The organism is Mucilaginibacter sp. KACC 22063, from assembly GCF_028736115.1.
GTDB lineage: Bacteria > Bacteroidota > Bacteroidia > Sphingobacteriales > Sphingobacteriaceae > Mucilaginibacter.
This window is the reverse complement of the sequence record NZ_CP117877.1, coordinates 1901504-2016846: the sequence shown is the minus strand read 5'-3', so window position 1 is coordinate 2016846 and position 115343 is coordinate 1901504. Positions and strand designations below refer to the sequence as shown.

Annotated in this window: 90 protein-coding genes and 1 tRNA gene (2 of these 91 running past the window's edge); 46 read left to right on the top strand and 45 right to left on the bottom strand. The window is 40.8% G+C overall.

Features of this window, described 5'->3' with window-relative positions; all coding sequences use genetic code 11:
* From PQ461_RS08930 to PQ461_RS08900, 7 genes are all read left to right on the top strand, one after another.
* On the top strand, window positions 1-798 hold the end of the coding sequence (locus PQ461_RS08930) for an alpha/beta fold hydrolase (RefSeq protein WP_274303434.1). It extends 888 nt beyond the left edge of the window; only the last 798 of its 1686 coding nucleotides appear in the window; the start codon falls outside the window, past its left edge; it ends in the stop codon at window positions 796-798.
* A gap of 693 nt (window positions 799-1491) precedes the next feature.
* Window positions 1492-2097, top strand: coding sequence for an RNA polymerase sigma factor (locus PQ461_RS08925; RefSeq protein ID WP_274303433.1), 606 nt, complete (start codon window positions 1492-1494; stop codon window positions 2095-2097).
* Entirely contained in the window at window positions 2094-2534 is a 441-nt protein-coding gene (locus PQ461_RS08920) for an anti-sigma factor (protein ID WP_274303431.1), read from the top strand. Before PQ461_RS08925 ends, PQ461_RS08920 begins: the two co-directional genes overlap by 4 nt.
* A 53-nt stretch (window positions 2535-2587) precedes the next feature.
* Complete coding sequence (locus PQ461_RS08915) at window positions 2588-3028, top strand: hypothetical protein (protein ID WP_274303429.1); 441 nt, start codon at window positions 2588-2590, stop codon at window positions 3026-3028.
* The gene (locus PQ461_RS08910) at window positions 3025-3444 is read left to right on the top strand and encodes a hypothetical protein (protein ID WP_274303427.1); all 420 of its coding nucleotides are present in this window, start codon (window positions 3025-3027) and stop codon (window positions 3442-3444) included. The genes PQ461_RS08915 and PQ461_RS08910 overlap by 4 nt, the downstream gene beginning before the upstream one ends.
* Before the next feature lie 5 nt (window positions 3445-3449).
* Window positions 3450-4739 carry a pepsin/retropepsin-like aspartic protease family protein gene (locus PQ461_RS08905; protein WP_274303425.1) on the top strand — a complete coding sequence of 430 codons (1290 nt, stop codon included), beginning with the start codon at window positions 3450-3452 and terminating at the stop codon, window positions 4737-4739.
* A complete protein-coding gene (locus tag PQ461_RS08900; protein ID WP_274303423.1) occupies window positions 4736-5038 on the top strand; it encodes a hypothetical protein in 303 nt (100 codons plus the stop codon). Before PQ461_RS08905 ends, PQ461_RS08900 begins: the two co-directional genes overlap by 4 nt.
* 184 nt (window positions 5039-5222) lie before the next feature.
* Here the strand turns inward: PQ461_RS08900 and PQ461_RS08895 are convergent, their stop codons facing one another.
* Window positions 5223-6764, bottom strand: coding sequence for a sensor histidine kinase (locus PQ461_RS08895; RefSeq protein ID WP_274303420.1), 1542 nt, complete (start codon window positions 6762-6764; stop codon window positions 5223-5225).
* A 13-nt stretch (window positions 6765-6777) separates the two neighbouring features.
* Between PQ461_RS08895 and PQ461_RS08890 the strand changes: the two genes are divergently transcribed.
* The gene (locus PQ461_RS08890) at window positions 6778-7857 is read left to right on the top strand and encodes a HEPN domain-containing protein (RefSeq protein WP_274303418.1); all 1080 of its coding nucleotides are present in this window, start codon (window positions 6778-6780) and stop codon (window positions 7855-7857) included.
* Window positions 7858-8313: 456 nt separating this feature from the next.
* Here the strand turns inward: PQ461_RS08890 and PQ461_RS08885 are convergent, their stop codons facing one another.
* The 6 genes from PQ461_RS08885 to PQ461_RS08860 form a co-directional block, all read right to left on the bottom strand.
* On the bottom strand, window positions 8314-10140 hold the full coding sequence (locus tag PQ461_RS08885) for an FAD-binding oxidoreductase (RefSeq protein ID WP_274303415.1): 1827 nt from the start codon (window positions 10138-10140) through the stop codon (window positions 8314-8316).
* A gap of 122 nt (window positions 10141-10262) precedes the next feature.
* A complete protein-coding gene (locus tag PQ461_RS08880; RefSeq protein ID WP_274303413.1) occupies window positions 10263-12029 on the bottom strand; it encodes an alpha-keto acid decarboxylase family protein in 1767 nt (588 codons plus the stop codon).
* 5 nt (window positions 12030-12034) lie between these two features.
* Complete coding sequence (locus PQ461_RS08875; RefSeq protein WP_274303411.1) at window positions 12035-13840, bottom strand: flavin monoamine oxidase family protein; 1806 nt, start codon at window positions 13838-13840, stop codon at window positions 12035-12037.
* A gap of 621 nt (window positions 13841-14461) precedes the next feature.
* A complete protein-coding gene (locus PQ461_RS08870) occupies window positions 14462-15712 on the bottom strand; it encodes a site-specific integrase (RefSeq protein WP_274303410.1) in 1251 nt (416 codons plus the stop codon).
* 248 nt (window positions 15713-15960) lie between these two features.
* Window positions 15961-16050 (bottom strand) — tRNA-Ser (locus tag PQ461_RS08865).
* A gap of 80 nt (window positions 16051-16130) precedes the next feature.
* Window positions 16131-18194 (bottom strand): HD family phosphohydrolase, encoded by a 2064-nt coding sequence (locus tag PQ461_RS08860; protein WP_274303408.1) that lies wholly within the window; start codon window positions 18192-18194, stop codon window positions 16131-16133.
* Window positions 18195-18324: 130 nt separating this feature from the next.
* Here PQ461_RS08860 and PQ461_RS08855 point away from each other — a divergent pair, with 130 nt between their 5' ends.
* The 7 genes from PQ461_RS08855 (at window position 18325) to PQ461_RS08825 (ending at window position 27463) form a co-directional block, all read left to right on the top strand.
* Window positions 18325-19503, top strand: a complete 1179-nt coding sequence (locus tag PQ461_RS08855) for an acetyl-CoA C-acyltransferase (protein ID WP_274303405.1) — start codon at window positions 18325-18327, stop codon at window positions 19501-19503.
* A 6-nt stretch (window positions 19504-19509) separates the two neighbouring features.
* Window positions 19510-20412 (top strand): hypothetical protein, encoded by a 903-nt coding sequence (locus PQ461_RS08850; RefSeq protein ID WP_274303403.1) that lies wholly within the window; start codon window positions 19510-19512, stop codon window positions 20410-20412.
* 101 nt (window positions 20413-20513) lie between these two features.
* On the top strand, window positions 20514-22232 hold the full coding sequence (locus PQ461_RS08845; protein ID WP_274303402.1) for a peptide MFS transporter: 1719 nt from the start codon (window positions 20514-20516) through the stop codon (window positions 22230-22232).
* Between the two features lie 97 nt (window positions 22233-22329).
* A complete protein-coding gene (locus tag PQ461_RS08840) occupies window positions 22330-23061 on the top strand; it encodes a polyprenol monophosphomannose synthase (protein WP_274303401.1) in 732 nt (243 codons plus the stop codon).
* Between the two features lie 111 nt (window positions 23062-23172).
* A complete protein-coding gene (gene ruvB / locus PQ461_RS08835; RefSeq protein ID WP_274303399.1) occupies window positions 23173-24195 on the top strand; it encodes a Holliday junction branch migration DNA helicase RuvB in 1023 nt (340 codons plus the stop codon).
* A gap of 38 nt (window positions 24196-24233) precedes the next feature.
* Complete coding sequence (locus PQ461_RS08830; protein ID WP_274303398.1) at window positions 24234-26522, top strand: GH92 family glycosyl hydrolase; 2289 nt, start codon at window positions 24234-24236, stop codon at window positions 26520-26522.
* Window positions 26523-26608: 86 nt separating this feature from the next.
* A complete protein-coding gene (locus tag PQ461_RS08825) occupies window positions 26609-27463 on the top strand; it encodes a polysaccharide deacetylase family protein (protein ID WP_274303396.1) in 855 nt (284 codons plus the stop codon).
* A 73-nt stretch (window positions 27464-27536) separates the two neighbouring features.
* Here PQ461_RS08825 and PQ461_RS08820 read toward each other — a convergent pair whose 3' ends face one another.
* From PQ461_RS08820 to PQ461_RS08805, 4 genes are read right to left on the bottom strand one after another with little or no spacing between them, the layout of a single operon-like run.
* The gene (locus tag PQ461_RS08820; RefSeq protein WP_274303394.1) at window positions 27537-30953 is read right to left on the bottom strand and encodes an efflux RND transporter permease subunit; all 3417 of its coding nucleotides are present in this window, start codon (window positions 30951-30953) and stop codon (window positions 27537-27539) included.
* A gap of 25 nt (window positions 30954-30978) precedes the next feature.
* On the bottom strand, window positions 30979-32085 hold the full coding sequence (locus PQ461_RS08815) for an efflux RND transporter periplasmic adaptor subunit (protein WP_274303391.1): 1107 nt from the start codon (window positions 32083-32085) through the stop codon (window positions 30979-30981).
* Window positions 32086-32115: 30 nt separating this feature from the next.
* The gene (locus PQ461_RS08810) at window positions 32116-33465 is read right to left on the bottom strand and encodes a TolC family protein (RefSeq protein WP_274303389.1); all 1350 of its coding nucleotides are present in this window, start codon (window positions 33463-33465) and stop codon (window positions 32116-32118) included.
* A gap of 4 nt (window positions 33466-33469) precedes the next feature.
* Window positions 33470-34090, bottom strand: coding sequence for a TetR/AcrR family transcriptional regulator (locus tag PQ461_RS08805; protein ID WP_274303386.1), 621 nt, complete (start codon window positions 34088-34090; stop codon window positions 33470-33472).
* Between the two features lie 105 nt (window positions 34091-34195).
* On the opposite strand from PQ461_RS08805, the gene purB reads away from it, so the two are divergent.
* The 4 genes from purB to PQ461_RS08785 all read left to right on the top strand — a co-directional run bounded on the left by purB (window position 34196) and on the right by PQ461_RS08785 (window position 38363).
* Window positions 34196-35539: an adenylosuccinate lyase gene (gene purB, locus PQ461_RS08800; RefSeq protein WP_274303385.1), complete on the top strand. Its 1344-nt coding sequence runs from the start codon at window positions 34196-34198 to the stop codon at window positions 35537-35539.
* Between the two features lie 102 nt (window positions 35540-35641).
* Complete coding sequence (locus PQ461_RS08795) at window positions 35642-36193, top strand: NifU family protein (protein WP_274303383.1); 552 nt, start codon at window positions 35642-35644, stop codon at window positions 36191-36193.
* Between the two features lie 178 nt (window positions 36194-36371).
* Window positions 36372-37859: a serine hydrolase domain-containing protein gene (locus PQ461_RS08790; RefSeq protein WP_274303381.1), complete on the top strand. Its 1488-nt coding sequence runs from the start codon at window positions 36372-36374 to the stop codon at window positions 37857-37859.
* Window positions 37860-37937: 78 nt separating this feature from the next.
* Window positions 37938-38363: an acyl-CoA thioesterase gene (locus tag PQ461_RS08785; RefSeq protein ID WP_274303380.1), complete on the top strand. Its 426-nt coding sequence runs from the start codon at window positions 37938-37940 to the stop codon at window positions 38361-38363.
* Here the strand turns inward: PQ461_RS08785 and PQ461_RS08780 are convergent.
* Window positions 38360-39352, bottom strand: a complete 993-nt coding sequence (locus PQ461_RS08780) for a D-alanine--D-alanine ligase (protein ID WP_274303379.1) — start codon at window positions 39350-39352, stop codon at window positions 38360-38362. The two genes, PQ461_RS08785 and PQ461_RS08780, sit on opposite strands and share 4 nt — an antisense overlap.
* 161 nt (window positions 39353-39513) lie before the next feature.
* On the opposite strand from PQ461_RS08780, the gene PQ461_RS08775 reads away from it, so the two are divergent.
* From PQ461_RS08775 to PQ461_RS08750, 6 genes are all read left to right on the top strand, one after another.
* On the top strand, window positions 39514-40308 hold the full coding sequence (locus tag PQ461_RS08775) for a PASTA domain-containing protein (protein ID WP_274303378.1): 795 nt from the start codon (window positions 39514-39516) through the stop codon (window positions 40306-40308).
* A complete protein-coding gene (locus tag PQ461_RS08770) occupies window positions 40286-40621 on the top strand; it encodes a rhodanese-like domain-containing protein (protein WP_274303377.1) in 336 nt (111 codons plus the stop codon). The genes PQ461_RS08775 and PQ461_RS08770 overlap by 23 nt, the downstream gene beginning before the upstream one ends.
* Window positions 40614-41666, top strand: a complete 1053-nt coding sequence (mltG, locus tag PQ461_RS08765; RefSeq protein WP_274303376.1) for an endolytic transglycosylase MltG — start codon at window positions 40614-40616, stop codon at window positions 41664-41666. The genes PQ461_RS08770 and mltG overlap by 8 nt, the downstream gene beginning before the upstream one ends.
* Window positions 41666-42073: an acyl-CoA thioesterase gene (locus tag PQ461_RS08760; protein ID WP_274303374.1), complete on the top strand. Its 408-nt coding sequence runs from the start codon at window positions 41666-41668 to the stop codon at window positions 42071-42073. Before mltG ends, PQ461_RS08760 begins: the two co-directional genes overlap by 1 nt.
* 11 nt (window positions 42074-42084) lie before the next feature.
* Window positions 42085-43065: a YihY/virulence factor BrkB family protein gene (locus PQ461_RS08755; protein ID WP_274303372.1), complete on the top strand. Its 981-nt coding sequence runs from the start codon at window positions 42085-42087 to the stop codon at window positions 43063-43065.
* 231 nt (window positions 43066-43296) lie between these two features.
* Window positions 43297-44997, top strand: coding sequence for an ATP-binding response regulator (locus PQ461_RS08750; protein WP_274303371.1), 1701 nt, complete (start codon window positions 43297-43299; stop codon window positions 44995-44997).
* 16 nt (window positions 44998-45013) lie between these two features.
* Here the strand turns inward: PQ461_RS08750 and PQ461_RS08745 are convergent, their stop codons facing one another.
* From PQ461_RS08745 to PQ461_RS08675, 15 genes are all read right to left on the bottom strand, one after another.
* The gene (locus tag PQ461_RS08745; protein WP_274303369.1) at window positions 45014-46255 is read right to left on the bottom strand and encodes a glycosyltransferase family 4 protein; all 1242 of its coding nucleotides are present in this window, start codon (window positions 46253-46255) and stop codon (window positions 45014-45016) included.
* A 137-nt stretch (window positions 46256-46392) separates the two neighbouring features.
* Complete coding sequence (locus PQ461_RS08740; RefSeq protein WP_274303367.1) at window positions 46393-47457, bottom strand: glycosyltransferase; 1065 nt, start codon at window positions 47455-47457, stop codon at window positions 46393-46395.
* Window positions 47444-48469: a glycosyltransferase family 4 protein gene (locus tag PQ461_RS08735; protein WP_274303365.1), complete on the bottom strand. Its 1026-nt coding sequence runs from the start codon at window positions 48467-48469 to the stop codon at window positions 47444-47446. Before PQ461_RS08735 ends, PQ461_RS08740 begins: the two co-directional genes overlap by 14 nt.
* 48 nt (window positions 48470-48517) lie before the next feature.
* Window positions 48518-49513: a glycosyltransferase family 4 protein gene (locus PQ461_RS08730; protein WP_274303363.1), complete on the bottom strand. Its 996-nt coding sequence runs from the start codon at window positions 49511-49513 to the stop codon at window positions 48518-48520.
* 110 nt (window positions 49514-49623) lie between these two features.
* Entirely contained in the window at window positions 49624-50796 is a 1173-nt protein-coding gene (locus tag PQ461_RS08725; protein ID WP_274303360.1) for a glycosyltransferase family 4 protein, read from the bottom strand.
* A gap of 1 nt (window position 50797) precedes the next feature.
* Window positions 50798-51775 carry an SGNH/GDSL hydrolase family protein gene (locus PQ461_RS08720; protein WP_274303358.1) on the bottom strand — a complete coding sequence of 326 codons (978 nt, stop codon included), beginning with the start codon at window positions 51773-51775 and terminating at the stop codon, window positions 50798-50800.
* 2 nt (window positions 51776-51777) lie between these two features.
* Window positions 51778-53091, bottom strand: coding sequence for an MBOAT family O-acyltransferase (locus PQ461_RS08715; protein ID WP_274303357.1), 1314 nt, complete (start codon window positions 53089-53091; stop codon window positions 51778-51780).
* Window positions 53092-53265: 174 nt separating this feature from the next.
* Window positions 53266-54384: a right-handed parallel beta-helix repeat-containing protein gene (locus PQ461_RS08710; protein ID WP_274303356.1), complete on the bottom strand. Its 1119-nt coding sequence runs from the start codon at window positions 54382-54384 to the stop codon at window positions 53266-53268.
* Window positions 54385-54398: 14 nt separating this feature from the next.
* Window positions 54399-54950 (bottom strand): acyltransferase, encoded by a 552-nt coding sequence (locus tag PQ461_RS08705; RefSeq protein WP_274303354.1) that lies wholly within the window; start codon window positions 54948-54950, stop codon window positions 54399-54401.
* Between the two features lies 1 nt (window position 54951).
* Complete coding sequence (locus PQ461_RS08700; protein WP_274303353.1) at window positions 54952-56136, bottom strand: polysaccharide biosynthesis protein; 1185 nt, start codon at window positions 56134-56136, stop codon at window positions 54952-54954.
* Window positions 56117-57322 (bottom strand): O-antigen ligase family protein, encoded by a 1206-nt coding sequence (locus tag PQ461_RS08695; RefSeq protein WP_274303352.1) that lies wholly within the window; start codon window positions 57320-57322, stop codon window positions 56117-56119. Before PQ461_RS08695 ends, PQ461_RS08700 begins: the two co-directional genes overlap by 20 nt.
* A gap of 8 nt (window positions 57323-57330) precedes the next feature.
* On the bottom strand, window positions 57331-58326 hold the full coding sequence (locus tag PQ461_RS08690) for an SDR family oxidoreductase (protein ID WP_274303350.1): 996 nt from the start codon (window positions 58324-58326) through the stop codon (window positions 57331-57333).
* A gap of 9 nt (window positions 58327-58335) precedes the next feature.
* Entirely contained in the window at window positions 58336-59646 is a 1311-nt protein-coding gene (locus PQ461_RS08685; protein WP_274303348.1) for a nucleotide sugar dehydrogenase, read from the bottom strand.
* Between the two features lie 9 nt (window positions 59647-59655).
* Entirely contained in the window at window positions 59656-62022 is a 2367-nt protein-coding gene (locus PQ461_RS08680) for a GumC family protein (protein ID WP_274303345.1), read from the bottom strand.
* A 5-nt stretch (window positions 62023-62027) separates the two neighbouring features.
* Window positions 62028-62816, bottom strand: a complete 789-nt coding sequence (locus PQ461_RS08675; protein WP_274303344.1) for a polysaccharide biosynthesis/export family protein — start codon at window positions 62814-62816, stop codon at window positions 62028-62030.
* Between the two features lie 247 nt (window positions 62817-63063).
* Here PQ461_RS08675 and fucP point away from each other — a divergent pair, with 247 nt between their 5' ends.
* Entirely contained in the window at window positions 63064-64335 is a 1272-nt protein-coding gene (gene fucP / locus PQ461_RS08670; RefSeq protein WP_274303342.1) for an L-fucose:H+ symporter permease, read from the top strand.
* Complete coding sequence (locus PQ461_RS08665; protein ID WP_274303341.1) at window positions 64332-64664, top strand: L-rhamnose mutarotase; 333 nt, start codon at window positions 64332-64334, stop codon at window positions 64662-64664. The genes fucP and PQ461_RS08665 overlap by 4 nt, the downstream gene beginning before the upstream one ends.
* 13 nt (window positions 64665-64677) lie before the next feature.
* On the opposite strand, the gene PQ461_RS08660 is transcribed toward PQ461_RS08665, so the two are convergent.
* The 7 genes from PQ461_RS08660 to PQ461_RS08630 form a co-directional block, all read right to left on the bottom strand.
* Entirely contained in the window at window positions 64678-66018 is a 1341-nt protein-coding gene (locus PQ461_RS08660) for a sigma-54-dependent transcriptional regulator (RefSeq protein WP_274303339.1), read from the bottom strand.
* Entirely contained in the window at window positions 66018-66575 is a 558-nt protein-coding gene (locus PQ461_RS08655) for a GNAT family N-acetyltransferase (RefSeq protein ID WP_274303336.1), read from the bottom strand. Before PQ461_RS08655 ends, PQ461_RS08660 begins: the two co-directional genes overlap by 1 nt.
* A gap of 537 nt (window positions 66576-67112) precedes the next feature.
* Window positions 67113-68504: an outer membrane beta-barrel protein gene (locus PQ461_RS08650; protein ID WP_274303334.1), complete on the bottom strand. Its 1392-nt coding sequence runs from the start codon at window positions 68502-68504 to the stop codon at window positions 67113-67115.
* 54 nt (window positions 68505-68558) lie between these two features.
* Window positions 68559-69725: a M20 family metallo-hydrolase gene (locus tag PQ461_RS08645; RefSeq protein ID WP_274303332.1), complete on the bottom strand. Its 1167-nt coding sequence runs from the start codon at window positions 69723-69725 to the stop codon at window positions 68559-68561.
* Between the two features lie 195 nt (window positions 69726-69920).
* Entirely contained in the window at window positions 69921-70964 is a 1044-nt protein-coding gene (locus PQ461_RS08640) for an adenylate/guanylate cyclase domain-containing protein (protein WP_274303331.1), read from the bottom strand.
* Window positions 70957-71340 (bottom strand): response regulator, encoded by a 384-nt coding sequence (locus PQ461_RS08635; protein ID WP_274303330.1) that lies wholly within the window; start codon window positions 71338-71340, stop codon window positions 70957-70959. Before PQ461_RS08635 ends, PQ461_RS08640 begins: the two co-directional genes overlap by 8 nt.
* A 21-nt stretch (window positions 71341-71361) precedes the next feature.
* Window positions 71362-72672 carry a sensor histidine kinase gene (locus PQ461_RS08630; RefSeq protein WP_274303328.1) on the bottom strand — a complete coding sequence of 437 codons (1311 nt, stop codon included), beginning with the start codon at window positions 72670-72672 and terminating at the stop codon, window positions 71362-71364.
* Between the two features lie 168 nt (window positions 72673-72840).
* Here PQ461_RS08630 and PQ461_RS08625 point away from each other — a divergent pair, with 168 nt between their 5' ends.
* Together PQ461_RS08625 and PQ461_RS08620 are read left to right on the top strand one after the other, a co-directional pair.
* Window positions 72841-73710 (top strand): YitT family protein, encoded by an 870-nt coding sequence (locus PQ461_RS08625; protein ID WP_274303327.1) that lies wholly within the window; start codon window positions 72841-72843, stop codon window positions 73708-73710.
* Between the two features lie 100 nt (window positions 73711-73810).
* Complete coding sequence (locus PQ461_RS08620; RefSeq protein ID WP_274303326.1) at window positions 73811-74317, top strand: hypothetical protein; 507 nt, start codon at window positions 73811-73813, stop codon at window positions 74315-74317.
* Between the two features lie 213 nt (window positions 74318-74530).
* On the opposite strand, the gene PQ461_RS08615 is transcribed toward PQ461_RS08620, so the two are convergent.
* Window positions 74531-76087 (bottom strand): M20/M25/M40 family metallo-hydrolase, encoded by a 1557-nt coding sequence (locus PQ461_RS08615; RefSeq protein WP_274303324.1) that lies wholly within the window; start codon window positions 76085-76087, stop codon window positions 74531-74533.
* A gap of 106 nt (window positions 76088-76193) precedes the next feature.
* Between PQ461_RS08615 and PQ461_RS08610 the strand changes: the two genes are divergently transcribed.
* The 7 genes from PQ461_RS08610 to PQ461_RS08580 all read left to right on the top strand — a co-directional run bounded on the left by PQ461_RS08610 (window position 76194) and on the right by PQ461_RS08580 (window position 92264).
* A complete protein-coding gene (locus PQ461_RS08610) occupies window positions 76194-77720 on the top strand; it encodes an FAD-dependent oxidoreductase (RefSeq protein ID WP_274303322.1) in 1527 nt (508 codons plus the stop codon).
* Between the two features lie 649 nt (window positions 77721-78369).
* The gene (locus PQ461_RS08605; RefSeq protein WP_274303320.1) at window positions 78370-81579 is read left to right on the top strand and encodes a SusC/RagA family TonB-linked outer membrane protein; all 3210 of its coding nucleotides are present in this window, start codon (window positions 78370-78372) and stop codon (window positions 81577-81579) included.
* A gap of 11 nt (window positions 81580-81590) precedes the next feature.
* Window positions 81591-83270, top strand: a complete 1680-nt coding sequence (locus tag PQ461_RS08600; protein WP_274303319.1) for a RagB/SusD family nutrient uptake outer membrane protein — start codon at window positions 81591-81593, stop codon at window positions 83268-83270.
* A 93-nt stretch (window positions 83271-83363) separates the two neighbouring features.
* Window positions 83364-86699 carry a VCBS repeat-containing protein gene (locus tag PQ461_RS08595; protein ID WP_274303318.1) on the top strand — a complete coding sequence of 1112 codons (3336 nt, stop codon included), beginning with the start codon at window positions 83364-83366 and terminating at the stop codon, window positions 86697-86699.
* On the top strand, window positions 86696-88024 hold the full coding sequence (locus PQ461_RS08590; protein ID WP_274303316.1) for a vanadium-dependent haloperoxidase: 1329 nt from the start codon (window positions 86696-86698) through the stop codon (window positions 88022-88024). Before PQ461_RS08595 ends, PQ461_RS08590 begins: the two co-directional genes overlap by 4 nt.
* Before the next feature lie 132 nt (window positions 88025-88156).
* Complete coding sequence (locus tag PQ461_RS08585; protein ID WP_274303315.1) at window positions 88157-91345, top strand: glycoside hydrolase family 2 TIM barrel-domain containing protein; 3189 nt, start codon at window positions 88157-88159, stop codon at window positions 91343-91345.
* Window positions 91346-91592: 247 nt separating this feature from the next.
* Window positions 91593-92264, top strand: a complete 672-nt coding sequence (locus PQ461_RS08580) for an NAD-dependent epimerase/dehydratase family protein (RefSeq protein WP_274303313.1) — start codon at window positions 91593-91595, stop codon at window positions 92262-92264.
* 13 nt (window positions 92265-92277) lie between these two features.
* Here PQ461_RS08580 and PQ461_RS08575 read toward each other — a convergent pair whose 3' ends face one another.
* Entirely contained in the window at window positions 92278-94506 is a 2229-nt protein-coding gene (locus tag PQ461_RS08575) for an ATP-binding protein (RefSeq protein WP_274303310.1), read from the bottom strand.
* Between the two features lie 184 nt (window positions 94507-94690).
* Between PQ461_RS08575 and PQ461_RS08570 the strand changes: the two genes are divergently transcribed.
* Window positions 94691-95113, top strand: a complete 423-nt coding sequence (locus PQ461_RS08570; RefSeq protein ID WP_274303309.1) for a secondary thiamine-phosphate synthase enzyme YjbQ — start codon at window positions 94691-94693, stop codon at window positions 95111-95113.
* 1 nt (window position 95114) lies between these two features.
* Here PQ461_RS08570 and PQ461_RS08565 read toward each other — a convergent pair whose 3' ends face one another.
* Both PQ461_RS08565 and PQ461_RS08560 read right to left on the bottom strand, forming a co-directional pair.
* Window positions 95115-95369, bottom strand: a complete 255-nt coding sequence (locus tag PQ461_RS08565; RefSeq protein ID WP_274303306.1) for a hypothetical protein — start codon at window positions 95367-95369, stop codon at window positions 95115-95117.
* A 46-nt stretch (window positions 95370-95415) separates the two neighbouring features.
* Complete coding sequence (locus tag PQ461_RS08560) at window positions 95416-96270, bottom strand: ThuA domain-containing protein (RefSeq protein WP_274303303.1); 855 nt, start codon at window positions 96268-96270, stop codon at window positions 95416-95418.
* Window positions 96271-96409: 139 nt separating this feature from the next.
* On the opposite strand from PQ461_RS08560, the gene PQ461_RS08555 reads away from it, so the two are divergent.
* On the top strand, window positions 96410-96553 hold the full coding sequence (locus tag PQ461_RS08555; protein WP_274303301.1) for a hypothetical protein: 144 nt from the start codon (window positions 96410-96412) through the stop codon (window positions 96551-96553).
* Here the strand turns inward: PQ461_RS08555 and PQ461_RS08550 are convergent.
* Together PQ461_RS08550 and PQ461_RS08545 are read right to left on the bottom strand one after the other, a co-directional pair.
* Window positions 96548-97993: a phytoene desaturase family protein gene (locus tag PQ461_RS08550; protein WP_443192785.1), complete on the bottom strand. Its 1446-nt coding sequence runs from the start codon at window positions 97991-97993 to the stop codon at window positions 96548-96550. The two genes, PQ461_RS08555 and PQ461_RS08550, sit on opposite strands and share 6 nt — an antisense overlap.
* A gap of 23 nt (window positions 97994-98016) precedes the next feature.
* Window positions 98017-98541 carry a hypothetical protein gene (locus tag PQ461_RS08545; protein ID WP_274303299.1) on the bottom strand — a complete coding sequence of 175 codons (525 nt, stop codon included), beginning with the start codon at window positions 98539-98541 and terminating at the stop codon, window positions 98017-98019.
* Between the two features lie 368 nt (window positions 98542-98909).
* On the opposite strand from PQ461_RS08545, the gene PQ461_RS08540 reads away from it, so the two are divergent.
* The 8 genes from PQ461_RS08540 (at window position 98910) to rseP (ending at window position 108583) form a co-directional block, all read left to right on the top strand.
* The gene (locus PQ461_RS08540; RefSeq protein ID WP_274303297.1) at window positions 98910-100403 is read left to right on the top strand and encodes a malate:quinone oxidoreductase; all 1494 of its coding nucleotides are present in this window, start codon (window positions 98910-98912) and stop codon (window positions 100401-100403) included.
* 92 nt (window positions 100404-100495) lie between these two features.
* Window positions 100496-101548, top strand: a complete 1053-nt coding sequence (locus PQ461_RS08535; RefSeq protein WP_274303295.1) for an NAD-dependent epimerase — start codon at window positions 100496-100498, stop codon at window positions 101546-101548.
* A gap of 107 nt (window positions 101549-101655) precedes the next feature.
* Complete coding sequence (locus PQ461_RS08530; protein ID WP_274303293.1) at window positions 101656-102606, top strand: glycosyltransferase family 2 protein; 951 nt, start codon at window positions 101656-101658, stop codon at window positions 102604-102606.
* Window positions 102607-102755: 149 nt separating this feature from the next.
* Window positions 102756-103724, top strand: a complete 969-nt coding sequence (locus PQ461_RS08525) for a glycosyltransferase family 2 protein (RefSeq protein WP_274303290.1) — start codon at window positions 102756-102758, stop codon at window positions 103722-103724.
* A gap of 6 nt (window positions 103725-103730) precedes the next feature.
* The gene (locus PQ461_RS08520; protein ID WP_274303288.1) at window positions 103731-104471 is read left to right on the top strand and encodes a hypothetical protein; all 741 of its coding nucleotides are present in this window, start codon (window positions 103731-103733) and stop codon (window positions 104469-104471) included.
* A gap of 5 nt (window positions 104472-104476) precedes the next feature.
* Window positions 104477-105979 (top strand): GH3 auxin-responsive promoter family protein, encoded by a 1503-nt coding sequence (locus PQ461_RS08515; RefSeq protein WP_274303287.1) that lies wholly within the window; start codon window positions 104477-104479, stop codon window positions 105977-105979.
* 73 nt (window positions 105980-106052) lie between these two features.
* Entirely contained in the window at window positions 106053-107225 is a 1173-nt protein-coding gene (locus tag PQ461_RS08510) for a 1-deoxy-D-xylulose-5-phosphate reductoisomerase (protein ID WP_274303998.1), read from the top strand.
* 11 nt (window positions 107226-107236) lie between these two features.
* On the top strand, window positions 107237-108583 hold the full coding sequence (gene rseP / locus PQ461_RS08505) for an RIP metalloprotease RseP (protein WP_274303286.1): 1347 nt from the start codon (window positions 107237-107239) through the stop codon (window positions 108581-108583).
* Window positions 108584-108784: 201 nt separating this feature from the next.
* On the opposite strand, the gene PQ461_RS08500 is transcribed toward rseP, so the two are convergent.
* From PQ461_RS08500 to PQ461_RS08480, 5 genes are all read right to left on the bottom strand, one after another.
* Window positions 108785-109396, bottom strand: a complete 612-nt coding sequence (locus tag PQ461_RS08500) for a DUF4199 domain-containing protein (RefSeq protein WP_274303285.1) — start codon at window positions 109394-109396, stop codon at window positions 108785-108787.
* A 14-nt stretch (window positions 109397-109410) separates the two neighbouring features.
* Window positions 109411-110085: a hypothetical protein gene (locus PQ461_RS08495; protein WP_274303283.1), complete on the bottom strand. Its 675-nt coding sequence runs from the start codon at window positions 110083-110085 to the stop codon at window positions 109411-109413.
* Window positions 110082-111335, bottom strand: coding sequence for a dihydroorotase (locus tag PQ461_RS08490; protein WP_274303282.1), 1254 nt, complete (start codon window positions 111333-111335; stop codon window positions 110082-110084). The genes PQ461_RS08495 and PQ461_RS08490 overlap by 4 nt, the downstream gene beginning before the upstream one ends.
* 18 nt (window positions 111336-111353) lie before the next feature.
* Complete coding sequence (locus PQ461_RS08485) at window positions 111354-113408, bottom strand: BatA domain-containing protein (protein WP_274303280.1); 2055 nt, start codon at window positions 113406-113408, stop codon at window positions 111354-111356.
* A 76-nt stretch (window positions 113409-113484) separates the two neighbouring features.
* Window positions 113485-115343: the 3' portion of a tetratricopeptide repeat-containing sensor histidine kinase gene (locus PQ461_RS08480; RefSeq protein ID WP_274303277.1), read on the bottom strand. The gene runs 37 nt beyond the window's last position; only the last 1859 of its 1896 coding nucleotides appear in the window; its start codon lies off the right edge, out of view; the stop codon is at window positions 113485-113487.

Genomic DNA, 115343 nt, shown 5'->3' with positions numbered 1-115343 from the left:
GACCGGCAGCAGGCATTTATAAACGCTATTTCCCAATGGCTCCTGCCAATTCAGGCCCAGGTCGACCTGATGGAACCTTTCCGCGACTATAAACTGAAAGGAAGTACAACGATATATGACTATAAGAACAAAAAATGGCTTTTTTCAGACCAGGCAGATGCTGGTGTGGCCATGTTACCGGCTTCGACCTTTAAGGTCGTCAATATCCTGATCGCGCTAGAGGCCGGCACGATCAAAGATGAAAACGAGATCGTCAAATGGCCGGGCAGCACCGATACCGTCAAATACGGTTACCGCCCCGAGATCTATCATGATATTAGCGTCAAAGAAGCCTTCGAAGTTTCGGCCGGCTGGGCCTTTGTCGAACTGGCCAAAAAGATCAACCGCAATATTTACCAACATTACCTCGACGCCTGTGGCTATGGCAACCATGACCTGACCGAAAAAGGTGACGATTTCTGGAATTTCGGCACCTTCGGTATCTCCCCCCGTAACCAGGTGGAATTCCTGATCAAGGTCTACGAAGGAAAGCTGCCTTTCTCCAAACGAAGTATCGACATCCTGAAAAAGGTCATGATCACGGAAAAAACACTTAATTATACGATCCGGTCCAAGACTGGCTGGACCAAGACCGGTAACCGCGACCTGGGCTGGTGGGTCGGTTATGTCGAGTGCAAAGACAACGTCTTTTTCTTTGCAACACGATTAATCAAACCCCGTGCCGGGGTCAATTCGAATTTCGGTAATGCCCGGAAGGAGATCACTAAAAATATATTGAGGCAGTTAAGGGCCTTATAAAGTAAATAGCTATTAAGCATTTTTACATTATATTTTTACAATGCCTGTAGGCTGTGTATGAAAACTACTTAAGTCAGTGGTGTGCGTTCTCAGCTGAAGAACTCCGGCTGGTCCCGGCGGCCAGTAGCGAAAAAAATACGCAAATGACAATCCATACTCCACGAAGGTGAAGTTTGGCAAAGCAATTGTTTAATTACAAGTGGCTGTTTCAGGCTTTACAGATTTCGTCCTGATGGAACGGACCATACCCTTCGCTTCGGTGTAGAAAATTAGTGGATCACCGACCAGGAAAGTGTAACGGTCTTAAGGCATAGCCGGGCATAACAGCGGCCTTCGCTTTTTTAGCCTGGTCCATGGCGCTGCCTGCAATCGTGACAACAGCGTAATTGGATTCGGTCCAGATCCGCTTTCATGATCTCAACAGGGGAAACTTCTCGGTCTCTTATCCATTTGGCAAGGCTCGTATCCTGGAAATAAATTGGCGTAGCATTATTTTTTTGCGCTTTCATATCTTTTTATGTGTATGTTTTTATTTACGGTCCTGTTTGTCAGGTACCGGAACAAAAATAACAAGCGATGCACGCTTAAAAAGAAGTCAAATGACATTGACATTTGTCACAGAATTTAGCGAAAAGACATTGCATTGTTAAAAATAATTGCAACCGTCCGCTACCTAAGCGGTCTAATAAAATATTGAGCACGAAATATGAATTTCCATATGCAGAGGAGCAACTGGTAAAAAAGATACTGGGCGGGGACAGGTATGCGTTTCACTTATTGATCAAACATACCGAGAAACTGGTTACGCAACTGGTATTCAAAATGATCCCGGTAGCTGAAGACCGGAAAGACATTGCCCAGGAAGTTTACTTAAAAGCCTACAGCAGCTTGCCGAATTTCAGGTTTCAGTCGAAACTGAGCACCTGGATCGGGCAGATCGCTTATCATACCTGTTTGCATCAGCTGGAAAAGAAGCGCCCGGTCCTACTGGAAACCTTCTTTGATGATCAACAGGACGACCCGCTGGTGCAGTTGGCGGATGCTGGTCAGAGCGGGGAAAATGAGACGGAAGCCAGGTTATTTGCCGGCGAGCTGGCGGGCACGATAACCCGGGCACTACAGCAACTACCGTTGATCCAGCAAACGATCATCGGGTTGTATTACCAGGAAGAATTGAATCTGGACGAGATCAGTGTCATCACCTGTTTACCCGGAGGTACTTTAAAAAGCCATTTATTCCGGGCGCGCCAGCAGTTGAAACAGATCTTATTAAAGCAAAAACAACTCGGAGAACTATGAAAAGTGGACATTTGAACGACGAAGAGCTGCAGCAGGCTGCGGAAAATCCGGAACTACGAAGTGGTTTGATCCAGCGGCACCTCAACCAATGCGCGGATTGCCGGCTAAAGGTTGAAAATTACAGCGCTATCGAAACTGGCCTTGCACACACGGCATCCCCGGCTTTCGATTTTGACCTGGCAGCGCAGGTCATGGCGGCATTACCGGTCAGGAAAGCACCTTATTACTGGCTCCCAACGGTCGCCGGCATCCTTGGCGGTCTCTCGATCATTGGCGCCATCGCGGTGGCCTACAACCGGCTGAGTAGCCTATGGGACAGCCTGCCATCGCCGCTGGTTTATCTGGCGGTCATTCCGGCGCTGGTTTTACTGGTCCTGCAGCTACTGATCACTTATAAAGATCACCGGCGTAAAATGGACACTTTTTTAAATGCTTAATTTCTTGCAACCGGAATGACCCTCGCCGGTCTTATTCCCTGTCATTCATAAACATGAAAAAAATAGTTAGCCTTATACCACTGCTGCTCGCCGGTTTGATCGCCAGTGCTAACCCGTCAGCAGATACGGCAGCGGCCGGAAACGAAACGGTCCTGTTTACGCTCAATGCCTTAGCAATACTGCTGGTCATTTATATCGCCTCCAGTTTTTTACTCGCGCTGGTGCGGCTTTTCCTGGGTGACCGGCTGCGCCGGACCTTGTTGGAAAAAGATGCCAGTGAAGAAGTGATCACCCGGATGCTGCCCCCCGCCGATTCCATGCGTCAAAACGCCCTGCAATGGTGCTGCCTGCTGCTGGCAGCAGGGATCGGGTTAAGCATTTGTTATTATAACCAGCCACTGGGCCTGAATTCAGCGGTCATTATGAGCTTTAGCCTGGCAGCCGGCCTGCTGGCTTATTACCTGATCAGCAAACCCAAAAAGAGCGGACAATGAAAAGATTCCCCACTTGGCTGTTTGTTTGCCTTGTTTGCTTAGTTGTGGGCCTTACCGGTAAACTATTGCTGGATAAAGAGCATGACGGCCCCTACCGCACGACAGTTACCGTCTCGGAAAGTGATGCCGATCTTACGCTGCAGGCGAAGTACCCCCTGCGCAATGCTGTCAACATCACCCAAAAGCTGGAAACCTGGGCTGCGCAGTCAGCAAGCCGGAGCGGAGATATTCAGGATCAGCTCCAGCTCAGATTCAACGATGGTAGTTACTGCAGCGTTCACGCCAACGGAAGGGAACTGAAGATCAGCGCCTCCAAACGCGCCAACAACGCGGCGCAACTTGTCCGGCTTAAGCTGGATTACAAAGCGATCCGCGATCACATCGTTTCGCTGGCTAAAGAGAAACCCAAAAAATAACCCCAATGAAAATACGACAATTCTTCGCGTTATTGCTAACGCTTGGCATCGCCATGTTCCAACTAAACGCCGCAAATGCCCAAAACAAACTACCGGTTATCCGTTCCGGCGTTGCCGATATCAGCATCCGTGATGGCCGTCAACTGAGTAAAAACAGCTGGCACCTGAACCCGCAGACCAAACCGGATGTGTATTTCGTGCAGGTACCGCGGGGGAACCGGAAGGTCACCTTTATCAGTGACCGGGATTCGATCTCTTTTGTCCCGTCTTTTGGCAAGATCTATGATTTTGTGGTCCTGCTGAACGGCAAAGACAGTTGCCTGACCCGCATATCTGCCAATTATGACGGTGCGCTACCTCATGAGGGAAAAACAGTTATAGATACCATCCCCTTCACCATGAAGAATAGCCGTATCTATTTTAAGGGCAAACTGAACGGCCGCAAAGACTTCAATATCATGTTCGACCTTGGTGCCGGTATGACCTGTATCAACAGTCAGGCCGCAGCCAGGTCAGGCATCAGGTTCGACGATAAGATCAGGGTACAGAATACCAGCGGTACTAACAGCGAACCAAGCGGCAGCAGTAATACGCTGGAGCTCGGCCGGTTAAAATGGCAAAAAGTTCCTATCGTTCAGGTACGTAACCTGGCTGAGGGTGAAGATATGATCATCGGCAATACGCTTTTTCGCGATAAGATCGTGGAGATCGATTATGAAAAGAAGATCGTCATCCTCTCAGACAGTCTGTCTAAAAACACCGCCGGTTACAGCGCGTATGACGTCACCTATTATCAGCAGCGTCCCCTTTTTGAAATAAACGTCAAGATCGGTAGCAGGTATTATCCTTTCCATTTCCTTTTTGATACCGGCCGGGACGGCACGATGCTGATCGGCGAAGATTTTACCGCCCAATATGGCTTATGGGATCAGTACCGGTCCATCCTTACCCTCGGCAACAAGAAGATCGTCGTGATTCCAGAGGTAAGGATCGGCAACCGGGTGTTCCGGGAGATTGTCACCAATGCCAACGACCCGCAGCATCCGAACGGCAAACAGAGCCTGATCGGTAATGAGGTGCTGAACCAGTTCAACGTAATCCTGGATAACCAGCAAGGCATCATTTACCTCAAACCTAATTCCCTGCAAAACGAAAACTACGCCACCTACCGGGAATTCAAGCTGCAGGCGGCGCTAGTTATCACCGCCATCATTATTGGAATCGGCCTGGTCGTATTTGTCTGGCGCCAATGGCTTAAATATAAGAAAGCGAAAAGAAGTAAAAAGAACCTATGAAAATATTGATCACGGCTATTTTAATAGCTGCCGGGCTAAACTTTGCCCCGTCTTTTAGCTATGCCCAATCTACTTCCGGTAAAATAACCGGCCAGATGAAGGACGAAACGGGTAAAATGGCTGAGGTGGCTACAGTAACCCTTAAGCGCCAACAGGATTCGCTCATAGTCAAATCCACAGGGCTCGACCATAAAGGATGTTTTACCTTATCAGCCTTAAATTCGGAAGTTGTCGGCTATAACACAGCGTTTCTGGAATCTTACTGGTCGAAGGGTCTCCATCACCTATCGGAAGGTTAAACCCAAAATGGTTCATCCGATCGATCCAGATGGAAAGGTTGCGCAATTGTTGCAGCAGACATTTAATATCAGCTCAGAACAGATCGCTCAACTGAGCAGACGGTAACTTGCGGAAAAATGGGATAGATAATAACCGAGGCCTACAACAGCTACCAACGAAAACCAATATTGTTAAGTATATTATTTATCTTTCCAACCAGATCTCTGCTGATCGCACTGAATCAAAAAACTTAGTTACCACCGCACCCACAACCATATCTATTGTCCGTTCAGCAGCTAGCTGGCTGAAGGCGCTTTTGGAATGAACCCAGGCTAATTGCCGTATACCGGCAGTATCCATTAAAGGATAAAACTCCTTCCCTACCCAGTCGGTCGCATCTGTCCAGCTGCCCTCTACAAAAGTGTTATCCGCAAGGATCTTGGTTACTTTGAATTTCGTCGCCATAGCTAAGAGACGCAGGCAGGAACGCTTAACAGTGACGATGTTTTGGTAACCATGCCAAACGCAGATCACCCAATGCCTGACGGCGTCATAGCTGATGGTTATCGAAGCGTCTCGGAAGTGATCGTCCACATCCACTTCCACTTTGTCTGTTTGTAATATCGGAAGGCGGAAAGAAAATATAGAACCTTTACCATATTCACTTTCGATCCACATGCTTCCGTTGTGGCGTTTGATGATCTCGGAAGTAATATACAGGCCCAGTCCGAGTCCGCTGAAACGCATTGCTGTATTATCAATACGGTAATATCTGTCGAACAATTTATGCAGATGCTGTTTTTCAATGCCGATTCCTTCATCTGTTACTGAGACAACTATACCAGAATCATCCAAGGAACAGGCAACAGTGATGTCGCCACCTTGAGGCGAGTATTTGATCGCATTATTAAGCAGATTGTTCATGACCTGCTCCAACCGGTTGGGATCACCCTGAAATGTGATCTTATCGCAACTATTGAGTATGATCCGGTGCTTTTGAGTCGTTATCTGGATGCTCTCAATGCTTTCCGTCAAGATCTTTTCAATATCGACGTCTTGCATATCGTAGTTAAGTTTGCCTGATGTGATACGCGATACATCAAGCAGGTCTTTGATCAGTTTTTCCAAACGACGAATATGGTCATTTGACCGTGAAGCAAGTCCGATAAGTGTTTTTTGATCGTCCGTTCTTAGCATCATCTGATTAAAAGCCTTTACACTGGTAAGTGGTGTTTTCAATTCATGACTGGCTATCGAGATGAATTCATCTTTCTGCTTTTCCAGCTCTTTAAGCCGCTGGATATCTGTCGCTGTGCCGATCCATTGGACTATTTTCCCGGCCCCATCTTTGATAGGCTCAATATTTACTAAATGCCACCGGTAAAGGCCGTCTGCATTTTTTTCCCGAACTTCAAAGCTACCGCCTGTCTCTCCGGATAGTATCTCCGCATAGGTTTCAAGATTATATTGAAGATCATCTGGATGGATGACCTCCCGCCAACCCCACGCTTTGGTTTCTTCGAATGTCAATCCTGTATAGTCATACCACCGTTGATTATAAAAGTTCACCTCACCATTTGGTTCATTTGTCCAGGCAATAGCGGGTATCGAATTAAGTAATAGTTGCGCATGTTGTTGTTCTTCATGCAGCTTTTGCCTGGCAACGATCTGAGTGGTCACGTCAATAGCAGTGCCTGATATACGCTCAGGATCTCCTTTATCATTGTAATAAACGCGGCCAAGCAATTGGACCCAGCGAATGTTACCGTCAACTTTAGAGCAGTTACAGTGGATAGACTACCCTGCACACCTTTCAGAAGAAAAATTAATTAACCCTTACCTCGCAATTGATCATTTTTTTAAAGCATATACAGTCGGACAGTATGGTGAATTGCTTAGCGAGTGGCTGGAAACCGCATTATCTACCAGTGCCGCAGATGAGACGTTGGATGCATCGGATATCATTTACGTTTATGAAAACCTGCAAAAGCTTTATGAAGCGGCATGGGTGATTAGGCAACGGGAGGTAGAGCCACCGATCCTAAAAACGTTTGTGGCAGAAGTTCCTGATTTGGAGTCTGGTCCATTGTCGTCTGACCTGTCGTTGGTACCATTGCATTGTGCTTTCAATGGTACTCTTACTGTTACAGAAAAAATGGGAATAGATGAGTTGGTCAAGATCATACTAAGCCGTATTCCTTCTGTACAAATGATCATTCATTTGGGTACACATCCCAAACCGGAGGCGTATTATCTGTTGATAATCATCGATGAGAAGGACAAAGCATTTGAACACGATATCATACATACCATTGAAGCGTTTTGTAGACCCCTGATCGATGTTTGCGTAATAGCGCATAAATCTGACGCTTTTATTAGAGGTATCAATGAAGGCGGCCGCTTCTTCTGCAATGCGCTGATGAAATGCGAGATCGCTTATCGATCAGCCAACCTTATAATGCCGGAATTGCCATCTATTGACCGGGGCGTTGTTAAAATTCAAAACGAAGCGATCTGGAAGCGTTGGGGCAAACAGGGGAAAGACTTTTTAGATACGGCTTTGCATTGCTATGATGAAGGTAACTATGGCCTTTCACTGTTTCTCATGCATCAGGCCGTAGAGAGCGCTTTAAGTGCCATCATACGGATCAATTTAGGTTACCGGCTGTCGATTCATAATTTAGAGCGGATGTTACGGATCACTTTGATGTTCACGGATGATCTGACGGATATTTTTGAGATCGGCTCAGGCAAGGATGCCGGGCTTTTGAATTGCTGCAAAGTTCTTACACCTCTGCCAGGTACAAAGACGATTTCATTGCTGATGCGGATATGGTAAAAGGCTTGTCTGATATGGTCTGCAAGTGATTGGGTTAGCCCTGGCCTTACATTGATTATAATAAGTGAACGGTGTACAGATAGCTATCAGAAACCCTTTAATATAAGCCTCCCATAGTATTTATTGGTTCATTCCAGCCTTTTCATCTCTTTATCGACGTCTGCAAAGCAGTGTAACATGGGCCGCCTACGCGCTTTAGGCGGGTGTTCATTGACTTCCGAACAAATCTTCCAGTTCCTGATCATTCAAGCCGTTAACCTCATAAAGGTTAGCCGCTAGCGTTAATGCTGCTTTTACGAAAAACTCATTTTACACCGCATATCGGAAACGCTGGCCTTTGCCGAATACAGTTAAAATGTAATGGCGATGTCAACGAAAAAAAACAACTTATACCAAATGATTTTTACACAACCGCTTCGAGATGTTTGGCATAAGCAACGAGACGATTGCTTCCGGCTAAATAATAGTTTTCCGGGTATGAAGCCTGTTGAATGCATCCCTGGCATATTGGTTTTTAATGCGCTTTAGATCAGCATAATTATCTTGAAAGTATACATGAGTTGGTATACACGCATCTTTAAAACTGATAAATGCCCCTTTCGTCTCCGGGAAATCAAAGTTCCTGCATTCCTGTAACCAATCTAATGCCTCGTTGACATACAGTTCAACGTTCTTATTTATTTTTTCCTGGTTCCACCAAACCTGATATTGTATGGTGTAGGGGCAATTCTTATACGGGAATGCGCTACCTTCGAATTTATCCCTTTTACTGGCAACCGCTTTGCTATTGTATGCTTTATAAAAAGGCCCCGCAATTGCGCCTATCGTTATGTAGCATTTTAACCCTGCATCAAAACCTTTCTGACTAAGTAATTCGGACTGGAGACTTTTAATGAGCCTTGCCCTTCCGATCTTTCCAAGTCCACCACCTTTGTTGCCCGGCTTAACTAGTCTTGAAGTGATTTTTCTTGGCGCCGCTTCATCCTGGTCGGCCGGAATGAATTCAAAACTATTCAATCCCTGATATTTAAGTTGCAGATGACTTTCCCGGTCCCAGTCCACCACCCTGTCCCATGCAGAAAGACCTCCCCAGAAACTTTCATAAGCCGCATTGTTGTCCAAGGTGGCATCAGCAGGGTTCCCCAACAATCCATCCGAGAAGCTAATTTGATAATCGCCATAACCAAATTTAAACCAGTTTTTTATGACTTTTGTAATGGCATCTTTGGGGCTTGAATTACTACTCTGGTAATAACCATAAAAATAACATTCATGTCGTGCGTCATCTGCTTTTTCTGTTATCTCCCAGCTTGCCATTATTTTCATATTGGTACCTAATAAGTCCGGATGGTCTCCGGTAATAATCTTTTCCCATTTTTTCAATATTTTCATTACCGGCCCTCCGCGTTTCCAAGCCACCGTAAATTTGGTGGTGTATGGCGGGAGCTTAAATGTTTTATAGATTAAGCGGGTAACAATACCGTAGCTCATGCCGCCTCCGCCCCTTAATGCCCACAACAACTCCCGGTCTTCGGGCCTCATTGGTGTTGCTTTTTTTTCTTTGGTAATGTTTGGCAATAATTTTTCATCCCACAACTCTTTTACAGTTCCATCCCCCAAAACGATGGTTACACCAGCCAAGCTTTCACACCCCATACCTTTAGCGCGCGTCCATGGCCCCCAGCCGCCACCAAATGTGTAACCAGCCACTCTGACTGAGTGGCAGGTGCCATGTGGTATGCCCACGCCATTTGTATTCAGTTGTTTGATCAGGTCCATAAATTGGATGCCCGGATCAATGGCTGCATAGCGGATGTGCTCCCCCGTTTCCTCGGTTTGGAAATCGTACACTTGCACCGTGTTCATACCAGACAGGTCGATCACTAGGGCATCTGTACCCATACATTCCCCCTCATGGTCATGTTTGCCGGAACAAACGCGTATAGGCCCGTCAAAAAAAGGTATTAGTTTTACAATAGATTGTACATGTTCCGTTGTAAAACACATGGCGATATATTTCGGCATAAAATCGTAATACCTGTTATGGATTTTTCGTTGCTCATCATAGTAGTAAGATTTGCCGTTGTAGATGATCTCCTTGTGATCTATACTCAGCAGCAACGGGATTTCGACACTTAGTGTATTGACAATATCCAGACGATCGGCAAATTCAGACAGTTTACTGACTGCACTTTTTAAATAAGACACAAACTCATCTGCTCCGCGTACGCTTTTTTCATACATTAATTCGGGTTTGGAAAGGAAGTCTAAAATTGTTGACATGGTTTAGCTTGCTTAGGTTAACTAAATTCGGTTTTAAAAAAAGGATAAAGTATTCGTGGCTATACTTCAACCCTGTCGTTTCAATTACAGCTACCACGGCCAATGCCGTGCAGCCGTAAATATTATCCGCACAGGGACCAACCTTTGTTCAATATCTCATCTTCGCCAGGCCGGTCATTTTTATAGGCAATTGCTTCCGGAATACCAACTTCAGGTAAATGCACATGAACAATAAAATTTGTGTTTTTGGTATCAAGCTGTTTGATAACCGCCTCCAGTTCAGGCATTGTTGATACTTCGAACCCTTTACCGCCAAAAACATCAGCCAGTTTTGCGTACTTCCATTGGTGCATTTTATTGTATGGATACACCTCGTTCATGTTTTCCACTTCATAATGGATTTTTTTAGAGCCTCTAAACGGATTAGGGTTTGTCAGCATTTGCTCAATACCATAAATCGTATTATCGAGTACAAATACAATCGTATTGTGGCCCAACCTCGCCTGATTGCTTATTGCCTGGCAAGTTTCCTGAAAAGCGCCGTCACCTACAAAAACAACTACCTGTTTTTCGGGCACGGCACATTTTACGCCGACTGCAGCCGGCACAGAATAGCCTATAGAAAGCCAGGACGCCTGAGCTACAAAGCCATTAGGCTCTTTAATATGCAAGCCCTGTGCGCCCAATAAAGCAAAACCAGCATCAGAAACCACTAAATGGTCTTCGGTGATATACTTATTCATCCGGCCAAAAAAGCTGTCGAAAGTAAGCGGCAATTCCCGTTCTGCTTTCGAAGGTTCAACAACAAAAGTCGTGTTGGTCACTTTTTTTTCGTACATGTGATGAGGCTCGTATTCTATTCCCTTGAGTTGACGGTTGAGCTCAATCATGAAATCACCAAGTGCAACGTTAGGCTCAAATTGCGCGCCTATTCTTACGGACGAATGATTGGCTAATACCGTATGCTCACCCCAAATATTAAACCCTCCCAGATTTTTACCTGTTGTCCAGGCTCCGAGCCCTATTTTAACACCAGCCTTTTTGAACCGTTCCTGCACATCTTTGGGTGAGGCATTACCATTAAAAACCCCACGGAAATACGGATTGCTTTCTGATACGATTGATTTACCCATGATGGAGGTGGTAAACTCAATCTTTGTTTCTTTTACCAATTTTAAAAAATCGTCCTGTAGGCCTTTGCGTTGTATTTCCTCACCAGCCCAAAAAATCGGCGCCCCAAATTCTTTGATCAGCTCTACAGTTTTCTTGGCCGCTTCTACTGCGTTCTGCACACAACTTTTATAACCTTTTATAACCAGGCTATGTTTAGGTGCCTCGCAGGGCATACGCCATACATCCTCAAAAACTTCAAGATATACCGGACGACCATAGATAAGGCAAGCGGTTAGTACAGCATCAATCTTATAGGGCGCGTCTATACTGCTCATCACTAGTTCAGCGGCAACCGTTACATGGCGGTAGACATTAATATTACTATACATATCTCCCGTCATATGGGAAGCCAGCAGACCTTCGCCGATACTTTTCATCTGGTCTGCATTAGTGGGCGAACCATTAATCACCAGGACCGGGCAGTGCTCCACATAGGAGCCTGCTGTAGCGTTGAGCAAAGTAAAAGCACCTACACCATAAGTTACTGCAACGGCGGCAAAACCTTTGAGCCTCGCATACGCATCGGCGCAATGGCCCGCATTAATTTCATTGGTGTCGCCAATAATCTTAATCTTATCCTGACTTTGATCTTCATCAATCGTGTTTAGAAATGGGGCCGAATAGTTACCGGCAATGCCGAATAAATGTGTAAGGCCAAGTTCTTTTAACCGCAATAACAGGTAACCTGCAACGGTTGTTTGGGTTAAGCTTTCCATCGTTTTCAGAAGGTAACGTTAGCAGTGGTTGTGTTAGTTACACGCGCACCCGCGTTAACCGAAGGTTCAAGAAGGGCATTCAGGTAAACTGGTGTTTCGTTAACCTCAAGCGCAGTTCGTATGCCCGATTCAATGGCGCCTTCTATCCATGCATGTTTTAATGAAGCATGTTCACCTGCAAAATGCGCCTTGCCATCCCATTCTGTTTTCACAATATGCTTTTGCAGTAAATGTAACTGGCCGGGATTAAATATGGCCGCTTCGCCAAAGGCATACGGGTCCTGCATCCAGCTTTGTGTAGCACCTCCAACAATGTTGCCGGGATCCGCATTGTTGCTTTGATCCCGTTTTTCCGCCTCATTGGTGACATGTAATACGGCAAGATTTTTTATCCGTCGCTGTTCCGCCAGGTCAGCCGGTGCATGCATTACGGCAATGTTCTCCAGCGCAGTTTGGTACCTGTCGATATCACGCATAGAGTCCCAGCGACTTGCCTCGTCAGACCAGCAATAGGAAGCAAGTATCAAACCGTGTCCCTCCTTACCGATATCCTGGCTGGGATAATAGACAAACCTGTTGGCAAGATCAGTAATGGTACCACCTCCAATGATATTATAAGGGGGGTTTTCCCACCAACGCTCTTTAAATTCTAGTAATACCTTGGTTGCCGAATCATAGTGCAGTTCGCGTATGGCCCTGCGTTTTTCCTGGCTAAATTTGGGCCATACATGTACCATACGGAAAGCAGAAAAAGGGATGGCCACAATCACTTCGTCAAATTCTTCGGTGTCTATTCTCTGATTTTGTACAACATATTCATCTTTTGCCTGGTCTTTCTTTTTATGGTCTTTCTCTCTGTCGGTAGTTACTTTAACTTTACCGGTATGTTCATTGATCCATAACTTAGTTACGTGACAGTCGAAATAAACCTGATCATGCAGCTGATGCTTTTCAAAAAACCGTGTAGTGAGCATATCTGTACCGCCTACGATCTGGCAAAACTGAGTATCATCCTTAATTACATTCGATTCAATAAAGCTCTGGATAAAATCATAGGCCAGACGTGATTCGAGGTTTTGCAACACAGCGATCATCTCTATCGCATTTTGCGAATACAGTGATTCCATCAAAAAGCGCATCATCGAATAATTACCGTAACGTTCTATCAGTAACGGCCAGTTTTTGTGTGGGTTTTGCGCCAGGAATTTTTTTAACGGGTTTAGCAATGCACCTAACAGCTGATCGGCACGCTGATTTTCAAAGTTATTAGGGCTTGTTTCTAAATGATAATCCAGCAGCTTGTTTACATCAACACCTTTTTGATAATATTCGCTTTGTATAACTTTAAGGTAGTTAACAAAGAGTAGCGAGTTACGCTCCTGTTCAGGCAACTCTCTACGTGTACCATCTTTGTAAGCTATAGCCTGTTCTTTATTTACCGAAACGTAGTAAAACGGCTCTGTTTTCAATTCAAGCTGTTTAATATACTCCATCACCATCAGGTGGATACTCGGTATACGCATGGCGCCGGCCTCGCAGTAAAGGGAGTCGTCCTCAAAATATTTTTTCCCTTCAGTGTTTCTGAAGGTTTTTATACGGCCGCCAACACGGGTGTTGGCCTCGGCTATGGTAACCTCATGCCCTACCTGTTTTAACATGGCACCGGCAACCATACCAGCCATGCCGGCACCGATGACCAGCACCTTTTTTTTCTTTTTGGGTTGGGGAATTTGGGTACGAATGTAATCAAGATACTTTTGGATAACGGGATCGGCGCTTTCATCAAGAAGGCCATGGAGATAGTTTTCCATTTTGACAAGGTGGTTAATTGTGATTAATAAGGTTGTTTTGGTAAGATAAAGCTATGTACAAAAAATATTATTTAAAAAAAATATTCGCTTTAAATACAAGAAAAAATAAAGAGCCGGTAAGTTAGTTATCAACCAACAGTTAGGTTTAAGCAAAATGTCTGATTAATTTGATAACCGACTATATCATCTTTCCGCTTTTAAATTTGCTTTACGGTAAATGTTTCAGCAATTAGAAAATGTTTGCCTAACCTTTAAGCATTATTTCCATATTTAATGGATTAATTAACGCATATAAACTGGTCGCCCAATTTATTGACATCGTTAACTGACGTCGGATAACACTTCTTCCTACTTTTCACCCTAAAATATATACATACAGCGCATTTTAAAGTCAACAATCTCCCGGTTGGCTGGATGCGCCAAAATGAAATGAGCTAGGAAAGGTAATGACCACTCGAACTAACCGAATAAAATAACATTAATTATAACTTAAAATTCACAACGGAATATTAGTGAAATCAATGTACTATTGATTTAAATCCCAAGGTGGAAACTTGTTCAATGGTCGGTTACCTTAGAAGTAATATTTTGACGGTGATCCATTTGGTTTGATTTTTAAGTTTATTTTGTGATCACTGTCTTGGAATCAATAACCATATTTTGCAGTTTTGCTTTTAGAATAGCCATATCAGCACCAACTTTTTCATCTAACATCTTAGCGTAGTGCTGAGTGATGCGTAGGTTAGTATGTCCTAACATCTTAGATACCGTTTCAATCGGGACACCGTTTAACAGGGTGACAGTGGTTGCAAAGGTATGCCTAGCTGTATGGAACGTGACTTTTTTATCAATACTGCAAAGGTCAGTTATTTCCTTCAAGTAAGCGTTCATCTTTTGATTGCTTAAGACAGGAAAAACCTTGCCGCGCGTAATGCATTGGGGATGATTAGAATATTTATCTATTAACTGAAGCGGCACAGGAAGCAAAGGTATGTTGGCAGGGGTTTTAGTTTTCTGCCGGTTAACTTGTATCCAGTTAGCACCGTCTAAACCCTTTACAAGTTTATTATATTGCAGCTTTTGTACATCGATGAATGCCAAACCCGTAAAGCAGCAAAACACGAATATATCACGTACCTGTGTCAGCCTTTCTGTAACAAACGTCTTATCAATCATTCTTTTTAATTCATCAGTAGTCAGGAAAGCCCTGTCAACCCGCTTCATAGTATGTTTATAATTAAGGAAAGGGCTGGTTGTTGTCCATCCGTTGGCTTCGCACTTGCGAATGATCTTGCCAAAATTTTTCATATTCTTCACCGCCGTGTTGTTCTGGCAGTTACAGCTTGACCGTAGAAAGTAATCATACTCAGTTACAAAAGTGTGATCAACGTTCCGAACATCAAAATCATTTACCTTATATTTCCATTTTATGAAGTCCCGTGTATGGCGGAGCGCCGTCTCAAAACAGGTCAGAGTTCCTTTGCTGTAGCTTCCTTTATCAACTAGAGTGGCCATTTGTTCGTTATGCTCTTTAAAGATCTCGATCAGGAGCCTTGGCTTGTCATCTTTGCCAGTTAACTTGTTCTTAATTGTTTCTGCACTGATCGTCAAATTAGCTTCTGATAATTGCCGATGTGCTTCATAGACTTTTTGGGTCAGGTCATCCAGGTAAGCATTAAACGCCCTGATTTCCTCTTTGGAACCATTAACTCGGCCAGCAGCGGCATTCCATCGTTCAGGAAGGCACTCGCGTCCTGTGGTCACTTCTGAGCGTTTACCGTTAACGGTTATGCGCATGTAGATTGGTGCTGCACCCGACTGGTAGTTCTTTTGCTTTTTCATATAGAAAAGCAGGCTAAAATTAGTTTTCATGTTTTAAACATTAAAAGTGAAACAAAATTAGCTTTGCAGGAAGCTTCAATCAAGATGTTCAATTTCTGAACTCGCTGTTAATCAAAAAGTTGTAAGCAATTCGGTGAGTAGTTTTCGAGCTATGATTTACTCACCGAATTACTCACTTTTTTGTAGTGATTTGATGAATAAAATAGCGTTTTGGCAGCAACAAAAAAAGCCTGCAATCATTTGATTTGCAGGCTTTTAATTCATTTTGATATAAAACTTGGCGGTGAGGGAGGGATTCGAACCCTCGGTACAGTTTCCCGTACGTCAGTTTAGCAAACTGATCCTTTCGGCCTCTCAGGCACCTCACCAGTGTTTTGATTATGTAACCCCGTTTTGGGACTGCAAATATAGCAAAACGCTAAAAGCAGCAAAATAAAATTTACACTTTCTAATAATCTATCCTTACGTGGTAAATACTCATCAGCATTTTTTTGAAAATATCCTTTATGGTCTGCAGATCTTTTAACGTAATATTTGAATCGTTTAATTGCCCCTGATCTAATTTATAACTGATAATACGATCTACTAAGTTACTGATTGACTGCGCATCGGGTTCTTTCAGCGACCGCGATGCCGCCTCCACAGAGTCGGCTAACATCAACACTCCGGTCTCTTTTGAGAAAGGTATCGGCCCCGGATAACGGAAAATATTTTCATCAATAAATTTTTCAGGAAAATTCTTCAAGTACGACTGATAGAAGTAATCAACCCTTGTATTTCCGTGATGGCTGCGGATAAAATCGACCACAATCTCCGGTAAATTATGCTTGCGTGCAAGTTCGGCTCCTTTGCTTACATGCTGAATAATGATTTGCGCGCTCTGTTCATAAGAAAGCTTATCATGCGGATTATAACCCGAACTTTGATTTTCTATAAAATACAACGGGTTCTCTATTTTGCCAATATCATGGTACAAAGCCCCTGCCCTCACCAGCAGCGCATTACCACCAATACTGTAAATTGCATTTTCTGCAAGGTTAGCGACCTGTAACGAGTGCTGGAAAGTCCCAGGTGCGCTAAAAGCCAACTGACGTAGTAGTGGCGCATTGGTATTGGTTAACTCGATCAGCGTAATATCTGATGTAATACCAAACACACGCTCAAAAGCATAAATCAACGGATAAGCCAAAAGCGTAAGCAGCACGCTTACAACAAAAGGGAAGAAATCCATCCAGTCGATGCTGTTAATACTGCCTTCGCGAATGAAAGATATACCTAAAAAGGCAACCAGGTAGTTAAAAGTGATAATCAGTGCCGAAGTAAGGAACTGATCACGGCGTATCAGGTTTTTAATACTGTATATGGCCACCATACCGGCCGTAATCTCATAGAAGCCAAATTCAAAGCTGTTAGGTACAAAGAACCCGGCTACGAGTATTACCAGAAGGTGTATGTTTAGTGCCAGCCTTGTATCAAAAAGTATCCTGATGATAATTGGAACAATACAATATGGGATGTAGTACAGGTTTGGTAACTGTACCCTTATGGCCCATGATAGCGTGGCCAGCATGGCCGTTGCTACCAATAAAATAAGCCCTACAAGCCTGTTATCATGGTAAATGTCTTTTCTGAACAGGTAAAGGAAAACAATAAGTAAAATAACAATTATAGATACCAGTAAAAACTGCCCCAATAATACCAGGTTCCTATCACCGTTTACGCGGGCATTATCTTCAAAAGCTTTTTTATAGGATTCCAGTTTCTGGTAAACATCATTATTGATTACTGATCCTTTTGCTACAATCACCTCGCCTTTTTGCACCATTCCATGCGTGAGCGATAAGCCATCAAGCACTTCCTTTTCAAGCCTGGATGTTAGTTTATCATCATAGATCAGTGTATTCTGAATTCGGTTCTGTATCAGATTTAAAATAAAAGCTTTGTCTAAAGTGGTTTTACTTAATGCCTGTTCGCAATAAGCTAATGCACGGTCTTTGGTAAAGAGTTCTGTTGTATTTCTATCCGTAGCAATGTTATGGTCTAATATGGTAATAGTATAATTCTCGTTATTATGCTGATACTTTGAATTTAAACTTAGTACCCCTTTGCCATAAACATACTCTAATAAATTAAGTCCTGTCTCAAAATAACGTTTCTTTAAACGCTCATTTAAACCGGCATTGTGCCATTTTATTTCAAAATCATTGTTATAGCCATCTTCCTGCTGCTGGCGTATATTATCATCAGCCTGGTAAATTGGCTTTACACTTTTCAGGGCCGCCTGACGGTCGCTTTCTATTTCCTGATCAGTTTTTAAAATGGCGAAATTATAAGGAGAGATCAGGTCCTTCTGGTTCCAGATACGGCCCTTTTCATATTCATACCTGAATTTTGCTTGTTTGGGTAAGGCAAATACAATTACACAAATAGTTGCCACAACCATTACGTATTTCAGGTTATTAGCGTATTTGCGTAAAAGCGCTCTTTGCCGCGAAGAGGAAAGTTTTGCCATCGATTATATTAAGCGTTCAAAAATATAAAGTTTCTACCATTTATATGAATACCTTATTTTGAGTGGTTTAGTTCTTATCTTTTCGTTTACACTATAATAAAATTAACTTTGCTCATCAATTTATAAATTTATGAGGGAAGTATATATTGTTGCTGCCACACGTACGGCTATCGGTAGCTTTGGAGGCAGCCTTTCATCATTATCTGCTACGCAATTAGGTGCAGCGGTCATCAAATCAGCTGTCGAAAAAGCAGGAATAACACCAGATCAGGTTCAGGAAGTATATATGGGCAATGTGATGTCGGCCAATTTGGGGCAAGCCCCAGCCACACAGGCGGCTAAATTTGCCGGCCTTCCCGACGTACCTGCAACAACTGTTAATAAAGTTTGCGCATCAGGCATGAAAGCTATGATGCTGGCTGCACAAAGTATTGCCCTTGGCGAACAGGATATCATAGTTGCCGGCGGAATGGAAAGTATGAGCAATGTGCCTTACTATCTGGATAAAGCCCGTAACGGTTACCGTTTAGGTAACGGACAGATTATTGACGGCTTGGTAAAAGATGGCCTTTGGGATGTATATAACGATTACCACATGGGTTCGGCAGCGGAGCTTTGCGCAACAGAATGCCATATTAGCCGCGAAGACCAGGATGCCTTTGCCATAACATCTTATCAACGCGCGCAAAAGGCACAAGGCGAAGGAAAATTTAAGGAAGAAATTACCCCGGTTGAATTAAAAGATAAAAAAGGTACAGTTACGCTGTTTGACCAGGACGAAGAACCTGCTATCGTTAAATATGATAAGATACCAGGCCTTAAACCTGTTTTCGCAAAGGAAGGCACCGTAACTGCAGCCAATGCATCTACACTTAACGATGGCGCTGCCGCACTGGTATTAATATCAAAAGAACGTGCAGAGGCTTTAAATCTGAAACCACTTGCCCGCATTGTATCTTATGCAGATGCACAACAAGCGCCAGAGTGGTTTACAACTGCTCCTTCAAAAGCATTACCTTTAGCATTAAACAAAGCAGGCTTATCTACAGAACAAATTGATTATTTTGAGATCAATGAAGCTTTTTCAGTAGTGTCTATCGCTAATAACCAGATTTTGAAACTTGATCCGGCAAAGGTGAACGTAAACGGAGGCGCAGTAGCGCTGGGCCACCCGCTTGGGGCATCTGGCGCGCGCATTATTGTTACCTTATTAAACGTACTTAAACAAACCAATGCACGTTATGGTGCTGCGGGTATATGCAACGGCGGCGGGGGTGCAAGTGCAATGATAATTGAAAATATACTTTAAGTATATATGAATAAAATAGTCATCATAAGTCTTTTATGTTTATTTCCTTGCTTACTTAATGCACAAGCATCTCGCTCACGAAGCAATACGGCTATACTCGAAGATAGCCTGGAAAGCCTGGGAAAAAAGATGATTAACCACCCCGAGGAGTTGGAGCGTAAAAACGCAAACTACAGTTTTATACGCACCCTAACCACGGTTTTAAGACAGCCAAATTCATACAACTTTAAGTTTGATTCGGTTAAAAGCATCACCATCATTAATTCGCCTGATAACCGCTTCCGCATTTTCAGCTGGCATATCATGAATGAGGATGGCAGCTACCGTTACTATGGTACCGTCCAGATGAATAACAGCGGCCCGCTGGTTATGCATCCGCTGGGAGATTATTCGCCCCTGATAAAAAGCCCGGAAGATACCGTGACCGATAACACCAAGTGGTATGGCGCACAATATTATCAGATTATCCCGGTAAATGCAGGTACGCCTTACTATGTATTATTAGGCTGGAAGGGCAACACCGTAAAATCGACAAAAAAGGTGATCGATGTACTTTCCTTTAAGAACGGGCAACCCGTTTTTGGCTTACCTGTTTTCGAGGGAAACCATAAAACACGAAAACGGATTGTATTTGAATACACGCGCCAGGCATCCATGATGCTGAAATATGACCAGGCGCATAACATCATCGTTTTTGATCACCTGGCACCGCCTGATAAAAAAATGGATGGCCTTTACCAGTTTTACGGCCCCGATTTAAGTTACGATGCTTATAAATTGCAGGGGGGCAAGTGGATATTTCAGGAAAATCTCGACCTGCGTAACATTGCCAGCCCTAACGACTTTGACGTTGACCCTAAAAAACAGGCAAAACAGGATTTATTGCAGGCAAGCCCGGTACACCATTAACAACATTTAACCACCTAATATTAGTAATAACATATTTTAAGCCGAATAAAATTCTGATTTAGCGGATAAATCTTATTTTCGAAAAATTTTTAAATTAAACTATGAGTGCAGAACCAGATCTTGTATCAGTAGACGGGTCTTTAGTGCAGCCTGAAAAAGGCCACCCGAAAGGCCTATACGTATTGTTTTCAACCGAAATGTGGGAGCGTTTTAACTTTTATGGTATGCGCGCCCTGCTTACATTGTTCCTGGTAAATGCGCTTTCCTTTTCTGATAAAGATGCCGCAATTATTTACGGAGGTTATCTTGGGCTTTGTTATTTAACGCCAATGCTGGGCGGTTACATCTCCGACCGCTATCTCGGTAATCGTAACAGTATCATTTTTGGCGGCATGGTAATGGGTATTGGCCAGTTACTGATGTTTGTGAGCGGTTACGTTTATTCGGGTAATATTGACTTGGCGAAAACATTTTTATGGGGGGCTTTGGGCGTTCTGATCATTGGAAATGGTTTCTTTAAACCAAACATATCCTCTATGGTGGGGCAGCTTTACAAAAAAGGCGACAACCGCCTTGATGCCGCCTTCACTATCTTTTATATGGGTATTAATGTTGGCGCCTTGCTGGGTATGAGCATTTGCCCGATACTGGGCGATGTTAAACATGGCGAAATACGCGTAGTTGAGGCATTTAAATGGGGTTTCCTGGCGGCAGGTATTGCCATGTTTGTAGGTACCGTATCTTTCATGTTCCTCAAAAACAAATACCTTAATACCACCGACGGACAGCCTATAGGTACTAAACCTAAACATGATGGTTCAACCCTTAGCCCTACAGACGAAGCTGAAAAAGCCAACTTTTCAAACACTTCTGTTTTATCCGTAGTGGTTTTAATGATCGCTTTATTTTTTGGCATCCACTGGTTATCTGTAGATCCAAATCCAATTAAAAGCTGGGTATATCCATTTATTTATGCTTCGGGTATCAGCCTTGCCGTATTGATCTTAACTGACAAGTCAATAACCAAAGTAGAACGCGACAGGATCTTGGTTTTATATGTTGTTGCTTTTTTCGTGATCTTTTTCTGGTCGGCATTTGAGCAGGCTGGTTCATCCTTAACCTTTGTTGCCGATAAGCAAACCGATACGCATATTTTCGGCTGGCAAATGCCGCCAAGTCTTGTGCAAAATGCAAACTCATTCTTTATCATCGTTTTTGCGTTTCCGTTCAGCTGGCTTTGGCTTAGATTGCAAAAAAATGGCAGAGAACCTATTTCTGTTGTTAAACAAGCTATTGGTTTGTTGTTCCTTGCAATAGGTTATTACATCATTGCGGTACAGGTTGAAGCGATTGGCAACACAGGTAAATTAGCTGTGATCTGGCTGATCATCATGTATCTGTTCCACACTTTTGGTGAGCTTTGCCTCTCGCCTATCGGCTTATCGCTGGTGGCTAAACTTGCACCCAAGAGATTCTCATCTTTATTAATGGGTGTTTGGTTCTTAGGTAACGCTGCCGGTTACGCACTGGCTGGTACACTGGGTGCATTAATACCACCAACAGGTGATAAATACCAGCTTGCGGCTTCAAAAGGCATCGACCTTAAAGCAGTACTTGATGGTAAAATTGCCGCAACAGCGCAACAAATTGCCGAACTTGCCAAAGACAAGATCGACATCCACTACCCTACATTTGTTGGCTTTACCATCCACAACCTTTACGAGTTTTTTATGGTGTTTGTTACCCTTGCGGGTGTGGCATCGCTCCTGCTGTTCTTAATCTCAGGATTGTTGAAAAAAATGATGCATGGTGTGCGATAGAAAATTCATCAACAATTAATAATAAATTAAGATATTTGGGCCGTATGATTATTCATACGGCTTTTTAATTTTTCGACCAATACTACATCAAACCCCGGTGGCCGACAGCATAGTAATTATTCCTACTTATAACGAAAAGGAAAATATAGAACGGATGATCCGTAAGGTATTTTCTTTACCCCATGATTTCCACCTGCTCATTATTGACGATGGATCGCCTGATGGTACTGCCACAATTGTTAAAAGGTTACAACAAGAGTTTCCCGACCAGCTTTTTATTGAAGAACGTGCAGGTAAACAAGGCTTGGGTACCGCTTACATTCATGGCTTTTACTGGTCTAAGAACCGCGACTACGAATTCATTTTCGAGATGGATGCCGATTTCTCCCACAATCCGGATGACTTGATCCGGCTGCGCCAGGCATGTATTGACGGTGCAGATGTGGCCGTTGGCTCAAGGTATATCAAGGGTGTAAACGTAGTAAACTGGCCTATGAGCCGAGTACTGATGAGTTACTTTGCATCGGTTTATGTACGCTTTATTACCGGCATTGATGTGCAGGATGCTACTGCTGGATTTGTATGTTACCGCAGGCGCGTATTTAACGTACTGAAACTTAAAAAAATAAAGTTCGTGGGTTACGCCTTTCAGATAGAAATGAAATATACAGCCATAAAGCATGGCTTTAAACTGGTAGAAGTCCCCATCATATTTACCGACCGTACAGAAGGCACTTCAAAAATGTCGACCGGCATTTTTCGTGAAGCATTCTTTGGCGTGATCCAAATGAAGATCAACAGCATTTTCAGGAAATACCCGGAAGGTTAGAAATGTGCAGATATGAGCATGTGCAGATGTGCTGATTAAATAAAAAATGATCTGCATATTTTCACATTTGCATATTCGCACATCAATAAAAAATGCTAATTTCGTTGGCAAATGAACGAGAATCTTAATCCTGAACGCGAGCGTTTATCAGCGACTGAACGAGACATTGAAAAAGTGCTTCGTCCGCAGGCGTTTGAAGATTTTACCGGTCAGGAGAAAATATTGGCTAATCTGCGTGTGTTTGTTCAGGCAGCCCGCTTACGCGGCGAGGCGCTTGACCATGTGCTTTTACACGGCCCTCCGGGATTGGGAAAAACCACCCTCTCGCACATCATTGCCAATGAAATGGGCGTTGGCATTAAGATCACTTCAGGGCCTGTATTAGATAAGCCCGGCGACCTTGCCGGTTTGCTTACCAATCTTGAAGCTGGCGACATCTTATTCATCGACGAGATTCACCGTTTAAGCCCCTTGGTTGAAGAGTACCTTTACTCGGCCATGGAAGACTTCAAGATCGATATTATGCTGGAGTCGGGTCCTAATGCCCGTTCGGTACAGATTTCTTTAAATCCGTTCACTTTAGTAGGCGCTACTACGCGTTCGGGCTTGCTTACAGCCCCTCTGCGTGCGCGCTTTGGCATTAATTCAAGACTTGAATACTATGATGCAAAATTATTAACTACTATCGTATTACGATCTTCAGATATACTTAAAACTCCTATTACTGATGAGGGTGCTTACGAAATTGCCAGAAGGAGCCGGGGTACCCCGCGTATAGCCAATTCGCTATTGAGGCGCACACGCGATTTTGCACAGATTAAAGGGAATGGCAGTATAGATACAGACATTGCCCAGTATGCACTTAGCGCATTAAATGTTGATGAGCATGGCCTTGATGAAATGGACAATAAGATTTTGGTTACCATCATCGAAAAATTTAAGGGCGGGCCTGTTGGTTTAAAAACTATTGCCACTGCCGTTGGCGAAGATGAAGGCACTATAGAAGAAGTTTACGAACCTTTCCTGATACAGGAAGGTTACCTGATGCGTACATCCCGCGGACGTGAAGTTACCGACTTTGCCTACAAACATTTGGGAATTTTAAGACCGGGCGGTACTGCAACGCTTTTTTAATCAAATATTTTCTATTTTCGGGAACTTTACATCCTGAAATGAAAAAATTTATTTTTCCTCTGTTGGTGCTGTTCTGCACCAGCGCTTTTGCGCAATTAGTTAATCACGTTGATGAACCCGCCGAATGGGTCAATCCGCTAATGGGTAGTTTTTCAAAGGTTGACCTTTCAACCGGTAACACCTACCCCGCTATTGGTGTACCCTGGGGCATGAACATGTGGTCGGCACAAACCGGTAAAATGGGCGACGGCTGGATGTATACCTATGATGCCGACAAAATACGTGGCTTTAAGCAAACCCACCAACCATCACCGTGGATGAATGACTATGGGCAGTTTGCCATTATGCCTGTTACCGGTAGCATGAAATTCCAGGAAAATGACCGTGCAAGCTGGTTTAGCCACAAAGCTGAAGTGGTAAAACCTTATTATTACAGCGTTTACCTGGCAGATCATGACGTTACTACGGAATTGACCACTACTGAAAGAGCAGCGCAATTCAGGTTCACTTATCCTAAAAATGACAGCTCATTTATTGTAATAGATGCTTTGGACAGGGGCTCTTATGTAAAAATCTTCCCCGAGCAACGCAAGATCATTGGTTATACCACCAAATACGCCCGCGGCAAGCTGACTAACTTTAAAAACTACTTTGTTATTTACGTTGATAAACCAATCACCATTTCAAGAACTTGGCATGATAAAACGTTTTCAAACGATTCTTTAGAGCTTTCTGGCAAACACGTAGGTGCAGTTATCGGCTTTAAAACACGCAAAGGCGAACAGGTGCATTTAAAAGTAGCTTCATCATTCATCAGCTTTGACCAAGCAGAATTAAGCCTGAAACGCGAAGTTGGAAATGACGGCTTTGATGCTACCGAACAAAAATCACGCAGTATCTGGAACAAAACCTTAAGCCGCATCAGTGTTGAAGGTGGCTCTGTTGACCAGATGCGTACCTTTTACTCATGCCTTTACCGCATGCTTTTCTTCCCTAACAAATTATATGAAGTTGACGCACAAGGCAAGCCCGTACACTGGAGCCCCTATAATGGCAAAGTACTTCCGGGTTATATGTTCGCTGGAACAGGTTTTTGGGACACGTTTAGAGCATTATATCCTTTCCTTAACCTGATGTATCCTTCTATTAACAAGGAAATGCAGGAAGGCCTGATCAATGATTATAAAGAAGGCGGTTGGTTGCCTGAATGGTCAAGCCCGGGATATGCTGATATTATGGTTGGCAACAATTCGGCTTCGGTAGTGTCTGACGCTTACATGAAAGGCCTTCGCGGTTATGATATCAATAAACTGTACGAAGCATTATTGCATGGCGCTAATAACGAAGGCCCGATCAGTGCAGTTGGCCGTGCTGGTGTTAAATATTACAATGAGTTAGGTTACGTACCTTATGATGTAAAAATTAACGAAAACGCAGCACGTACGCTTGAATATGCTTATGACGACTTTACCATTTATCAATTAGGTAAAGCATTGCACCGCCCGCAGGCAGAACTCGACATTTATAAAAAACGCGCCATGAATTACAAAAACCTGTATGATCCTCAAACAGGTTTAATGCGTGGCAAAAATAAAGACGGCAGCTTTGAAACACCTTTCAGCCCGTTAAAATGGGGTGATGCCTTTACAGAGGGTAACAGCTGGCATTACTCATGGTCAGTGTTCCATGACATGAATGGTTTAATTAACCTGATGGGTGGCCGTCAGAAATTTGTGAACAAACTTGATTCGGTGTTTATCATCCCACCAATATTTGATGATAGCTATTATGGTGGTGTAATCCATGAGATCCGCGAAATGCAGATCATGAATATGGGCCAGTATGCACACGGCAATCAGCCTATTCAGCACATGATCTATCTGTATAACTACGGTGGCGAGCCCTGGAAAACTCAATACTGGGTACGCGAAGCGATGAACCGCTTATACAAACCAACACCTGATGGTTATTGCGGAGATGAAGACAACGGACAAACTTCTGCATGGTACGTATTCTCGTCATTAGGCTTCTACCCTGTTTGCCCGGCTACAGATCAATATGTTTTAGGTGCGCCATTATTTAAGAAAGCCGTTTTGCATTTAGAAAATGGAAAAACGGTTACTATTAATGCGCCTGCAAACAGTGCCGATAACAAATATGTATCATCACTAACATTAAATGGCAAACCTTACGGTGTAAACTGGTTAAGCCACTCGGGATTATTAAATGGTGCGGTACTTAATTTTAATATGACAGCACAGCCTAACAAAACCCGTGGTACAAAACCAACTGATGTTCCGTATTCAATGTCGCTTAACGATAAATAATTGCTGATATAAAGGGGTAAGCATAAATTAGTTCACTTATAGTTCATAGATTGTATTATTTTCGCCGTTGCTAAATCCAAATTTTTATGTCTAAAGTACTGTCATCTATCTTACCCCTTTGCATGCTTGCAACAGTTGCCTGTAAGCAAAAGTCTACGGACACTAATGTTGCTACTACTGAAACAAAAACAGTTAAAACTGAAACCACGGTAGAAACTAAAATTCCTGAAGGCAAACCAGCATCAAACGCCGAAATTATGACGCGTAAACAAGTTCCGGTGGTATGCTGGCACCAGATACGCGACTGGAAGTCTACAGATTCAAAAGGTGCAAAAGACTACATTGTACAGGTACAGGCATTTAAAGATCATATCAAAATGCTTGCCGACAGTGGTTACCATACTATTTTGCCAGATCAGCTTTATGCTTATTTAGCATTTAACAAACCACTGCCAAGCAAGCCTATTATGCTTACGTTTGATGATACTGACCTTGATCAGTTTACCATTGCCCGCCCTACGCTTGCAAAGTATGGCTTTAAAGGTGTTTATTTCATCATGACGGTATCTTTAGGCCGCCCGCATTATATGAGCAAAGAGCAGGTGAAACAATTATCTGATGAAGGCAATGTAATCGGCAGCCACACTTGGGATCACCACAACTTTAAAAAGTTTGCCGGTAAAGACTGGGAGATACAACTTGATAAGCCAACCAAAAAGCTGGAAGAAATCACTGGTAAAAAAATCAAATACTTCGCTTATCCGTTTGGTTTATGGAACGAGCAGAATTTGCCTGAATTACACAAACGCGGCTTTTTGATTGCTTTCCAGTTAGCTGATAAGCGTGATCCTAATGATCCATTAATGACGGTTCGCCGTATTCTGGATAGTGGTTACTGGAGTACAAAAACACTAAGTAACAGTATCAGAAATAGTTTCTAACTCTAATAAGATAAATAAAAGAAAAGCGCCGGCTGGAATCAGCCGGCGCTTTTGCTTTATACTGCTTTTTATATTATGCTGTATGTGCAGTTTCTGTATGCTCAATATCAGCATTCTTTTTACCAAAGAAACGTTGTTTAAGGCGTACCCTGATGATGTACATACATGGTACCAGTATCAAAGTGATCAGGGTTGCAAAGCCCAGACCGAAGATCATTGTCCATGATAGCGGTCCCCAGAAAGCTACGTTATCACCACCAAAGAAAATGTGTGGTTTAAAGTCGGTAAACAAACCAACGAAGTCAATATTAAAGCCAACTGCTAATGGTATCAAGCCCATTATAGCAGCGCTGGCAGTAAGCAATACCGGCGTCATACGTGTACGGGCAGCTTCTACCACAGCATCATGCAGGTTATGAGTTTCCTCCATCACAATGTCCGTAAATTCCACCAAAAGTATACCGTTACGTACCACTACCCCGGCAAGGGCAATGATACCTACCCCGGTCATTACGATAGAGAACGTCATGTGGAAGATACTCAGGCCCAGTAATACCCCGATGATACTAAAGAATATCTCACTCAGGATTATAAAGGTTTTACCAATCGAGTTAAACTGAGCAATCAGGATAATTAATATCAATCCGAAAGAGATCATTAGCGCAGTACCTAAGAAAGTAGCCGTTTCAATCTGATCTTCTTGTGCACCACCCATCTTATAAGACACACCTTCAGGGAATTTGAATCCTTTAAGCGAGCGGTCTATCGTTGTATTGATTTCAGTTGGATTATTTGGCTTAATAACGTTTGAACCCAAAGTAATCACCCTTCTGGATTGCTTATGCTTAATATTAGCATAGGTGTTCGTATACCTGATATCGGTAAATGCCGAGATCGGTACCTGGCGTATAGCCCCACCTGTCGCTAAATCGCGATAGGTCATCTTCAGATTTTTCAGCAGATCAATATTGTAGCGCTGTTGTTCATTGGCACGCACATCTATTTCATAGTTATCTTCCTTAGTATTCCTGAAATCAGATGCTTTATAACCATAAACAGAGGTAAATAAGGCAGCGTTGATCTGAGCAGTGCTAATACCTTCGCGGTTTGCACGTTCGCGGTCTATATCAAATACAATTTCAGGTTTGTCGTTCTGCACATCGGCAGTAAGGCCTTCAATACCTGTAATTTTTTGTGCATCAATGAACTTCTTCATCCTGTCGGCAGTACGCACAATCGTATCCAGGTTGTCGCCAGTAATCTCTATACTGATATCCTTTTGTACCGGCGGACCAGAGTTTTCCTGCGCCACTGAAATGCGTGCCCCAGGTACCCCTTGTACAGATTCACGAATGCGCTGCAATATGGCTTTAGTATCTTTACCGTGCCTTTTTGCAAATTCCACAAAGGCAACGGTTATTTTACCTTTGTTATAATAGGTACCCTGATCCTCATCGGTAGGGTCGGTTACACCTACCGAAACGTTTGAAATAATAGATGAGATCACATCCTTATCAGGCTCGGCAACTTTAGCAACGCGCTTCTCCAGCTTTTCAATAACATCGTTTGTATAATTTTGATCGGTACCAATAGGCATGGTCACATATACATAAGCAAAGTTAGGGTCGCCGGATGGGAACTGTTCAACTTTAAGGTTACTTACAATAGTAAATGCAATACTTACAAAGAACAGCACGATTACACTACCCAATACCCACCACGGATTTCTAACTGCTTTTTCAAGCCACCTTGCATACCAGCTCTGAAACTTAGGCCATGAGTTTTTCTGGAACCTGTCAATCACTTTTAATAGCACAAAATGATTTAACAGGTAAAGCCCTAACGCAAACAACACAAAGTTTCCTACGCCACGATTGATGAAGTAGCCAAGTATGGCTATTACAACCATTACAATAGTGGTACGTTTAACCTTGCTGTCAAACTTTGGATTCTCATGCTCACCATCATGGTGTGGCTTCATAAAATCAACCGCAAATACAGGGTTAATGATATATGCAACCAGTAATGAAGCTAATAAGGTAATGATCAGTGTAATTGGCAGGAAGAACATAAAGTGCCCGATCAAACTGTTCCAGAAAGCCAAAGGCACAAACGGCGCAAGTGTTGTCATGGTACCTGATAATACCGGAAGAAACACCTCTCCTGCTGCTAATTTTGCAGCTTGTTTAATAGGCACTTTACCATTGGCAAAAATACGGTGCGTATTCTCAATCACCACAATTGCATCATCCACTACTATCCCCAATGCTAACAGGAAAGAGAACAGCACGATCATGTTGAGCGTAAAGCCAATGGCAGGCATTACCAGGAAAGCAATAAAACATGACAGAGGCACCGACAACGCCACAAATATGGCGTTGGTAGTACCCATAAAGAACATCAGGATAATGGTTACCAGTATAAAACCAATGATAATGGTATTGATCAAATCGTTCAGTGTTGAACGTGTTTTATCAGATTGATCACCTGTTACAGTAATATCAAGACCTTTAGGGAAAACTGTTTTTTGTTTTAGTTTGATCAGGTCATAGATCTTGTCTGACGCTTCAATTAAGTTTTCACCCGAACGTTTACTTACGTTAAGGGTAATTACGTTTTTAAAGTTTGGATTATTAGGCGTTTTCAAACGCGCAAAACTTTCCTGATCTTGAAAACCATCCTTTACATCGGCAATATCGCGCAGATAAACAGCTTTACCGGCAGGATTACGGATTACCATTGCAGCAACCTCATCGGCGCTTTTAAAATCCTGTTTAATATCTATTGCACGCTGTACACCATCATTAACCAATGCACCGGCAGAAGAAATTACGTTTTCATTCCCGATAGCCTGGATGATATCATTGTAGCTAACCTGTGCAGCAGTCATTTTAGTAATATCAACGTTGATCTGGATGTTAGGCTTTAAGGCACCAACCTCGTCAACTTTAGATATCTCTTTCATGCTTTCGATATCATCCTTCAGGTTGTCGGCATACTCCTTCAGCTTTTTCAGGTCATAGTTCCCTGAAATATTAATGTAAAGTATAGGAAGATCCGCCACGTTAATATCAGATATAACTGATTCTTTAAGGTTGTTATCATTCTGCGGTAAATCTTGTTTAGCCTTATCAACCGCATCTTTTACATCCTGTTTAGCATCTTTTATATCGATGTTGGCATTGAACTCCGCAGTGATAATAGATACGTTTTGCTGTGTATTAGAAGTAACCTTTTTTAAGCCCTTAAGCGACTTAAATTGTTTTTCTAATTGTTTGGTTACCAATGTCTCGATGTTCTGAGGCGATTGTCCGAGATATTGTGTGGTTATAAAAACCTTTGACTGCGCAATGTCAGGGAAGTTCTCTTTCGGCAGCCTGTTATAGCTTACCAGCCCAAGCAAGGTCAACAGCACAACCATAGCATATATTGCCGTTTTGTTGTCAATTGCCCAGCTCGACGGGCCAAATTCTTTTTGTAGATCTTTCATTTTAAATCTGGTTGTGTTAAAAAGATCAATTATTATCTGAAACGGCTTTTACTCTGTCGCCGTCTTCAATTTCGGTAGCACCTTCGGTGATCAGTTTATCCCCCGCTGCAATACCCGAAAGTATTTCGGCACTGCCACCATAAGTCCTACCTATCTTGACTACCTTTTTAGCTGCTACTCCGTTGTTATCAACAAACACATAGTCGCCTTGCTCCGAACGCTGGATAGCTTTGTAAGGCACTACAATTGCATTTTTATTGGTGTAATCAGCGATTTTTAAAACTGCAGTCATGTTAGGGCGAAGCGTTTTGCGTGAAGGCAGTTTAACTTCAATAGCAAAGCTGCGCGAAGCAGGGTCAATTACCTTAGCGGCAAAGCTTAATTTAGCTGTAAGCGAATCGGCAGCATCGGGCAATACAACCAATACGTTATCGCCTTGGTTAATACGGCCTGAATAAGATTCAGGAGCATTTGCCTTCACCTTCAGGTTATCTGCATTTACAATTACAATACCTGTTTGTCCCGGTTGTGCAACCTGGCCAAGTTTAAGATCCATTTGATCAACTGTGCCATTTATCGGTGCCTTAATAGTATACATAGCAGCCTGTTGCTTTAAAGCAGCTAATTGTTTCTGACTTGCCTCGTATTGAGTCTTGGTTTGAAGGAATTGCACTTCCGTACCAATTTTTTGATCCCAAAGATTTTTTTGGCGCTGGTAAAGCGTACTGTTCAGCGATACCTGTGTAGCTGCCTGAGCAATGTTCTGGCGTAACACATTATCATCAAGCTGGGCTAAAATTTGTCCTTTGCTTACATGCTGCCCTACTTTTACATTAATTTTAGTGATAGTACCCGGCGATTGCGGATAAGCTGTTACGTTATCCTGTGCGTAAATGCTGCCCTGCAACTGCACATAATTTGTAAAGCTGCCTTGCTTAACCTCAACTACGCTTACATCAGTAACTTTTGACGAATCCTGCCCGCCTGTTTTTTGTTCAAGCGCAGCAATTTTAGCATTGATTTCAGATTGCTGCTTTTTAAGGCTGGCCAGTTCTGCTTTTGGGTCTTTCGGCTTGTTGTTGCAGGCAGAAAGTGCAATCAGAGCCGCTGTGGTGTATAATAGTTTTTTCATTGCGTTATATCTGTGTGGTCTGGTTATCTGTTATTGTAATTTTCCGTATGCCCTGTCAAGATCAACTTTGCTGATCAGCGCATCATATAATCCCTGTATGTATTTGTCGTTTGCCTGCACAAGTGCTGTTTCTGCCTGCGTAACCTCAATGCTTGATCCAACTCCCTGTTGGTATTTAATACGGGTAACGCGCAATACTTCGGCCGCTACTTCCTGGCTTTTACGCTGGTTGTTTAAGCTTTGCAAACCATTTAAGTAAGTAATGCGTGCCGCATTAGCTTGCAGATTAAGTCCGTTTTTAAGGTTCTCAATATCATTCTGCGTTTTCTGAACCACAATTTTGGCTTCTTTAACCTGGTTGCTGCGCTGGAAACCTGTGAAAATCGGCAGCGTTAAACGCAAGCCAATATAGCTCGACGGAAACTGCATCGAATACAAGGTATTGAATTTATTATCCTGGTATGAGGATGTATAGTTAGCAACACCAGCTAATGATGGTAGGTATTTAGACTGGTAACGTTTCAGGTCAAGCTTATTCAGTTCAAGCTGGGTTTGGATGAGGTTGTACTCGATACGGTTTTTATAAGCTGTACTGTCAGATGCTACTGCTGCAGTGCTTTCATCAAGATTGATATCTTCCAGGCGGTCTTTCAGCAATAATTCCGCATCTATTGGCATACCCATTTGAAACTTTAGCATCTGGTAATTAAGTGCCAGTAAACGGATGGTGTTTTCGCGTGTAGTCACCAAGTCATTGTACTGAACGGTGATGCGGTCGACATCAATCTTCTCTACAAAGCCCTGTTTGTTTTGAGCTGTAGTCTGGTCAACCTGCTCTTTCAGCTGTTTGATGTTGGCATCCAGTAATTTAATACGCTCATTACTTACCAATACCTGATAATAAGCTTTAGTTACCTGCATATTAGCCTCTATCCTGCTGCGTGTGTAATTGCGCTGCGAAAGCTCCTTATAAGTTTTAGATGCCTTTAAACCAACCAAATAGCTGCCATCGAAAATGATCTGGCTAAGGTCAAGCCCTAAAGACGACTGGTATTTTACACCGAATTTAACCGGTATAAATGTACCAGGAGCACCAAAAAATTCGCCCGGCAATAACGTGGTTGGGATTTTAACATAATCCAGCAATGATGCCGATCCGTTAATTTGCGGCAAGCCGATGCCTGTTGTCTCCTTAACTTTATACTCTGCGCTTTTTACATCAAGCTGTGCATTCTTCACACTATCCTGGTGCTCATAAGCATAGTTGATGCAGTCGGCCAGTGTAAAGTTGTAAGTCTGGCTACTTGCAGGTGCCTGCTGTGCAAAACCTTTTATCGCGGTTATGCATAACAATAAACCTGTTTTAAATAAATGCTTCATGTGATTATATATGTACTGAGTGATTTAAGTTTTGATATTCTTTAAGCAGCTTGTAACCTTCCATGGTACAAACGCCATAATTAAAATGCTCTAAAAATTGTTGCTGTACCTTCCAGGGGTTAAATTCCGATACAGGAAATAATGTATTATCAAAGCCAGTCTCTACCTGCGAAAGACGCATCCTCGCTATTATCCTCACATCAATTTCAGGCCTGATATAACCCTGCTCTATTCCTTTATTAAGCAGGCATTCCATTATGCTTACAATATTATCTTCTTTAAAATTTTGTATCAGTTTCCAGGATTCCGGATGATACTTCTGCAAATCATGTATCAGAATAGGGTTCATTTTAGATACGATATCTTCCGAACACTTCATCATATCCAGCATCTGCCTTATCACATTATCCTCAGTGCTGACTATTTCGCGCATCTGCTTTTCATCCTCTTTTATACGCTGCTCAACCAAAGCTAATACCAGTTCGTTTTTATCGCCAAAGTGCTGGTAAATGGTTTTTTTTGACATGCCCAAGTGCCTGGCAATGTCATCCATTGTAACGCTTTTTATGCCCGCCCTCAAAAAAAGTTCAGACGCACCAGCCATTATCCTTTCACTATGTTCCATATTCGGACTCAAAACTATGGAAACATTTTTTGATTTCAAAGTTTCCATCAGAAAATACGTACTGCTTCATCTCATAGTTTTTTTAACTTTACACAAATTTTTAAAATGGATTTAACTGCTTTATCTGCTATATCACCTGTAGACGGACGTTACCGTAACACAACTAATAAACTGGCTGCTTATTTCTCTGAATATGCTTTAATAAAGTATCGCGTGCTGGTAGAAATAGAATACTTTATTGCTTTAGGGCAATTTCAGTTACCGCAACTACCTGTTTTAGATGTTAGCCTAAAAGAAAAGTTACAAGCCATTTATAAAAACTTCAGCCAAGCCGATGCGCAGGTAATTAAAGACATTGAGAAAACCACCAACCATGACGTTAAAGCGGTTGAATATTTCATCAAGCAAAAATTTGACGAGCTTGGCCTTTCTGCACACAAAGAGTTTATTCACTTCGGGCTTACCTCACAGGATATTAATAATACAGCTATTCCATTAAGCTTTAAAGATGCCTTAGCTGAAGTTTATTATCCTGCCTTTGATGAGTTGCTTACAATCCTGAAGCAATACGCATCAGACTGGAAAAACATACCAATGCTGGCACATACGCATGGCCAGCCAGCTTCACCCACCCGTTTAGGCAAGGAGATCGAGGTGTTTATTGAGCGACTGGAAAAACAGGTTGAGTTATTAAAGCAGATCCCGTTCTCTGCAAAATTTGGCGGTGCAACCGGCAACTTTAATGCACACCACATTGCTTACCCTACTTACGACTGGAAAGCCTTTGGAAACCAGTTTGTAAATGAAGTATTAGGCTTAAGCCGTTCGCAGTATACTACACAGATTGAGCATTACGATAATTTTGCCGCTCAATGTGATGCATTAAAACGCATTAACAATATCATTCTTGATCTGGATCGTGATATGTGGACCTACATATCTATGAATTACTTCAAGCAAAAGATAAAAGCGGGCGAGATCGGTTCATCGGCTATGCCGCATAAGGTAAATCCTATTGATTTTGAAAACTCGGAAGGTAATGTAGGTATTGCAAACGCATTGTTTGAGCATCTTGCAGCCAAGCTACCGGTTTCAAGATTACAGCGCGATTTAACGGATTCTACGGTATTACGTAATGTTGGTGTGCCTGTAGCGCATACGCTTATTGCAATTAAGTCAACCATTAAAGGCTTAAATAAACTGCTTTTAAATGAAGCCGCTTTAAGTGCGGACCTGGAAGATAACTGGGCTGTTGTTGCTGAAGCTATACAAACCATTTTGCGCAGAGAAGCTTATCCAAATCCTTACGAAGCACTTAAAGAACTTACCCGTACCAACCAGGGTGTTAATGCGGCTACCATTGCAAGCTTTGTTGATACGCTAAATGTAAGTGACGATGTACGGGCTGAACTTAAAAAAATCACACCTTCAAATTATACAGGGATATAAGTCATTAACAGGTCAAAACCATTGGAAATTAGCCGATAAATAAAAATACTGCCTAAATTTGTTACATAGCCGCGAATAAAGGCTGCTGAAAATATAAAAGACATGAATATCAACGTATATACCGAAAGCACTCCGAACCCAGCAACGATGAAATTCATCGTTAACAAATTGCTGATCAATGGCAGCGTGGACTTCCCTACAAAGGAAAGTGCTGAACATTCGCCTTTTGCAAAAGAGCTTTACAAATTTTCTTTTGTTAATGGTGTTTTCTTTGCCAGCAACTTTGTAACTGTTACCAAAACAGAAGGCACCGAGTGGAATGATATTGAAGCGATACTTAAGGAGTTTGTAAAAGGGGCGGTTGAATCTGAGCTTAAAATACAGGAAGCAGCACAAGAAGACAGCCCTAACTTTGAAGGCACAGAAGCTGAAGTGAAAATCCAGCAAATTCTGCATGATTACGTTCGCCCTGCCGTAGAGCAAGATGGCGGCGCGATCAGTTATAAATCATTTAACGAAGGTGTGGTTACTGTTGAGCTTCGTGGTTCATGCAGTGGTTGCCCATCATCAACCATTACACTTAAAGCAGGTATCGAAAACCTGTTAAAACGTATGGTTCCTGAAGTACAAGAAGTTGTATCAGAAGCATTATAATTATTAGCATATAATAATGAGCAAAGGGCGCCTTACGGCGCCTTTTGTGTTTAATTTACTTTAACAGTAACAAATAATTAAGCCTGTACTCCAACTTCAAAAGAGTTGAGTAGATTTTTTGTTGTCTTAAAACAGCTTGAATTACTTGAACCTTAACTCACTTAATATATTTGTTACCATGAAACTTAATTACTTTACAATGCTACTATCCTTACTACTTGTTCTTTTTTTTACTTCTACTAATGCACAACAACTTTCGACATCCGATAGCATAGATGCGTTTGTACAGGCAAAAATGCAGCAACGTCATATCCCTGCTTTGCAAGTCGCAGTCGTTCGCAGCGGCAAAATTATAAAAGACACCACCTTTGGCATTGCCAATCTTGAGAATAACATAAAAGCTACTGATCAAACTATTTTCTCAATTAATTCCATCACTAAAGCATTCACTGGTATTGCCATTATGCAATTGGCGGAAGAACAAAAGCTGAAGATCACCGATCCGGTTTCACTTTATATTGATAACCTGCCAGAAGCCTGGAGAAATATCACCCTGCAACAGATATTAACGCATACCTCCGGCCTACCCGATGTATTAGATGCAGAAGAGCAGGTAATGGGACATAACGACGAGCAGGAAGCAATGGAAAAAGTAAAGCAGTTGCCCATTGAATTTAAACCAGGCGAAAAGTTTAGCTACAATCAAACAGGTTATGTGCTTTTAGGTCAAATCATTACCAAATTAAGTGGCATGCACTTCACTCGTTTTATTGAAGAGCGCCAGTTTAAAGTTGCCGGTATGAAACTGACCCGCTTTGGCGACTCGTACGATGTTATACCTAAGTATGCAGGTGCATATACCATGACCAGGCAAGTTGGCGACCGTTTTGTAAGAAACAACACACCCGGCATAGCCTATATGCAATTCCCGGTATTCTTCAGAACTGCAGCGGGCATACAATCTACAGCTACAGATATGGCCAACTGGGTGATTGCTCTGAAAAGCGGAAAGCTTTTAAAGCAAAAATCAAGTATTGATATGCTATGGACACCGGCCATACTTAACAACGGCAAAATTGGAGGATTTAATTCGTTAACTAACGGCTATGCTTTAGGCTGGCCAACTGTAACACGCGAAGAGCATCCGGCGGTTGGCCCGGTAGGTGGCGGCAGATCAGCGTTATTTGTGTATCTGAAAGATGATCTTTCCATTATTGTATTAACCAATTTAATGCAGGGCAACCCCGATCAGTTTATAGACGAAATTGCAGGCTATTACATTGCGGATATGCATCAGGCTAATGGTTTTGGGTTACCAAAAAACATCAAGATATTACGTTTCGAGCTTTTAAAGAAGGGCTTTGATAAAGCCATACCCGTAGCTACTATGCTAAAAAAGAAAAATCCGGCTTATCAGTTAAATGAGAATGAACTTAATGCATGGGGATACCAGCTTCTATCCCTGAAAAATCCAGGTGCAGCATTATCAATTTTTAAGCTAAATGTTGCTTTATATCCAAATAGCGATAATGCTTATGACAGCCTTGCTGAAACGCTGGAAACGACAGATAACCCAACAGAGGCATTGGTAAACTATAAGAAATCGTTAGCATTAAACCCGCAAAATAAGCACGCAGCAGAGCGCATTAAAGCACTTGATAAATAACGATATAGCCAATAGAACAAAAGCTCATGAAACCTTATGCCGGTAATTTTCTTATAACTTTACCGACTTTAAAAATCAATGAGCGAAAAGCAATACGCATCTTTTGAAACAGAACACCGGGTTAGGCCGGATGATATAGACATGTTTCAGCATGTACACAGCAGTAAATACATGGACTATGTAATGGCTGCACGCTATGAACAAATGGAAGTGCATTACGGCATGCCTATGGAAAAGTTTATGGAGCAGGGCTTTGGCTGGGTAGTGCGCGCCGTTCATTTAAATTATAAACGCGCCTTACTTTTGGGCGATTATTTCCTGGTACGTACAGGTATTAAAACTATTGACGAAAAGGGTTGCCGCGTACATTTTACCATTACCAATAAAACTACCAAAAAGATTTGCTGCGACGGCTGGTTCGATTATACCATGATAGATATAAAAACGGGGCGCGCTTTACGCATCCCCGCTGATATTGTTGAGCATTATGAAAATGCGATTTAAGCACTGGTAGAAGCGCTTTCAATTAGCTTACTGTAAAACTCACCTACATCCATTCCGGCAGCTCTTACCTGTTGCGGGATCAGGCTGTTAGCAGATTGCCCGGGGGTAGTATTGATTTCGATGAAATAAAAATCATCTGTGTCTCCATCAAGTATAAAATCAACACGAGCCATGCCTTTACAGTTAAGGCGCAGGTAAACTTCGCTTACTATAGCTGCAATACGCTCGTTCTGCTCGCTTGTAAGATCTGCAGGTGTTACCTCTTTAGTTACTCCGGGCGTATATTTAGCTTCGTAATCAAAAAATTCCTTTGAGCTGATGATCTCGGTAGCAGGGAGTACCTTTAACTGATGATCGAGCCTGGCAATGCCAATACTGAACTCGCGCCCTTTAATAAATTCTTCTATCAGTATCTGGCTATCTTCTTTAAAAGCTTTTTCTAAAGCAGCAGGCAACTCGGCCACGTTATGCACCTTACTCATGCCTACGCTACTGCCGCCATTATTAGGTTTAATAAATAATGGAAACTTCAACGCTGCCGCTATCGTTGCAACATCATGCCCGTCTTTTCTGTGCAGCTGCATTGATTTTGCCACATGCAGGTTATGTATACCATGAACAATAGTTTTGGTATAGGCCTTGTTCATAGTAAGCGCAGATGTTGCTGCATCACAAGTATTATAAGGGATGTTCAGCATATCAAAGTAACCCTGCAACTTACCATCCTCTCCCGGCGTGCCATGTATGGTAATAAAAGCAGCATCGAATGTGATCCTTTTACCATCAACAGTCAGACTGAAATCGTTTTTATCAACTTCTACTTTACCGTTATCTGCTTCATAAAACCAACTATCGCGGTTAACCAATATCTTATATACAGTATATTTTGCAGGGTCAAGGCTGCGGGCAATATTTGCAGCGCTGTTTAAAGAAACTTCATATTCGCCGGTATAACCACCAGCAACTAAGGCAATATTTTTTGTCGGCATAGTGTCCAAATATACTTTTTTAAGCAATCAAGTCACATAAATTAAGCAACACAATAAAGCGCATCAAATCAGGTTTATAATAATTAAATGGAAAATCGTAATTCGCATTTACGAAATAATAAGCTATGTTTGATAGCTAAAATCAATGTGATCAGATAAAAATGAGCAAATTCTGGGCTTACTTAAAGACCAACAGTTTCCGAAATAATTTTCTTGCAGCAATTGGCAGTGTTGTACTTATTCTGCTTATCGCTTATTTCTCTTTAGGCTATTATACAAGGCATGGCGAAGGCGCACCTGTGCCTAAGTTAAAAGGCTTGTCCATTGAGCGTGCAAGCGATATGCTATCGCAGCAGGGTTTCAAATACCAGGTTGATTCTGTTTACGTGCTTGATCAGGCGCCTGGAACCGTTATAGAGCAAGACCCTGATGCAGGTACCAATGTGAAATCGGGCCGTACCATTTACTTAACCGTGGTTACCCGTTTGGCACCAAATATTGCCCTGCCTGATATCAGCCAAAGTACTTACCGCGAAGCTATAGCTACTTTAACCAATTTCGGCTTGAAAATTGGCGATACAACTTACCGGTCAGACATCGCCCGCGACCGTATATTAGAGATAAGATTTGGCGGACAAGTTATTAAACCAGGAACAAAGCTGCCTAAGGGATCGAAAATTGACCTTGTACTTGGCGATGGTGCAGGTGCAAGTGAAGTTAATATTCCGGATTTGGTAAACCTTGATTTGGATGCAGCAAAATTCTCTATCAAAGGTGCGGGTTTAACCATTGGTACTATTACTTATCAAGGTGCAATAAGCGATTCTACCAATCTTGTTGTTGTGTCTCAATTCCCGGCTAAAACCGATTCGCTGTCTAAAACAAGTATTGGTACACGCATTAATTTAACTGTTTCTCAAGGAAAGAAAACAGATGAGCAGCAGCCACAACAATAACGGACAGATCAGCGCCGGTGAAATAATAACACGTTTGCAAAACAAAGAGGCTTTAAATATGCTTGATGTACGCGAACCGATAGAGTTTCACACGCATAATATCGGCGGCATTAATATACCTGTTTCGCAGTTAGCAACCAGCATACAGCAAATAGACTGGGCTGAAAATGATGAGATCATAGTTATATGCAGTAAAGGCATTCGCAGCGAAACAGCAAAATCAATTTTAGAACAAAATGGTTATCATAACGTCAGAAACCTTAAAGGCGGTTTACTGGCAATAGAAAAACAACATTCCATATCCAATGGCTGAAAATACATCTACAGGAGGAACATTTAAAAAGTTTATTATCGCCCTTGTTGTAATTGTTATTGTAGCACTTGCAGCAACCGGCTTATTTTATTACCTGCGTTATTACGGGCCTAACGTTACCGATAAACGCGAGTATTTATACATACACACCGGTGCAACCTTTCAGGATGTTTATGACAGTGTACGAAAAGACGGCATTGTTAAAGACACCACCACTTTTATGTGGGCTGCACATCACATGAATTATGTAAACCGCGTAAAGCCGGGCCGCTACAAGCTTACACCGGGCATGAGCAACCGCCGGTTACTAAATAAACTGATCTCGGGTACGCAAGACCCGGTAAGTATCTCCTTCCACAACCTGCGCTTAAAAACACAGTTTGCGGCTTTTATGGGCAAACAGATTGAACCGGATTCGGCAGCGATTATCCATTTGCTTGATTCAACCCAGTTTATTCAGCAATATGGCTTTAACACAGATAATGTTTATGTGATGTTTATGCCAAACACTTATCAGGTTTATTGGAATATATCTGCAGAGAAATTCTTCAAAAAGATGAACGCTGCCTATGAAAAATTCTGGACACCAGAGCGCAAGCAGAAAGCAGCTGCCATTAACCTCACGCCTATCCAGGTATCTATACTGGCTTCAATTGTTGATGCCGAAGCACTGCATGATGCTGAAATGCCACGCATTGCCGGCTTATATCTTAACCGCATTAACAAAGGCATGAAACTGGAAGCCGACCCTACTGTGATTTTCGCTACCGGCGATTTTACGATTAAACGAGTTTTGAATAAATACCTTACTAATCCTTCACCGTATAATACTTATGTGCATACCGGTTTGCCTCCGGGGCCAATCATGATGCCATCTGTAAATGCTGTTAATGCGGTATTAAATCACGAAACACATAATTACCTGTATATGTGTGCAAAAGAAGATTTTTCGGGCAACCACAATTTCGCTACCAACATGGCCGATCACCTGGCTAATGCACGCCGTTTTCAGCAGGCATTAAACGAACGTAACATTAAAAGGTAATGTTTACTTATACTACTAAACTGCGGGTCCGTTATGGTGAAACGGACCAGATGGGCTATATGTATTACGGCAACTATGCTGAATTTTATGAGGTAGGCCGTGTAGAAATGCTTCGTAGCCTTGGCATGACCTATAGTTCTATGGAGAAAGCGGGCATTATGATGCCTGTGCTGGAAATGAAGATAAAGTACCTTAAACCAGCCCTGTATGACGAAGAGATCAGCATCAAAGTGATTATGGATAAAATGCCGGGCGTTAAAATTCATTTCCGTTATGAGCTTTATAATGAGGCTGAAGTATTGATCAACATTGGCGAAACATTACTGGTTTTTGTTAACATGTCTACAGGGCGCCCTTGCCTGCCTGCCGAGGATTTCCAGGAAGCATTGAAACCCTATTTTCAGTAATTTAGTATTGAATGAAGTGGCTTCACCGGTTTTTATGTCGTTTTAGATTCTACCAGTACTTTATCGACTGGACGAAGATCGTTATACTACCCGGTTTCAGACCATTACCGCTGCATACGGTAGCCGTATTCTTTTTTAAGGAACTGCAACAGGAATCACTTGTCAATAAAGCAACTTCACTGGCTTATAATTTTATGCTGGCGCTATTTCCGGCTACCATTTTCTTGTTTACGCTCATACCCTATATCCCGATCAATCATTTTCAGGACAAGCTGATTGAATTATTGTCTGTTGTATTGCCCAACAATGCATTCTCAGCACTCGAATCTACTATCAGGGATATCATAAAGAATCAGAATAGCGGCTTATTGTCTGTAGGCTTTTTATCGGCCACCATTTTCGCTACCAATGGTGTTTATAAATTAATGCAAGCCTTTAACAAGTCGAATTTAACTGCAGAAACCCGTAGCTGGTTAAAAAGACGCTGGGTGGCACTGATACTAACCGTAGTAATTAGCTTTGCGCTTTTTTTAGCAATAGTAATACTAATAGCGGGGCAGGCATTTATTAACATAATACAGGCCAAAGTAGGCAGCCATGGTATATTTTGGTCTTACCTCCTATCGCTTGGCCGCTGGCTGGTTGTTATTATCATATTTTTCATGACGATGGCAATACTATATCGTTATGGCCCGGCCCACAAGCAAAGGAGATGGAAACTAATAAGTCCCGGTGCTATATTGGCTACTACCCTTGCGGTACTAACGTCTTTGGGGTTCAGTTTTTACATTAATCACTTCGGGGCTTATAATAAATTATACGGTTCAATTGGTACACTTATCGTCGTAATGATCTGGCTATACCTTAACTCTCTTATTATACTTATCGGCTTTGAACTTAACGCAAGTATAGAACTTTCTAAACGAAACGTTAAAATCAGCAAACCTCGTTTCAATACTTTTAAAAGCACTGCAAAAAACTTTGGTAAGTAATCATATCTCTGATAAACATTCAGTTTAAGGCAAAATATTTTCTTTTTTAGTAGTATATTACCTATATAATAGATAAATAAATTATTAGTTAGTAAAATATTCTTATTTTGTTTAATCAATTGGGTTTATAAAGCTATTTTTAAAAGAATTAATGCAAGATTATTTCGTAAAATGCTCCTCCTAAACAACCTTATTAACATTTATCAGTCAGTCCTTAAAAAAGAGACTGAAATGATTAACCAAACCAAAATCCAGATACTGGCTGTATCACTTTTATCACTTATCGGCTTGTGCCTGTTTTTAGCTATAATTTATCTTTTTAATATAGATCAGTTCCTCTTTATAAGGCTGTTGATCTTTCTTACTTTATATATCACTGCATTCCTGTTACTGCTTTATAAAACACCCTGGACCTACGCCGGGCATTTTTTAATGCTTACACTAACAGCGCTGATATGGACCGGCACTGTGCTGTTCAGGCAGTCTGTAAATATTTCTACCATACAGCAAAATTTGCTGGTGTTAACCATAAGTTACTATACGTTGGGCGATAAATGGGGCACCATTTATTCGAGCATCAATATTGTACCTACGCTATTGTTAATTATTGCAGACCGATATTTTCCTAATTCTATTGAAGTACAGACTGTTAATGTCAATAATTTAAGCTATGTAATAGCGGTAACATTTAATTTTTTGTTACTGATGTATATCCATTATAGGTTTCTGAAAGCTTATAAGATCAGTAATTTAAAAGAAAAACGACTTAAGGAACATCTTCAAAAAGCGGTAATAGCAGCCGAAGAGCTGGCTTCGGCTAAAACTAACTTTTTATCAACTATGTCGCATGAATTGCGAACGCCATTGAACGCAGTTATCGGCATGACCAATATTTTAATGGTGGAAGACCCCAAGCCAGAGCAGATAGAAAATCTTAATATCCTCTATTTTTCTGCAGAAAACCTGATGGCAACTATAAACGACATCCTGGATTTTAATAAGATTGATAGTAGTACCATTATACTTTCTGAAGATACTTTTTCAATTACCGACCTGATGCTTAATGTATACGGTACATTTAAAACTGTAGCACGTGAAAAAGGGATAGAATTTAATTGCAACCCAGACAATGAGTTGAAAGCACTGCATGTAAAAGGTGATCAGGCCCGCTTAACTCAGATTTTGTTTAACCTGGTAGGTAACGCACTTAAATATACATCAAAAGGCTTTGTAATTATGGATGCCTTGGTTACAAATTTAACCGACAACCATGTAACCGTAAAATTCAGTGTCGAAGATACAGGCATAGGCATTCCTGCAGACAGGCACAACAGGGTATTTGAACCTTTTATACAAACACAGCATCGCAGCAGCAGGCAGCACCATGGTACTGGTTTGGGTCTTACCATTGCTAAGCGTTTAATAGATCTGCATAATGGCGACCTGGCATTTACAAGTATAGAAGGCGTAGGTACTGTTTTTACTTTTACCATAACCTATGCTATTGCCCATGATGCTGCCCGAAAAGAAATTGTAACGATTACAAGGTCATCGCTTTTAAAAGATCTGAGGGTGTTAATTGCCGAAGATGAAAGGATAAATGTGCTGGTGATGAAAAAAATATTGAAAAATTGGGAAATAACGCCAGATGTTGCCGTTAATGGTCAGGAAGCTTTACATGCTGTCATAAATAATGACTATGATGTAGTGCTGATGGATATAAACATGCCCGTAATGGATGGCTTTGAAGCCGCAAGACGAATCAGGGATATTGATGATAAAAGAAAATCCGGGATACCAATTATTGCAGTAACCGCTTCGCTTGAAGCCGCCTTAGAACAAATAAGCACCTTCAAATATATTGACGATTGCATACTGAAACCTTTCAGGCCAGAGCACTTAAAAGAAAAGTTAGAACAAGTTAGAAGGTAATGGCAGAGAATTGATATTATTGACGCTTTAATGATACGTTGGTGTCTTGTTTAATAATTAATGGCTTTTTAATAGCTCCATCAATATCAGCAGCACTTTCTACAGGCGGTTTAACTTTTTGCAGGCCTGCCATTTCATGATAAATGTTTATGGTATCATTTACCACTTTATGAATAGAAAAATTTTCTTCGGCATACGATCGGGAGTTTTTCCCCATCATTAAACGCAAATCTTTAGATCTGATCAGCATCTCAATCTTTTCAGCTAATACTACAGAATCTTTCACTGGTACTAAGTAGCCGTTATATTTATCAATTACACATTCACGGCAACCGGGAGCATCTGTTGTTACTATTGGCCTTCCAATAGCACAGGCTTCGATTAACGATTTAGGTAATCCTTCCCGGTATGAAGGCAGAACAACTATATTACTGGCTTTAATTAAACTCTTCACATCATTAGTAAAACCAACCCAGTGTATATAATCATGATCGAGCATATCCATTAACGCCGCTTCACTTATACCCGCCGGATTGTCATGATCTATTTCTCCTGCTAAAATAAACCTTGTGTAAACAGCGTATTTATCTTTCAAAAGTTTAGCTGCTTCAATAAATTCCACTAAGCCCTTATCATACAGCATACGGGCCAGAAACAAAACAATGATTGGCGAATTAGTACTTTCAGGCGAGTAGTTGAATTGCTTAAGGTCAACACCAGAGCCTTTTATAATATGAATATGGCCTGGATCTTTTAAAATATTTTTTGATTTAAAAACATTGAGATCATCATTGTTTTGAAAAATAAAATGTAAGTTTTTATTTTTCAAACTTACTTTCAACATTAGGTCAAGTATAGGCTTTACTATTCCCTTTCTGTCATTGGTAAAGGTATACCCTAATCCACTGACTGCGTTAACAACATTTTTGATTCCGGCAATACGGGCTGCTAAACTGCCATATATTATCGGTTTTAAAGTAATGTGGTGTATAATATCCGGTTTGTGACGGCTGTATAATTTAAATAAAAAGAATAAAAGTTTAGCTTCGCCTTTTGCATTTGTTCCCGAACGGGATATCGGTGCATTAATAAATCCTAAACCATGCTTTTTAATCTCCTCGCCTTTCCCTGTATCCAAAGCAATTATAGTTACATCATGACCTTGTTCTTTAGCCCCTAAAGCAATAGGAAGCCTATGAGAGAGGAAGAACCAGTCTACATTGACCACTATAAAAACTTTTAATTTTTTTTGTAACACCTGGATTAGTATGAGCTAAAATTGCTTATCTATAACAACAATTATTAAATATTGTTATTAAAATAATTGTGCAATATAGTAAAACACCACAATTGGACTATCATATTTAACATATGTTTAACTGTGTATTAACTATGTTACAACAATGCATGACCCTGTATTAGTTGTAAATAGATATTTGTATGCCTCTTTCCAATAATTTTCAGATCATATTTTTGCTGTACTACCGATCTAAATAATTCGGCTTTTGATAGTGCTTCCTGGTAATTTTTATACATCTCATGCATTACTACAGGAAAATCAATAATCTCAGCAAGATAGCCGTATTCTTTCCCGATCACTTCAGGAATACTTCCGACCGGGGTGCTTAATACCGGGATACCCGATGCTCCCGCCTCAAGTAAGGATATAGGAAACCCCTCCCATAATGATGGCAATAAAAACACATGGGCCCGTGAACATATTTCGGCTACATTTGATTGATAGCCACAAAATTTCAAAATATCCGCTACTCCTTTATCAAGTGCTGCTTTTTGCAAATCTTCTCTTAAAATACCGTCACCAACTAATTGTATTTCAAAGTCAAATTGACCTTTAAGCATAGCGGCACATTCAATTAAAGCCGAATGGTTTTTTACCCGCTCTAAACGGCCTATGGTAACAAATGTAAAACGTTGATTTTTTGGATATGATACATCATACTTTGCTGTATCAATACCATTAGGTATTATATAAGATTGCTTTTTGTAGCAAGAACGTTTCATTTTAGCTGAAAACAGAATATCAGCTTTACGTAAGGGCTTTAAGAACCTTACAATAGCAAATCTCAGGCTTGAACCTATATTGAAACTATGTGGAGTGAAAACAATGTTTATGGAAGGCAGCAAAAGCTTTAGCAATGACGCAAAAATCAGCGCATGCGTCATATGCGCATGTATCAGCTTAATATCATGCTTTTTAATAAACTTACGGGCAGTTGAAAGACCTTCAATTAGCGATAAAGGCGACTTAGTTATGTTCAAGGTATTTATGGTAATACCTTGCTGTTCAAACGCATCTTTAAATTTATCTTTATCGGTAAGACCTATAACATGCACTTCAAAATCGTTCTGCATTAGATAGGTACTCAGATCTAAAATAACTTTTTCAGCGCCCCCTCTGTCAAGCCCTGTGCTGATGTGTAATACTTTAGGCTTTGTCATTTAATAATTCAGCTGTTTTCCTGGTAATGTTGCTGGCTACTTGTTGCCATTTGTAATTTTGTGCGAGTATCGTATTGTTCTTACTTACTTCCAATCTGAAAGTTTCGTCTGATTTAAACTTACTTATAGCATCCATGTATAGTTCTTTGTCAAAAGAATCAATTACATATCCGTTAATATTGTTGCTTATAACTCTTTTCAATCCTCCTGCATTAGATGCTACTATTGGCAAGCTACAAGCCATTGCTTCTAAAACTGATGTTGGCGTACCCTCGGCTAAAGAGGTCAGTAAAAAACAATGACTTTCACGATATATCTTTGTAAGCTCTTGCGGTGATTTAGCACCCAGTAATTTCACATTACTAAGCTTATTGTTCTCTATCAAATTCAAAATATGTTGCTGCTCCTCGCCTTCTCCTGCTATATTGAAGTCGACACCGGGAAGATTCGCTGCAATGTCTAATATTAAAGGTATATTTTTCTGCTTGCGTAGGTAAGCCACCGTAATTACTGTAAATTTTTCATTTACCGTTACATCCCGAGGATCGAAATACAGATCATTGATGCCGCTTGGCTGTACAATTACCTTTCTTTTCGTTAGATTTTCGATCCTTTCTGCCGACTCATACCCTGTTGTAAAAATCAGATCAACTTTTCTAAGAAAAAAGGGCAACAGCCTTGTATGAGCAAAACCAGTTGTCACCTGCCCGTGATAAGAAAAAACAATAGCTTTTGCGCAGGTAATTGATTTCAGCATTCTGGCAAATACTAATGAACTCCAGTCACCGTGGATATGCAGTACATCGTATTTTTGTCTTCTAAATAACAGCTTAAAAGTTGCAGCAATATAAAATATGATAATGCCCAAAAATTGTGGCCTTATTAATGAAAGATTTACAGACTGTAAGACACGGATGTCATGTGCTGAGATTTTATTACCCGAATTGTATAAAAGCGTAACATCATTTTCATGAAGCTGGTGTTTGGAGAGCTGGTAAATGTGCTTTTCCATTCCCCCGGGATTTGGTGGCAGGCGATAATATGATCTCAGAATACGCATTTATCGATTTAATTTCATAGAAAGTATCACCGACCGGTAACGGGCGAAAACATTAGACCATTCGTATTTAGACAATACATCATGATAAGCGTTGTTAGAAAGTTGTTCTACAATGCTTACATCACTTAGTTTATTTACAATAGTTTTAAGGCTTTCAACACTAAAATCAGGTAATAGCAAACCATTACGTTCGTTTTTTACAACACCACTGATGGAACCAACATTAGTACTTATTACCGGCACATTTAAAGCCATTGCCTCAATAATGGTTCGGGGCATACCTTCACTTACCGAGTATTGTATGTATATATCAGCATTAACAATAAGATCTATTAAGTCTGACTGAGGCATCCATTCAATTAATCTGACACGTGCTGATAAATCAAACTTATTGATATAATCTTCATAACTACTTTTTAAAGGGCCGCCGCCAATTAATGTAAGTTGAAAATCAAGGTTGCTTTTGTGCAGGTTCTCTATCAGCTGAAGATAATTCTTCTCTTTAACAAAACGACCTACAGAAACCAGCTTTACAGGCTTTGAAGAACTAAACTCAGATTTCCGTCGGTTAAATATAGACAGGTCAACCCTGTTTGGTATTTCTTCAATGTTATGGTAACCCGCATCATGCAAACGCTTTGTCATGTAGCCATTCAAAGATCTTACCACCACAGAATTTCTGAAGCTAAAATCAACAATCTTTGCAAGTGCTTTATTTTTAAAACTGTTGCGTTTCAGATACCTAAAATACTCTTCACCATGTATTTCAGTCATGAGCGGTAATTTATAAATTCTGCTTGCCCATGCAGCCGTATAACCACCAAGAACAGATGATTGAGCGAGTAAATGGGTAACCTTAAGCTTCCTTATTAAAAGAAACATATACAGTGACGAAAAGAAAAAGATCGCGCTCCTGTCCATAATCTTAGGGATCAGGTGCAAGGTGATATTCCCTTCAGTGTAAGTATGGAAACGGTTATCGGTTGACCGGGCCATGATATGATACTCGTCGAACCCCTTGGCCAACTCTAACCATATTTTTTTCGTGAAATGACTCTGGCTTAAAGCCGGATATTTATTTGCACTTATGTGAAGAAGAACGGCCACTACTTATTAAATATAACGTCAATATACATTTGGGCAACTACAGGGGTTGAAAACCGCTTTACTGTTTCCAGGTTTTCATTTTTTAACCGCAATCTCATTTCCTCATCTGCAGCCAATGAAGAAAGTTTTATGGCAAAATCATCCCGGTTATCTTTATTAACCATAAAGGCTTGTTGCTGCTGCCCTAAAATATCAGCTATTCCACCTGCATCGGTGGTAACAACCGGCAGCCCTGTGGCCATAGCTTCAATTAGTACCCTGGGAAATCCCTCAGCATAGGTGGGATTGATAAAAATATCTGCTACCTGATAGTATTTTTGAATAATGTTGTTAGGCTTTCCACCTAAGATAAACACCTTATCCTGTAAACCAGCCTTTACAACCATTCTTTCAAGCTCAGGCTTTTCGTTACCTTCCCCTATCAATATGGATTGATAAACGTGGTTTTCTTGCTGCTCATAAAACTTCTCGAGCACATATGGCATATAAAACAAGCTCTTACGTACCGGCGACAAACGATGAACAAACAATATGATTTTCCGATCTAAAGGTATATCAAGCTCCTTTTTAAGGTTAATCTTTTCTTCATCAGTAGCTGTGTTAAATCTGTTGATATCTATATCATTGTAAAGCACCTTTATTTTGTTGCCGTCTATATGATGAACTTTCTCATAATAGGCTTTCATACTCTCTGGCCCTGTTACAAACCAGGTTGTATATTTTTTAACCATTGAAAAAGGTAGTGTGCTCTTAAAGTAGTTTTTAATTTTTTTAAGTCCGAATGGTTGTTCGTCATTAAACTCTTTAACGGTTCCGCTATGCCAGTAATAAACTTCTAAACGTTGCTTTAGAGATACAGCAATGGCTGTTAAAGCCGCAGTTGTAGATATTCTGATAAAACACTTGTGATATCCCTGTTTACAAAGCTTTGTTAAAATGCTATAAAGTTCTGTTCTTCTTTTTAATGCGCCCTTTGCCTGTTGGGGTATTACAAGTACATTGGGATGATTGATATCAGGCTGCCCATCGCATTTCTCAATGACTAAGGCTATTTCGACTCCGTGATCAGCAATTTCATATAATAAGTTTACAACATGAAAAAAATGCTGTACGCTGTTTTTAGAGTAATGGTTTAATATGTATATAAGCCTTCTGTTTCCCAAATCGTCCATGCTATTGTTTAGTGCTTGCTAAAATTGGCTTTGCAATACTTGCAATTTTAGCTGTAAAAATCTTTGCACCGTCTGCGTTTAAATGTAAACGGTTGGCAAAGTATTCAGGGTGTTGTGTAAATGTTGTATCTGTTGAAAAATCGTAGAGTATATCGCCGTATTTCTCCCGGATATTTTTTTTAAAGCTACTTAAAATTATCTGGTCGTTGGTGCGATAAAACTTAGGTGGTACAACCAACATTACCTTGATTTTGTTCTTTGTAGCTGTAGATATAAAATCGTTGATCGCATTATAAACCTCGCTATCTGGTTTAGCAGTGTCAAAACCGTAGTCTCTGTAAGCTAACTTTTGCAACTTTGCATCCGGAGTAACTGTCAAAGGCTCAAAACCTTTGTTAATTAAAACCTGCTTATCATTTGCAGATGGCTTGTAATTGCTTTGCAACAAATACAGTAACTGGGAATTATATCTATAGATATGTGAAAGCTGTGCTTTTAAAACTGCCGACCGGAAATCTTCGGACTGGTTAAGCACTTTAAAAGCATCTTTTGCACCAGCATTGTAATAAGGCAGAAGAAGAGATACCATTGCCGGCCTTTCAAAACCCTGCCCTATCAATTCCTGGCTTCTTACATCCATGATTACCAGTTTTGGCAGATGATGCCTGACGATGAAATGCAATTGTACATCATGAAAAACAGGGCACATAGCTGGTTCGGCCACGCTTCTTACGGATGTGTTAAGTTCTTGTGATAGCAAAGGAACATCGTAATGGTTCCTGGCTGTTGACGGCCCGAAAATCACTACATTCTCAGAAACGCCATTAAACGCTTTGTTAGAAGGCGAATACTTTCCGGCTATTTGTCTTTTATTAAGATGTGCAAATAGCGCACCTGTTGCCCTATCAATAACAAACACAATTAACAATAACAGCGATGCCCTGATGAGGAACTTTTTAATATCGGAGTTGACAGCCATTGTTAAAATTGAAAATAAATAAATTGACTACCATTAAATACCCCAATGCTTAAGATCATAAATATTAGGATGATACAATATGCCCATCTGATTACGGTATGACTGCTTTGAGAAATTGAGAAACGCTTGTTAAAAAATTCCTGCTTTGCTTCAGCTGCTATCAATATTAACAGACCTGCGAATGAGTAAATTAATGATTGGATAGGGCCAAGAAATAATCCGCTTTTCCAGTGCAGAATATTTTTAAATACACCGATAGCATCATTCATGGTATTGGCCCTAAAGAAAACCCATGCAAAGCTTACTAATATGAAAACGCCTGCCATTTTCAGAAAGCTGATAAAGACATTACTATCATAATTTTCAGAGGTTTTGGCTTTTTTAAGTTTGCTTAGTATGGCATTAATCCCCATAAATACGCCGTGTAATGCCCCCCATACAATGTATGTCCAGTTGGCACCATGCCATAATCCACTCAGTAAAAACACTACGAATAAATTAAATATCCACCTGTTTAAGGATACCCTGTTACCGCCTAAAGGAAAGTAAACATAGTCGCGGAACCAGGTTGATAATGATATGTGCCAGCGTGTCCAAAACTCGCGGATACTTTTAGCAAAATAAGGCCTGCTGAAGTTTTTCATGAGTTTGAATCCCATTACCTCGGCAGCACCCAGCGCCATGTCAGAATAACCTGAAAAATCACAGTAGATCTGGATAGAAAACAAAACTGCTGCCAACACATAAGTGGGGCTGCCAAACTCCTTCGACCCAACATGGTTAAATACCGTATCTACATATACACTTAGCCGGTCTGCAATTACAACCTTTTTAAACAAGCCCCATAGCATTAATTTTAAACCGCGGGAAACATGGTAGTAGTTGAATTGCTTTTTTTCATAAAACTGGTGCAATACATTCTGTGGTCGTTCAATTGGGCCAGCTACCAATTGCGGGTAGAACATTACATACAGCGCATAAATGCCAAAATGTTTTTCAGCCTTTTGGTTACCCCGGTAGACTTCGATGGTATAACTCATGGCCTGAAAAGTATGGAATGATAACCCGATAGGCAGCAGTATGGATAAGTAAGGAATTTTAGAAGGCAGGCCTATTGATCTTAAAACAACCGAGATATTTTCAATAGCAAAATTGTAGTACTTAAAAACTACTAAAACACCAATATTGGCTATCAGGCTGATCAGTAATATCAACTTTCGCCGCTTACCCTGAAACCTTTCAATTGATATACCTGCGAAGTAATCAATTACAATAGTAAATATTAAGATAAGGATGTATACCGGCACAAATGCCATATAAAAATAACAGCTGCTGATAAGCAACATCAGCCATCTGTATTTATGTGGCAAAACATAATATAAGGTAGTTACGATTAAAAAAAATACAAGGAACTGAAAAGAGTTAAATAGCATTTATAACCAAGGTTTATATAATTGCCTTACATAAATTTAAGTAAGACAATTCAAAAATTATTGAATTTGTACACCAAGTGTTCCCGGCTGCAAACTTCTTCTCATATTATTAAAAACACCTATACCAACATCCCTTTTCAATCCATTTTGTGTTTGAAATACCTTTACGCCTTTGAATATCACTTTGGCGCCATTGCCTGGTTCGTAATTTACAATTTTTACCGGTAGATTATTGTCTGTCCAGCTGGCATTTTGTATCACTACCTGACCTGATATGTTAGCGCCCCGTGAACCAAACTGTACAGCTGTTTTTGAACCTATATCCTGATGGTTGGTAATGGTTACGTTGCTTGCCTTGGGTACACTACCATTTAATGGACTCAGGTAAAATGAAATACCGTAGAGGTTATTTTTTGTGATCAGGTCATTTACCTGAATATTGTCTAAAACGTTGCTGTTATTATTTGGCTCCAGGTCTAAACCACACATAGGTGGTGTACCCGATGTGTTTGACAGTAACCCTTTGTTTATTTTAAAGTCGCGCACGCTGATCACAGATATGGCATTGCGACGGTTATCATTACAGGTAATATCGTTAAGCACCACGTGGTCTGAAAACGGGGTTTTAGCTGTACCGGCAATATAAATCCCGTCACCCCAGCATTGCTCAATGGTGCTTGAGTTAATTTGCACACTACTTGCACCACGGATTGACACACCCATGCCCCATTCGCCTGTTTTTGTAGTATGGGTATACTTATCGCCCTTTAATACCATGCCCGTGATCGTCACATTTGATACATCATGGATACGGATCATTTGATAATTAGGCTGACCGCTTGGCTGCAGCACCAGGCTGCCGCCTTTTAAAAAGGTAACATTCTGATTGCTGTTTAGACTTAATCCTTTGTCGGTAATCAGTAATGGAAATGCTGGAAAAACTACATTGCTGTACTTATCTAAAGCTGCCTGTATATACGTTGTATAATCAACCGAAGCATCCTTTACATAGCCCTTAGGTAGTATATTCTGGATATTGAAACCAATACTCTGAACATGGTTTAAGCTACGGTTAGCAACTTTGCTTTCAATAGTGCTACCGAAAGTTTTAAATGTTGTGCTTGCACTAAGGGCAACTATCAAGAAAAAAATTGGGGTGTTTATTCTCTTTGACATTTTTTTATATTTAGTTAAACATGGTAGCGTGGAACGAAGGTCTTTTTGTGACCAAATTTTTCATAAACGAAAGGCACAGGGCTGTTCATTAATTCTTTGGCTTTATCAACATTCCGGTACTTGATTATTTTAGCCGGGTTGCCACCTACTACTGCAAACTCAGGTACATCTTTTGTAACTACTGCTCCGGCAGCTATAACAGAACATTTACCAATTTTTACCCCGGGCAGAATAATAACATGACTACCTATCCACACATAATCGTCAATAACAACATTAGCGACCAAAATTTTATCATCAAATGGTAAAGCGCCTAAATCATCCGAGTTAAAATTATGTGTACGTGTATAAACAGTTACTTTAGGGGCAAAAATCACACCGTCGCCTATTGTTATTTTATCTGTAGCATCCCAGTGTGCTTGAGGGCCGATAAAAACATTCCTTCCTAAAAAAATATTTTCAGGTTTAATAAAAACAGACTTCACAATAGCGTTGCTGAATTTCCCTTTACCAAATTTCAGTTCTGCTATGCCTAATTTTAATAATATCCTTCTGATTATGCTCATTTTATATTTCAGTCTTAATTCTTTTAGATACAGATTTATAAATCAGATGAGCATAATTTAAAAGCTCGGATATAAAATACACTAATAAAATAGTATACAATGAAGTTATCTTGAAGAAGTTGCAAATAGCAAAAGAAACTACCACGAAAGTGATATAAATAATCATTGAAATATTTAACTCCCGGTTATTGTAGTCACCAAGAAATTTCATCCTTTCCACAATAAACCTACTGTATGGATAAACCAGGAAACTTAAAATCAGAATTTCAATAAAGTAATATTGATGCACATAAATTTTCATATATACCAATCCAACGCCTATAAATACAGCTTGTAAAGCCCCTCCCAATAATAGAATATGCCGGTTAAAAGACTGGTGATATTTTTCCATATTTTCCCGGTTAGCGAAAAATGCTTCGAAAGAACGGCCAAGACTTAGTACAAAGCTTGTGATTTTTATAAATAATGTAAATAAACCGATAAGTTCAGATGTCAGGATCTTACTAAATAAGACGATGATTACATTGTCCTTTACTCGTTTGATAGCTGCATTTAAATAATAAAATTTTAAGTCATGAAACTTCTGAATGACATATACAATCGGGTCTCTGAAAAATGTTTTAGAAAACTTTATGTCTTTTAAAAAGTCCTTAGCATAAGGAATCAGGCAAATTAATTGGGCTAATGATGTAGCAACAATTAACGAACTGTTATCCTTTAATAGATGCGTAAAATAGAACCAGTATATGATGATGATCTTTAATACTGCTTGTAACAATAACTGTAAAAAGTATCTGTAAAGCCGGTTTTTCGCTTGATAAGTAATATCATAATAATAAAAAGCAATAGTTGTTAAACCGTTAAATGCAACAACGCCAAACGAAAGTTCAGGAAAAGAATTTAGCAGATGCAAAACATATAATATACCGACAAAAGGTATGCTTGCTACTACATAAAAAGATGTAAGGATATATCTGTAGTTATCATCATCCTGATACTTAAACACCGAATAATTAGGTGGCAGCAAAGTGTAAATCAACGAACAAAGCCCCGTGATAGAGTTTACAAGCGTAAACTTACCTAATATACCCAATCCTAAGTTGTGAACTATGATAAAGGTTGTCAGGAAATTAAACAGCGCACCAAGCGAGCTTAAAATGGTTACACTACTCAGCTTCTTTAACATACGCTTCTTTTAAATTTATATAATAAGCCATAGTAGGCAGCATCAGGAAAAACCAAAACACAAAAGCGTTAAGGTTATTGTGCGAAGTAGAATATAAAATATCCGTTATCAAAAGCGTAAGTAAAACATTACGCTGGTATACCGGTAGTTTCCAGATAATGATTACCTGTGAAATGATGATATAAAACATAAACAACAAAGCAGGTATCCCGAGTTCGTCAACTATTCGGAGGAAGTCATTGTGAGTTACAATTTTGTCCGTATCTGCCAAAAACTCGGCTGTTGCGGAAACATAATTTGAAAATCTGTTTTGAAACTGATTATAGCCGACCCCATTAAACGGATTTGCAGCGACTATCTTTTTTGATGTTTCAATAATTTCTACCCTAACCAACGTACTTGCATCTTCATCAATGTTTCTGAAACGCTTACTGCTAATCATTTCCGTCACATTTAAAACACCAATGGCAATCAAAACGGCAAGCGTACCTCCTAATATATTAAGTACCAGCGTGCGTTTATTGCTAAGTACGTGTATCACTACTACCACCGTCATGGCTATTAATATAATACGCGAACTGGTACACATGATACTTGCACCTATGGTAAGTAGTTCGATTAGTCGCCGGGTTTTGTTTTTAGTGGTATATGCTGTGCAAAAACCTAAACCCAAAAAATATGCGAGATAGTTAGGGTTGTTTGTAGTAAGTTCGATACGTGTTCTTTCAACTATAAATGCGATAACTGTAAATATGGCTGTCAGAAAAACAAGCTTGGTAATATAGGTAAAGACCTTCTCCAGCTTTTCTGTAGTATTTATAGCCTTAAACAGATAGCTTAATACAAGGTATATGGTTATAAAATTTATTAAGCTACTTAGATAAAGTGATAGTTGAACTCCATTACCTAAGTAGCTTAATAATATAAATAGCAAAAAAACCAATAACTGCTTACCTACCTTAGTATAATGAAAATCAAACCGGTAGTAAGCCAGATAATATAGGATCACAATCAGCTGTACTACCTGATATAATACCCTATATGGTGGCAATGAATAGTTTGAGCCAAAAGATATGTAGCTCCAGAACAGCGCAAGCGTAAACAAAATACTTTTGTTCTTTTCTATCTCAAACAAAAGCAGAAAAAAGAACAGTATGGGCAGTATTTGTTTAAGTAATAGCTCCACTATTTAAATTAGTTTTCGCTCGCAGCAAAATTACTTTTATACCATTCATTGGCAATTTGTAAACCCTGCTTTACCGAAACAAGCGGCTTGTAATTGATAAGCTTTGAAGCTTTACTAATATCAGCCAAACTGTGCTTAACATCACCTTTACGTTCAGTACGGTAGGTCGGTTTCAGCTCAATTTGTTGCAATTTGCATATCTCGTTCCAAAGCTCGTTTAAAGTTGTTCGCTCACCAAAAGCAATATTCACAACTTCATGCTGCGCTGTTGGCGTAAACAAGGCCCTTATATTTGCCTGAACCGCATTTTCAACAAATGTGAAATCGCGGCTGGTTTCGCCGTCGCCATTAATATAAGCGGGCTCATTATTCTGAGCCAGTGTAATAAACAATGGAATAACAGCCGCATAAGCCCCTTTAGGATTTTGCCTTGGGCCAAAAACGTTAAAATACCTAAGGCCTATTGCATGGAAATCATAAGTTTTTGAGAAAACAGATGCATAGAGTTCATTTACATATTTTGTAATAGCATAAGGCGACAGTGGGTTACCAATCTTATCTTCGACTTTCGGTAAATCAGGATGGTCTCCGTATGTACTTGAACTTGCTGCGTAAACAAATTTCTTTACGTTTTCGTCTCTGCTTGCTACCAACATATTCAGAAATCCGCTTATATTAACATCGTTAGATATTATTGGATCAGCAATTGATCTTGGAACTGAACCTAAAGCGGCCTGATGCGATACATAATCTATACCTTTTACAGCCTCTTTACATTTTTCAATATCCCTTATATCGCCTTCAATCAGCTCAAATGCAGGGTTATTTAAAAATGGCTTTAAATTATCGATACTTCCTGTAGCAAAATTATCAAGTACCCTTACCTTACCGGCATTGTATTTTAATAGATATTCTACAATGTTAGAGCCAATGAAACCAGCCCCGCCAGTTATCAAAAAAGATTTATCTGCTAAACTATCTGTATGAAATTGCGTGTTGTACATCCTTTTAAATTATAGTTTACCATCTACCAGATGCTTTGGTAATATACCTTTAACATCATAAATTACATGGTTAGTATTGCAATAAGCATTTAAATCAAGCGACTTAAACTCATCATGCGCCACAGCAAGTACTACAGCATCAAAATTACCATTAGGTTCTACAGAAGAAAAACATTCTAAACCATACTCATGCCTAACCTCATCAGCATCGGCCAAAGGGTCATAGATGCTTACCTCTATATCATATTCGCGTAAGGTTGTAATAATGTCAATAACCTTGGTATTTCTTACATCCGGGCAGTTTTCTTTAAACGTGATGCCCATAAGCAATACTTTGGCGCCTCTTACAGAAATGTCTTTCTTAATCAGCAGCTTAACAATTTCCTGTGCAACATACAGGCCCATGCCATCATTTAGCCTTCTTCCTGCTAATATGATTTCCGGATGATAACCTATTTCCTGCGCTTTTTGTGCCAGGTAATACGGATCAACACCGATACAGTGACCACCAACTAAACCTGGTTTAAAGTTTAAGAAATTCCATTTGGTACCTGCAGCTGCCAGCACATCAGAAGTATCAATATCAAGCTTATTAAATATTTTAGCAAGCTCATTGATAAAAGCAATATTGATATCACGCTGTGCATTTTCAATTACCTTAGCTGCCTCTGCAACACGTATCGATGGTGCTTTATGGGTACCTGCAACTATAATTGAATTATATAACTGGTCAACCAACTCTGCAGTTTCCGGTGTTGAACCCGAAGTTATTTTCAGGATTTTAGACACTGTATGTTCTTTATCACCAGGATTAATACGTTCTGGAGAATAGCCAAGAAAAAAGTCAACATTCAAAGTAAGTCCCGATTCTGCAGCAAGTATTGGTGCACATTCATCCTCTGTAACACCGGGATAAACAGTAGATTCATAAATTACAATGTTCCCTTTCTTCAAAACCTTACCTACAGCCTTACTGGCCTTTAACATTGGGGTAAGATCAGGCCTGTTATTTTTATCTACAGGCGTAGGGACAGTTACAATATAAATATCACAGTCTTCTATAAACTCACTTCTGTTTTCGCAAAGCAGACCGTTACCTGTTCCATTTTCTTTTAAAACACCTGATAGATCATTTTCAGTTATTTCATTAGTGCGATCATATCCTTTTTTTAATTCACTTACACGGTCGGCATTAATATCGTAACCTATTACATTATATTTTTTGGCAAATTCTACCGCTAAAGGCAGGCCTACATAACCTAATCCGATAATTGCTATTTTTAAATTATCGATATCGATTGCACTATTTGGAGCTATCATTATATGTTATCACTTGTTAGATTTAAATTTTCTTGTAAACCAGTTTTTATCCGGTTGATCTTCTTCCATGCCATAGCTTCCGTAACCATAGCCGTACCCATAGCCGTAGCCATAACCATAGCGGCCACCAAATGATTTCTTAGCATCATTCATAACCACCATCAGATTTGGCATCTTTTTGTTGATATAAATGTCTTTTGTAATGGCAATCTGATCTTTGAATGTGTAATTGTATCTAACAAGATATAAGGCACAATCAGCAGATTTGGCTAATGTAAAGGCATCTGCAACCTGCCCAACCGGTGATGTATCAAAAATAACGTAGTCAAAATTTGCCCTTAGCTCATTCATCAGTTGCTCTAATCTTTCGCTCATTAATAATTCTGAAGGATTAGGTGGAATTGGGCCTGATGCAATAATATGTAATCCGGCTGCACCAGGTAACTCTTTGGCAATATCATTAACCGTAAGCTTAGGGTCAATTAGATAATTTGTAATCCCCGATTTAAAGCCACTTAATCCAAGATCTTTTACAACTCTTGGCCTTCTGATATCAAATTCGAGCAAGGCTACTTTCTTACCTGAAAGGGCAAGGCTGGCGGCTAAATTGATACAAAAAAATGTTTTCCCTTCACCACTTCTGCTTGATGTTACCAAAATAATCTTATCTGTTTTATTAGGTAACGCAAACAATAAGTTAGATCTTACCAACCTGAACCTTTCGGCCATTTCAGATCTGTTATTTGACTTTATGATCAGTGTTTCACCAGTTTCATTATGCGAAATTTCCCCTAAAATTGGCAAGTCTACAATTTTAGTTACGTCGCTTACAGCTAAAACTTTAGTATTTAACAATTCTTTCAGGTGCAATATCACTATCGGTAAACCCAGGCCAATTAACAGTGCAATTGCATATATCATCTGGCGCTTAGGTTTCACCGGTGTATCATCAACATAAGCACGGTCAATTACCCTTGTATTGGCCACTGTTGATGCCATTGAGATAGCAGCTTCTTCTCTTTTCTGCAATAAGAAACCGTAAAGTGTTTCCTTTATTCCTTGCTCACGTTTTATATCAGTTAAGCCACGTTCAACTGCCGGTACATTATTGATTTTTGAATTGAATGTACCATATTTTTTGTCCAGATCATTTTTTGATATTTCAAGCCCCTGTTTAATATTTTTCAGGTTTTCCCTGATGTTATTACGAAGATTGGCAAGTTGATCATTGATTGATAAAATGATAGGATTTTGTTCCTGAACGTTCTGTAATAACCTTTTTCTTTCTAATTGCAGTTCGTTAAACTTTTCGATAAGGCCATTTAATGTAGGATCTTGTATGCCTAATGAACTTGGCACCAGATTATATTTATTAACATCCTTTTGAATATAATCAGCAAGGGAGCCGAGTATATTGATTTGAATATTCAGGTCAGTAGCTTTTTCAGAGTATTGTTTAGATTGATCTACAAAAACCTGGGCATCTGTAGTTACATCAGTAATTTGATTACTCCTTTTAAAGGTTTCGACATTTTTTTCGACACCTGTAAGTTCTGAGAGTAAATATTTTAACCTTTCGTCAATAAATCCGATCGTGTTCTTAGCAAGCAGGTTTTTATCTTCAATAGCTTCCTGATTATAATCGTCTATCAGCTTATTCAAAATATCCTGCCCCTTTTCAGGAACATTATCTGTAAGATTCATTGCCAAAACGCTGGCATCTTTATTTACAGGTGTAAGTGTAAGCTTAGCGTCGTAATAAATACCGAGCTTACGCAAATCGTTAAAATTTACAAGGTAAGAAGTATTTGTTTTAAGTCCCGGTTGGGCAACAACAGTAAACGAAGAATGCTGTAAATTGATTTGCTGACCAAATTTATATGCGGTCTTATCTTCATTTATGGTAAAGCTTTGGCCATCACTAACCGTAATTTTAAGCTGCCCGGCGTATGCTGCCGAGTCAATATGCGAGATAATTAACTTTACAGGGATAAATTTCCCGTAAAGTTCGCGCGTTTTGATTGCCCCTACCGAATAATAGCTTGTTTGCAATTCAAGGTCGCTTAGTACCTTTTGCATTAAACGCTTGCTCTTTAAAACCTCAATCTCATTATTTATACTTTGAGACGACTTAAATATATCCAGGTCAATAGCTGCCGATGCATCAGTTATACTATTGTTCTTTTTATCGTCTTTAATAAGTATAGTGGCATTGATGCTGTATTCTACTTCTGCATATCTTAAGTATAAATAAGCGCCGAAGAGTGCGATGAATACAGTTAAAATAAAGAACGGCCAAATACGGATATACTGAAAAATCAGATTTTTGAAAAAGCTGTTATTGGGCTGATCCAGTGGTAAATTCGGGTCTTTCATTAAATTTAGAGTAAACGGGAAAGTAATACAGAAATGATAGTTACGCTACCAACAATGATGGAGGTTAAAATTGCGGTTCTTGTAGCGCTAAGTTTACTTTTATCCTGCTCTACATATACAACATCTCCTTGCTGTAAATTAAAATAAGGAGACTCAAAAACAGATTTGTTATTTAAATTTAAACGGGCCATGGTACGGGTTTCGCCTGTTTGGCGTACAACCAATACATTTTCACGTTTTCCGTAAACAGTCATATCGCCGGCCATTCCAAGTGCCTCAAGGATATTTATCCCATCATTTTGGACATTAAATGTTGAAGGCCGGGTAACTTCGCCTAAAACGGTAACTCTAAAATTGAGAAACCTTACATTAACAACGGGTTGTTTGATGTATCCTTTTAATAAATCAGTAATTTTCTCAGCAGCTTGTTCTTTGGTCAGCCCGGCTATTTGTACTTTACCTAATACAGGAAAATTAACATCACCCGAATGATTAACTTCATATCCGTTCTGTGCAGGAGCAGCAGGTGTAGCCGAAGTGCTTTGCAAACCTGTACCCATAGATTGGGTTAAGGGCATCCCACCATTGAAAAGCATATTGGATTCGGGGCTTGGGCTATTTACGGTAATACTTAAAATATCGCCAGCCTGGATTTTGGTCTCTGCAAGGTTTAGAACTTTGGTTTTATAAGTTGTAGAATCAGGCAGGTCACTGAAATAAGTAAGATTTCGTTTAGTGCGGCACGAACTAAACAAAACTGCAATAAATACAATTGAATATAAATAATGTCTCATTAGGTGGTGTAGATGTATGAAGCGCTTGCCCTATGAGCAGAGCAAATTCAGACAGCAAATATATATAATAAAACCTTTTACGATGTAATATTCTTGTTAATATGATTACGATAAGTTAATATTTCCTTGAGGGTTAAATATCATAATTGCTTTTATAAAGGGTTTAATTATATTGCGCCGTAATAACAGCCTTAGCTAAGGCTACCAATTAAACCATCTTGGCTCCGTATCTGAAAACCAATTAATTATGTCTGGAAAAAAATACCTCTTTCCATTTATCCTTGTTATCTCTTTGTTTTTTTTATGGGCTTTCTTACACAACATTAATCCCATACTTATCCCCCATTTAAAAAAGGCCTGCGAACTAACCGACACACAATCTGCCTTTATTGACTCGTCTGTTTACCTGGCCTATTTTCTAATAGCCATACCGGCAGGCTTTGTGATGCACCGCTATGGTTATAAAAACGGCATTATCTGCGGATTAACTTTATATGCTATAGGTGCGTTATTGGTTATTCCTGCGGCATCTGCCAGAAACTATCCATTTTTCTTAGTCGCATTTTTTGTCATTGCAGCCGGAGCTACATTTTTAGAAACTGTGGCCAATCCATATGTTACGATACTCGGCGACAAGGAAACATCGGAACAACGATTAAACTTTGCACAATCATTCAACGGGGTTGGAGCATTTCTCGCACCCATACTTGGGGGTAAATTCATCCTTTCAGGTATCGAACATTCTAAGCAGGAAATAGCTGATCTAAAAGCAAGCGGCAAACTAAACGATTATCTACAGTTTGAGGCTAATGCGGTTAAGATCCCCTATCTAATTATTGCCGGAGGGGTTGTCTTCTTACTACTGCTGTTTTTATTCACAAAACTACCAGACGTTAAAGAAGATGACAGCCAGGAAACAGCAGGACACGCCGCTACTGAATTCTCTCCAAAGGTATTTAAGCATAAACACCTAAAATGGGCTGTAATCACACAGTTCTTTTATGTAGGCGCGCAAGTTGGTGTTGGTAGCTTCTTTATCAGATATGCCCAATTTGTAGCTAACATTAATGAAAAAGATGCGGCATACCTTTGGGGGTCTGTGGCAATGGTTGGTTTTATGCTGGGCAGGTTCACGGGAACCGCATTAATGCGCATAACCAAGCCGGTAAACCTGTTGGGCATTTATTCAATCATTAGTATCGCATTACTTGTTGTTGCTTTAACAGCGCATGGTAATGTGGCCTTGTATTCGTTAATGGCGGTACCTTTCTTTATGTCCATCATGTACCCTACCATATTTGCGCTTGGTATTAAAGGCCTTGGTGAAGAAACCAAAATTGCATCGTCATTTTTGGTGATGTCAATTATTGGTGGTGCAGTGGCCCCACTGGCTATGGGGTATATATCCGACAAAACCAACAGTATACAGGTGGCCTACATTGTACCGCTTTTATGCTTTGGATTTGTATTATATTACGCTATAAAAGGGCACAAACCTAACCTTAAAACTACTATATGAAAAGATTTTGCCTTGCACTCGACCTCGTTGATGATGAGCAGTTGATTGCCGAATACGAAAAATACCATGAGACGGTATGGCCCGAAATAAAAAAGAGCATTACCGATGCAGGTATTATCAATATGGAAATATACCGATTCGGTAACCGCATGATGATGATCATGGAAACAGAAGATACTTTTTCATCTGAGCAAAAAGCATTGGCAGATGCAAATAACCCCAAAGTGCAGGAATGGGAACAGCTGATGTGGAAATATCAGCAGGCCTTACCGGGCACTAAACCGGGTGAAAAATGGGTGCTGATGGACAAGATTTTTTCGCTGAAATAATAACTATGGTATCCTAATTAATCAGGATACCATACTCTTCAATCTTTCTATATAACGTTGCCAGGCCGATCTGAAGCAGTTTTGCAGTTTCAGACTTATTCCCCTTGGTATGCCTTAATACGCGCTTAATGTGATGCTTTTCCATAGTGGCCATATCAAGCGCTACAAGATCGTAATAACCACCGTTGTGAAACTCGTTTGGTAGCAGATCAGCTGTGAGGCTTTGTCCGTCCATTAAGATGATCACGCGTTCAATTACATTTTTAAGCTCGCGGATGTTGCCGTTCCAACTGTGTTTATAGAGCAGCCTGAAAAATCCGACGTCAATCCCGGGTGCTTTCTTTTTCACTTTTGCCGAGTATACTTTAACAAAATGCTGGGCTAACAACTCGATGTCCTTTCCTCTTTCGCGCAGAGGCGGCAGTACGATCGAAAATCCGGAAAGCCTGTAAAATAAGTCAAGCCGGAAATGATGCTCCTCGGCTTCCTTCTGCAAGTTACGGTTTGTGGCCGCTATTAATCTTACATCAATTTTAGTGGGCTTCGTATCACCTATCTTTATAAAGGTGCCATTTTCCAATACCCGCAATATTTTGGCTTGCAAGTCCAGACTCATCTCCCCTATCTCATCCAGAAATATAGACCCGCCGTTAGCTTCTTCAAATAAACCCTTCTTATCTTTAATTGCACCGGTAAAAGCTCCTGCTTTATAGCCAAATAGCTCGCTTTCTAATAGTTCACGGCTAAAAGCACTGCAATTTACAGCCACAAAAGGTTTTACATTCCTGATGCTGTCATAATGGATAGCTTCTGCGAAAACTTCTTTACCCGTACCTGTTTCTCCTAACAATAATACCGTGGCGTCTGTCTGCGCAACCTTTTTTGCCAGATTTATCGCATCTTCAATCGCCGGAGAATTTCCGATGATTTTAGAAAAACCGTATTGCGCCTCATGGATCTTTTCTAACTCGTGCACACGGTATTGCAGCGAAGCCTTTTCAAATGCTTTACTTACAACAGGGATAATCCTTTCATTATCGTCGCCTTTAGTCAAGTAATCAAACGCCCCGTTTTTTATGGCAGTAACGCCATAGGTAATGGAGCCCATAGCTGTAAGATTGATTACTTCGGCAAAGGGCCTTAGTTCTTTGATCTTAGTTACCAGCTCTACGCCATTGGCATCAGGCAGTTTAACATCAGCCAGTACCACCCTTACATTTTCCTTTTCCAATATCTTCAATCCGGCTTTGGCGGTATCTGCCTGTAAAACCTGGTAGCCTTCCAGTTCCAGTATCCTGGCCATTAACGAGCGTAACTTAACCTCGTCGTCAATTATTAATAATCCTGATTTCATTAATTAAGCTCGGGGTCAAATAACATTGCAGTACATAAACAGTTACACCTGTTCTTGCCTTGTAATACATCATAATTCACACAACTTTTGCAACCATCCCAAAAGGTGGGGTCTTTGGCAACTTCTGAGTATGTTACCGGTTCAAAACCTAATCTGCTGTTCATTTTCATAATAGCCAGCCCTGAAGTAATGCTGAATATTTTAGCGTTTGGATAACGCTGACGTGAAAGGTTGAATACCTGTTGCTTAATTTGTGAAGCAATATGCTGATGGCGATGCTTTGGGGAAACGATCATCCCGCTGTTTGATACCATCGTATCATGGTCCCAGGCTTCAAAATAAGAGAAACCTGCCCACTCGCCATTATTGGTTACTGCAACTACGGCTTTACCCTGGTCTATTTTTTCTATGATTGATGCGGCTGATCTTTTTGATATACCCGAATCCCTTGCAATGGCAGAGGCTTCCATTTCATGAATGATCTCGTCGGCAAATACAACATCTGATGGGATGGCCGGCCGCACAATTATTCGTTCTTCTTCCATTTTATTAATCATTTACGGAGTATTACTCCTGATTACATGGATGCCAAAAAAATGCCGATTAATTGATATTTAAAATTACGACTATTTTGAACTGTAAAACAATCAGTTACATACAAGCCATAAAAACAACAAATAAAAAAAGCCTTTCATTTTGAAAGGCTTTGATTTTCATATTAAATGCCTGATTAAATAGTTGGACTTGGATCTTGTGATCTTGAAACTATCTTTTCTATTTTGCCGTCGGCATTGATGGCAAAATCGCTTAAACCTGTTAAAGGTTGATTCTTATTTTTTCTGTTTATCAGTAATGGGAATAAGATAAAACCAAGTAAAATGCTCACTTTGAGCATTACGTAAAATGCGGTCATCACTATTTTAAAATGTTAATGGTTACTCATAGCTAAAAGAATGCCATAAATCATTTTTATAGTATAAATAGGATCAGAAACCGGTTAACAGGCTGTCTACTGATCATGATCTATATCAAATTGATAGTGTTATATTTCTATAATAAAAAGAAAGCCCCCTGAAATTTCAGGGGGCTTTCTTTTAAAATCTTACCAGCAATGCGCCGATAAATCGCGTTTCTGAATTTACAAGATCTGGTTTAAAATCAGAGGGTACTGTAGTTGTATTGTACCCATCTGGGGAGGTTACACCACCGTGGCCTGCAAAGTAAGGCACATCAGCATGGCGGTGAACCACCTCTAAACGGAATGTCAGGTAATCATTCGGCATAAAGTCGAAACTGGTTGAGTAATCATAGCCGTGAAATTTATCCCCCGGATTTGCAGAAAACGGATGAGTGCCCACTGCTCCTGTATTGATTGCAGGGATAGGATTAGCATCACCTGTTGGATAAAGCACAAGGTAACGGCCAGGGTTGTTGATAAAACCACCACCCACTGTCCAGCCTAAATGGTTATTGGCAAACCATAAACGATGATAGATCATACCACTGGCAAAATATTGTGCAGGCCCCTTTACCGGATCAGAATGAAAACCATTTACACCATCGCCTTTTTCAAAACCAATATCGCCTGTTACTGAAAACGCAGCACGTGATATAAAGCCACCCTTGGTGTTGTTGATATATCTTACTTCTATACTGTTATCAGAATGAAATCTTTTACGGCCAGGCTTATCTTGTGTATCAGCTCCATAATAAGTATTAGTCAATGCCTGGAACCATTCTGTAGGGCGCCATAAGATCTGGCCACCAATACCAGGCTGGCTGTTGAACATACCGTATGACTGCCAGCCGTTGATTAACCAAGGCTCAATTTTCAGCTTATCCGACACGAATATCTGCACCCGGATACCGTTGAAAAACCACGGTGTATTGTCAGACGTAAACGATGGCTGATAAGCCCAGTTCTCAGCATTGTAATAAGAGAACAAACCAACGTACGACATAAATAAACCAGCGTCAACGTTGATACCGTTTAACACATTAAAATGGTAACCGGCATTGGCTTCACTTAAATAACGGTAAGCGGTAGACAGGTCGAACTGGCCGCGGGTGACGCTTAAGTCGTTACGCGGCACAACGGTTGAACGTGTACCAAACTGTGTAAGTAAGCTTGCGCGTACATTATCGTAATGGAAATCGCCACCAAATGCAATGGTAGATATCTCGAATTCATGGTCGCGTGCCAAAGCTGTAGAACCTACAACAGTGTGGTCAATCGGGTTATGGTTTGATGCTGTATAATTAAAATCCATCAGGAAACGGCCGGTAAAATATTTGGTATCCAGCAGCGACTTGTGCCTGCGGTCGTTACCGTTAAGCCAGGTAAAATCGCCAAAAGCAAACGGCTCCGGCTTGGCTGGTTTAGCCATTACGGTATCGGTTTTAGCTTTAACAGAGTCTGCGAGGCCATGAGCAAACCCTGATCCTGCAACTGCAAGAAGGGCCATAGAAAGTAGAACTTTTTTCATTTTTATATATTGGATTGTATTTGCAAGCGGCGTTTATACCGCGTATTGCGCTTGTTAATTATGGGCAGGAGTTATTTCTTTTGTTGATCCGTTACTACCGTTTATAAGTTGAAAAGGAAGCCTCTCAAGCAAACGGATGTATAAATTGATGCCTTTCTTAATATCTTCGAGGTAGATATACTCATCGGGCATGTGTGAACGGGCAGAATCGCCGGGACCAAGTTTTACAGATGGGCAATTTAGCCAGGCCCTGTCTGAACTGGTTGGCGAATCATAAGTTTTGCAGCCTAAAGATATACCGACCTGTACTATGGGATGATCGATTGAAATTGCAGAGGCTTTAAGCGCACCAGGACGAACAGTGATCTCAGAAGAAACACTTTTGCGGATGACATCCAGTATCTGTTGATGAGTATAGGTTTCGTTATTGCGGATATCAACTGTAAAATCGCAGATGCCGGGAACAATATTGTGTTGCAGGCCTGCCTTGATTTCGGTGATGGTCATTTTAACAGGCGCAATACCGATATTTTTTGATGTAAAGCGGTAGTTACGAAACCATTCGATATCGCTAAGACATTTGTATATGGCGTTATCCCCTTCTTCCCTTGCTGCATGACCGGGTCTACCGATAGCTTTGCAATCAATCACCAGGTTTCCTTTTTCAGAAATGGCCATTTGCAGCAATGTAGGCTCGCCCACTATAGCAAAATGTATTTTACCTAAGGTTGGCAACAATGCCTGTATACCATTCTCTCCTGAGTTTTCTTCTTCGGCGGTGATGGCAAGACAAAGGTTAAAGCTTAAATGCTGCTGATGATAAAAGTGCTGAAATGCGGCCACCAGCGAAACCAGGCAACCACCGGCATCATTACTGCCCAAACCGTATAATATGCCGTTGCTGATCTCCGGGCAAAATGGGTCACGTTTGTAAGCTTCATTTGGCAGTACAGTATCCAGGTGTGAATTTAAAAGAATAGTTGGCTTTGCAGGGTCATAGTATTTGTTAAATGCCCATACATTATTACCCATTCTATTTACCTGTATGCCTTTTTGCGAAAGGTTGTTAGCTAACAAGCTGGCAGCATTATTTTCCTGCCCGCTGAATGAAGGGGTAGATATTAGTTTTTGAAGAAGCGTAACAGACTCACTGAAAAGCGTGTATTGATTATTCCAGTGCAGGTCTGCAATTTTAGTACTTTCTAATCTTAAAGTTTTCATAGTTACCCGGACAATTCCTATTAGAATTGAACTGCACGGGTATTTGCCAAAAGAATGCCTCTTATATCAGCCGATACAAACTATATTGATAATTAATCATTTACGATTTAAACTTTGACAGGTAACATTTAATACCATCCCATTTTGATAGGGTTAGTTTTCTAAATGAATAAACAGGCATCAGAAAAATAAAAATTACTCAAGCACCTCGTATATCACCACAGGCTTGGCTTTGTTTTTAAGGGATACCTCGCCTATTCTTTCGCATTTGAAAGACTCTTTTGTTTTGTGATAAACATGTTCGGTAATTACAATTTGCCCCGGCTTAGCAGCCGATTGCAAACGCTGTGCAAGATTAACTGAATCGCCTATAACGGTATAATCCAGTCTTTTAAGCGATACCGAACCAATATTACCTGATACCATCTCCCCTGAATTGATACCCACAGAAATTTCTGCGTGAAACGTTTTTTCACCCACATGTAAAGTGGGTATCGTGCTCATCTGTGTCCTTACAGCAAGGGCTGCATCAATTGCACGGTCTAGGTGATACTCGCCCCTGAATACCGCCATCACCGCATCGCCCATGAATTTATCCACGTGCCCACCCTGGTTAATGATCTCTTTAACAATGGTATCAAAAAGCCCGTTCAGCAACTCTACCACTGTATTGGCCGGTACCTGTTCTGTAATTGAAGTAAAACCACAAACATCTATGAACATCACCGTACCGTCGAGAATTTCGTTTTTAAGTAAGCTATTCTCAAACTCCTTGTGCGTCATAAACTTCAGCACGTTTTCGTCTACATACATTTTAAGTATGTTATTTTCCTTTATGGCTTTAAGCGTTTCCTGCAACTGCCTTACATGGTCTATTGTTTTTTGCATGGTAAGGTCCAGGTCATCAAAATCAACAGGCTTGCATACAAAATCAAAAGCGCCGCGGTTCATGGCTGCACGTATGTTTTGCATATCGCCATAAGCCGAAACCACCACTGCTTTAAGTACCGGGTTAGCATCGGGTAAACGACTCAAAAGGGTAAGTCCGTCCATCACTGGCATATTAATATCGCTGATCACAATATCAATATCCGCATGCTCCTGTACCTTCTCTAAGGCTTCTTCTCCGTTTTTTGCAAAAACAAACTCGTAAACATTTTCCCGTATTTTTTTACGGAATTTTTGTTTCACAAGCAATTCAAGGTCTGCCTCATCATCTACAACAAGTATCTTAGCCATTATGCAGCGCTTTATTTAGTTTTTCTTTAAGTAAATTAAAATCAAGTGGTTTTGTTAAAAAATCGTTCGCACCTTTTTCCAATGCACTACGGTGATTCTCTTCATCACCATAAGCAGTAATCATCATTACCAACGGCGGCGGATTATCATAATCATGCCTTATTGTTGTAAGCAATTCAAGCCCGCTCATACCCGGCATATTAATGTCAGATAGAATAATTACTACTTCCGAATGTTTTTCTTCCAGATATTCAAGCGCCTGCTCACCAGACAAGGCAAAATCAAAATCATATTCGTGATTGCGTATCTCTTTGCGGAAACGCTGTAAAAAAAGCGGCTGCACGTCAGCCTCATCATCCACAACCAATATTTTCATACAATGCTTTAAATATAGCCATTATTGGCCAATGGGAAGCGAAATAGTAAACAAGGTACCTTCGCCTTCAACAGATTCAACGTCAATTTTACCATTATGGCCTTTTACTATAATATCATAACTAAGCGATAATCCCAGCCCTGTACCCTCGCCGGTAGGCTTGGTGGTAAAGAAAGGCTGCATAATTTTATCCTTTACAGCATCGGGGATACCGGTACCGTTATCTTTTACTTTAATAATAATAGTATTGCCGATTTGCGAGGTATTTACTTCAAGCACAGGCTTAAACCCCTGCCCCAATGACTTCTTCTTTTGATGCACGGCGTAAAAGGCATTGGTAAACAGGTTAAGTAATACCCGGCCCACATCCTGCGGAATAAGATTGGCTTTTGGCAGGTTATGATCGAAATTGGTGATCAGTTCGGCGTTAAAGCTTTTGTCTTTTGCCCGCAAACCATGATAGGCTAGTCGCAGGTATTCGTCGGCAAGGGCATTCACATCAACCGGCTCTTTTTGCCCGGTACTGGCACGGCTATGCTGCAACATACCTTTAACAATACTATCAGCACGCCTGCCGTGGTGACTGATCTTTTCCAGGTTTTGTTTAATATCTGCTGCAATGGCTTTTACCTCTTCGATATCGCCTTTGTTCAGCTCCTCCTCCATTTCATCGATCAGTTCGGTGCTTACATCGGCAAAGTTGTTCACAAAGTTTAAAGGGTTCTGGATCTCGTGCGCTATACCCGCAGTAAGCTCACCCAACGAAGCCAGTTTTTCTGATTGTATCAGCTGTTGCTGCGTAGTTTGCAGCAATGTAATGGTATTTTGCAGCTCTTGCTTTTGGTTGGTTAACTCTGCTGTGCGCTCGGCTACCAAACGGTCTAACTCCGTATTCTTTTGCGCAAACATACGTAGCTCTTCCCTTTGCTTTTTTGTAGCCGCCCATCTGGCCATTATCCATACAAAGGCACCAACGGTAGCAAGGGCAATGTAGTTATCATACTTTTCGTAAAAGCTACTATTAACGATTGAAATTAACCATGTGATAAAACCAACCGCCATGAGTGGGTAATGTGCATCCAGGTATGATCTGAAGCCTTTAAAATCTTCCTGCTTTTGAAAATATTGCACTACCCCTATCAGGAAAACAGTACCAGCAAGTATCATTGTGGTTTGAGAAAGGATGTTTTCTAACGTTACGTATAAGATAGCTATACCGATTTGCCCTAAAGACAAAGTAGTGCGCCATTTATCACGCAACGGCGTCATTTTTATTGACTTGTTGAACCAGTTAAATAGCAGGAAAATGACGACGAAATAAAAAAAGCTCATGTAAAGTTAAATTGCGATTGCTAAATATAACATTAACTATTAATATCATATACATGGGCATATTGCCTGGCTTCTTTTTGATTGCTTATCACAAAAACTCCTTTTGTTGCCGGTCAAGTAAAAAAAGACACTATTTTAGCAGAACATTACAAGCACCGTAATTAGTAGATGAAAAAACAGCTATTGCCCAATTGGCTTACCGACACCTTATATACCATTGCAGGTATCCTGTTTTGCAGTTTTGCCTTAAAAAGCTTCCTTGTTCCGAATAAGTTTTTTGATGGCGGTGTTACCGGTATCTCGCTGCTTATACATGAAACCTACCACTTTAACATTGCTTATGTAATTGTACTGGCCAACATCCCATTTATCATTATGGGTGCTTATCAGGTGAACCGCATTTTTGCCTTCAGAACTTTATTAGCTGTTGTTGGCCTGGGTCTGGGGCTACTTTTTATACCGTTCGACCCGGTTACTTCCGACAAATTGTTGGTATCCATTTTTGGTGGTGTGTTTATGGGTATAGGTGTTGGCCTGGCTATCCGTGGCGGTTGTGCACTGGATGGTATCGAAGTTTTGGCTTTATATACCGGTAAACGCATCAGCTTTACCATCAGCGAGATCATTTTAGGCATCAACATTATCATTTTCCTTATTGCGGGTATCCAGCTTGGTCTGCCTACTGCACTCTACTCAATTCTTACCTATTACACGGCATCGCGAACCATCAGTTTTGTAATTGAAGGCCTTGAAGAATATACAGGCGTGACCATTATTTCTGCGCAAAGCGAAGAAATTAAACGCCAGTTGGTAATGAACCTTGGACGTGGCATTACCGTTTACAAAGGCGAACGAGGTTATTTAAAAGAAAGCTTTGATATCAGTCACCCGGTTGATATTATCTACACAGTAGTTACCCGGCTTGAGGTGAGCCGCCTGCGCAACATGGTACACGAGGTTGACCCCAAAGCCTTCATGTTTACGGGTACCATTAAAGAAGCGACCGGCGGTGTACTTAAACGCCGTGCAAGGCATTGATATTTAATTTGTTATTCATTATAATAGGAAATCAATAGATTGACAAAAGGTATACACGTAATAAATAGTAAGAAAATCTAAAGTTTTCAAATAGATCTAAATGGCTTATATAGAAGGGTTAGAAAAAGTTAAAGTAAATAATGCGATTGTTACTTTCTTAGTAATAACTCAAGTTCTAATAGCCCCTTTTTCAGCTTTACTTATATTTAAACCAGATATACTATTTAGTCCTTACATAATTCAATATGCAATAGCTGCACTATGCTTTGGATGCATGCAATTTTCATTAATCTATTGTACAAGCTTAATTGCATATGCCATTTCAATTATTGGCAAACAGATTTTTTTGAATGACTTTTTTAGACTCCCTTTAATTCTTTCAATAATTACTTCTACTATTATTTACTTCTTTTTAATCGATACAGTAAACTCTGTTAATGTATCTTTTAAATATTTATTTACAATTTTTTTAAATGCTTCACATAGGACTTTTTGGTATGGTGTATTGATTCCTATTCTGTTGCAAATATTATTTGCTATGTTACCAAAACGAATACGTGAAAAACTAAATCACTCGGCTTTTGAATTGCATCGAGATAAAAACTAGATTTATTTATGTGTCCTTAAAGCAATTTTAATAACTGCATCGTATTTAAGGATATTTAACTCTGCAACAATTAAACTTACCATTCAGCAGTCAGATAAATTGCTTGCCGTAAAGTTGGTATAACTTATTTTAATTTGTGGATACTATATTACAACAAAGCACCTTTACTAAGGCGAGTAAAGGTGCTTTGTTTATTTAAATATTTTCTTAAAACTATTTATCTAAACCGCCTCTTCTTGTTGCTTTTACAGGTTGCGGCCATTTAATGCCTTCGGTTTTAACTGTTGATGTTTTTTCCGGATCTTCACTTGCCATGTAAGCCATTATAGCTGCAAGCATGGCGTTGTTTCTCAGATCATCAAAAACTATTTTATCATAAGTGTCGCGGTTGGTATGCCATGTATAAGTACCGTATGACCAGCCCAACGAGCTTAATGAAAAACCCGGAGCCCCTGCCGCTACAAATGAAGCAAAGTCGGAACCGCCACCACCCGGCTGACCAGGGAAGTTAGTTTTAATACGGTTTTTAATAGTATCAGGCACGGCAGAAAGCCATTTGCTAAGGTAATTTTTCGCATCGGCAAAACCCTGGCCCGAAAGGTCAACCACCCGGCCGGTACCATTATCTTGATTAAATAATGCCTGCAGGTTTTTAACAATTTCCGGATGATCTTCTACAAATGCGCGCGAACCGTTAAGGCCTTCTTCCTCGCTGCCCCAGTGGCCAACCAAAATGGTACGCTTAGGATGCGGATAAAATTTCTTTAACAAACGCATAGCTTCCATCATGGTCAGTGTACCTGTTCCGTTATCGGTAGCGCCTGTACCGCCATCCCATGAGTCGAAGTGAGCAGAAAGCATCACATATTCCTCAGGTTTTTCGGTTCCCTTAATTTCGGCAATTGTATTAAATGTTGGCACCGCACCCAGTTCTTTAGATTCTGTATGCATGCTGATCATTGGCTTGGTACCAGACTGAATCAAACGGTAAAGCAATGTATAATCTTCAAGCGCTACATCAATGGTAGGCACCTTTTTAGTGTAGGCGCTAAATATCTTATCTACTCCAAAACCGGCAGACCATGTGTTGGTAAACACACCAGCCGCTCCTGCATTTTCTAAAGCTACAGGCAATGTGCGTGTGGTATAACCAGTTTTACTGATACGTTTTTTCCAGGCATCAGTCATGGCAGTACGCTCGGCCTTCATCTTATCAAATGACTCCTTAAGCGCAAACTCCTGCCAGTTATAATCAGGTCTGCCTGTTGGCTGCGGCATCGAGATCATGACTATTTTGCCTTTAACACTCGGCATCCACTGTGCATAGGCCGCTGAATCTGCCAGGTCAGGCAATACAACAACCTCTGCTGTTACTGTTTTTTTACCCATGCCCGGGCTCCAGGCTAATTGTGTAGCTTCAAGCGTGTGTACACGCGGCGAAATCATATCAATATGTGATATACCACGCTCCCATCCGCGCCACTCGCCCCACTGTTCGTTACGGGCATTAATATCCCAGCTTTTGTATTTGTTGACAGCCCAATCATTGGCTTGTTTCATTTGCGGCGTACCCACCAAACGCGGGCCAATTTCATCCAATAATTCGTGTGCAAGCTTCTCTAACTGTGAGTTTGAATTTTCTTCTTTTACAATGGCATCAATAACTGCCGATTTGTTGCTTTGTGCCGAAGCAGGGTTGCTGCAAAATGTAACAGCTAAAGCAAAAGGGACTGCTTTATACCAGCTTTTAGTAACTGTGTGAGGCTTCATGATTTTCATGGAACCTAAAATAGATAATCGTTTGATGATTTTTGAGTAAAACCTTTAATCAAACGACAATGTTACCTATTAAGTATTAAGAAAATTTTATCGAAATATGAAAAGCAAGCAACCAAGAGATAGCCAGACAATCAGCCTGTGGCAAAACGAATTATTTGAAGGCAGTAAAAGTAACTTTAGTGAACAGGTCATATACGATGTATTGATTGTGGGCGGCGGCATCACCGGTATTACCACTGGGTTGCTTCTGCAACAGCAGGGTAAATCAGTTGTAATAGCAGAAGGCAATACCATTGGTTTCGGCACAACAGGCGGCACCAGCGCCCACTTAAATAATTTTTTTGACTCGCCGTATCCGCAAGTAGAAAGCGATTTTGGCTTTGAAGCTGCGCAATCACTTGCAAAAGCCGGTAAACAAACAATATCTTTTATAAAAAGCATGGTTGACAAGTATCAGATCGACTGTGATTTTGAATACAAAAGGGGCTTTTTATTTGCACAGGATAGCAACGAGAGCAAGCAATTAACAGATATATTGGGCTCGTCAATTAAAGTAGGTATTGATGCCAAACCGGCTGATACTAATGGCATTAATGTTCCGTATCAGACATCCATAGTGTTTGCAGACCAGGCACAGTTTCATCCGCTGAAATACATTTATAAAATGGCTGAAGAATTTGTAGCAGCAGGGGGAATATTGTTGGAGCATACTTTTATCCGCGACACTACATTTGAAAATGATATACATATAACCAAAAGCGATGACTTGCAGATACAATCTAAAAACCTGGTGTATGCTACTCACCTTCCGCCGGGCATCAATCTTTTAGATTTTACCTGTGCGCCTTATCGTAGCTATGTACTGGGTATAACTTTAAAAAATAATGATTACCCGGATTGCTTATCTTATGACATGAAGGAGCCTTATCATTACTTACGTACACACACTGTTGATGGCCAGAAGTATTTAGTTGCAGGTGGGGAGGATCACAAAACGGGGCACAATGACCCTGAGACTGCTTTCAAAAACCTGGAAGACTGGGTAAGCAACTATTATGAAATTGCTTCGGTAGATTACAAATGGTCTGCTCAATATTATGTACCAGCTGACGGCCTGCCTTATATTGGTCAATTACCTGGCGGCGCCAACCGCATTTATATAGCAACAGGCTACAATGGCAATGGTATGATCTTCGGTACGCTTTCAGCCCAAATTATTACCGACCTGATATTGCACAAAGAAAATGAGTATGCAGCGTTGTTTAGTCCATCACGGATTAAACCTGTAGCAGGTTTTCAGGACTTTGTCAGGGAAAATGCAGATGTCGCTTACAAATTTGTTGCCGACCGGATAGCTGTTGATGAAATTGAATCAATCAAAGAGATTGAGCAGGGCAATGGAGAAATTGTAAAATACAAGGACGAAAAACTGGCTATCTATAAAGATAATGATGGTAAGATACATGCACTTAGTCCTGTTTGTACCCATGCCGGGTGCATTGTCCATTTTAACAAGGCGGAGCAAAGCTGGGACTGCCCTTGCCACGGCGGGCGTTTCGATACAGATGGGAATGTTTTAACCGGCCCGCCAAGGCTGGAATTGAAAAAAGTTAATATTCAATAACATCGATCTGGCTGCATCATAATATGATGCAGCCTTTTACTTTCTATAAATCCTTTAGCCTTAAATGAATCTTTTAAAAGAAGGATATTATTTGATAGGTATTTTATTGTATCACCTACCTGTAAGTTGTGATATACTGAATATTGATACTGGCACAGATATCATTTCTGTTGTCTTAAATTCTAAATGAACCGCTTCATTTTATATTTATTTGAAAAAAAAAATATTTTTTTCAAATAAAATGCGCGATCGTTTCGGGCATTATTTATCACTATTTTGACCCTAAGCGAAGATAAGTGTTGGAATTACAGTTAATTTAATACTACTTGGCAAATTTTTCCCCGTTTGTAGCGTAAAAAGCTTTTTACAGGATGAGCTATCCTTCATCCCAAAGTATTTTTTTATTAAAAAAAATGAATATTTTGGTAAACAAATAACAGGTAATTGACGGCAATTCCATCGTAAAATTCCTGTTTTTATAACCAATTATTATAGCCATTTAAAAATTCACTACGCACAATAGGTGTGTATGGTACGCCTTGTAATCAATTATTAACAAGTATAAATTCAATCAATTATGAAGAGAAAAAAGACGAAATCTCCCCAAGTAAATCGATCAATCACTTATCAGTTCAATTAAACCTCAATTATGAAAAAGACTTTACTAAAAAAAGATCGTTTTTTTAAAAGGCCTAAACTTTACCTTGGTGCTGTTGCCATTGCAATGGCATCTGGTATATGGCAGCCAGCCACTGCCTCACTTTTAAAAACAACTGAATTTAAGGTTAACCACCTTGCCGCTATTGTTTTAAAAGGTAACATAAAGGATGCGTCCAACGGCCAAACCCTACCGGGAGTTTCCATTAAAGTTAAAGGCACATCTACAGGCACCGTTACTGATGCCAATGGTAATTTTTCTATCAAGGTTAATGAAACTGATGTTTTACAATTTTCATATATCGGTTATGATGCTATTGAAATACCTGTAAAAGGCAAAAGCTATTTCGATGTAAAACTACAGCCTTCGGTTGCAAAAAATATTAACGAGGTGATAGTCGTTGGTTACGGTACGCAGAAAAAAACATCTACAACCGCTGCGGTATCTACTATTAATACACAGGAAATAGCTCAAAAACCGGTTGTAAACGTAACCAACAGCCTTGTTGGCCGTGCATCGGGGCTTATCATCACCCAAAGCAGCGGCGAGCCCGGTTATGATGGCTCAAGCATTCAAATCCGCGGTACAAGTTCAATTGGACGTAGCAATCCGTTAACCATAGTTGATGGTGTACCACGTGATTTCAGCCGTATTGACCCTAACTCTATTGCTACTATAAGTATCCTGAAAGATGCCGCTGCTGTGGCGCCATATGGTGTAGCCGGGGCCAATGGTGTAATACTGATCACCACCAAACAGGGTAAACAAGGCAAGGCAAGTTTAACCTATAATGGTTACTTCGGTGTACAAAACCCTACAAAGGTGCCTAAATTTGTTAACTCTTATGAATATGCCTTAATGCGTAATGAGGCTAATGCTAATGATGCACATGATCAGGGTAGTACCTATCAACCATTTGCAACAGCAGCAGACCTCCAAAAATACCAGGATCATTCAGATCCGGATGGTCACCCCGACGGGCATCCGCTGCAAGATATCATTAAAAGCAACAGGCCCATTACCAATCATAACATCACCTTATCGGGCGGAAATGACGATGTTAAGTATTTTGCCTCTGTAGCTTATACGCACCAGGCGGGTATGTGGGACCCCACCTATCTTAACAAATACAATGGTGCCTTAAGTGTTACCGCAAAAGCCACCTCTACAACCAATGTAGGCATCTCCGTTAATAGCTCGGTAGAAGATCAGCATTTCCCAGCGTTTAGCGCGGGTACTATTATAGACCAGGCTATGCGCCAGGCTCCAACCACACCAGTATATTATAGTAATGGCTTATGGAGTGGCTATATCGGCCAGTCGCTTATCGGTGAGATTTATCACAGCGGTTATCAAACCAATCACAACACGGTATTGTACAGCCAATTATACATTGATCAGAAACTACCCATTGATGGTTTAAGTATCAAAGGTGTTGTTAGCTATGATAGCGGCCCCGATCCTTTATTTGGCGGTAACATTACAACCTTTTCACGCCGGTATGCTACCCCTGTTCCGTTTTATAATGTAAACACTACTACTACGCCTTATACCTACACTGCCAATGTTCAAGGCAATTCAAAAGCATCATTTTCAGAAGGTTATGCACAAAACATTAGCTTAACTTACCAGGGCTTGCTTAATTATGCGCACAACTTCGGCAAAAGTGCAGTAACAGGTTTAGTTGTATTTGAATACCGCAATGTAAACTACCAAACTTTTGGTGCACAACGTATCAACTACAACCTAAATATTGACGAATTGAATTTTGGTGGCCCGGCACCATCAGATGCAACCAATAGCGGTTATTCAAGCGGACAAAAGCAAATAGGTTATGTTTATCGCTTAGGTTATACTTATGATAACCGCTACCTATTTGAGGCAGCCGGCCGTTACGATGGCAGCTACCTGTTCGGTCCTAATCATCGCTTTGGATTTTTCCCGGCGTTTTCTGCCGGCTGGCGTATTTCACAGGAGAAATTCATGAAGGATATTACCTGGATAGACAACCTGAAACTTCGTGCTTCATGGGGACAGTCCGGAGCCTATCCCAGCGTAAGCGGAAATATCCAAACCTACCAGTACTTGAGCCCTTACAACGCCTATGGCAACTCGGCTGTAATAGGTGGTTCTGCTACACAGGGTATTTACGAAGCATTACAGGGTAACCCGAATATTACCTGGGAAAAAGCCAATAAAACAGATGTTGGCTTTGAAGCATCGTTATGGAAAGGTGCATTAGGCATTGAGGCTGACTACTTTTATGAGAAACGCTCAAACATGCTGGTAGGCATTGGCAATTCACTTCCTGCCGAATATGGTATTGGCGTTGGGTTAATCAATGGCGGTATTATGCAAAATAAAGGCATCGACCTTACATTAACCACATTTAAACAATTCAACAACGACCTTCGCCTTGATGTAAAGGGTACCTTTACTTACGCAAAAAACAAATTGTTACAAGTGTATGAGAACAGTGCGACATTTAACAACCCTAACAGGCGCCAAACCGGCAGGCCACTGGGCGAACAGTTTGGTTTAAAAGCTTTAGGCTATTTTACACCGGCAGACTTTGTTGATCCGAATGCAGCATCTCCGGTGTTAAAACAAGGCATACCAGTACCAAGTTTCGGCACAGTCAGGCCGGGGGATATCAAATATGCCGACTTAAACAATGATGGCAAAATTGATGCAAATGACATAACTGATATTGGGCATCCAAGCACGCCAGGTATCATTTATGGTCTTGAACCTCGTGTTACTTATAAGAACTTTGATATTGATCTTTTATTCCAGGGTTCGGGGCTTAGCACCAATTACTTTAATAACTATTTTGTTTGGCCATTTCAGGCATCCGGATCTGCTACAGAACTTGTATACAAAGATCATTGGACACCTACCAATACCGATGCCTTATATCCAAGGCTTACAGGCACACCTACTTCAAACAACACACAAAAATCTACCTGGTGGATGCGTAATACCAGTTACCTGCGCTTAAGAAGTTTTGAGGTGGGTTATACCTTCTCTAATAAATTGCTTGGACGCACTATTAAATCATTGAGAGTTTTTGCGGCGGGACAAAATTTGTTTACCTGGACACCTAGCATTAAGGAAACGTATGATCCCGAGCAAGGGGGTAACAACCAGAATTACTTTCAGCAAAGGGTTATTTCATTTGGTGTAAACGCAACATTTTAACTTGATCAAACATGAAAAATAGATATTCAAACAACGTTTCAATTACTTTGCTGCTTTTGCTCGTTATGGGTATTTCGGCGTGTAAAAAGGACAATTTTCTGGAAGTTCCGCCTAAAGGATCTCTTACGAATGTTTCCACATTTAGTTCCGAATCAAATGCAGACCTATTTGTAAATGACATTTACAATCAACTGCCTGATATGAATAATGAGTACCAGGTGCTGGACCAATATACAGATAATGACTTCCCGGGAGCTGCCTGGATGACGGGGCAAACTACAGTAAGGGCAAACGGTATTAACCCTACCAATGTGCCTGGTGGCCCTGCTGGCTCGTTCAACTGGGGTACTCAGTTTTCAAACATTCGTAAATGCAATGTTTTTTTAGATCAGGCTGCAAAAAACAAAGCTAACTTCTCGGCTACCTGGTATGCACAGCGTGTAGCTGAGGTTACGTTTCTGCGTGCATTCTTCTACTCTATTCTTTACACTAACTATGGCGGGGTACCCATTATCACCAAGCCATTAGATAATAGCGACGGATCGGATATTTTTGTAGAACGCAGCACCGCAGATCAAACACTGGCTTTTATTGAAGCCGACTGTGACGCAGCTGCTTCTGTTTTACCTGATAAACCTGCTCAAAATGGCCGGGCTACAAAAGGTGCTGCCTTGACCCTTAAAGGCTGGGTTGAACTTTTTGCTGCCAGTCCGCTGTCTAATCCGTCAAATGATACCGGTAAATGGGCTAAAGCGGCAGCAACAAATTTACAGGTGATCAATTCTAACCAATATTCACTTTTCTCTGATTATCAGCAGCAATTTTTGTCAACAAACAACTGGAACTCTGAAACCATATTTGCACGTGGATATGCTGCGCCAAACAAGGGACATAACAGAGAAGGTACATTAGGACCTGTAATTGTACATGGCGGCCAGCAGGCATGGGGTAACCTTGCACCAACCCAAAACCTTGTTGATGATTATGAAATGGATAACGGTAAACCAATCACTGATCCAACATCTGGTTATGACCCGCAAAACCCTTATGTAGGACGCGAAAAACGTTTCTATGAATCCATCGTTTATGACGGTTCTTCATGGCAGGGCGATATCTGGCAATCACGAATTGGCGGAAATAACCAGATCGATCTTGGATCGTCGAGCGATATTTCCAATACCGGCTATAACGCTAAGAAAACACTGGACGAGTCTATCAACGGGCAAACCAGTCTTGGTATTTCACCGGGTACGTCAAATTACATCTTTTACCGTTATGCAGAAGTACTGCTAAACTATGCTGAAGCACAGAATGAAGCCGTTGGACCCGACCAATCCGTATATAATGCGGTTAACCTGGTAAGGGCAAGGGTATCTTTACCAGCGGTTACGCCAGGCTTGTCGCAATCGGATATGCGTACCGTATTACGCCGCGAACGCCGTATTGAATTTGCTTTTGAGGATAAGCGTTGGTATGATATCCGCAGATGGGATATTACAACCAAAGGCCCTGCAGTTTTAACTTCTGCCGAGTATGGTATGAAAATAACTGTTGATCCAACGACCAAGAAGCTTGTTTATACACCGGTTCAGATTTTCAAAAATTCATTCTCTGAATATATGAACTGGCTTCCGATACCGCAAAGCGTAATTGAACAGAACAAAAAACTTAAACAAAACCCCGGTTATTAATCGGGTTTAACCAATTGCACGGTCCTGGCCTTGCCGGGGTCGTGCTTTTTGTTTAATTATGGCTAAATTATTTTTTTTGACCGCTGTATTTTTATGAACCTATCATTCAAATTTCCCATCCGGTTGATTGCGGTAGCCGTAGCGCTTATATATTGTTACGGATGCAAAAGTTCCCTAACAGACCGGCCTGTTGAAAAAACATTATTCAAGCAACTTCAACCCGAACAAACCGGCATTAACTTTTCAGATACACTAACCGAGGGCATCAATACCAATGTGTTGCTGTACCAATATTTTTATAACGGCGGCGGGGTGGCTGTAGGCGATTTAAACGGCGATGGCTTAGAGGATATTTATTTTTCGGCTAATATGGCCGATAATAAACTTTATCTGAATAAAGGAAGTATGCACTTTACTGATGTAACCGGTACAGCGGATGTGGCCGGGAGGCCCGGCCCATGGAAAACAGGGGTAACACTGGTAGATATCAACGGCGATGGTAAACTGGATATTTTCCTTAGCTATTCGGGACATGTAAGACCTGAAAAACGCATTCCTCAGCTATTTATCAACCAAGGCAATGATGCTCAGAAAGTGCCGCACTTTAAAGAAATGGCGGCCGATTATGGACTTAGTTTTCCATCGTACGCTACACAAGCCTACTTTTTTGATTACGACAAAGATGGCGACCTTGATTTGCTGTTAGTCAATCACAACCCCGAACGTTTAAATGTTTCAGATGTTTCTACAGTTGCCAGCCTGATGGCAAAAAACGACAATGAAGCCGGTATCAGGCTGTTAAGAAATGATGACGGGCATTTTACAGATGTGACAAATAAATCTGGCATTGTTAACACCACCCTCTCCTACGGCCTTGCAGCAGGCATATCGGACATTAACAACGACGGTTTGCCTGACATTTATATTTCAAACGATTACAATGTACCAGACCGCCTTTATATCAATATGGGCAATGGCAGGTTTACCGATCAGTTGAAACAGCAAATCGGGCATACCTCCTTTTACTCTATGGGTAATGACATTGCTGATATCAACAATGACCTATTGCCTGATATATATACACTGGACATGCTGCCCGAAGATAATCGCAGACAAAAACTGTTATTTGGTGCCGACAATTACGAGGCTTTTGACCTGAATGTAAAATCGGGCTTCCATTACCAGTATATGCGCAATATGCTACAGCTTAATAATGGTAATTCAACCTTTAGCGAAGTAGGCCAGCAAATGGGAATTTCAAACACCGACTGGAGTTGGGCGCCCCTGTTTGCCGATTATGACAATGATGGATGGAAAGACATTTTTATAACCAATGGCTATACCCGTGATTACACCAATATGGACTTCCTTAAATTTGCAGGCGACCAGCTGATGAACCGCAAAGTGGTACGTGAAGACTTGCTGAACCTGGTAAAGCAGATCCCGTTTTCAAACGTTAAAAGCTATTTCTTCAAAAACAATGCTGGCAACAGCTTCAGTAATGTGAGCGACTCATGGGGTATTACCCAGCCGTCAAACAGTAACGGAGCGGCATTTGCAGATCTGGACAATGACGGGTACATGGACATGGTGGTTAACAATATCAACAAACCTGCTTTCATTTACCAAAACCAAGCATCGGTTCTTGGTAAAAACCATTATTTAACCATTGAATTAAAAGGTGCTGATAAAAACACACAGGGTATTGGCGCTAAAGTATATGTATACTGCGGACAAAAACATCAATACCTGGAGCAAATGCCTACACGCGGGTATCAGTCAAGCGTATCGCCGTATTTACATTTCGGGTTAGGAAAAGAAAGCACAGCAGACTCGGTAAAGATTGTATGGCAGCGCGGTAAAGTACAGGTACTTAAAAATGTAAAGGCCAATCAGCGCATTATTCTTGATGAAAAAAATGCTCAAACTGCTGCTGCTCCTGCAAATGCAGTTAAGCCTATATTCAAACAAACAGAACCGCCGGTTAAAATTAAATATAACAGTGCAGCTATTAACGATTATAAACGACAGCCGCTGCTTGTAAACCCGCTATCATTCTCAGGCCCGTGTATGGCTAAGGCTGATATTAACGGCGACGGCCTGGAAGATATTTACGTTGGAGCGGACAATGGTACAACAGGTGCCATTTATATCCAGAAAGCCAATCATCAGTTTGCGTTGCAACCTCAACCCGGGTTTAACTCAGGTAAAGGAATTACTGATGCTTCGGCTGCTTTCTTTGATGCTGATGGCGATGGCAAAATTGACCTGTATGTAGCCAGCGGCGGATACGGAGACTTTTTTCCGGATGATGCACGACTGGCAGACCGCCTGTACATGAACGATGGCAAGGGGAATTTTAAGCTGGCCAATAACCGTTTGCCGCACGTATCAGGAAGCAAAGGCTGTGTTAAAATAGCTGATGTGAACGGAGACGGGCATCCTGATATTTTTGTAGGAGGACGCGTAATACCCGGCAGGTACCCGGAAACGCCCCAAAGTTATTTATTGATTAATGATGGCAAAGGAACTTTTATTGACGAAACAGCCAAATTTAATGCAAAGCTAAGCCACATAGGCATGGTAACAGACGCAGCATGGACTGATATGAACGGCGACGGCAAGCCAGACCTTATAGTAGTTGGCGAATGGATGCCTATTACCGTTTTCACGAATACCGGCACCCGGTTGGTTGATGCAACAAGTAATTATTTTGATAAAGCCTACAGGGGTTGGTGGAATGCACTTACCGTAGCTGACTTTAACCACGATGGTAAACCGGATATTTTAGCTGGAAACCTTGGTACCAATTCACAATGCAAGGCTTCAGACAAAGAACCAGCCGAAATGTATTATAAAGACTTTGATGATAACGGCTCTGTTGACCCCATTTTGTGCTTTTATATCCAGCATAAAAGTTATCCCTGTGTTACGCGCGACGAGTTGCTTGACCAGATGAGTAAAATGCGTCCGCGCTTTCCTGATTATAAAAGTTATGCTGATGCCACCATTCATGATATTTTTTCGGACGAGGAACTTAAAAGTGCGGGGCATTTAACGGCAAACTGCCTGGAAACAAGTTGTTTCATCAGTAATAAAACGGGTCGCTTGTCTAAGATCGCCTTACCTCCGCAGGCGCAGTATTCGCCCGTTTACACCATCAGCTGTGTTGATCTTAATAATGACGGCAATATCAGTGTGATCTTGTGCGGCAATGTATCACATGAGCGGATACACTTCGGACGCTACGATGCTAACTACGGCATACTGCTAAAAGGTGATAAAGCGGGGCACTTCACTTACATTGATCAGGTACATTCTGGCTTTAACATAAAGGGTGATGTACGTAGTGTGGTAAAGATCAATAACGACTATCTTTTTGGTATAAATGGTACAGGCATCGTCGCCTATAAACAAAGCAGGGAATGAAAAAAAGCATTAAACTGGTAATATGCGGGCTTCTTATCGTTTCGATGGGATGCCGTAGTAATAACCATAAACCATTAACAGAACGTGAGGTAGCCAGGTTTATCAATCAAATGACAGCCCTGATGGTACATGATGTAACCAATCCGCCTTTGGCAACAAGGTTTTATGCTTATTCCTGCCTGTCCGGGTATGAAATAGTTTCGCAAAATGGCAAAAGCTTAAAACCGATGTACGGCATTTTGAATGGCTATCCCAAAATAGCAAAGCCCTCGGATATCAGGGGTTACAGCACTGATCTGAGTGCGATATTAGCTATGTACAAAACTGCGGAAACGCTGCAACCATCAGGCTACCTTTTAAAAAAATCAGAGCAAAGATTGATAGACTCTTGTAAAAGCATTGGTTTTTCTGATGAAACAATTACTAATTCGGCACAATACGCGGCTTATATCAGCAAAGCGGTTCTGGCTTATGCCAAAAGCGACAGATATAATAAAACGAGCAACTTCCCACGTTATACCCCAACAGAAAAAGATGGCGAATGGGACCCTACTCCCCCATCTTACATGGCCCCGGTAGAACCTTATTTTAATACCATACGGCCATTTACCTTAGATTCTGTAAGCCAGTTTTTTGGAGAATATCCTATCCCGTTCTCATCCAAAAAAAACAGTGTGTTCTATGGCTTAATGCTGGAAAACTATAAAAAGGGGGCTAACGATTTAACACAGGAAGAAAAGAACATCGCTAATTTCTGGGATTGTAATCCTTTTGCGGTACAAGCTACAGGCCACATGCTGATCGGTTTAAAAAAGATTTCGCCGGGGGCACATTGGCTTGGTATTGCATCACTGGCTTGCGTTCAGCAAAAAACAGGCTTTGCAAAAGCATTACAGGTACATACCGTGTTATCTATCGGTTTAATGGACGGCTTTATTTGCTGTTGGGATTATAAATATAAAACCAATCGCATTCGCCCTGAAACAGCCATACGCAAGTACATTGATGTAAACTGGAAGCCATTATTACAAACTCCGCCATTTCCTGAGTATTTAAGCGGCCATTCTGTTGTGTCAGCAACATCAGCAGTTATCCTGAGTTATTTCCTGGGAAACAATTTCCATTATCTTGACAATGTAGAGGCGCCTTATGGTGTTCCGTCCCGTCATTTTTCTTCATTTGCCCAGGCTGCGCAAGAAGCGGCAGTTTCGCGCTTTTACGGTGGCATACATTTTACCGATGCGATAAGTAAAGGTTTAGAGAAAGGAAATAACGTAGGTAACTGGGTGATACAGAAATATGCACAAACAAAGGAATTAAGATAAACAGGAAAATACCTTTTTAATTACTTTAGCCAATGAATATGCAGGCAAATGTCAGTACAGTTAATAAAACTTACATATATTGTTGCAGGCCCAATAGTTAACATTTATCTCATCTTATTTATCGCAATTTTTATGATTAAAAAACTCAAGGTAAAACGTTTTAAATATTATTTCATTTATTCAGCTCTCTTGTTGGGTACAAGCAGTTTGCGGGCGCAGCCGACTGAGATCAGTCATCTTTTTTCATCCTCAGACACTGCACTTGTCCCCAAAGAGATTGAGGATCCTGAATGCATCGGAATCAATAAAGAGCCAGACCATGCAACGCTGATGCCTTATGCTTCGCTAAAAGAAGCGCTTACGGCCAACAGGCATGCTTCTTCATACGCACGTAGCCTTAACGGAACCTGGAAGTTTAACTGGGTCGACTGGCCCCAGAAACGTCCCGTTAACTTCTACAAAACCAATTACGATGTATCTACCTGGCATGATATCAAAGTACCTTCCTGCTGGCAGGTAGAGGGCTACGGCACACCTTACTATAGCAACTATAATTACATCTTTCAAAAGGATTTTCCGAAGGTAATGAGCACGCCTCCGGTAAACTTTACGGCATACCAGGAGCGCAACCCTGTTGGCAGTTACCGCCGTAATTTTGAGGTACCTGCAGACTGGAATGGCAGGCAGATCTTTATCACCTTTGATGGTGTTGATGCCGGTTTCTTTTTATGGATAAACGGTAAAAAGGTTGGCTACAGTGTGAACAGCCGTAATGCTGCCGAATTTGACATCACCAAATTTGTAAAACCTGGCAACAATATCATCGCCGTTGAAGTGTACCGCTTTACTACGGGCAGTTATCTGGAGGACCAGGACATGTTCCGGTTAAGTGGCATTTTCCGAAACGTAACCTTGTGGAGTACATCTAAAGAACATATACGAGACTATTTCATCAAAACCACCTTTGATTCTCAATTTCGTGATGCGGTGCTGCATGTTAGCGCCAAAATTAAAAACTATGGAACCAGTGATGTTCCGGCACGCAAGCTGAACATTGATCTGTACAATGGCAATACCCCGGTTGCAGGTGTAAATGCAGTACAGGATGTACCTGCGCTTAAACCCGGCGAAGAAGTGGTAGTAAATACCGATATACCTGTTAAAGCTCCTGAAAAATGGACCGCCGAGACGCCCAAATTATATACAACAGTACTTTCTTTAAAAGATGGACAGGGTAATGTGGAACAACTCTCGTCAAAAACAGGTTTCAGGCAGATAGAAATAAAGGGGCGGATATTTACCGTGAATGGTGTACCTGTAAAACTGAAAGGTGTCAATCGTCATGAAAACTGGCCTGACGACGGGCATGCCATCACAGAAGAGCAAATGGTTCGTGATATCCTGCTGATTAAACAGGCAAATTGTAACCATGTGCGCACATGCCATTACTCTGACGACCCACGCTGGTATGAACTATGCGACGAATATGGAATTTACCTGGTAGCCGAAGCTAATGTGGAAAGCCACGGCGCCTGGGATGAGTTTAACGAGGAGCCACGCATTAAAGCAGCGCTTATTGAAAGAAACAGGGCGAATGTAGAGAACTTTAAAAATCACCCTTCGGTCCTGATCTGGTCTTTGGGTAACGAGTGCGGTTCGGGTGGTTCTAACTTCAGGGCGGTACTTGATGTAATAAAATCAATTGATAATACCCGCCCTACCCACTATCAGGGTTTCGGTATCGGCAGTAAAAACCCTGCTGACATTGACAGCGAAATGTACACCCAATTGGATGACGTGGAACGCAATGCCAATGACGACAAGCTGACCAAGCCTTTTTATTTATGCGAATATGCGCATGCTATGTTCAACTCTATGGGGTCTGTTGATCTGTATAACGATCTTTTTGACAAGTACCCATCGCTGATGGGTGGTGCCATCTGGGAGTGGCAGGATCAGGGTATTTATAACGACCGCGATCCTAAACATCATATAACTGCTTATGGCGGCGGCTTCGGCGAATATCCGAACGATCATTATTTCATCCACAAAGGCGTTGTTTTTTCAGATCGCACCTTAAAACCTCATTACCCTGAGCTGAAACATGCTTACCAATGGGTTACCATAAAGGCAACCGATGCACTTAAAGGTGATTTTACCATCAAAAACAGGTATCAGTTTACTGATCTGAACAAATTTTCGGGCAAATGGTCGCTTACCGAAAATGGCGACCAGATTGCCAGCGGAACCTTTAATCCTGGCGAAATTGCACCCGGAGCCGAAAAAGCAGTACATATCTCCTACCCTTTAAAAGCTAAACCCGGCAGCGAATATTTTATAAGGCTGTCTCTGCATTTAAATAGTGATGAAAGCTGGGCACCTAAAGGCTTTGAAGTTGCAGCACAACAACTTGCTGTACCTAACAACAAACCGGCTCACGAGGTAAAATATGCCAAAGGTACGCTGGCAGCAACCGAGGACGGCGGATTGATCACCATTAAGGGCAGTGGCTTTTCTTTAACATTTGACAAGGCAAAAGGCACCTTTACACGTATCGATGAAAACGGCCGTAACCTGTTATCAGATAACGGAGGCCCTCGTTTACACTTATGGCGCGCGCCCCACCAGATCGACGATATGTGGGCCTATACAGACTGGGATAAAAAAGGGTTAACCCGTTTAAGCTGGAAAGTAAATAATGTTACCTACAAAGAGGCCGGCAACGGCGCCATCCGCATCAGTGCAGACTTGTCGGGCTACGGACGACAAAATTTCAAGGTTGATCACAAAGCCGTATATATTATTAATATAGATGGAAGAATCCACGCTGAAAATGAAGTAAGTACCAGTGATTCTACCTTTTCGCTTGCCAGGATGGGTGTACGCATGCTGTTAGACCGTGAGCTAAACCAGTTTGATTATTATGGCCGCGGCCCGATGGAAAACTATGCAGACCGTAAACGCGGCGCTGATGTTGGCCATTACTTTAGTACCGTTTTACAGCAACTAACCCCTTATGAAAAACCTATGGAATGCGGTAATCATGAAGATGTGCGCTGGGCTAACCTTAAAGCAGCCAATGGCATGAAATTAAAGGTAAAAGCAGATACATCAATGATGCAGGTATCGGCGCTGCCTTATACAGACGAAGAAATGGCGCCTGTTGCCTATAAGATCGATCTGCCTGAAAGCAAAAATACGGTTTTGGTAATCAGCCATAAAACTTTGGGCGCCGGCTCTAATGGCTGCGGGCCAAGGCCACTGGAGCAATACCGTGTATATGGTAAGAAAACCACCTTCAGTTATGATATTACTTTATAAACTATTATAGCGAGAATTTATCGCCATACAGTGAATAGATCTCCTAACTGAATATTATATCTTAAAGTGAATTAAAGCCAAACCTTATACAAGGTTTGGCTTTTTGTTTCTATAAGCTTCTTTGTGTACCTGCTCATGATTTGACGCAGCTACAGAAATATATTAATACGGAAACTAAAACATAAAAGACAACTTACTTTTTATAATGTAAGTAAAATTTTTTTAGCTCATCATCGTCTGTAAAAGTATGGAACAGCAAAAGATCAGGGTAATTATAACAGGATCAACCGGAATGGTTGGCGAAGGCGTCTTGTTGGAGTGTCTTAATCACTCTATGGTTGAGGCCGTGCTAATTATCAATCGCAAGCCTTTGGGTATTGCCCACCCCAAATTAAAAGAGATCATCCATACTGATTTTTTCAACATATCGCCTATTGTTGATCAGTTAAAGGGATATAATGCCTGCTACTTTTGCCTCGGTATTTCATCGGTGGGCATAAATGCGGAGGACTATTACAAAACAACATATACCCTAACCATGCACATTGCTGAAACATTAAGTACTTTAAACCCGGGCATGACTTTTACTTATGTTTCAGGTGCAGGTACTGACAGCAGCGAGAAAGGCCGAGTGCGCTGGGCAAGGGTAAAGGGTAAAACAGAAAACCACCTGAGCATGCTTCCTTTTAAACAGCAATTCAACTTTAGGCCAGGCTTTATCAAGCCAACCAGAGGCCAAAGCAAGGCGCATAAATTTTACAGGTATATCAACTGGATATTTCCTATTGGCCGGAAAATTTACCCTAAGGGCTTTTGCACCATGCACGAATTTACATTGGCGATGATCAATGTTACCCTGCATGGATTCAACAAAAATGTGGTCGACGGGAAGGATATTATTAAACTTGGCGCTAAGTGATTTATTAAATCACTTAGACTGTATCAAAGCGTTGGAAACTCACAAAAAATGTAGAGCCCACGCCGTAATTACTTTCCAGCCATATCCTGCCCTGATGCTTTTCCATTATCTTTTTAACAATGGCAAGTCCCACTCCTGATCCTTCATAGTCCTTAACTTCGTCTGAACGGTTAAACAGGTCAAATATCTTATGTACTTCGTGAGGTTTAATACCGATTCCGTTATCCGAAATCGCGTATTCTACATGGGTTGATGTATGTTCACCTTTAATGTTCACCACAGGGTTATCACTCTTTTTAGAGTATTTTACCGCATTGCTCATTAAATTAGAGAACACCTGGAACACCATGATCTCATCACCTTGTATAGGTGGCGTTTCGCCGATATTAATAGTCAGGTTTTCATTTTCGCTGGCAATCAACAGATCGTGTTTTAAATCAATCAGCATCTTGCTCATTTCTATTGGCCTCGACTCTATCTTTGCCTGGCCTACTTTTGAGTAATTGAGCACTTCCTGAATCATCTCCTGCATTTTCTGCGCACCGCTCAAAATGCGCTCAACCATGTATTTCGCTTTTGGCTCAAGCTCAAACTTGGTATTCAGCAGTTGCGAATAACTTTTTATAGTAGTAAGGGGATTTTTAAGATCGTGAGAAATGGTGTAGCTAAATGCATCCAACTCATCATAAGCTTCGCGTAGTTTTTCGTTAAGTTTACGCAGCTCATTTGCTCTACGGCTTATGGCATAATTCACCTCATCTCTAAGTTGAACTGCTGATCTTAAATCTTGTGGTGTCCAGGGCGTTGAAATATTATTTACCTGCTGGGACCAAAGTTCAAAAGATGTTCTTGGCGATATATGCGCCATCCCGTTTTCATCGAAAACAGTAGGCTTTCCTGGTTTACCAGCCCAATTAATAGTTGCCACTACTTCAGGCTTAAACCAAATCATGTATTCGTTTAGTTCGCGGGATATACGGCACACCAAAATACCGCTTGCGGTATCTTTTATTTCAGCCGCAGCCGGAAATACATTTGGCAATTGATTGGTTTGATAGATATCACCTTCCATATTTTGTTCAAGCCAAACTGCAAGCTCTTTTATAAAAGTTTCGTCCGGGGTATTGCCTGCTAACGTAACATGGTTATCAAAAAGCAGTGCTGCTCCTTCAGAGTCTACGGCATCCTGAATAGTGACTTCACTACAACACAATGCTTCATTTATATCATTACTTCTCAGCAAATTACGCGTTATTGCATCAATAGCAGCTTTAAGCTTATTAGATACTTGCTGATCTTCTTCATTCTGGCGGAAACTTAATGCAGAAGATAGCACCTGCCCTACCAGCTTTGCCGATTCGCGTTCGCGGTAATTAATAAATCGTGGCGAATAATTATGACAAGCCACCAAGCCCCATAGTTCGCCCTGATTAATCAGCGAGATACTAAAGCTTGATGCCACATCCATATTTTTAAGATATTGAATGTGTATCGGCGATACCGCCCTTAATACCGAATGGGTAAGGTCAAGTGGATTTGCATCATGATCTGCAACGGTAGCAATAGCTGATGGTTCCGCATTAACATCTGCAATAAGGCGTATCAGGTTAATTTTGTAAAGTTCCCGGGCTTGTTTAGGTATATCCGTTGCCGGGTAGTGCAGTCCGTACAAACTGTCTAATCCCTCATTTTTGGCTTCCGCTACAACCTCGCCATGGCCGTCTTCATGAAATTTGTAAATCATTACACGGTCATAGCCTATAATACCTTTAACCTGCTCGGCAGTTTTATTCAGTAATTGAGAAAGGCTTTTATCGGTAAGCATCTCAGCAAGCGAACGCCCAACTTCACGCTGAAGATCAGCACGCAGGTCAGAAATTTCCGGCTCAAACTCCAGCAAGTAATATGTTGCTGATTTATTAATGATCAGGTTAAATATCTTTCCTTTAATACTCAGTACATAAGGGTTTACTGGCTCAAAGCCTTTGGCGCTATAACCAAGTTTTATGAGCTGCACTAAAAAAGGTTCATCGCCACCGCCACGTTCAAGGTAAGATTCTATAACACTAACGTGTTTATCAAGGATCTCTACAGCAGTCAACGGTATGTATTCAGAAATATTTTCGCTGCTATACGCAACCTTATATTTTTGGTCAAGCGCTATTAAAAAGCCATGCGATTGTATTTTGCCAGGAATATGTATTGGCTCTTTATCGCAGTTAGTGAGATTGGGTATAAACATTAATAGGGAAATATTCTTATAAATACATAACTGATTGTATCGTATAAGTTAAGTATCAGTGAAAAATTACGCGATCAAAGATAAAACTAAAATCGAAAATCAATACTTAATTAATTACAACCTTAAATTTTTCACAATTTTGAAATAATACGATTTCTATTTTGATTACTACATTAGAAACCAAATGAAAATTTATCAGCAAATCAAATCATTGAAAGAACGCCGCAGAGGCTTTCATCTCATTACAGATGAAATAACAGATGGGCTACCACAAATAAAAGAACTTAAAACAGGCCTTTGCCAGGTTTTTATCCAACATACATCGGCATCTTTAACCATAAACGAAAATGCTGACCCTACGGTTCGTCAGGATTTTGAGATGTGGTTTAATAAAACTGTCAAAGAAAATGATCCGGACTATCTACATAACGACGAAGGCCCGGACGATATGCCTGCACATATAAAAGCTGCAATGCTTGGCAATTCGGTAACTATACCGATAAGTAATGGCAGGCTTGCCTTAGGTACCTGGCAGGGCATTTACTTATGCGAACATCGTAATTACGGCGGGCCAAGAAGAATTGTGATTACAGCGTGGGGCGAATGAATTAATAATCGTCGCTCAAATCGTCAGCATCTCCATCCTCAAATTCGTCAGGAAGATGATCGTCATCTTCTGGATCCGGCTCGTTAAGATCATCGCCTACTCTAATCTCATTCAGGTCATCTTCATCATTCATCCAGTCATCAAAGTTTTCGTCTTCTTCATCATCTACCAGTTCATCATCTTCAGGCGAAAAAGCATTGATGAAGTTCAGGGTGTCAATCTGTGAGTCGAGTGTGTTGTTTTCTATTAATAACATATAAATGAGATTTAATTTAGAACAGCTATAAGATAGCAAAGTTTGCTCAGTAAGCCGCTTTGTAGGTTTTGTTTCCGTTGCCAAGCCACAATAATGTATTTATGACTAACTGGCTTTCTTCGGGGCTATCAAATGTATGCGAGAGGTCTTTATTGATACCATGCTCATAATCAATATCGTTATGCCCCATATTAAAATAAACCATTCGATAATTCTTGTTGCTCCAAACCACGGGATAATAGCCGTTGTGCCATATTTCAGATTGCTTAGGCCCGGTGCCTAACGGAAAGCTGCTTGAATCAATTGCCAGCAAAATATCAATGTTTTTATTTTTTATGAGGTCATTTTGCCAGCGGTACCATTCATTAGGGGATGCTTTTATAATATGATTTAGTCCCTTAGTTGCTGCATGCTTGGGATCTTCGATCCTCAAAAACGCAGAAGTTGGCCGCCAAGTGTTACTTTTATATTCGCCTGAACCTAAAAACTCGTTGTGGTACCAATCCCAGTCCTGGTTATAAGTAGACTGGTTTAACGCAAAAGCCGAAAAGTGGAAGCCCATCCATCCTCCTCCGTTCTTCACGTAATTTTCAAATGCCTTGCGTTGTGCAGGTTCTTCTGGTCGGGTATCTAAGAAAATGATAACCTTGTATTTTTTCAAAAATTCCGGGTTGAGGTTATTCCAGTTATTGGTTGAATCGTACGTGAAATGATATTTCTTAGCCACTTCGGGAAACCATTTATTAGCCTCGTGAACAAAGCTTATATGCGCCTGATCATTCTTAGCGGTATAAAATGCAATTACATGGAACTTTGATTTTTGGGCATATACGTTCAATGCTGTCAGTATACAGAATGATAAAATAAACAGGAATTTATAAGGCTGGTTTAAACGGTTCATAATTGGTGATGTATAATACTAAGCTAATGTTTTAGCATCATTTGCCCATATTTTTTTGTTAGAATTGGATAATTTCTTAACAATTAATTTAAACAATCAGATAAAGCGATAGGTTATTGAAATATCAATCCGACTGATTATGAAAACTGAAAAGAAGAAACCGGAAACCTATAAAAAGGTTAAAAGCGACATTAAAACAGATTCGCCAATTAGTGAAAAGGATGAAATAAAAAGAGCAGAGGATAACATGCGCGAGGCTGCCAAGAAACTTAAAAAGTTATAAGGCGGGCTTTAGGTTGAATACATCCTTTAGTGCCCTTTTTGCTGCATGGTAACCACACATGCCGTGTACCCCCCCGCCGGGTGGCGTTGATGCCGAACATATATATAAGCCTTTTGCTGAAGTACGGTATGGCGAAGCCCTTAAAACAGGACGAGTAAACAATTGTGCAATATCCTGAACGCCGCCATTGATATCGCCACCTATATAATTAGGGTTATAGTCCTGCATTTGTTTGGCATTCATTATATGCTTTGCTAAAATGCGCTCACGGAAACCCGGAGCAAACCGTTCTACCTGGCTTTCAATCTGCTGCACCATGTTTTGCGTATTACCTTTTGGCATGTGGCAATAGCCCCATAAGGTATGCTTGCCTTGCGGTGCGCGGGTATCATCAAACAGGCTTTGCTGTGCTAATAAAACAAACGGCTTAGCAGCAACATGGCCTTTCCATGCAGCTTTTTCTGAAGCGGCAATATCGTTTAAAGTGCCGCCCAAATGCACTGTTCCTGCTTTATGGCATGCTTCGGCAGTAAATGGGACAGCGCCATCCAAAGCCCAGTCTATTTTGTAAACGCCCATTCCATAACGATAACGCTCCAGTTGCCAGCTATAAAGCGACGAAAGCTTATGCCCTGCTATCTGTAATAACTGCTGCGGGCCAACATCAAATAGTACCGCATGGCTGGATGGTAGTTGCTTTAGCGAATTGACCATTAGGCTGGTTTCAATTTTACCGCCCAGATTTATAAAATGCGCCGCCAACGCATCAGCTATGGTTTGCGAACCGCCTTTGGGTATAGGCCAGCCTTTATCATGCGCTGCAAGTAATAGCATTAATGCTACGGCTGATGTAACTGGTTTATCCAGCGGTTGCATGCTATGGGCCGCCATACCTGCCCATAAACCTTTAGCCTTTTCAGTTTTGAAATATCTTTTGGCAATCCATTCGGCAGATGGCAATGCTTTTAATCCAAATTTGGCCAATGCCAACGGATATTGCGGCAATTGCAAAGGTGCCAGGGCATCTGGTAAAATCTTTTGCCAGTCGTCCTTAAGGGGCTTTATTAATTTTTTGTAAGCTAATTCATCTTTACCCAGATCTTTTGCAGTTAACTCAAGCGATTGCCGCAAAACGGCGGAAGTACCATCATCAAGCGGATGCGCGGCGGCATATTCCGGGTAGATAAATTCAAGTCCGTATTGATGTAAGGGCAGTTTACTAAAAAACGGAGAGTTTACCGCAAGCGGATGTATAGCTGAGCAGATGTCATGCTTAAAGCCCGGCAAGGTGAGTTCGGCCGTTCGCAAACCACCACCGATGGTATCTTTACCTTCTACAAGCAGTACGCATAACCCGGCTTGCTGCATGGTAATTGCGGCAGCAAGGCCATTAGGCCCCGATCCTACTATTATGGCATCATAATCTCGCTTAGCTAACACTTCGGCAATTTAATATTAATTGATTATTGATGCGATGCCACCCCCCAATAACAGGCATTCCTGATTCTGTTGAGTGCCGCTGTATCGACATTTTTTATCACATAGTATTGCCCGCTGCCATTGTTAAAGTAAAGTTTGGCATCTTCGTTATTATAAATAAAGGTGGCCATTTTATTAGCAGCCTGTTCCGTATTATCATCCACAAGCACCTGTATACCATTGGTTATCTTAGGATTGCTGCTTTGTAGGTCAAGGTCATCTGCCTTAACCCAATTCGCGACAAACTTAATATTGCTTTGGCTTTCTCCGTTGATTAAAGTTTTATATTCCTTTGTGGCTTGTATTTGCTGTAATAATATTTTCATACATGGGCCGGAAATAGTTGCCGTACCATAATTTTTAGCAGTATTGTTAATCACACTATCTTTTTTACCATTAACGGTAACAGTTGTTTTTGTAATATTCTTAGAAACCGGCTTAGGTTTTTGATTACATGCGTTTAAAATAAACACAGCAGAAAATAAAATGAGCAACCTTAACCTATTCATAATTAAACGATTATTTTATAAATACAGCTATCCGGCTTTAATTGTTTAACAGGGTTATATAAACACTATATAGTGGCCACACGTTCGCATTTATCGTAAAACAAATAGTGTAACTACAGGTTAAAATAAACATTGTTACATTTTTAAAGATGACACAATGAGCAAAGAGTAATAAAGTAACGGGGAATTCTGCATAACTAAAAAGGTATACCATTTAACAAAATGGGTTCCCGGTATTAAACTTTAAATTGCAAAGTTTAAACCGCAACATTATTGTAAAAATTACAACATGGATAAAGCAGCTATCCAAATATTTTGGTAAATATGCACAACAATAGAAAACGCATGATAAGCGTTCGATCTACGAAATGAGCAACGGAACATCTATAAGACAAGAAGCTGACGTAATATTAATTGGTGCCGGTATTATGAGCGCCACGCTGGGTGTGATGCTAAAAACCTTACAGCCAGAGCTTACTATTGAAATATTTGAGCGTTTGGATGTTGTAGCAGCCGAAAGTTCGGACGCTATGAACAATGCAGGCACAGGGCACTCTGCCTTTTGCGAGCTCAACTACACGCCTCAATTAAACGATGGTACAGTTGATATTACTAAAGCGATAAAAATTGCTGAGCAGTTTGAAATTTCTAAAGAGTTTTGGTCATTTCTGATTGAAAATAAGCTGATCCCATCTGCCGAAAACTTTATTACTAAAGTTCCGCACATGAGCTTTGTTTGGGGCGATGACAATGTAAACTACCTTAAAAAACGCCACGAAGCTTTAAGCAAACACCATTTCTTTAAAGAAATGCAGTACAGCGAAGATAACGCCCTGCTTAAAGAATGGATCCCATTGGTAATGGAAGGCCGCGACGTTAACGAAAAGGTATCGGCCACTAAAATGGATCTGGGTACCGACGTAAACTTTGGCAGCCTTACTAACAGCCTTTTCAACTGGCTTAAACTTCAGCCGGGCGTAAACATGAGCCTGCTGCACGAAGTAAGAGACATTAAACGCAAAGGCACTAACTGGAACGTAAGGGTAAGGGATCTGACCAACCGTTTAAGCCATAAGGTTAAAGCTAAGTTTGTGTTTGTTGGTGCCGGTGGCGGTGCGTTGCCTTTACTGCAAAAATCAGGCATACCAGAAAGCAAAGGCTTTGGTGGTTTCCCTGTGAGCGGCGAATGGTTAGTGTGTGATAATCCGGAGATCATTAAAAAACATCAGGCTAAGGTATATGGTAAGGCATCGGTAGGTTCGCCGCCAATGTCTGTACCGCACCTTGATACGCGTATGATCAATGGCACAAAAGCATTGCTGTTTGGCCCGTACGCTGGTTTCTCAACACGCTTTCTGAAAAAAGGATCATTACTTGATCTGTTCAAATCAATAAAACTGAATAACCTTTACCCGCTTATTAAAGCAGGTTTAGACAATATTCCGCTTACACGGTATTTAATCGGTCAGGTAACACAATCGCAAAACGACCGTCTTGCTGCATTGCGTGATTATTATCCGCAGGCAAAAAGCGAAGATTGGAAATTGGAGATTGCTGGTCAGCGTGTGCAGGTGATCAAGAAAGATCCTAAACTTGGTGGCGTGCTTGAATTTGGAACAGAAGTAGTTACCGCTGCAGACGGTAGCATTGCAGCACTGCTGGGTGCTTCGCCCGGTGCATCAACATCTGTTCCTATTATGGTGCAACTGATTGAGCGTTGTTTTAAAGATCAGGTAAAAACGGCAGAGTGGCAGGAGCATCTTAAAAAAATGATACCATCTTACGGGCAATCATTAGCTAAAAACCCGGAGTTAAGTGCAGAAACGCGCGACAGGACAACCAAGATTTTAGCTATAGGATAAGGCAAAAAATATCCAATATTTACTTTACTTATATTAGCCCGAAAAATTCTTGTAATAAATTCGGGCTATCAGCCGTTTAACACGGTAATCATATGAAAATATTAGTGACCGGCACAGCCGGATTTATTGGTTTTTATGTTGCACAACGTTTAGCAGCCTTAAACCATGAAGTTGTTGGCGTTGACAATATTAACGACTATTATGATGTAGCCCTAAAACATGGCCGTTTAAAGGCTACGGGTATCGACATCAAACAACTAACCGGTACCGCCCCTATCCAAAGTACCATTTATCCTAATTACAGCTTTGTTAAATTAGATATTGCAGACCGTAACAAAGTACGGGAGCTTTTTGATATTTACCGATTTGATGTAGTTTGCCATTTGGCAGCGCAGGCAGGTGTAAGATATTCTATTACTAACCCTTATGATTATGCCTTGAGTAACCTTTCCGGCTTTTTAAGCATACTGGAAGGTTGCAGGCAGATGCAGGTAAAGCACTTGGTTTACGCCAGCAGTTCAAGCGTTTATGGTTTAAATGACAATACGCCTTTTTCTGTTCACGAAGGTGCAGCACACCCCGTTAGCCTGTATGCTGCCAGTAAAAAGAGTAACGAAATGATGGCGCACAGTTATAGCCATCTTTACAATATTCCTTCAACCGGTTTGCGCTTCTTTACTGTTTATGGCCCCTGGGGTCGGCCTGATATGGCATACTTCAGCTTTGCTGATGCGATATTAAAAGGCAAACCTATCAACGTTTATAATAATGGCCAAATGCAGCGCGACTTTACTTATATTGATGATATTGTGGAGGGCGTAATACGTGTAATTGATAAACCTGCCGTGCCTAACCCAAATTGGGACAAAAAGAACCCTGATCCGGCTACATCACTTGCACCTTATCGCTTGTACAATATCGGTAACTCGTCGCCTGTGAAACTGCTTAATTTTATTGAGGCGCTGGAAAACGCCATAGGTAAAAAAGCGGTTAAAAACATGCTGCCGATGCAACCGGGTGATGTTTTATCAACCGATGCCGACATGTCAGATCTTGAACAGGACTTTCATTATCATCCTAAAACGGATATACAAACAGGTATTAATCAGTTTGTAAACTGGTACCGCGAGTTTTACAACCTTTAATTTTGATTGCTTTACACAGGCTGTAACCATCTGATTGTTTAACCAACCTTTTTCTTATTTTTGCTCGTTCGCAGGTTCCGTCTTAAGGAACTGCGGAAACTTTACAAATGGATATATCTGTAGTAATACCCCTACTTAATGAGGTTGAATCGTTACCTGAGCTTACCGAATGGATAGCACGGGTAATGAAAGATAATAACTTCACTTATGAGGTTCTTTTGGTTGATGATGGCAGCAGCGACGGTTCATGGGAAATGATCTGTGATTTGCATCGTCAAAATCAAGCCATAAGGGGTATCAAGTTTAGAAGAAATTATGGTAAGTCGGCTGCCTTAAACACTGGTTTTGAAGCTGCGCAAGGCAATGTGGTAATTACTATGGATGCTGACCTACAGGACAGTCCTGATGAAATACCGGAGTTATACCGTTTGGTCACTGAGGATAATTACGATCTTATTTCAGGCTGGAAAGCTAAAAGATATGACCCGCCAAGCAAAACCATTCCAACAAAACTGTTCAATGCCGCTACACGCAAAATGTCGGGCATTGATAACCTGCACGATTTTAATTGCGGCTTAAAGGCCTACCGAAAGGCTGTGGTAAAAAACATCGAGGTCTACGGGGAAATGCACCGCTATATCCCTGTGTTGGCAAAATGGGCAGGGTTTAAAAAAATCGGCGAAAAAGTGGTTGAACACCGTGCCCGCAAATACGGTAAAACCAAATTCGGCATGAGCCGCTTTATCAATGGTTTTCTTGATTTGCTTTCTATCTTCTTTGTAGGCAAATTCGGCAAACGCCCCATGCACTTTTTTGGCAGCATGGGTGTGCTTAGCTTTTTTATAGGTTTAGTAATGGCTATATGGATTATATGTGAAAAACTATATCACATTGCACATAATGAAGCCTACCGCGATGCTACACAAAATCCCCTGTTTTATATTGCATTAGTGGCTATAATTGTAGGTTCACAACTTTTTTTAACCGGTTTTGTGGCAGAACTGGTATCGCGCAGTTCACAAGACAGAAACAATTACCAGGTTGAAGAAAGGGTATAATTTCGGAATTCAGACTTTCAATTTTGGATTTTATAAAATGCGCAAATGAGTACATCGCAGATATGCAAATCACTAAGATTTTTCAACATCATACCTGATACAACTTTTAATCTGCACATTTGCAAATTAGTACATCTGCCTATCTAAGCATGTTTTTCTCTATCATCATCCCTCTGTATAACCGTCCGCAGGAAATTAAAGAACTGCTGGAAACGCTGACTCTACAGACCTATAAAAACTTTGAGGTGCTGGTAATAGAGGATGGATCAGTAAATGATGCGGCTGATATTGTCAAGAGTTTTAAAGGTCAACTCGATCTTCATTATTATTCTAAGCCAAACGAAGGCCAGGGCTTTACCCGCAATTTTGGATTTGAACGTGCCAAAGGAGATTACTTTATCATATTTGATTCTGACTGCCTTATCCCTGAAGATTATCTGGAGATAGTAAACAACCGCCTGCAAACCGATTGGCTGGATGCTTATGGTGGCCCGGATGATGCGCACCCCAGCTTTACCCCCATTCAACGTGCCATCAGCTACTCCATGACCTCCCCTTTTACTACCGGCGGTATCAGGGGCAATAAAAAAGGCATTGGTCAGTTCCACCCACGTAGCTTCAACATGGGTATTTCACGCAAGGTTTGGGAAACCGTAGGCGGATTTATTATTACCCGTTTGGGTGAAGATATCGAATACAGCATCCGCATACATACCGCCGGTTTCAAAATCGGCTTAATACCCGAAGCTAAAGTATTTCATAAACGACGTACCAGTTTTTACCAGTTTTACAAGCAGTTACATTTTTTCGGCAGGGCGCGTATTAACATCTATAAATTTTTCCCTAAGGAGCTTAAAGCAGTGCATTTTTTTCCGGCGGTGTTTACGCTTGGGCTTTTGTTTACTGTTATCACCAACCTAACAGGCTGGAGAATAGCAGTGTTGTGTAATGCAATGTTAGCATTATTTATATTGTTAATATTTTTTCATTCGCTGGTTAAAAATAAATCATTAAAAGTTGCATTTTTGAGCATAGCAGCTGCCTTTATTCAGTTAACCGCTTACGGTTTAGGATTTATGCAGGATTTTTGGAAGCGTATTATATTAAAATTGTCATAAGCGGGTATGTATCATCCCTTTTCGGTACCAGAAACGATTAAAACTTCGTGGGATATTTTCAGGAAAAATGTAGTCACCATTATGGTTTACTCAACCATTGCGGTATTTATCATTTTCCTGGTTGGTTCATTTTATCAGTTTGCAGACCCGCAGGATGATTTTACGCTTGCCTTTGTTACTGCCGTTATTATTATGCTTATTCAGGGATATACTACGCTTGGATTATATAAGCTTATTTTTACCCTGATTGATAGCGAGTTTTACGAGTTTGAGTTCACCCAGATCATACCCAAGATCCGCATGGTGCTCAGCTATCTTTCTATATCTATTATGTTTGCCATCATCGTTACAACATTTAAAATGTTCGTGCTTGATGGCTTGCTGGCCAAATACCCGTTGGCTACCAACATTGTAGAAACTATAGAGCTGTTTGTGATCCTTTATTTTGCATTGCGCTGTATGTTTTGCATCTGTTTTATTGTGGATGACGACTCGGGCCCAATCGAATCTTTGCAGCAAAGTTTCTTCGTCACTAAAAATAACATTCTTAAAATACTACTTTTACTTGCTATCACACTGCTATTAATAGCATTACCAATTATTATAGCTAACTTTTTTAAACTAAGCATATTCGGCGTAGGCCTTATTTTAACCTACCCATTTGTCAACATTATTCTGATCGTTGCTTACCGCAAATTGGTATACAGCCATCTGGATATTGATGATGATGTAAGTGAAACTGTCTGAAACCCATGGGATTTAAAGCCTTTATTGGAAAGCTTTACGCAAACATTGCGCAAAAACATATTAATAACATTCGTAAAAATGCGCTAACACTGCAGGATAAAACATTTCGCTACCTGGTAAGTGAAGCTGCAAATACTGTTTTTGGCGAAGATCATGGCTTTAATGATATCCACAACTACAACGACTTTAAAAAACGAGTACCCATACGCGATTATGAAGGCTTGCGCACTTATATCGACCGTATCATAAAGGGGGAAGACAATATTATGTGGCCGGGTATACCAGCTTACCTGGCTAAAACATCAGGTACTACATCAGGCATCAAGTATATCCCTATCTCAAAGCAGAGCATGCCCGAGCATATTAACGCGGCACGAAATGCTTTGCTTAACTATGCTTACGAAACAGGTAATACAGACGCGCTTGATGGTAAAATGATCTTTCTGCAAGGCAGCCCCGAGCTTTATGAAACCAGAGGTATACCAACAGGCCGGTTATCGGGCATAGTGGCGCATCATGTGCCGTCATACCTGCAAAGCAACCGATTGCCAAGCTACCCTACCAATTGCATTGAAGACTGGGAAGAAAAGGTGGAAGCCATTGTCGGCGAAACCATTAATCAGGATATGCGACTGATATCAGGCATCCCGCCCTGGTGTCAGATGTATTTCGACAGGCTTTCGGCACGTGCAGGTGGCAAAAAGATCAAGGACATCTTCCCTAACTTTAAATTGTTTGTTTACGGCGGCGTTAACTACGAACCCTACCGTGCACGAATTGAGGAAAGCATTGGCTTCCCGATAGATTCTATTGAGACTTACCCTGCTTCTGAAGGTTTTATTGCGTTTCAGGACTCACAGAAAGATAAAAGCCTGCTGTTGCTGGTAGATTCTGGCATCTTTTACGAATTTATCCCGGTTGATGAATTTTTCAATGAGAACCCTACCCGCCTTTGCCTGCGGCAAATCGAACTGAATAAAAATTACGTACTTATCTTAAATACCAATGCAGGCTTGTGGGGTTACAATATAGGTGATACTGTAAAATTTGTATCTAAAAACCCATACAAAATTGTAGTTACAGGCCGTGTTAAACATTATATATCGGCTTTTGGCGAGCATGTAATCGGTGAAGAAGTAGAACAATCGCTGATGCAGGTAGCGAACGAAGAAGGCGCCGGGATTAGTGAGTTTACAGTAGCGCCGCAGGTTAACCCCGAAGTGGGGCAACTACCCTATCACGAATGGTTCATAGAATTCAGCAACCCGCCTAAAGATATTAAGGTATTTGCTGAAAAGGTAGATAAGGTACTACAGGAAAAAAATATTTACTATGCCGATCTTATTCGCGGTAACATTTTACAACCTTTAATCGTCAAAGAGTTAAGAAAGAATGCTTTTGTAGATTACATGAGATCTGAAGGGAAACTGGGTGGGCAAAACAAAGTTCCGCGCCTTTCAAACGACAGGGTAATCGCCGATAAATTATCGGATTTTGTAATAAAATGATAACTTTAAAGTTTTAAGTCCTGTTGTGAAAACAGCATTGCGGCTTATAACTATATCAGAAATAAGAGAAGGATTGAAACATATTGCTATACTTGGCTCAACAGGCAGCATAGGGACACAGGCACTGGAGGTAATAGAGGGTAATGCTGAATTATTTAAAGCCCATGTTTTAACAGCCCAAAACAACGCTGCGCTTCTGATACAACAATGCCTTAAGTTTAGGCCCACTTATGCAGTTATCTGCAATACTGATAAATACACCGAGGTTAAAGAGGCGCTTGCAGGTACAGGCACTGAAGTACTTGCTGGTCACCAAGCTGTAAAAGACATTGTTACCGATAGCAAAATAGATGTTGTGCTTACCGCTATGGTAGGCTTTTCAGGCCTGGAACCCACCATAAATGCCATTAAAGCAGGTAAAGATATTGCCCTTGCTAATAAGGAAACGCTTGTTGTTGCAGGTGAACTGATCACCTCACTGGCCAAGGAACACAACGTAAAATTATTGCCGGTAGATTCTGAGCATTCTGCAATTTTCCAATGCCTTGCCGGGGAAGAAAACAACCCGATTGAAAAGATCATTATTACCGCTTCTGGCGGACCATTCCGCGGTAAAACAGCGCAATATTTGACCGAAGTTACCCGCAATGAAGCTTTAAAACATCCTAACTGGGTGATGGGTGCTAAAATAACTATCGACTCGGCTTCGTTAATGAATAAAGGTTTGGAAGTGATAGAAGCTAAGTGGTTGTTTGATTTAGCGCTTGATCAGATTGAAGTAGTTGTACATCCGCAATCTATTATCCATTCAATGGTACAGTTTCAGGACGGATCGATAAAAGCACAAATGGGCTTACCGGATATGAAATTGCCGATACAATATGCATTGGCTTATCCTAACCGTATTACCAACAACTTTAAGCGTTTTGATTTTACGGCCTACCCTACCTTAACTTTTGAGCAACCCGATACAAAAACATTCCGTAACCTTGACTTGGCTTACCAGGCATTGGCTAAGGGCGGCAATGCACCTTGTATTATTAATGCAGCTAATGAAATAGCCGTTGCTGGCTTTTTAAATAACGAGGTGGGCTTTTTAGCCATGAGCAATGTTATTGAAACCTGTATGGATCAGATAACTTTTATGGCCGACCCTGTTTTAGATGATTATTTAAATACTGACAAAGAAACACGCATTTTAGCGCAGCAATTGGTGCAGCAAATGCCCGATGCTTTAACAATTTGAAAAGATAACTAATGAGTATATTGATAATGGTAGGCCAGTTGATACTGGGCCTTTCAATTCTGGTAATTTTACATGAGCTTGGCCACTTTGTAGCGGCACGTGCATTTGGTATTAAAGTAGAGAAGTTTTACCTATTTTTTGATGCCTGGAACATTAAACTATTTAAATACACCTACAAAGGTGTTGAGTATGGCATAGGCTGGTTACCACTGGGTGGCTATGTGAAAATAGCGGGTATGATTGACGAATCAATGGATACCGATCAAATGGCTGGCCCGCCGCAACCGTGGGAGTTCCGCTCAAAACCAGCATGGCAACGCCTTATCGTTATGCTTGGCGGCGTTACCGTAAATATTATTTTAGGTGTAATCATCTTCTGGATGCTTACCGTAAAATATGGTGAAAGTTATATCCCTAATCAAAGTGTTAAATATGGCATTGTACCCGGTATAATCGGTAAAGAAATTGGCCTTAAGGCAGGCGATAAAATTACTGCTGTAAACGGTAAACCTATTGTACGCTTTGATGAGCTGCTTAGCTCAAAAGTATTATTAGGTAATACTGTTTTAGACGTAAACCGCGATGGTAAGGATGTTAAGGTAACGGTACCAGGTAATATATTAAACGACGTTGCCGATTACGGCATTGGCGAGTTTGTTACACTTAGAAGTAAGTTTGCCGTTGATTCGGTAGTAGCCAATAGCTATGCTGCGAAAGCCGGTATATTAAAAGGCGACAGTATAAAAGCAGTAAATGGCGTGCCTGTTACCTTTCAGGATCAGTTGCATGACCAGATGCAGTCGCACAAAAACCAGCAGGTAAACCTCACCATTAGCCGTAAAGGAACAATTATACCTATTACTGCACAAGTGAACAAAGAAGGTTCTTTAGGTTTCCCTGACGGCAAGTTCGGTATCAAAATGACCAACGACGAGCCACCGGTTACTAATTTGAAATATGGCTTTATACAATCATTACCTGTGGGCGCATCAAAAGCCTGGGGCACATTTGCAGACAATGCTAAAGGATTAGGTAAAGTGTTTAAAGGCGAAGTAAAGGCAAACAAAGCATTTACAGGCCCTGTAGGCATCGCTACCATGTTTGGCAGCCATATTGACTGGAGCCGCTTCTGGAGCCTTGTAGGGCTACTTTCAATGGCGTTAGCATTAATGAACCTATTGCCTATTCCTGCACTTGATGGCGGACATGCTTTATTCCTGATTATTGAGATGATTAAGGGTAAACCATTAAGTGATAAGTTCCTTGAACGTGCTCAGATTGTGGGCTTTGTTATCCTGGTTACTTTAATGGTATTTGTGTTTGGGAACGACATTGTGAAACACATTGTGAAGAAGTAATCTCACAGTCTTTATATCAAACAACAAAAGCAGCCAATGGCTGCTTTTGTTGTTATTGGACAATAGATAAAGATTAAATGAGCAAACAATTTGTATTATGTGACATCACCTTTCCTCCTCAATTGTCAATTTTCTATTGCTTACATATTGGCAAAAAAAACCGGCTTTATGGGCCGGTAGTTGTTTATTTAGTTTGTTTGATTAAACAGTCGGATCAACATAATCATCTGCAGTGTAAGTGTTACTCATAGAAAGTGGAGGATCTTTTTTGAATATGGCTGCAAAGATCATTGCAATTACAAACATAAAAATTAATGAGATACCTACACCTGATATGATTTTTACGGGTGTCATATTATTTTGAATATCAAATTGATCTCTCATCTTTTTTTCCTGCTCATCAATCTTCTCCTGATCAACACCCTGCTTTTCCATCACAGCCGTAGTAGCGCCAACAACCTTCTCTTCTGTTTTTTGGATAGCCTGAGGTTCAATAACTCTTACAAATAATAAATTGTAACCTATATAACTAACTACATAGGCGCAAAAAAACATTATAAAAATACCTGTTACTGCCTGTCTGAACGTCCAATAGCCACCTATCTTCTTTCTAAGATCGCTGGTAAACAGTATTGCGATGATTAAAGGAATGATAACAGAGAAGAACATTGGCCCTAATGTTATCATCCAAATGGATGTAGCGATAGTAGTGATAAAATAGAATGATAGTACACTACAAACTATCAGTACGATGCCAAGAATGATACCTGATGTTGCACTTTTTTTTTGAAGATCCCGAACAGACATTTCCATAAATTGGTAAGGTTTTATTTAAACGTATCTAAGATAGCATAAACTGAATTATCAAATGCCTGTTCATCGGAATTTTTTATCAGTTCGGCCTTAAGATCCTCACCGGTTTGCAGGTGCTGGAAGAAGGTCATTAACGGATAAAACAGTTCTTTAATCTCAGAATCGTCCTCTATGTTATCGGTAACGCGTTTAATTTCGCTAACCGGGCTTTCAATTAATATTTGATTAGCAATAAGCGGTTCGTAAATGCGGTACTCATCCTGAAACTCGTCTTCATCAACTAACAAAAACTCTTTCAGGTAATCCTCTAAAGATGGCTCAATCTGCTCATCGCGGCACTCGTTCAGGTACAACAGCATGTTCAGTAATTCGGTACCACGGTCAAGTGTTTGCTCTTCGATACCTTCCCACTCTGGTGTTTCAAGGTAATCTTCTTCAAAGCGCTGTACATCGGCACTAAAAAAGTTGACCAGCAACAAGTCAAAAAACACCTCACGCAATGGCTCCAGTTGCGGCATGTCGTCAAATACGGCATCCATGTCATCAACTTTATCCAAAAAGTCTTTGGGTGCTTTAAACACTTCGTCGAAACGGTCATGGGCAGTAGCTTCTACTGGTTGGTACTGGTTAAAAGCCTGTAAAGCTGCGCGTAATGCAGCGTGCACTTTAGGATCTATCTGCTCTGTCATACTTTAAAAATTTGATTGTTGTTAATAGTTAACAACACCTTGCCTGTTAACGTTTGACCGATATATGGCGAATTATAAGATTTTGACTGATTATTTTGTTTTGTGTACTGCCATTGCTCCGCAGTATCAAGCAATACTAAATTTGCCAGCCCACCATCTTTAACCGAGGCTGCTGGCTGATTTAAAATATTACGCGGATTAACGGCCAGCTTTTCGGCAATTTGTTCAATGCTTAAACCGGCTTTAAGCGCAAGCGGCAGTACGGTTTGCAGACCTGTAATGCCAAATTCGGCAATTTCAAACTCCACATCCTTAAACTCAACTTCATGAGGGGTATGCTGAGATACAATAGCATCGATGGTGCCATCATTTAAGCCGGACAGCAAAGCATCTACATCTTTTTGTGTGCGTAGTGGTGGCTTAACTTTATAATGGCTGTCGAAACCTAAAAGCGCCTGGTCTGTAAGTACTAAATGATGCACGGCAACATCGCAGGTCACCTTAATGCCTTTCGCTTTAGCTTCACGTATCAATTCAACCGATCGTGCTGTTGAAATAGTCGAAAAGTGTATTGGTGAGCCGGTATACTCAGAAAGGTACAGATCGCGGGCAACCATCAGTTCCTCCGCTAATGAAGGGATGCCTTTCATCCCTAAGAGCGTGCTTACCTCTCCTTCGTGTACCTTTGCTTTTCCGGCAATAGCAGTATCTTCAGGATATGAGAATATCAGCGCGTTAAAACCGTTGGCGTACAATAAAGCACGTTCCATTAGTCCGGCATCCTGCACAGGGCGGTTACCATCAGTAAAAGCACGTGCACCGCTCTGGTACATATCATACATTTCGGCCATGTCTTTGCCTTCGCGCTTTTGCGATATGGTACCTAAAGGCACGATATCCACAATATTATTGCGCGATTTATTGACAAGGTATTCGACCTCGGCTTTAGAATGGGCAGGTTTTTGCGAGTTTGGCATTAAAGCTAAACCTGTAAATCCTCCGGCTGCGGCAGCTTTAGTGCCTGTTGTAAAATCTTCTTTTGTTTCAAAGCCCAGTTCACCGATGTTACAATTCAGGTCAAAGAAACCTGGCAACACATACTTACCGGCCGCATCAACAGTTTCAACATCAGCGGCAATGCTGTTGCCGATCTGTTTAATAATGCCGTCCTGAATTAAAATGTCGGTAACCTGCTGATGAAAGGGGGAAGTGGGATCAATAATAGTAGCAGACTTGATGAGCAAATTCATTGAAGTTTGATTTGTTCGTTATGATTTTCCGGACTGAGCATTTATTGTCTTATTCATTCTGTAGAACCTGATCAGCACAATTTCCGTCGCCAGAAAAATCAGGGATAAAAGTAGGCAAAGTTTCCATAATTGTAAGCCAAAATTTGCACCTGATATTATACTGTTAACAGATCCGTTACTTTTAGTGATGACATTGCTGCTTTTAGGCGCTATTTTCTGCAACTCAGACTGGTTAAAATAATGAAGATCAGACTCTGACTTGCTACTGTTAAAAGCAAGTAAGGCCAGTGTGTTGTCACCTTGTTTTAAGGTGTATATTCCGGGTTGCTGTAACTGGTCTGAAACGAATAAGTATGTATTGCCATCCTGTCGGCGCACATCGGGGATAATTTTCTGCTCACCTTTGACTAATGTTAACACCTGGTCGGCACCTACAGCTATTGAAGGTATGTCGATAGCTTCGTTGCTACCTAACTTATAATACAAAGGATTATTTTGCGCGCTTATTAAAGCCATACGCAGCATTGTGGTTACAAAAAGCGCATGGCGTGGCAGGTTACTAAAACTTTCGTCTAAGGGCACTGCGCTTACAAACACGCTGCCTTGTTTAGCTTTTTGCTGTACTAAAAATGGCTGGCCTGTTGAAAGTGACATTAATTTTTCAGCAGTTGTGCTTGTATTTAGCTGGTAATATGCTTTAACCAAAGGCAGGTCAGGGTTTTCAGGCATATTCTCAAAAGTATTTTTATATAGCTGAGATTTTAAATTAAGAACAGAGACCCGGGTATCCTCTTTTAAAAGTTTTTCGGGATAGGCTGCATGCAATGGTTGAAGCAAGTTTTTATAGCTGCTTAAATCTGCATCCCCCGCCGGGAATACGCTTAACGTCCCCCCTTTTTCAACATATAGTTTTAGTTGCTGTGCCAATCCTGATGATACCGTCTTAATATTGCTGAGTACAACAAGGGGAAAGTTGGATAGCCCATTATAATCCACCCGCCCATCAGCCGTTTCGGTGATCTTAAAAAACTGATCGCTATTAAAAACAGCCTCCAGGTATTTATCATTGCTTCCGCCGGTTACGATTAAAACCGGCATTTGCTGCTGAACATAAAAGCTACCGAAGAACTGGTTATCAAACGTGACTGGGTTATCTTGTAGCTGCAATTCCATTTTTTGCCAGCCTGCCTGCAAGCCTGAAAATGTTAAAGTATCAGTTATAGTCTCACCTGCATTAATGGTATAGCTACCCAACGCTTTTTGTGTGTTGTTGATCAATAGCTTTAAGGGTATTTTCTCTGCTTTTTCTTCGGCATAGTTATGCAGTTTAACAAGGATCTTCTCTGTTTCTGCGGGACGATGCAATGGATTAACAGACCAAACGCTATCAATGGCAACATTTGGCAGTGGGTTGGCTTTAAGCTGTATCAGGTTGATCACTGTACCCGAATCAGTTTTAAGTTTATCGGCACCCATATTTTTTTGAAAGTCTGATATTACATATAAGGCTTTGTTAGCCGTAGGCTGCGTTTGAAGCAAACTTTGCTGCCGCTCAATAATAGATTGTAAATTGCGGCTTTGCGGACTGATCTTTACAGCGTCGACAGCATCGTTAAATTCGTCACGGCTTAATAAACGCTGGTGTTTTCCTTCAAAGTCCTGTGTTAGTACCTGGAAATGGGTGTTGATATCATAAGCAGCTGCAATTTCTTTAGCTTTTGTTTTGGCTTCGTCAAGCAGTGCCCCTTCGCGGCTAAGCGCCTGCATAGAGTAAGAATTATCAACAAAAACACTTACCAGTTGCTGGCTTCCGGCTGCGATTTTACTATTGTTTGCAGGGATATAAGGCCTTGCAAAAGCAAAAACTAAAAATGCTAATGCCAGTAAACGCGTTGCCAGTATTAAGCGTTCGCGGAGCTTTCTTCCGGAGGCTTGCTGTTCCTGCACCTCTTTTAGAAACTGCACATTGCTGAAGTAAACCTTTTGATACCGCCTGAAATTAAACAGGTGAATGATCACAGGTATGGCCAGTGTTAACAGTGCAAAAAGAAATGCCGGATATAAAAAGTGCATACGCTATTACGCAAATGTGCAAGTAAGTAGCATAAATAACAATGTTAACGGTAAGTTTATTGCTGCAAAACAGCGATTAATCTTCAAAAACGGGCTCTTCTACCTTTACTAAGGTAACTGTAAAAGTACTGCCGTGCCCATAATCGCTTTCAATATCAAGGCGTCCATTCATCTTCCTGATCAGGTCGCGGATCAACATTAATCCCAACCCGTTACCATCTTCATTAGCTGTACCACGTGAGGTATAATGACCCTGATTTTTGATATGCTGAAGCACCTCCGGTTTCATACCAATTCCGGTATCCTTCACGGTAATGCTTAATTCCTCATTACTGTTATAGGCGCTAAAGGTAATCGCACCCTCGCGATGAGTAAATTTAATGGCATTAGTAAGCAGGTTACGGAAAATAATCTTTAACAGTTCAGGCTCGCCACGGTATTCAAACAAGGTTGAAACAAGGTTTTGTACAACCAGGTGCTTTTTCTGGGCTTCCAGCTTTTGCTCTTCAATAAGGCTGTTTACAAGCTCATGCAAATTAACATCGCTTTTACGCGGCTTGTCATTATGGATCTGGCTTTTAATCCAGTATAGTAGATTATCAAGTAAGGTAACTGTACGGTTGTACTGCGCTTCTAAATGGCCAAATAGTGTTTCTGTTTCCTGATGGTTTACCAGCCGCAGGTTAATTAAACTTAAAATACTCTTAGTGTTAGTAAGCGGATGGCGCAAATCGTGTGATATTACCGATAGCAGCCTGTTTTTAAGCTTATTATCCTCTTCAAGTATATTGTTCTGTGCTAGAATCTTTTTATTAAGTGCAGCAACAGAATCTGAATGCTCGTTAATTTGCTTGTTCTTTTCATTAAGTGCAGCAGCATAAGCCTGCGCTTTTCTGTAGTTATTGGTTACCGACAATACCAATAACAGAACAATAACCATTACAATAAGGAAGCACACCAATAAAACAGTTTTAACCTGGGATATTTTCTGTATATCCGCTATCTTTTTCTGTATACCTAATTCATGGTCATGCTGCTGTTTTAATACCTCTACAAGTATAATGGCATCATTACGGTCTATTTCTTTGTTTGAACGCTCAATGGCTAACAGCTTGTTCTGCCATTTAATAATATTTGGCATATTATTTTTAGCAGTGGCTGTCTTCAATAATGTTTCTATAGCAACAACCGCTAATTCCTGGGCGTGTACGCTATCTGCATTTAACTGAGCTGCATTAGCGTATTTTGCAGCTTCATCAAACTGTTTGTTCTTAAAATAAAGGTTCGCCAGGCCATTATAAGATAAAGCCTTACCATATCTGTCATGGGTAAGGGTGTCAATAACCAAAGCCGTTTTGTAATAATAGATTGCAGAATCTATGTTATTAATTTCTCTATACAGTTCGCCCCGGTTATAGTAAGTTTTCTTTTCCCCGTATTGAAACTTTATACTTTTAGACAGGTCATGTGCTTTTTGAAACATGAGCAAAGCCTGCTGGTATTGTTTCTCTTTTATCTTTAACAGGCCTAAGCGCAATTGCACATTTACAATGTCAATTGGTTTGTTCAATTTTTTAAAGATCGAAAAACACGTATCCAGCATTTTTTCGGCATCGGCCAGTTGCCCGTTATGGCGTTTAATACTGCTGATATGTTCAAGCGCCCTTGCTAAGTTATAAAGGTCATTGTTTTGACGGCTAAGGTCGAGCGAGTTATAATACAGTGCGATAGCCCTTTTTGTGAAGCCGCGCTGATTAAATACTTCAGCCTGATACATGTAGTTGATAGCCAAGCCTTTTTTATAATCTATCTTATCGCACATTTGCTCGGCATCGGTGAGTTGCAAAAGCGCTTTGGAGACATTGACGTGTACCTGTCTGTAAGCCCTTTCGTTAAGTGAATCGATATAAGCAGTAGTAATGGCAGGCTGAGCAT

Coding starts and splice junctions, on each gene's coding strand:
- PQ461_RS08920 (WP_274303431.1), top strand. CDS start 2,094: ATGAAAAGTGGACATTTGAACGACGAAGAGCTGCAGCAGGCTGCGGAA.
- PQ461_RS08915 (WP_274303429.1), top strand. CDS start 2,588: ATGAAAAAAATAGTTAGCCTTATACCACTGCTGCTCGCCGGTTTGATC.
- PQ461_RS08910 (WP_274303427.1), top strand. CDS start 3,025: ATGAAAAGATTCCCCACTTGGCTGTTTGTTTGCCTTGTTTGCTTAGTT.
- PQ461_RS08905 (WP_274303425.1), top strand. CDS start 3,450: ATGAAAATACGACAATTCTTCGCGTTATTGCTAACGCTTGGCATCGCC.
- PQ461_RS08900 (WP_274303423.1), top strand. CDS start 4,736: ATGAAAATATTGATCACGGCTATTTTAATAGCTGCCGGGCTAAACTTT.
- PQ461_RS08890 (WP_274303418.1), top strand. CDS start 6,778: ATGTTACCGTCAACTTTAGAGCAGTTACAGTGGATAGACTACCCTGCA.
- PQ461_RS08885 (WP_274303415.1), bottom strand. CDS start 10,140: ATGTCAACAATTTTAGACTTCCTTTCCAAACCCGAATTAATGTATGAA.
- PQ461_RS08880 (WP_274303413.1), bottom strand. CDS start 12,029: ATGGAAAGCTTAACCCAAACAACCGTTGCAGGTTACCTGTTATTGCGG.
- PQ461_RS08875 (WP_274303411.1), bottom strand. CDS start 13,840: ATGGAAAACTATCTCCATGGCCTTCTTGATGAAAGCGCCGATCCCGTT.
- PQ461_RS08870 (WP_274303410.1), bottom strand. CDS start 15,712: ATGAAAACTAATTTTAGCCTGCTTTTCTATATGAAAAAGCAAAAGAAC.
- PQ461_RS08860 (WP_274303408.1), bottom strand. CDS start 18,194: ATGGCAAAACTTTCCTCTTCGCGGCAAAGAGCGCTTTTACGCAAATAC.
- PQ461_RS08855 (WP_274303405.1), top strand. CDS start 18,325: ATGAGGGAAGTATATATTGTTGCTGCCACACGTACGGCTATCGGTAGC.
- PQ461_RS08850 (WP_274303403.1), top strand. CDS start 19,510: ATGAATAAAATAGTCATCATAAGTCTTTTATGTTTATTTCCTTGCTTA.
- PQ461_RS08845 (WP_274303402.1), top strand. CDS start 20,514: ATGAGTGCAGAACCAGATCTTGTATCAGTAGACGGGTCTTTAGTGCAG.
- ruvB (WP_274303399.1), top strand. CDS start 23,173: ATGAACGAGAATCTTAATCCTGAACGCGAGCGTTTATCAGCGACTGAA.
- PQ461_RS08830 (WP_274303398.1), top strand. CDS start 24,234: ATGAAAAAATTTATTTTTCCTCTGTTGGTGCTGTTCTGCACCAGCGCT.
- PQ461_RS08825 (WP_274303396.1), top strand. CDS start 26,609: ATGTCTAAAGTACTGTCATCTATCTTACCCCTTTGCATGCTTGCAACA.
- PQ461_RS08820 (WP_274303394.1), bottom strand. CDS start 30,953: ATGAAAGATCTACAAAAAGAATTTGGCCCGTCGAGCTGGGCAATTGAC.
- PQ461_RS08815 (WP_274303391.1), bottom strand. CDS start 32,085: ATGAAAAAACTATTATACACCACAGCGGCTCTGATTGCACTTTCTGCC.
- PQ461_RS08810 (WP_274303389.1), bottom strand. CDS start 33,465: ATGAAGCATTTATTTAAAACAGGTTTATTGTTATGCATAACCGCGATA.
- PQ461_RS08805 (WP_274303386.1), bottom strand. CDS start 34,090: ATGGAACATAGTGAAAGGATAATGGCTGGTGCGTCTGAACTTTTTTTG.
- purB (WP_274303385.1), top strand. CDS start 34,196: ATGGATTTAACTGCTTTATCTGCTATATCACCTGTAGACGGACGTTAC.
- PQ461_RS08795 (WP_274303383.1), top strand. CDS start 35,642: ATGAATATCAACGTATATACCGAAAGCACTCCGAACCCAGCAACGATG.
- PQ461_RS08790 (WP_274303381.1), top strand. CDS start 36,372: ATGAAACTTAATTACTTTACAATGCTACTATCCTTACTACTTGTTCTT.
- PQ461_RS08785 (WP_274303380.1), top strand. CDS start 37,938: ATGAGCGAAAAGCAATACGCATCTTTTGAAACAGAACACCGGGTTAGG.
- PQ461_RS08780 (WP_274303379.1), bottom strand. CDS start 39,352: ATGCCGACAAAAAATATTGCCTTAGTTGCTGGTGGTTATACCGGCGAA.
- PQ461_RS08775 (WP_274303378.1), top strand. CDS start 39,514: ATGAGCAAATTCTGGGCTTACTTAAAGACCAACAGTTTCCGAAATAAT.
- PQ461_RS08770 (WP_274303377.1), top strand. CDS start 40,286: ATGAGCAGCAGCCACAACAATAACGGACAGATCAGCGCCGGTGAAATA.
- mltG (WP_274303376.1), top strand. CDS start 40,614: ATGGCTGAAAATACATCTACAGGAGGAACATTTAAAAAGTTTATTATC.
- PQ461_RS08760 (WP_274303374.1), top strand. CDS start 41,666: ATGTTTACTTATACTACTAAACTGCGGGTCCGTTATGGTGAAACGGAC.
- PQ461_RS08755 (WP_274303372.1), top strand. CDS start 42,085: ATGAAGTGGCTTCACCGGTTTTTATGTCGTTTTAGATTCTACCAGTAC.
- PQ461_RS08750 (WP_274303371.1), top strand. CDS start 43,297: ATGATTAACCAAACCAAAATCCAGATACTGGCTGTATCACTTTTATCA.
- PQ461_RS08740 (WP_274303367.1), bottom strand. CDS start 47,457: ATGACAAAGCCTAAAGTATTACACATCAGCACAGGGCTTGACAGAGGG.
- PQ461_RS08735 (WP_274303365.1), bottom strand. CDS start 48,469: ATGGAAAAGCACATTTACCAGCTCTCCAAACACCAGCTTCATGAAAAT.
- PQ461_RS08730 (WP_274303363.1), bottom strand. CDS start 49,513: ATGGCCCGGTCAACCGATAACCGTTTCCATACTTACACTGAAGGGAAT.
- PQ461_RS08725 (WP_274303360.1), bottom strand. CDS start 50,796: ATGGACGATTTGGGAAACAGAAGGCTTATATACATATTAAACCATTAC.
- PQ461_RS08720 (WP_274303358.1), bottom strand. CDS start 51,775: ATGGCTGTCAACTCCGATATTAAAAAGTTCCTCATCAGGGCATCGCTG.
- PQ461_RS08715 (WP_274303357.1), bottom strand. CDS start 53,091: ATGGCATTTGTGCCGGTATACATCCTTATCTTAATATTTACTATTGTA.
- PQ461_RS08710 (WP_274303356.1), bottom strand. CDS start 54,384: ATGTCAAAGAGAATAAACACCCCAATTTTTTTCTTGATAGTTGCCCTT.
- PQ461_RS08705 (WP_274303354.1), bottom strand. CDS start 54,950: ATGAGCATAATCAGAAGGATATTATTAAAATTAGGCATAGCAGAACTG.
- PQ461_RS08700 (WP_274303353.1), bottom strand. CDS start 56,136: ATGTTAAAGAAGCTGAGTAGTGTAACCATTTTAAGCTCGCTTGGTGCG.
- PQ461_RS08690 (WP_274303350.1), bottom strand. CDS start 58,326: ATGTACAACACGCAATTTCATACAGATAGTTTAGCAGATAAATCTTTT.
- PQ461_RS08685 (WP_274303348.1), bottom strand. CDS start 59,646: ATGATAGCTCCAAATAGTGCAATCGATATCGATAATTTAAAAATAGCA.
- PQ461_RS08680 (WP_274303345.1), bottom strand. CDS start 62,022: ATGAAAGACCCGAATTTACCACTGGATCAGCCCAATAACAGCTTTTTC.
- PQ461_RS08675 (WP_274303344.1), bottom strand. CDS start 62,816: ATGAGACATTATTTATATTCAATTGTATTTATTGCAGTTTTGTTTAGT.
- fucP (WP_274303342.1), top strand. CDS start 63,064: ATGTCTGGAAAAAAATACCTCTTTCCATTTATCCTTGTTATCTCTTTG.
- PQ461_RS08665 (WP_274303341.1), top strand. CDS start 64,332: ATGAAAAGATTTTGCCTTGCACTCGACCTCGTTGATGATGAGCAGTTG.
- PQ461_RS08660 (WP_274303339.1), bottom strand. CDS start 66,018: ATGAAATCAGGATTATTAATAATTGACGACGAGGTTAAGTTACGCTCG.
- PQ461_RS08655 (WP_274303336.1), bottom strand. CDS start 66,575: ATGATTAATAAAATGGAAGAAGAACGAATAATTGTGCGGCCGGCCATC.
- PQ461_RS08650 (WP_274303334.1), bottom strand. CDS start 68,504: ATGAAAAAAGTTCTACTTTCTATGGCCCTTCTTGCAGTTGCAGGATCA.
- PQ461_RS08645 (WP_274303332.1), bottom strand. CDS start 69,725: ATGAAAACTTTAAGATTAGAAAGTACTAAAATTGCAGACCTGCACTGG.
- PQ461_RS08640 (WP_274303331.1), bottom strand. CDS start 70,964: ATGGCTAAGATACTTGTTGTAGATGATGAGGCAGACCTTGAATTGCTT.
- PQ461_RS08635 (WP_274303330.1), bottom strand. CDS start 71,340: ATGAAAATATTGGTTGTGGATGATGAGGCTGACGTGCAGCCGCTTTTT.
- PQ461_RS08630 (WP_274303328.1), bottom strand. CDS start 72,672: ATGAGCTTTTTTTATTTCGTCGTCATTTTCCTGCTATTTAACTGGTTC.
- PQ461_RS08625 (WP_274303327.1), top strand. CDS start 72,841: ATGAAAAAACAGCTATTGCCCAATTGGCTTACCGACACCTTATATACC.
- PQ461_RS08620 (WP_274303326.1), top strand. CDS start 73,811: ATGGCTTATATAGAAGGGTTAGAAAAAGTTAAAGTAAATAATGCGATT.
- PQ461_RS08615 (WP_274303324.1), bottom strand. CDS start 76,087: ATGAAGCCTCACACAGTTACTAAAAGCTGGTATAAAGCAGTCCCTTTT.
- PQ461_RS08610 (WP_274303322.1), top strand. CDS start 76,194: ATGAAAAGCAAGCAACCAAGAGATAGCCAGACAATCAGCCTGTGGCAA.
- PQ461_RS08605 (WP_274303320.1), top strand. CDS start 78,370: ATGAAAAAGACTTTACTAAAAAAAGATCGTTTTTTTAAAAGGCCTAAA.
- PQ461_RS08600 (WP_274303319.1), top strand. CDS start 81,591: ATGAAAAATAGATATTCAAACAACGTTTCAATTACTTTGCTGCTTTTG.
- PQ461_RS08595 (WP_274303318.1), top strand. CDS start 83,364: ATGAACCTATCATTCAAATTTCCCATCCGGTTGATTGCGGTAGCCGTA.
- PQ461_RS08590 (WP_274303316.1), top strand. CDS start 86,696: ATGAAAAAAAGCATTAAACTGGTAATATGCGGGCTTCTTATCGTTTCG.
- PQ461_RS08585 (WP_274303315.1), top strand. CDS start 88,157: ATGATTAAAAAACTCAAGGTAAAACGTTTTAAATATTATTTCATTTAT.
- PQ461_RS08580 (WP_274303313.1), top strand. CDS start 91,593: ATGGAACAGCAAAAGATCAGGGTAATTATAACAGGATCAACCGGAATG.
- PQ461_RS08575 (WP_274303310.1), bottom strand. CDS start 94,506: ATGTTTATACCCAATCTCACTAACTGCGATAAAGAGCCAATACATATT.
- PQ461_RS08570 (WP_274303309.1), top strand. CDS start 94,691: ATGAAAATTTATCAGCAAATCAAATCATTGAAAGAACGCCGCAGAGGC.
- PQ461_RS08565 (WP_274303306.1), bottom strand. CDS start 95,369: ATGTTATTAATAGAAAACAACACACTCGACTCACAGATTGACACCCTG.
- PQ461_RS08560 (WP_274303303.1), bottom strand. CDS start 96,270: ATGAACCGTTTAAACCAGCCTTATAAATTCCTGTTTATTTTATCATTC.
- PQ461_RS08555 (WP_274303301.1), top strand. CDS start 96,410: ATGAAAACTGAAAAGAAGAAACCGGAAACCTATAAAAAGGTTAAAAGC.
- PQ461_RS08545 (WP_274303299.1), bottom strand. CDS start 98,541: ATGAATAGGTTAAGGTTGCTCATTTTATTTTCTGCTGTGTTTATTTTA.
- PQ461_RS08540 (WP_274303297.1), top strand. CDS start 98,910: ATGAGCAACGGAACATCTATAAGACAAGAAGCTGACGTAATATTAATT.
- PQ461_RS08535 (WP_274303295.1), top strand. CDS start 100,496: ATGAAAATATTAGTGACCGGCACAGCCGGATTTATTGGTTTTTATGTT.
- PQ461_RS08530 (WP_274303293.1), top strand. CDS start 101,656: ATGGATATATCTGTAGTAATACCCCTACTTAATGAGGTTGAATCGTTA.
- PQ461_RS08525 (WP_274303290.1), top strand. CDS start 102,756: ATGTTTTTCTCTATCATCATCCCTCTGTATAACCGTCCGCAGGAAATT.
- PQ461_RS08520 (WP_274303288.1), top strand. CDS start 103,731: ATGTATCATCCCTTTTCGGTACCAGAAACGATTAAAACTTCGTGGGAT.
- PQ461_RS08515 (WP_274303287.1), top strand. CDS start 104,477: ATGGGATTTAAAGCCTTTATTGGAAAGCTTTACGCAAACATTGCGCAA.
- rseP (WP_274303286.1), top strand. CDS start 107,237: ATGAGTATATTGATAATGGTAGGCCAGTTGATACTGGGCCTTTCAATT.
- PQ461_RS08500 (WP_274303285.1), bottom strand. CDS start 109,396: ATGGAAATGTCTGTTCGGGATCTTCAAAAAAAAAGTGCAACATCAGGT.
- PQ461_RS08495 (WP_274303283.1), bottom strand. CDS start 110,085: ATGACAGAGCAGATAGATCCTAAAGTGCACGCTGCATTACGCGCAGCT.
- PQ461_RS08490 (WP_274303282.1), bottom strand. CDS start 111,335: ATGAATTTGCTCATCAAGTCTGCTACTATTATTGATCCCACTTCCCCC.
- PQ461_RS08485 (WP_274303280.1), bottom strand. CDS start 113,408: ATGCACTTTTTATATCCGGCATTTCTTTTTGCACTGTTAACACTGGCC.